This window comes from Uliginosibacterium sangjuense (assembly GCF_059132465.1).
Genome location: NZ_CP101132.1, coordinates 2,831,642 through 2,944,147, shown reverse-complemented (window position 1 = coordinate 2,944,147; position 112,506 = coordinate 2,831,642). Strand labels below are relative to the sequence as shown.

The window sequence follows — 112,506 nt, the reverse complement described above, 5'->3', positions numbered from 1 at the left end:
GAACAAGTATGTGCTTGTACATGGGGCACCTCCTGCTTCAGTTCTAGACCCTCCGGCGCCAGATGTGGATCACGGATTCCCTCCATGGCGGAACGGCTTGACTCAGGGCAAGCCCCGGGGCCGTGTTTGGCAATGCGTCCGCTAAGATCAGAAGAGGCTGGGCATGTTTCCGGGCCGGCCACCCGTCACTGCCATGGGGGAATGACAATGAACTCTGTCGTACCGGAGCATCTGGCCGCGCCGATCCTGCCCTTTTCGCATGCCTGGCGCGAAAAGGTCGGCGCTACGATCGACCCGATGGGCATGGTGACGCCGCTGATGCATGCCCACATGGCCTGGCTGCTGCATCCGCAGGAGCTGGCCGAGCACGGTGCACGCTTTGCGCTCGATGCTTACGCGGTGGGCATGCATGCCTGGCGCCGGGCCCTTGGCGTCCCCAGTACCGACCCGGTCGTGCCGCAGCCCGACGACACGCGCTTCGCCGATCCGGCCTGGACCGAGCAAGCCTCGTGGGACATCCTCAAGGAGTCCTACCTCCTGCTCACGCGCCATGTGCAGGACATGCTCTATGACACGCCGGGCCTGTCCGGCAAGGAGCGCCGGCGGGCCGCGTTCTGGTGGCGCAAGGCGCTCAACGCGATGGCGCCGACCAATTGCCTGTGGACCAATCCGGTCGCCCAGCGGCTGGCGCTGGAGACGCGGGGCGACAGCCTGCGGCGCGGCTTCGAGAACTTCCAGGCCGACCTCGCCGCCGGCGACATCCGCATGACTGACCCGAGCGACTTCCGTGTTGGCGAGAATCTGGCCACCACGCCCGGTGCCGTGGTGTTCCGTAACCGCCTGCTGGAGGTCATCCACTACACCCCCATGCAGGCCCGCGTGCACGCCGTGCCGGTGGTGGTGGTCACACCCTGGATCAACAAGTTCTACGTGCTGGACCTGACGCCCAAGAAGAGCATGGTGCGCTATCTGCTGGAGCAGGGCTTCGACGTCTACATCACAAGCTGGAAGAATCCCGGCGCCGACATGGCGGATGTTGGATTTGAGGATTACCTGCGCGAGGGCATCGATGCCATCGTCACGGTGGCGCGGGAGTTGTCGGGGGCCCGCCAGGTGCACGCGGCGGCCTACTGCATCGGCGGCACGGCGCTGAGCTGCTACATGGCCTGGGCCGCCGGCCACTACCCCGCAGACGCGCAGCCGGTGGCGCACTGGACGCTGTTCACCACGCTCACCGACTTTTCGCATCCGGGCGACATCGAAGTCTTCATTGATCCCGCCAGCGTCGACTACCTGTGCCAGGCCATGCAGGACACAGGCTACCTAGATGGCCGCCAGATGGCGGCTTCGTTCCGCCTGCTACGCTCCAACAGCCTGATCTGGCACTACTTCGTCCACAGCTATCTCTACGGCGAGAAACCGGCGCCCTTCGACCTGCTGTACTGGAACATGGACACCACCCGCATGCCGGCCCGCATGCATAGCTGGTACCTGCGTGAGCTGTACCTGCACAACCGCCTGATCCAGCCCGATGCCCTGCAACTGGCCGGGCAGTCGATCAGCCTGGAGCGCGTCAGCCAGCCGCTGTACGCCGTGACTGCGGACGACGATCACATCGCGCCTTGGCGGCAATCCTTCCGGGTCATGAACCATGTGCGTGGCAGCAAGCGCTTCGTGCTGTCCAGCTCAGGCCACATCCTGGGCATCGTCAACCCGCCGGTGACGCCGCCCAAGCGCCGCTACCGCGCGGGCGAGGCGCATCGCACCGACACCTGCAGCGCCTGGGAGGCACGCCATGCCTGGCAGCCCGGCTCCTGGTGGGAGGACTGGATGAGCTGGCTCAAGCCCCAGGCCGGCCCCCTGCGCGACGCACCAGCGACCTCCTCTGTGCGCTACAAGGCGCTGCAGGCTGCACCCGGAAGCTACGTACTGGAATCCTGAGCCGCCTCAATATGCCGACCGGCTTGCCGTTAACGCTGACATGGGCCACGACAGACGAAGGATGGATCACACATCTGCAGGACTAGCCTGGTGGGCATGCCGGTGGAGTGGGTCTTGCTGAAGTCCCTGCAATTGCGCATCACCCTCATCGCGGTGGTCTTTGCCGTCCTGCTGGCGGCAACTCTCACCGCGGCCGGGGGGCTGGTGGTGCGTCAACAACTGCTCGACAGCATGGGTGCGCGGGCGCGGCTGGCGGTGGCGGAGCTGCATGCCCAGCTTGAGCGCCTGGTCCAACTGGGCCTGCCGCCGGACAACGTGACCGGCTTCGACGTGCAGTGTCAAAACCTTCTGCTGCGCGATCCCAACCTCGAGTTCGCCGGTGTGTTCGATGTCTATGGCCGGCGCCTGTTCGGGGCAGGGCAACAGAAACACGCCTGGCCACAGGACCTGCGCGACACTCCCCTGTCTGACAGCAGCGGACCGCGGGCCCTGGTGGCGGTGCAGAGCGTGCATGCGCGCGACGGGCGCGTGCTGGCCTATGTCGTCGTCTCGGTGTCGGAGGATGCGATCCGGGATGCGACCTGGCGCAACGTGCGCTACTTCATGTTGGTTGCCATCCTGCTGATCCTGCTGAGCCTTGCGCTGCACCAGATCTTCCTCTTGCGCATGGTGACCCGGCCGGTGCGCGAGCTGATCGGCGCCATCGACCGCATCGACCCGGACGATCCGCAGGCGGCCAGCCTGGCCTTGCGCGCCGGCGAAGATGACCTGGGGCGCCTGGCCAACAGCTTCAGCAAGTTGCTGGCCCGCCTGGGCGACGCCCGGCGTGCGTTGCTGGCGCAGAACCGGCGGCTGGAAAGCATCGTCCAGGAGCGGACCCGCCAGTTGCAGGAGGCCAATGCCACGCTGGCCGAGGACATCGAGCGGCGCAAGCGCCTGGAGGAGGAACTGCGCGAACTGGCCAGCACCGACCCCCTGACCGGCTTGGCCAATCGTGCCTTCCTGATGCCCTACCTGGAGCGCCGTCTCGAGCACGCGCGTCGCCAGCAGCGCCAACTGGCCGTCGTACTGTTCGACCTGGACGGCTTCAAGCCTGTCAACGACTGCCACGGGCATGCGATCGGAGATCTTGCGCTGCAGGCCGTGGCCAAGCGCTTGCGCGAGTCGAGCCGGCAGTCCGACGTCCTGGTCCGCGTGGGGGGCGACGAATTCGTGGCGGTGCTCGAAGGCTTCGAGGACCTCGGCCAGGTCGAGGCCTATGGGCGCAAGCTCATGGCCGTGTTCGTCGAACCTTTCCAGCTCGGCGAACTGGCGGTGACCCTGGGGGTCAGTGCCGGCATTGCGGTGTTTCCCGATGATGCGGTCGACGTGTCCGGCCTGCTGGCGCAGGCCGACCACGCGATGTACCGCGCCAAGGCTGGCGGCGGCGGCTTCAGTTTCGTGACCAGCTCCGCCACCCAGGGCGACTGAGGGAATGGAGCAGGGCGCCGGGGCTCAGCCCATGCGCACCACGCCGTCCTCCACCCCCAGCACGCGCGCCAGCACGGCGACCGGCACGTCCATCTCTTCCAGCAACTGACGACCGTGCTTGAAAGCCTTTTCCATGATGAACGAGGCAGCCAGCACCTCGGCCTTGGCCTCGCGCACCATCTCGATCAGTGCTTGCGCCGTGCGGCCGTTGGACAGGATGTCGTCCACCAGCACCACACGGGCGCCTTCCCATAGATACTTCTGGCCGATCACCAAGCGCGTCTCGCCTCCCTTGGTGGGCGAAGGCACGATGCGCGAATAGGCTGGCGGCTCGATGCGCGGCGCATACTTCTTGGCGTAGACCATCGGCACATTGAGTGCGATGGCGGCGACCAGTCCCGGTGCGATGCCGCTGGCCTCGGCCGTCAGCACGAGGTCGGGTTTGTACTCTGCCAGGCGGCGTCCCAACTCCTGGCCCATGGTCATCATCAGTGTGGGCTCGATGCGATGGTTCAGAAAGTGGTCGATCTTGATGATCTGGTTGTCGATGACAGTGGCTTCCTGGCGGATGCGCTCGGCCAGTTCGGGTAGCGGGGCGCTCAGATGCGCGGGTGAGACGATCATTTTTAGGTATCCGGATTGCGATCGCGGAATCTAGCATGCAGCCTTGTGACGGGACATTGCGGCAAGCCAAGCTTTCACATCGCACGGCAGCCCTTGCATGACTTGCAAAAAAGCGATTAGAATGCTCGGCTTACCGAAAAGTAAATGACCACGAACGAGTACGAGATATGACCATCGCTACCGAACAAAAGGCGCAAATCGTTGCCCAGTACCAGCGCGCTCAGGGCGACACCGGCTCCCCCGAAGTGCAGGTTGCCCTGCTGACCGCGCGCATCAATGGCCTGACTGACCACTTCAAGGCCAACGTCAAGGACCATCACTCCCGCCGTGGTCTGCTCAAGATGGTCAGCGCGCGTCGCAAGATGCTCGACTACCTGAAGGGCAAGGACTACGCGCGTTACCGCACGCTGATCGAGAAGCTCGGCCTGCGCAAGTAATGATCGCAGTCGATCGCGGCCTCCTTAGGGGCGCGCCGCAGCCACGCTCTGACGCGGCTTGAGACGAAGCCGGCGACCGCCCGGAATGGGGCGCGCCGGCTTTGTTGTTTCTCGCCCGCCGCCATGCCAGGTGTTCCGGCCACGCTCGTGGCCATCCAGACAGAATTCAGAAAGGACATGACCGTGCCTACCGCCATCAAGAAGACTTTTCAGTGGGGCAACCAGACCGTCACCCTCGAAACGGGTGAAGTCGCCCGTCAGGCTCACGGTGCCGTGATCTGCACGATCGACGATACCGTCGTGCTGGCTACCGTGGTGGCCGCCAAGGACCCGAAGCCGGGCCAGGACTTCTTCCCCCTTACCGTCGATTACATGGAGAAGTTCTACGCCGCGGGCCGTATCCCCGGTGGCTTCTTCAAGCGTGAAGGTCGTCCGACCGAGAAGGAGACGCTGACTTCGCGCCTGATCGACCGTCCGATCCGCCCGCTCTTCCCGGACGGTTTCTACAACGAAGTGCAGGTCGTGGCGACCGTGCTGTCGGCTAACCCGGAGGTGGATGGCGACATCCCCGCGATGATCGCCGCTTCGGCTGCGCTGGCCATCTCCGGCGTGCCCTTCAACGGCCCGATCGGCGCGGCTCGCGTGGGCTACAAGGACGGTCAGTACATCCTGAACCCGAGCACCAGCCAACTGGCCGACAGCCAGATGAATCTGGTTGTTGCCGGGACCGAAGTCGGCGTGCTGATGGTCGAGTCTGAAGCGCTTGAACTGCCCGAGGACGTGATGCTGGGCGCCGTGGTGTTCGGCCATCAGCAGATCCAGACCGCTATCCAGGCCATCCACGAGTTGGTCGAAGTCGCCGGCAAGCCGGAATGGGACTGGACTGCGCCGGCCAAGGACGAAGCCCTGATCGCGCGTGTCAAGGAAGTCGCCCAGGCCGACCTGGAGGCCGCATTCGGCACCACCAGCAAGTCCGAGCGTAGCGGCATGCTGAAGGATGTGACCAAGAAGGCCATCGCCGCCCTGGTGACCGGCGAGGAGGGCGCACCCAAGGAGAACGACGTCAAGAACGTGCTGTTCGAGCTGGAGTCCGCCATCGTCCGCAGCCGCATCCTCGAAGGCCAGCCGCGTATCGACGGTCGCGACACGCGTACCGTGCGCCCGATCTCCATCCGTACCGGTGTGCTGCCGCGTACTCACGGCTCTGCGCTGTTCACGCGCGGCGAGACCCAGGCCCTGGTCGTGACCACGCTGGGCACCGGCCGTGACGAGCAGATCATCGACGCGATCACGGGCGAGTACAAGGAGCGCTACATGCTCCACTACAACTTCCCCCCGTACTCGACCGGGGAAACCGGCCGTGTCGGCGCGCCGAAGCGTCGCGAGATCGGCCATGGCCGTCTGGCCAAGCGTGCGCTCGCCGCTGTGCTGCCGGACGCCAAGGACTTCGGCTACACGATCCGCGTCGTGTCCGAGATCATGGAATCCAACGGTTCCTCCTCGATGGCCTCCGTCTGCGGTGGCTCGCTGTCGATGATGGATGCCGGCGTGCCGCTGTCGGCGCCGGTGGCTGGTATCGCCATGGGCCTGATCAAGGACGGCAACCGTTTTGCCGTGCTGACCGACATCCTGGGTGACGAAGATCACCTGGGTGACATGGACTTCAAGGTGGCGGGTACCGAAACCGGCGTGACCGCGCTGCAGATGGACCTGAAGATCGATTCGATCAGCCCGGCCATCATGAACAAGGCGCTGGAACAGGCCAAGGAAGGCCGTCTGCATATCCTGAAGCTGATGCGCGACGCCATCGACGCGCCGCACGATCTGTCGGCCTTCGCGCCGCGCATGACGAGCTTCAAGATCAACCCGGAAAAGATCCGCGACGTGATCGGCAAGGGTGGTGCAGTGATCCGCGCACTGACAGAAGAGACCGGCTGCGTGATCGATATCCAGGATGACGGCACCGTGACCATCTCGTCGACCGACCAGGCCAAGTCCGACGAAGCCAAGCGCCGCATCGACCAGATCACGGCCGAAGTGGAAGTGGGCAAGATCTATGAAGGCCCGGTGGTGCGCATCCTCGATTTCGGTGCGATCGTGAACATCATGCCGGGCCGCGATGGTCTGCTGCATGTGTCGCAGATCGCCAAGGAGCGCGTCAACAACGTGTCCGACTACCTCAAGGAAGGCCAGGTCGTGCGCGTGAAGGTGCTGGAGACCGACGAGAAGGGTAAGGTCAAGCTGTCGATGAAGGCCCTGCTCAACGACGAGGCCCCGGCCGCCGAGACCGCCCAGTAAGCGGATCGTGAGCCAAAAAAAGGACGCCACAGGGCGTCCTTTTTTTTATTCCGCCCAGGAGCGGGACGGTTCAGGGACGCAGGAAACTGCCGCTGCTGCCGGCCGCGCGGGCAGGCGGCGGGGCTTCATGGCCCCAGCCCAGGTCGAGCAGGGTGGCCGTGATGATGGCGTTGGCCTGCAGGCGGCTCAGCCCGTCGCCCATGGTGAAGACGTCCCGCCCCAGCAGCGCCTTGCGCTCGGCACTGCGGTCGCTGCGGAAGGAGTAGAGGAACAGGCCGCGCCCCTCCTCGTCGGTGCCGATCACGCCGTAGCGGCTACTGTTGTCGATGCCGCGGATCCACCACGACCAGCGGGGCCAACGGCCATCCTGGCAGTGGCTGGTGGCTTCAATCGAAAATGCGGGGCGTTTTGTCTCCATGATGCTGCTTCTTCGTTGTTGCCAACGAGACCTCCTTTGGTAGATGGGCGCCGAGTCCCGGGTGCCCCGGACATGCCACTGGGGCTGCCCGTGTTGTCTGTTGGTGCATCTTGGCAACAACCCGGCCGCTCAGTCATGCGATTCGACCGCTCATGCGCGAGCTTTGTCACATTGCTGCGATGCGTAGGCAGCGCATGTGGGGCGTCCGCGGCGATTGACCTTCCCTCTGCGGCAGGTCAAGGGACACGGAGGAGCCATTCGCTTGCATGGGGAGATGGTCCGGCGAAGCTCGGCGGGCTTGGCTATACCGGAGACTGGTGTGTTTTTGCGAGGGTGACATGACGGATCGTCCTGTGTGGCGGCCCGATCCGCTGCGGGTGGCGGGGAGCGGGCTGGCCGTCTTCGAGCGGTGGTTGGCGCAGCATCACGGCGTGCACTTCGCTTCTTATGCCGAACTGCATGGATGGTCGCTCAGGGAGCCAGCGCGCTTCTGGCAGGCAGTGTGGGATTTCTGCGGGGTCCTCGGCGAGCCGGGTACGCGCGTGGTCGAGAGGCTGGACCAGATGCCTGGCGCCCAGTGGTTTCCCGAGGGCCGCCTCAACTTCGCGCGCAACCTGCTGGCCCAGCCGGATGACTCGCCAGCCCTGGTATTCCGGGGCGAGGCGGGGCGGGTCCGGCGCTTCAGCCGGGCGGAATTGCATGCGCAGGTGGCGCAGTGCGCGGCGGCCATGCGTGCGGCCGGGCTGCAGGCGGGCGAGCGGGTGGCCGCCTACATGCCGAACATTCCCGAGACGGTGATCGTGATGCTGGCCGCGGCCAGTCTCGGGGCGGTGTTTTCCTCGGCCTCACCAGACTTCGGCGTGCAAGGCGTGGTGGATCGCTTCGGGCAGATCGCGCCACGCCTGCTGTTCGTGGCGGATGGCGTGTACTACGCCGGCAAGGCGCTCGATTCGCTGGCCCGTACAGCCGACATCGTGGCCGCCTTGCCCAGCGTCGAGCGGGTGGTGGTGGTGCCTTACGTGGGTAGCGCGCCCGCTCTCGGGGCGATCCGCGGCGCCTGTCGCTGGGAGGCGTTCCTGGCGCCGCATGCTGACGTGAGGGAGATCGCCTACGCCGAGTTGCCCTTCGCGCACCCGCTCTACATCCTGTATTCCTCGGGCACGACCGGGGTACCCAAGTGCATCGTGCATGGTGCCGGCGGCACCTTGTTGCAACACTTGAAAGAGCACCGGCTGCATGGCGACATCCATCCGGGTGACCGGGTGTTCTACTTCACCACCTGTGGCTGGATGATGTGGAACTGGCTGCTCAGCGCGCTGGCCTCGCGGGCGGTGGTGCTGCTCTACGATGGCTCGCCCCTGGCTGAACGCGGGCGGGTGCTGTGGGACTATGCGGCGGCGGAGCGCTGCACCCACTTCGGCACCTCGGCCAAGTACCTCGACGGCTGCGCCAAGCTGGGGCTTGCACCCATGCAGGAGAGGGACCTGAGCCCCTTGCGCACGATCTTCTCCACCGGCAGCCCGCTCAGCCACGAAGGCTTCGATTACGTCTACACCCAGGTCAAGCGCGATGTCTGCCTGTCGTCCATTTCCGGCGGCACCGACATCATCTCCTGCTTCGTGCTGGGGAATCCGGGTCTGCCGGTATGGCGTGGCGAGATTCAGTGCAAGGGCTTGGGCATGGCGGTGGAGGTGTTCGACGAGCAGGGGCGGCCCTTGCGTGCCGGCAAGGGTGAGCTGGTGTGCACCCAGCCCTTTCCTTCCATGCCCTTGTACTTCTGGGGCGACGCCGATGGTCATCGCTACCGCAATGCCTACTTCGCGCGCTTCCCCGGCGTGTGGTGTCATGGCGACTGGTGCGAGGAGACGGAGCACGGCGGACTGATCATCCATGGGCGCTCGGACGCGACCCTGAACCCCGGCGGCGTGCGCATCGGCACGGCCGAGATCTACCGCCAGGTGGAGAAGCTGCCCGAGGTGCTGGAATCCATCGTGATCGGCCAGAACTGGGACAACGATGTGCGCACCGTGCTGTTTGTGCGCTTGCGCGAGGGCTCCCTGCTGGACGAGGCACTGGTCCAGCGCATCAAGGGGCTGATCCGCGACAATGCCAGCCCGCGCCACGTACCGGCGCGCATCGTGCAGGTACCGGACATTCCGCGCACCAAGAGCGGCAAGATCGTGGAGCTTGCGGTGCGTGCAACCGTGCATGGCGAGCCGGTGCATAACGTGGAGGCCCTGGCCAATCCCGAGGCGCTGGCGCATTTCAAGGCACGGCCCGAGCTGTCACAATGATGCCCGCCGGGGCAGGCTGCAACCTGCCCCGTCTTTTTGTGACGGAGGAAGCATGGCCTGGGTCTATCTGTTATTGGCGGCAGTGTTCGAGGTGGCCTGGCCGGTCGGGCTCAAACTGTCGCAGACCGAGGGTATGCGCGCCGCCGGCATCGCCGTTGCGCTGGTGGGCATGGGGCTCAGTGGCTGGCTGTTATGGCTGGCCCAGCGCGAAATCCCGATCGGCACGGCCTACGCGGTGTGGACCGGCATCGGCGCGGCCGGCACCTTCGCGATCGGGGTGATTTTTTTCGGCGACGCAGCCAGTCTTGCGCGCTACTTCGGCGTCGCGTTGATCGTCGGCGGGGTGGTGGTGCTGAAGTTGGCCAACTGATTTCTGCTGCGGCGAACAATTTGTTTGACTGGATCAAGACGTGTGCTCTTGATAGTGTGGTGCAATGCCGTGTCGATACAGAACGTATGACGCTGGCTTGGGCACGGCGTCAGGAATCCGTGGAGTGACCGTCTCATGATTGATCGTCCGATCGTCGAAAAATCCGCCGCCAGTGGCGCCCGCAAGGTCTCGATGCTGGAGCGCGATCCGCCACGCTACCTGGTGCGCGCCATCCTTGCCGGCATGTACCTGTCCATCGTGGTGTTCGTCTACTGGTGCCTGGGCCATGATCTGCACAGCTCGCCCTTCGGCAAGGTGATCGCCTCGGCCTTCTTCGGCGTGGGCTTGTCGATCATCGTGTTCACCAACGCCGAGCTGTTCACCAGCAACAACATGTATCTCGCGGTGTCGTCTGCCGAAGGCCACACCACCTGGTTCAAGACCGTCGTGCTGTGGATCGTGTGCTACGCCGGCAACCTTGTCGGGGCGTTGATCGTGGCGGGCCTGCTGTACTTTGCCGGCTCGCTGGCCAGCCTGCCGGCCGACCACCTGCTGCACAGCGGCGCGCTGCACAAGGCGCACCAGGGTGCATGGGTCATCTTCATCAAGGGCATCCTGGCCAACTGGATCGTCTGCCTGGCGGTGCGCCTGTCGCTGACGATGAAGGAGGACATCGCCAAGATCTCCATCATGATCCTGGTCGTGTTCATCTTCCTGTACCTCGGCTTCGAGCACTCGATCGCCAACATGGGGACCTTCTCCATGTCCATGCTGGGCGGTGGCGCGCTGGAGCTCAACGAGGCGCTCTACAACCTGGTCTACAGCACGGCGGGCAACATCGTGGGCGGCGCCTTGTTCGTCGGCCTGCCGTTCCGCTACATCAACCCCGTCGAGGCGCGCCCGCCGGCGCCCAAGGCGCCGGCGGGCCACTGATGCCACTCCGTCTCGTTCTGTGCCTCGCTCCGCTGCTGTTCCTGCTGGCCGGCTGCAGCCAGCCCGACGAAGCCTTGCGCATCGGCTTTGTTGGCGGTTTGTCCGGGCGCTACCAGGATCTCGGCAAGGATGGCCGTGATGGCGCCGAGCTGGCGGTCGAGCGGCGCAATGCCGCTGGCGGTGTCAGCGGGCGGCGGGTTGAACTGATTGCGCGTGACGACGAGCAGGAGCCGACGCGTGCCCGGCGTGCTCTAGACGATCTGGTGGCACTGAACGTCGCGGCGGTGGTCGGGCCGGTCACCAGCAGCATGGCAATGGCCCTGGTGCCGCGCCTCGAGCAGACCGGTACGGTGATGGTGGGGGTGCACACCACGACGACCGAACTGACCGGACGCGACGATCTGTTCTTCCGCGTCATCGACGACACCGCGCATTACGCCTCGGCCGTGGCGCGCTATCACTACGAGCGGCGGCGCGTGCGCTCAGTGGCCCTGGTGTATGACCTGGCCAACTTTGACTACACCACGAGCTGGGTCAATGACTACCAGCGCACCTTTCAGCAGATCGGCGGCGTGGTGGCGCGGGCGTTGAGCTTCGATTCGCACTATGAGCGGCAGTACGACCGCATCGCCAAGAGCCTGCTGGAGCTTGAGCCGGACATGGTGATCGTGGTCGCCAACGCGGTGGACACGGCCGAACTGGCGATGAAGCTGCGCGGCCTCAACCCGCACGTGCAACTGGCTGGCTGCGGCTGGGCCAACACCTATCGCCTGCTGGAGAACGGAGGCAAGCTGCTCGATGGTCTGCTGCTGGAGGAGTATGTCGATCTGGAGGATTACTCCGCGTCCTACCAGGACTTCCGCGACGCCTTTGTCCAGCGCTACAAGCGTGAGCCGAGCTATGGCGCGGCCATGGCTTTCGAGGCGGCCAACGTGATCATGGACGGCCTTGCGAGCAACCCCGATCCGCGCCAGCTCAAGGACACCTTGCTCAAGATCCGCAGCTTCCGCGGCGTGCAGGGCAAGATAGAGTTTGACGAGTTCGGCGACGTGCATCGCAACGTCTATTTTGCCGAAGTGCGCGACGGGCGCTTCTCCCGCCTCAAGTAAGCAGAGGCGGGGGCGCCGGCGATCCCCGGCGCGCGCTCATCCCTTCATGCCGCGTGCCGGGCCGCCTCGTCGATGGCCGCGAGGGCCCACGCGATCTCCAGGTCGAACTGACACACCGGGCGGCCCTGTGCCTGCACGATGGCCTGCCAACTGGCGGCCTGGGCCGAGCTGGCGGCGGCCTCCTGCCATTCGTTCAGACCGTCGGCCGTGAGCGGCTTCACGTAGTAGTGCCCGGAGTCGGCGATGGCGATCGCGATTCCCGCCAGCAGCACCGCCAGTGCGGTGATCTCCCACAGCGTCTCGACCAGCGCCGAATTGTTCTGCGCCAGCGAACCGATGATGACCAGTAGCAGCAGGCCGGGTGTCAGCCAGGCCAGCCAGCCGGACACCAGGCGCAGGTGGCGCTGGCGACGGTCTGCCCAGGAGGGGGTGGCCAGGGCACGGCGGGCCATGCGCACGGCGCGTGGGGCACGGGTGGCGGCGCGTGCCAGAAGGGTTTCAGCCAGCTCGGGATGCGACGAAGTCATGCTCGGAAAAGACGGGAGTGATCGGGGAAGCGGCATCTATCAGTATGCCGTGGGCAAGTCGGAGAGTGTCACACGCGGGCAGAGCCAAGCAAAAGCCCGCTCGGGTGAGCGGGCTTTCAGGCACGACGGTGCGTGGCGGTCAGGCTGACTTCTGGGTCGCCAGTACGCCGCCTGCGGCACCGGCCTTGGCGGCATGGGCGCGCAGCACGTAGATCTTCATGGCGATCGAGACCAGCAGGGCGAACGCGAAGATCCCTGCGAACACCTGCATCATCGCGGCGTAGCTGCCGGTCAGCTCGCGCAGGAAGGAGGCCAGGCTGGAGCCCACCATGCCGGCGATGGCCCAGGCGGTCAGCACGTAGCCGTGGATGGCCGAGATCTGCTTGGTGCCGAACAGGTCGCCGATGTAGGCCGGCAGCGTGGCGAAACCGCCGCCGTAGCAGGTCATGATCGCGTACAGCACGACCTGGAAGATGACCACTGCGGTGAGCGTGGGCAGCAGCCAGAACGCCAGAATCTGGAAGGCAAAGAAGATGATGTAGGTGTTCGGGCGGCCGAGGTAGTCGGAGGCCGAGGCCCAGCCGATGCGGCCCAGGCCGTTGAACACGCCGATCAGGCCCACGATCGCGCCAGCGGCGAGCGCGCTCATGCCGGTCACTTCCTGCGCCAGCGGCGAGGCGACCGAGATCACCGCGATGCCGCAGGTGATGTTGATGAACATCATGATCCACAGACCGTAGAAGGGCTTGGTGCGCACGGCTTCGTTGGCGGTGATGTTCGACAGGTCTTCCTGCACCTTCTTGCCGGCGACCTGGCCGGTCCAGCCTTCGGGCTTCCAGTCCTTGGGCGGCGGTTCGAGGTAGCGGGCCGAGGCGATCATCACGACCAGGTAGACCGAACCCATGATGAAGAAGGTGGTGGACACGCCTACGTTCTCGATCAGCTTGGCCATGATGGGCGCAGCGATCATCGAGGCGAAGCCGAAGCCCATGATGGCCATGCCGGTGGCCAGGCCACGGCGGTCCGGGAACCACTTGACCAGCGTCGACACCGGGGTCACGTAGCCAGTCCCCAGGCCCATGCCGCCGATCACGCCGTAGGAAAGATAGAGCAGCCACAGATTGCCGAGTTTGGTCGCCACACCGGCGCCCAGCAGGCCGACGCCCCACAGGATTGCGGACACGATGCCCGACACGCGCGGACCACGCTTCTCGACGAAGTGGCCCATGACGGCGGCCGACATGCCGAGGAAGAAGATTGCGATGCCAAAGGTCAGGTTCGCTTCCTTCAGGCTCCAGCCGAAGGCGGATTGCAGGGGTTTGGAGAACACGCTCCACGAGTACGCAGAGCCGATGCAGATGTGGATCCCCACAGCCGCCAGCGCAATGAGCCACCGATTCTTCATGATTGCCTCTTTAGTAATACGGTCAGATGACACGGTATGGATGCAGTCTCTGCGATTGCGAGAGACTATCCATTGACTGCAATCAAATTAAGCCATGCGCGGAAGAAAGGGATCTGGCCGTGTATTGACACGCCTTGGCACATGCTGCGCTGCACACCAATTTTAGGTCAGGATACGTTGTGCCAGGGCAGCAATGCCGACGGGCGAGAGCGAGTCGGTGGTGATCCGCTGCGCGGTGTTGTAGCCGTGGTAGATCCGGCCCTGCGAGCGGCGGTACAGCGGGTCGTAATGCAGGCGCATGAGTTCGTCGAACAGCGGGGCGAGGTTGCGCGCCTGGGCCCAGGCCTGCCAGCGCGCCAGTGTGGCGTTCTCCTGCAGACCCTTGAGGGCGCCGAGCTTGTCGGCGAGCGCGGCCGGGTCATCGCCGAGGTAGGCATAGTCGCGCAGCAGGTAGTCCAGCCGCGCCGGCGTGCTGGCGACGATCTCGATGCAGGGTGCTTCGCGCATGCGCTGCATCAGCGGCTCGGGCAGCTGGACGTGACCGATCTTGCGGCTTTCGGCTTCGATGAAGACGGGGCGCGTGGGGTCCAGTGCTTCCATCTGCGTGACGAGCTGCGTCTCGAACCACTTCTGCGAGGGCTGCGCCTGACCAGGGATGGCGCCCAGCAGCGAACCCTTGTGTGCGGCCAGGCCTTCCAGGTCGATGACTTGTGCACCCTGTGTGGCCAGGGCTTCGAGCACGCGGGTCTTGGCGCTGCCGGTGGCGCCGCAGAGCACGCGCAGATCAAGCTGTGGCGCCAGTTCGCCGAGCTGGGCCAGCACGTGCTGACGCCAGGGCTTGTAGCCGCCGGCGAGTTGCTGCGCGTCCCAGCCGACCAGGCGCATCCAGGTCACGAAGCTGCCGCTGCGCATGCCGCCGCGCCAGCAATAGATCAGCGGGCGCCAGCCCTGAGGTTTGTCGCGGAAGCGTTCGTCGAGATGGCGGGCGATGTTGCGCGCGACCATGGCGCCGCCGAGCTTGCGTGCCTCGAAGGCCGAGGTCTGCACGTAGAGCGTGCCGACGATGCGGCGCTCTTCATCGTTCAGCACCGGGCAGTTGATGGCGCCGGGGATGTGATCGTCGGCGAACTCGGCCGGGCTGCGCACGTCGATGATGTCGTCGAAGGCATGCCGCTGTGCTAGCGTGACCGGACCTTGGTGCTTGGACATGGATGAAGGCGGGAAGATGGAAGCAATCAGACTGACGCAATTTTCACACGGTGGCGGATGCGGCTGCAAAATCGCGCCGGGCGTGCTGTCCGACATCCTGGCGCGCATGCCGCAGGGCGTGCTTCCCCCTGAGCTGATGGTGGGCATCGAGACCAGCGACGATGCGGCGGTCTATCGCCTCAACGACACGCAGGCGCTGGTTGCCACCACCGACTTCTTCACCCCCATCGTCGATGCGCCGCTGGACTTCGGCCGCATCGCGGCGACCAACGCGCTGTCCGACATCTACGCCATGGGCGGCCAGCCGATCTTCGCGCTGGCCATCGTCGGCATGCCGCTTGACAAGCTGCCGCTGGAGGTCATCGGCCGCATCCTGGAAGGCGGCGCCGGTGTGTGCCGCGAGGCCGGCATCCCGATCGCGGGCGGCCATTCCATCGACGTGCTGGAGCCGATCTACGGCTTGGTCGCCTTGGGCCTGGTGCATCCGGACAAGGTGCGGCGCAATGCGGATGGCCGTGCCGGCGATGTGCTGATTCTCGGCAAGCCGCTGGGCGTGGGCATCCTCAGCGCCGCGCTGAAGAAGGGCCTGCTGGGCGAGGCAGGCTACGCCGAGATGCTGCGCTGGACCACGCTGCTGAACCGCGTGGGCCCAGCCCTGGCAGAGATCGACGGCGTGCATGCGATGACCGATGTGACCGGCTTCGGGCTGGCCGGCCATCTGCTGGAAATCTGCCGTGGCTCGGGCTGTGCCGCGCGGTTGAAGCTCGCGGCCGTGCCGATGCTTCCGCTGGCCCAGCGCTTCGCGCAGGAGGGCATCAAGACCGGCGCCAGTGCGCGCAACTGGGTGGCGTACGGTCAGGATGTGGCGGAGCAGGGCGTGGCCGACTGGCAGCGGGCCTTGCTGACCGATCCGCAGACCAGCGGAGGCTTGCTGGTCTCCTGTGCGCCGGAGGCGGCGGCCGGCGTGTTGCAGGCCTTCCGTGCCGCCGGCTTTGGCGAGGCGGCCGTCATCGGCGGCCTGGAGTCCGGCCCGGCACGCCTGCTGGTCGAATGATCAACCCTTCTTGAGTAGTGGCCGCAGCGCCGGCCAGATGCTGTTCAGGATGATCGGCTGGGCCTCGGCCTTGGGGTGCAGGCCGTCGGCCACGAACAACTCGCGCTTCTCGCCGAAGCCCTCGAACATATAGGGCACGAGCGCGGTGCCGTGGGCCTTGGCGAGTTCGCTGTAGGTCGCGTGGAACTTCTCGGTGTAGGACTGACCAAAGTTGGGCGGCATGCGCATGCCGACCAGCAGCACCTTGGCGCCGGCTTTCTTGGCCGCCTGCACCATGGCCTCCAGGTTGTCGCGCATGGCCTTGAGCGACAGGCCACGCAGGCCGTCATTGGCACCCAGTTCGATGATCACGACGGTGGGTTTGTGTTGTTGCAGCGACTTCGGGAAGCGGGACAGCCCACCAGCGGTGGTCTCGCCGCTGATGCTGGCATTGACCACGTCGTAGCGGTAGCCGGCCTCACGCAGCTTCTTGCCCAGCAGCACGGGCCAGGCAGCCTGGGCGTCGATGCCATAACCGGCCGAAAGGCTGTCGCCATAGACCAGTATCGTGGCAGCATGGACCAAGCCCGTACCCAGCAGAACGGGCAAGAGCAGCAGAAAAAGGACAGAACGGATGGATCGCTTCATGCAGAACTTGGCTCCGGCAGTGTTGGAGGTGGTGTCGCTGGAAAAGACGGTGCCGCTGGCCGATGGCGGACAGCTCACCATTCTGAAGGACATCGCCTTCACGGTGCATGCCGGCGAGACGGTGGCCATCGTGGGGGCCTCCGGCTCCGGCAAATCGACCTTGCTGGGACTGATGGCCGGGCTGGATGTTCCCAGCGCCGGCACGGTCAAGCTCAAGAGCACCGACATCTTCGGTCTCGACGAAGACCGGCGCGCCAAGCTGCGCGGCGAGACCATCGGCTTCGTGTTCCAGTCCTTCCAGTTGCTGCCGGCGCTGACCGCGCTGGAGAACGTGATGATGCCGCTGGAATTGGCCGGGCGTAGCGAGGTGAAGCAGACGGCCACGCGCTGGCTGGAGCGGGTCGGCCTGGGCGCACGCCTGACGCACTACCCCAAGCATCTGTCTGGTGGCGAGCAGCAGCGCGTGGCGCTGGCCCGTGCCTTCTCGATGCAACCGGCGATCTTGCTGGCGGATGAGCCGACCGGCAACCTCGATGCCGCCACCGGGAAGCAGATCATCGAGCTGATCTTCGAACTGAATCGCGAGTCGGGCACCACGCTGCTGCTGGTGACCCACGACGAGAACCTGGCCCAGGCCTGCCAGCGCCGTATCCGGCTGCGCTCGGGGCGCATCGAGCTGGATGTGTCCGGGCAACTCGCCTGAACCGCTGCGGATGCCTCAGGCATAAAAAAACCGGCGCAAGCGCCGGCCCACTCGGCGCCGGAAATCGCACAGGCTTGGGGCTGTGTCGATTGTTCCCCGGCGCGCTGCTTGTCTGGCAGGGGCGCGGTGCAGGCTCTGAGTCCCGTCACGGCTGCCTTCAAGCGGCGGGTGCTGCGTACTGCATCATCTGGGCCTGCGGCCCGATGTCTCCTTGTCGCGCCCTGTTTCTCCCGGCCTCTGCAGACCGGCCGACCCTTCTCCTTGCTTCATCCTTCCCTTGACTCTTTTTCGGCCGCCTGTGCCGTCCGGCGACCGTGAATCCAGTGTGGTGACCGCCCATCGGTACGGCAAGACCGTACGCGGCATAATGGTGACGCGCTTCACATTGCGGCAGCGCAGCCAATCCTTCGCGTCACAACTCCGTCACGGAATCGGAACCCCATGAGCAAGACGAGCCCCTCGGTCCGCCCAGTCCGCTATCGCCTCTCCATAGAGTCGGCGGCCGCCCATTTACTGCGCGTCGAGCTGAGCCTGGAACACCCCGCCGCAGAGGGCGAGGTGTTGAGCCTGCCGGCCTGGATTCCCGGCAGCTACATGATCCGCGAGTTCGCCAAGAACATCGTGAACCTCACGGCTGAGCAGGCGGGGGAGGCGGTGCCGCTGCGCAAGGAGGACAAGCACACCTGGCGCAGCGGCCCCTTGTCGGAGGCGCCGCTGCAGGTGACGGCCATCGTTTACGCCTGGGACCTGTCGGTGCGCTGCGCGCATGTCGACGCGAGCCATGCCTTCTTCAACGGCACCCAGGTCTTCTTGCAGGTGCAGGGGCGTGAGCAGCAGCCCCATCTGGTGGAGCTGGTGCAACCCGAGGGCGAGGCCTTCGCCGAGTGGAAGGTGGCGACCACCTTGAAGCCCGCGCGCGGGGTGCCCGGCGCAGCCAAGCAGTGGGGCTTTGGTGTGTACCGCGCGGACGATTACGACAGCCTCATCGATCATCCGGTCGAGATGGGCACCTTCCAGACCTTACGTTTCGATGCGGCGGGCGTGCCGCACCAGATGGTGGTGACCGGCCGCGCCCGCTTCGATGAGCAACGCCTGCGGCGCGACCTCGCTCGCATTTGCGAATGGCATATCGAGCTGTTCGGCAAACCGGCACCCTTTGACCGCTATCTGTTCATGACCATGGCGGTGGGAGATGCGTATGGTGGGCTGGAACATCGGGCCTCCACCGCCTTGCTGTGCTCGCGCAACGATCTGCCGGTGCCTGGTGTGCATGCGATGGACGAGCGCTATCGCACCTTCCTGGGGTTGTGCAGTCACGAGTACTTCCACGCCTGGAACGTCAAGCGCATCAAGCCAGCGGCTTTCATTCCCTATGAACTGGCGCAGGAAGGCTATACCCGCCTGCTGTGGGTGTTCGAGGGCTTCACCTCGTACTACGACGATCTGGCGCTGATCCGCACGCGCACCATCACCCAGCAGGATTACTTCGCCATCCTCGCGCGCACCATCAGCGGGGTGGAGCGGGGCAGCGGGCGGCTCAAGCAGAGCCCGGCCGAGTCCTCCTTCGACGCCTGGATCAAGTATTACCGGCAGGACGAGAACAGCCCCAATGCGGTGGTGAGCTACTACACCAAGGGCGCGCTGATCGCGGCGGGCCTTGATTTGACGATCCGCGCGGCGACCGAGGGCAAGCGTTCGCTCGACGACGTGATGCGCCACCTGTGGCGCGAGTACGCGCTGAAGGGGCGTGGCGTCGGCGAGGACGACATGCCGGCGATCATCAAGACAGCGACCGGCGTGGATGTGCGGCGCGAGATCGCCGCCTGGGCCGAGGGCAATGTCGACGTGCCCTTCGAGCGTCTGCTCAAGCCCTTTGGCGTGACGCTCACGCGCAGCTCCGGCGGCCTGATGAGTGCGCTGGGCATCAAGACCAAGGCCGAGGGCAACGCCCTGAAGCTGCTGCATGTGCTGGATGGTGGTGCGATGCAGGCGGCGGGTGCCTCGGCCGGCGATGAGCTGGTGGCCCTGGACGGCCTGCGTGTCACGGCGGGCAATCTGGAAAATCTGCTGGTGCGTTACCGCACGGGAGAGCAATTCGAGTTGCTGGTATTCCGCCGTGACGAGCTGCTGCGCCTGCAGGTGACGCTCACCGCGCCGCGTGCCGACGAGTGTCAGGTCACGCTGGCCGCGCGTTCCACCGAGGCCAACACAAGTTTGCGTCAGGGCTGGCTGGGTAGCTAAGAAGCCGTCAAAAATGCTTCTGGCGTTGCTGCGCCTTCTTGCCGTACTACCGTACTGTCTGCGTCGGCGCGCCTAGCCAGAACCGTTTCGCTACGCTTCACTCCATTTTGTGACGGCTTTAGGCGGTGAGTTGTTGCCTGAGACCCCGCAGGGTCCGCCTTAGCAGCCACCAGAACAGGCCACCGGCCACCACCGTGGCGAGCGTGGCGGCCCACCAGAAGCCGCCCAGGCCCATCGGCGCGAGCGTGCCAGGCAGGCCGTGGTAACACAGCAGCCAGCCGCCGCCGAGGCCGATGACCCAGAAGCAGAACACATGGATCAGCATCGGCGCGGTGGCGATCTTGAGGCCGCGCAGCGCTTGCGCGGCTACCGTCTGCAGCGCGTCGAAGAGCTGGTAGAAGCCGACCAGCCCGATCAGCGAGATCGACAGCGCCTGCACCGCCGGGTCCGGCGTGTAGGCACGGATCAGACCGTCACCGAAAGCCCACAGCACCAGCCCGAGCAGCGTGGAGCTCGTCATGCCCAGCAGCAGGCCGGCGCGGATTGTCTTGCGCACGCGGCGCTCGTCTTGCGCGCCGGCGGCCTGCCCGACCAGGGCCAGGGTGGCGATGGAGATCGACAGCGGCAGCATATAGCACAGCCCGCCGAAGTTGCCGATCACGCGATGGCTGCCTGCGGCCACCGGTCCGAGCTGGGCGACCAGTAGGGCGATCAGCGCGAAGCTGGTGATCTCGACGAAGGCCGACATGCCGATCGGCAGGCCCAGCAGCAGTTGTTCGCGCATCTGGGCCCAGCGGGGACGCTGCCAGTGGCTCAATAGTTTCAGGTGTCGCGTCGTGGCGGAACGGGCGAGATAAGCCAGCGCCAGCAGTGGCAGCAGGGTGTAGATGAACAGGGCGGATAGCGCGCAGCCCACCGCGCCGAGCGGCGCATGGCCCAGCCAGCCGAGGGCCAGTGCCGGGGCGAGCAGGGCGTGGGCACTGGCATTGCCGAGTCCGAAGAACATCAGCATGCGCGGTCGACCCAGCGCGTTGAGCATGCCGCCGCAGGCGCGATAGACCAGGGTACCCGGCATGCACAGTGCAAGCACCGACAGGTAGGCGCGGGTGCGCGCATCGACCTCCGGGCTCATGCCGCTCCAGCCCAGGATCCAGTCCGGGAAGAGCAGGAGCAGCATGCCGGCGAAGCCCAGCAGCAGCGCCAGCCAGATGCCTTGCTGGAAGGTTGCGGGCAAGGCTGCGTGGCGCCCCGCGCCGTAGTGCTGCGCGGCGACTGGGGTGAGCCCCTGCACGATGCCGGCGCCGGCCAGCATGACGGAGATGTAGACGCCGGAACCGATGCCGACGGCGGCCAGATCAAGAGTACCGACACGCCCGGTGATGAAGGTATCGACCAGGGTGGTGCTCATCGAGGCGAGCTGCGCCACCAGCACCGGTGAGGCATGGCTGGCGATGGCGCGCAGCATGCCCAGGGTATTGACCGCCAGGCTCATGCCGGGCTGCGTCGGCGCTGCCAGCGTGAGCGCCAGTACAGCCCGGCGAGCAGGGCCAGCGCGCCTGCGCCCATGAACCAGAAAGCCACGCCCTGCCAGTAACCCAGTGGGTCGATGCTGTGCATCACCGTAGTGGCCGGGAATTTGTAGCGCACGCCACCGGTGGCCAGTGCCTGCAGGGCCGGCACCGCTGCGCCCACGGCCGGGGCGAAGCTCAGCAGCAGACCGACGACGATGGCCAGCCAGTCGGCGACGGAGCGGGGGGACTCAGCCTGCAGGGTGCAGGCTTCGACACGCAGGAACACCGCGCCGAGCACGCCGATGCAGATCAGCAAGGGGCCGCACACGATCAACAGACCAAAGATGGCCGCCGCCAGGATGAAGCCACCGCCACTGAGGCTGGCGATCTGGCTCCAGAGGGCGCTGAAGCCGAGGTAGGGCAGGCACAGCAAGGCACCCAGCCCGGCTAGCCAGATGGCGCGGCGTGATTGGCGGCGCAGGGTGTCGGGATGCGGAAGGGGAGGGGGTGTGCTCATTCGCTGGTGAGTTTCTCGCGGCGGGTCAGGTCGGGGAACAGTTTCATCCAGGCGGCCACCACGACCAGGGTGCCGATGGCGCCGACGACCACCGAGCCGACCGGGCCCCACCAGGCGGCGGTGACGCCGGACTCGAATTCGCCGAGCTGGTTCGAGCTGCCGATGAACACCGAGTTGACCGCGCTGACACGGCCACGCATTTCATCGGGGGTGTCGAGCTGCACCAGCGCCTGGCGGATCACCACGCTGATCATGTCGGCCGCGCCCGAGACGAGCAGGGCGAGGAAGGAAACGACGAATACCGTCGACAGCGCGAACACCAGGGTCGCGACGCCATACACGGCAACCGCGGCGAACATCAGCTTGCCGACCCGGCGCTGCAAGGTGTGATGGGCCAGCCACAGCGACATGCCCAGTGCACCCACGGCGGGCGCGGCGCGCAGCAGGCCCAGGCCCCAGGGGCCGACGTGCAGGATGTCCTTGGCGAACATCGGCAGCAAGGCGGTGGCGCCACCGAGCAGCACGGCGAACATGTCGAGTGAGATGGCGCCCAGCACGGCCTTGCGCTGCCAGATGAACGAGACCCCGGCGAACAGGCTCTGCAAGCTCACCGGCTCACGCGGATTGCCCGCATGGGCGAGGCGGATGCGCAGCATGAACACGATGGCGAGCAGGAACAAGGCGCCGCAGCAGAGGTAGACGACGTCTGCCCCCGCTACGTAGATGAAGCCGCCCAGGGCCGGCCCGCCGATGATGGCGGCCTGGGTGCCGGCCGAGCCCAGGGCAAGGGCGCGCGGCAGGACCTCGGAGGGGACCAGCAGCGGCATCAGTGCCTGCTGGGTCGGCATCTGGAAGGCCTTGGTGCAACCCAGTACCAGCGAGGCGGCGAAGATCAGCTCACGGCCGATCCACTGCTGCTGCGTGCCGACCACCAGGGCGACCGTGACCACCAACTGGAAGAACAGGCAGGCGGCCAGCACGTAGCGGCGGTCATATCGGTCGGCGACGTGGCCGACGACCAGCGTCAGCGCAAGCGAGGGGAGGAACTGGAACAGGCCGACCAGGCCCAGGTCCATGGCGCTGTTGGTCAGGTCGTACATCTGCCACGCGACGGCCACCATCATCATGTTGTTGGCCATGGTGGTGGCGACGCGGGCCAGCCAGAAATTGAAGAAAGAGCGGTAGGCGAAGATTTCTCTCATCGGCCGCGATTATCCGCTTTATCCGGGCAGGTCGTGGAAGGCAACCGTTACAATTCATGCCCGAGTCATCCCAGATGCCGCGCTACGACACGGCTCGTCCCCAAGCCCCATGAATCCCCCGCTGAGTGAGGCGCGCGAACGCGCGCTGCTGGTCATCCTGATGCTGGTGCAATTCACCGCCATCGTGGATTTCATGATCATGATGCCGTTGTCGCCGCAGTTGATGAGCGAGATGCGCATCGGCACCGCTGAGTTCGGCATGCTGGTGTCGGCCTATTCGCTGGCGGCCGGCCTGTCGGCGCTGCTTGCCGCCTCGCTGGCCGATCGCTATGACCGGCGCAGCGCGCTGCTGGCCACCTATGTCGGGCTGACCTTGGCCACGCTGGCCTGTGCCCTGGCGCCGGGCCACTGGAGCCTGCTCGCGGCCCGCGCCGTGGCGGGCATCTTTGGCGGCGTGCTGGGCTCGATCACCTTTGCCATCGTGGGCGACGTGGTGGCCCCGCCGCGGCGCGGGCGTGCCATGTCCATGGTCATGATGGGCTTTTCGCTGGCCGCCGTGGCGGGGGTGCCGGCGGGGCTGCTGCTGGCCAGCCATGCCGGCTGGCGCATGCCGTTTGCTGTCCTCACCGGCCTGTGCGGTCTCGTCCTGTTGTTCGCCTGGCGTACTGTGCCTGCCGTGCGCGGGCACCTGGGGCAGGCACGTATCAGCATGCTGGCGAGCTACCGTGAGCTGCTGTCGGTGCCCAACCACTGGTGGGCTTTTGCTGTGACCGCGCTGGTCATGTTCGCCGGCTTCCTGGTGATTCCTTATATCGCGCCCTCGCTGGTCGCCAACGTGGGCTTGGCGCCGGCCGAGCTGAGCTGGATCTATCTGGTGGGTGGTGCGGTGACACTGGTGACGCGGCCGTGGATCGGCGGCCTGACCGATCGTCACCCCTATGCGCGTGTGCTTACCTGGATGGTGCTGGCGAGTTTCGTCCCCATCGTGCTGGTGACACAGACTCTGCTCCTGAGTCTGGGCTGGCAATTGCTCATCGCAGCCCTCTTCTTCATCTTCGTCAGCGGCCGCTTCATCCCAGCGACCGCCTTGGTCACGGCGGCGACCGAAATGCGCTTGCGCGGTCGCGTGATGGCCTTCAACTCGGCGGTGCAGAACCTGGCCTCAGGTGCGGCGGCTTTCATCGCTGGCGCCATGATGCAGGCCGGGGAGGGCGGGAGCCTGCTGGGTTACGACTGGGTCGGCTACCTCAGTTGCGCGATCGGCCTGCTGTCGATCTGGGCCGCCCGACGCGTTCACCGCGTGAATTGACCATGTGATTTAACTATCAATATTCTTTGATAGATTAATTGGATTGATTAAAAGGGTTTCCATAGACTGGGTCCATCGCATTCGCCCAGTACGGAGACCGCCATGCGCAGCCTCGCCAGATATCTCGCCCTGCCTCGCCCACTTTCCAGTCGCCGCCTGGCGGGCTTGCTCCTGGTCGCAACGGGCTTCGTCCTGCTCGCGACGCAAACCTGGTCAGCCCTGATTGCGCAACTGAGTCCGCCTGCCGTGCGCGCGCTTGAAGGTGGCGCCATGGGGGCGCTTGCGACCGCGTTGGGGGCCTTGCCCGTGCTGGCCATGCGGCGCATCCCTACACGTGTGGCCGATGGTCTGCTCGGTTTCGGCGCAGGTGTGATGCTGGCGGCCACTGCCTTCTCGCTGATCGTGCCCGGACTGGCCGCCGCGCGGGATCTTGGCTTAGGCAAGTGGGCGGCCGGTGGCCTCGTCAGCATGGGGCTCGTGCTGGGCGTGCTGGCCCTGCTGTGGTTTGACCGCGTGATGCCGCACGTCCACTTCGATGCCACGGGACAGGAAACCCGGACCGCGTCTGCAGTGCTGCCTTCGCGCATCCTCCTGTTCGTCATCGCCATCGCGCTCCACAACATTCCTGAAGGCATGGCGGTCGGCGTCGCAGCCGGCGCGGGGGCCGCCGGTGCCGATGGCCTGGCGACCGGTATCGCGCTGCAGGATGTGCCGGAGGGCCTGGTGGTGGCGCTGGCTTTGGCTGGCGCCGGTCTCTCACGCGCCAAAGCTGCCTTGGCCGGTGCGCTGACGGGGCTCGTCGAACCGCTGTTCGCAGTGCTGGGCGCGATTGCGGTGGGCGTGTCGGCCAGCCTCCTGCCCTGGGGTTTGGCCTTCGCTGCGGGCGCCATGCTGTTCGCGGTGAGTCACGAAATCATCCCGGAATCCCATCGCAACGGTCACGAGCGAGATGCCACCATCGGCCTGTCCATCGGCTTCTGCGTGATGATGGTGATGGACACAGCGTTGGCCTGAGCCCCCAGGTGTCTTGGGGCAGCTGGCGGCGGCAGAGCGTTGACTTGCAATTTCAGGATTCCTGTATGAATATACAGTCAATAGAGATTGCGAGGAAACCAAGCAGCCATGGACGACCTGACGCCCCGCCAACGCGAAATCCTGGATTTCATCCGTAGCGCCGTCGAGCATAACGGCGCTCCGCCGACACGGGCCGAAATTTGCACAGCTTTCGGTTTCGCTTCGCCGAATGCTGCGGAGGCTCATCTCAAGGCGCTCGCCAAGAAGGGGGCGATCCAGCTCGAAGGCGGCTCGGCGCGTGGGATCCGTTTGACCGAAGCACTGGGGTTGCCGGTGGTCGGTCGCGTGGCTGCCGGCTCGCCGATCTTGTCTGAAACCAGTATCGACCGCCGTGTGCGCGTCGATCCCGACATGTTCGGCTTGCGTGCCGATTTCCTGCTGCGTGTGCGCGGTCTGTCGATGATCGAAGCCGGCATCCTGGAGGGCGATCTCATTGCCGTGCATCGCACGGCCAACGTGCGCGACGGCCAGATCATTGTGGCGCGCGTGGACGACGAGGTGACCGTCAAGCGACTGCGCCGACGCAACGGTCAGGTCGAACTGCTGCCGGAAAACCGCGACATGGCGCCCATCGTGATCGATCCGCAGCGCCAGTCCCTGACTATCGAAGGTGTCGTTGTCGGCTTGATCCGCGACGAATTCGACGCCTGAGCCACGACGCTGCCCACAGCGCCATTCTCTCCCCAATGCGAGGACACATTGCCATGAACGCCAACCGCCAACTGTGCTGCGCCAGCAGCCAACATCCGTCTCGTCCCGTGTCACGCCGTGCGGCCGATCGCTCCTGGGCCAAGGCCATGCTCGACGTGCTGTATCGGCGCGGTCGTAGCTACGGCTTGCTGACCCTGTACGAAGAGTCGCGGCTGAATTCCGGGCGTTGAACCGGCGGGCCCTGGCGGGGCATGGAATGCGAGACCGGCCTTATTCGGCCAGCATTTGTGCGCGTGTCGCGTCCGCCCAGCAGTTGGGTGTCTCGTACAAGCGTACGCTTTCCAGCGTCAACTGCTTGTCGCAGATCTCGCCAATGCGTGGTGCCAGTTGGCGGAAAGCCACGGCCACGAGGTTCTCGGCGGTCGGCACGACATCAAGCACCACTGTGCGGTGCTCTGGTAGCGTCTGCAAGAAATCCAGGATCGCGGTGTCTCCGCGGTAGACCAGGAAGGCGTGGTCCCATTGGTCCACGATCTCGGCCTTCACCACCGCTTTGATCTCCGAGAAGTCCAGCACCATCCCATTGCGTGGGTTGCCATCCTGCTGCGTGATGCGGCCCGAAACCGTGACCTCGATGGCATAGCGATGACCGTGCAGATGACGGCATAGGCTGCGGTGGTCGGGGATGCGATGTCCTGCATCGAACTCGAGACGACGGGTGATGAGCACGGGAGACCTGCTGGAATGGCGGGAACGCTGAGCGGGTATTGGTTGTTCGATACAACCAATAACGACATCAATGAGGTGCTGATTCTACCAGCGGCGTACCTGCCTGCGAGGAGCTGCGACGCCAAAGGGCTGGGCGATCAAACTGGTCGGCTGAAACGCCTTAGACCAGGCAGAGAAGCGGGGCGGGAGGCGCCCAGCGCGGCGACCGGGAGGTCGCCGCGCGCGGAAGAAAATTACTTTTCCTTCTTCTTGGCCTTCGCTTCCTTCTTCAGGCTCTTGTACAGGTCCTGATTGTGGGCGCGCAGGTATTCGATGACCTCGAAGTCATCCTTGCGGATCTTGTCGATGTCGATGCGCTCGACATGGACCAGGCGAAGCAAGGCCTGAACGGGGCGGGGAATGTCGCGACCGCTTTCATAGCGCGAGCCCCCGCTTTGGGTCACCCCGATCTGTGACCAGAACTCCGATTGGTTCAGGCCGAGTTTGCGACGAATCTCGCGCACATCCAGATTCTCGACGGTTTTCATATGATCTCTTACCTCATCCACGAAGATGTTGAACGCACGACCTCCAGACCAGACGATTCTTCTCGTAACTATCTGCCAAGCTCGGCAGTGCCTGGTCGAACTGACAAGTTGTATGGCATACCGCTTCGTTGTCAGCTTGCTATAACTAAAGTTATAGCTTGGGTTAGTATAGATCAATATTTCAGCAACATACAAGGAAGCTGGGCGCGGGTGCGCCATGCGTCACGAATATTTGAGCCCGGAATCCGTAGGCCGACCACAAAGGCTGTCGTGGGCGCCGAACTGCCATGGTAGTCGCGGCACAAGAATGCTGGCTGCGGCGGAGTGTCTGGCATCTGCCAAGTATTGGGAATTCTTCGAGAGAGGATTGCGCTAAAATAGCGAGCTTTTAGCCACTCGTACCCTAGTCCCGAAAATGGCGCTGATTGTTCAAAAGTATGGCGGTACCTCGGTCGGCACGCCCGAGCGTATCAAGAATGTCGCCCGGCGCGTTGCCAAGGCGCAAGCCGAGGGCGACCAGATTGTGGTGGTCGTGTCCGCCATGAGCGGAGAGACCAATCGCTTGATCTCGCTGGCCAAGGAAGTGCAGGCCAAGCCCGATCCGCGTGAGCTGGACGTGGTCGTGTCCACCGGCGAGCAGGTCACCATTGGCCTGCTGTGCATGGCGCTGCTCGAGTTGGGCGTGAAGGCGCGCAGCTATACCGGGCCGCAGGTACGCATCCTGACCGACAGTGCCTTCACCAAGGCGCGCATTCTCAAGATCGACGAGGATCGCATGCGGCGCGACCTGGAAGAGGGCTGCGTCGTCGTCGTGGCGGGTTTCCAGGGCGTGGACGATGTGGGCAACATCACCACATTGGGCCGTGGCGGATCGGATACGACCGGCGTTGCGCTTGCTGCAGCACTGCGCGCCGATGAATGCCAGATCTACACCGACGTCGACGGCGTCTACACCACCGACCCGCGCATCGTGCCCGAAGCGCGCAAGCTTGACCGCATCACCTTCGAGGAGATGCTTGAGATGGCCAGCCTGGGCTCCAAGGTGTTGCAGATCCGTTCGGTCGAGTTCGCCGGCAAGTACAAGGTCAGATTGCGGGTGCTCTCCAGCTTCATGGATGAATGCGAAGGCACCCTGATCACTTTTGAGGAAGACATCAAGATGGAACAACCGATCATCTCCGGCATCGCCTTCAATCGCGACGAGGCGAAGCTGACCGTGCTGGGCGTGCCGGATCGTCCGGGCATTGCCTATCAGATTCTGGGTCCGATTGCTGACGCCAACATCGACGTCGACATGATCATCCAGAACGTGAGTCAGGACGGCTCGACCGATTTCTCCTTCACGGTGAATCGCAATGAATACGAGCGCGCAACCCAGATCCTGGAAGGCGTGAAGGCCCACGTCGGTGCGCGCGAGATCCGTGGCGACCGTTCCATGGCCAAGGTGTCCGTGGTGGGTGTCGGTATGCGCTCGCATGTCGGCATTGCCAGCAAGATGTTCCGCACCCTTGCCGAAGAGGGCATCAACATCCAGATGATCTCGACTTCCGAGATCAAGATTTCCGTCGCCATCGACGAGAAATACCTGGAACTGGCGGTGCGCGTGCTGCACCGCGCCTTCGAGCTGGATCAAGTGTCGGCGTGACAGTTTTGGATTGACGCTAAGGCGCGCAATCGCTAACATGCGCGCTCTTTTGGAGAGTTGGCCGAGAGGTCGAAGGCACTCCCCTGCTAAGGGAGCATACGGGCTAAAACCTGTATCGAGGGTTCGAATCCCTCACTCTCCGCCAAGCACTTGCAAGCGAGCTTGGTGGTTGTTATAATCTCGCTTCTTTGCGCATCCGTAGCTCAGTTGGATAGAGTACCTGGCTACGAACCAGGGGGTCGTGGGTTCGAATCCTGCCGGATGCGCCACCTGTTTCAAGCAAAAAGCCCAGTCGTCAGACTGGGCTTTTTGCTTTCCAGTGCCCACCCTTTTCAGCGCCCACCCAATCCATCCGCACGGTATCGCTGAAACAAAAACGCGGGCAATCGCCCGCGTGAGTTATCCGACGCAGCGTTATTTCAGTACGTGTGTTCCGGGGCCGGGAAGCTCTGCTCGCGCACGGCTGTGACATAGCTGCGTACCGCCTCTTCGATGCTGGCAGCCCCTTGCATGAAGTTGCGTACGAAACGCGCGGTCTTGCCGGGATACACGCCGAGCATGTCGTGCAGCACCAGCACTTGGCCGTCGCAGTCTTTGCCGGCCCCAATACCAATCGTGGCCATGCGCTTGAGTTCGCTGGTGAGCTGTGCGGCAAGGGTGGCGGGAATCATCTCAAACACGATCATTGAGGCACCGGCGTCTTCCAGTGCACGTACGTCAGCGTGCATCTGTGCTGCGCTTTCTTCGGACTTTCCTTGCACCCTATAGCCGCCCAACTGGAATACGGATTGCGGTGTGAGCCCGACGTGGGCACACACAGGCACGCCGCGCTCGACCAGAAAGCGCACCGTCTCGGCCATGTAGGCGCCGCCTTCGAGCTTGACCATGTGGGCGCCGGCGGCCATCAGGCTGGCGGCATTGCGCATGGCCTGCGCTGGGCTTTCCTGGTAGGCGCCGAATGGCATGTCGGTGATGATCCAGGGGCGTTGGCTGGCGCGTGCCACGCAGGCGGTATGGTAGGCCATGTGTTCGAGCGTGACGGGCAGCGTTGAACGCTGGCCCTGCAGCACGTTGCCCAGCGAGTCGCCGACCAGCAGGACGTCCACGCCTGCGCGCTCGCACAGAGCGGCGAAGCTGGCGTCATAACAGGTGAGCATGGCGATCTTCTCGCCATTGGCCTTCATCTTGCCCAGCTCGGTCAGCGTGACGGGCTTGGCGGTATCGCTCAGGTAGCTCATGAAACCTCCTAGGCAGCGGGGAACTCAGGCGGCGTAGCCGAAGAATTCGCGGAACCCGCGCATCCGGCGCAGGTGGGTGAGGAGCAGTTCGAAATCGGCGTCGCTGTCGATCGGGTTGAGCTGGTCGGTGTCGACGATGAACAGCGGGGCGGCGTCGTAGTGGTGGAAGAACTGCGCGTAGCGCCCAGAAACCTGTTGCAGGTAGGTTTCGGTGATGCGTCGCTCGGCATCCATGCCGCGCTTGCGTACGCGCTCCATCAGGGTCTCTGGCCGGGCCTGGAGATAGATGACCAAGTCGGGCACCGGAGTGTCGGGGCGCACGCGGGCATAGACTGACTGGTATAGCGCATCTTCGTCCGCCTGCAGGGCGAGACCGGCAAAGATGGGATCTTTGTCACGCAGGAAGTCGCTGACGATGCGCTTGCCGGCTTGTAGCTCGGCATGCACGGTGTCGAGCAACTGTGTGCGCTGGAACAGGAATGACAACTGGGTGGCCAGTGCCCAGCGCTCGCGTTCGTTGTAGTAGCGCGCCAGGAAGGGGTTGGCTTCCGGCTGTTCCAGGATCGGGTTGGCGCCGACAGCCTCGGCCAGGCGCTTGGCGAGACTGGTCTTGCCTGCACCGATGGGGCCTTCGACGACGATGTAGCGAGCTTTATCAAGCATGCGGCTTCAGCTCCGGAAGATGAAGTAGACCGCGCCCAGCATACAGAGTGCCGCCCACAGGAAGTCCAGTTTGAGTGGTTGCTGCATGTAGTAGATCGAGAAGGGCACAAACACGGCAAGCGTGATCACCTCTTGCATGATCTTGAGTTGCCCCAGGTTCAGGCCGTTGGCGCCGATGCGATTGGCCGGGACCTGCAGCAGGTACTCGAACAGGGCGATACCCCAACTGATCAGGGCGGCGATGATCCATGGCTTGGTGTTGAGGTGCTTGAGGTGCCCGTACCATGCGAATGTCATGAATACGTTGGAGGCGGCGAGTAGCAGAGCCGTTTGCAGCCAGATGGGAATGGCCATAAAGAACTCCCTAGAGAATGCTGATCGGCTGGTGCTCGACCTGGGCCAGCAGGTCGTAGACGCGTCCCTGGCCGGGAATGACAAGGTCTGGTGCGATTTCGAGCAGAGGGCGCAACACGAAAGCGCGTTCGTGCATGCGCGGGTGCGGAATCTGCAAGCCGGGTTTGTCCACGCACTGCTCTCCATACAGGAGCAAGTCCAGGTCCAGCGTGCGCGCAGCGTTGCGGGAGCTACGTTCGCGCCCGAAACGTTTTTCCAGTGCGAGCAGCGTTTCGAGCAGCAATTGTGGGCCGAGCGAAGTTTCCAGCGCGACCACCGCATTGATGAAATCGGGTTGGCCGGGTTCGCAGTCGACCGGTGCGGTGCGGTACAGCGAGGAGCGTGCGATCAGCCGGCAGTGTGCCTGTTGCCCAAGCGCGTGGATGGCGAGGTCCAGCGTGCGTTCGGCGTCGCCGAGGTTGGCGCCGAGGGCGATCCAGGCTGGGACGCTGCTGAAGATCATGCGGCGCCGTCTCCTGCGGGGCCGCTGCCAGCCGGTTTCTTGCGCGGACGGCGGCGGCGCTTGGCCGGATCGCGAGTTTCCGGTTGCAGCATGGCGGTGCGCCGCTCGGTGTCGGCGCCGGCGAACTCGTCCCACCAGTCGGCCAGTTCCAGCGGGATCTCGCCACTCTCGGCGCGCAGGCGCAGGAAGTCGTAGGCGGCGCGGAAGCGTGGTTGTTCGATGAGGCGGAAGGGCATCTTGCCGGCGCGCTTGTCGAAGCGCGGCTGCAGACTCCAGATCTCGGTGATGTCGGATGAGATCTTGCGCGTGATGGCGAGCTTGCTGCCCTGCTGTTCGAGCACCTCGTCCATCGCGGCAAACAACGCAGGCATGACGTGTTCGCCGCGTTCCTTGCGGAGGTTCCAGTTGGCCAGCACTTCGTGCCACAACAGGGTGGCAAACAGGAAGCCGGGCGAAATCGGCTTGCCGGCATGCACGCGTGCGTCGGTGTTCTCCAGCGAGAGCCAGACGAAACGCTCGCCCATGGGCTGTTCGAGGATCACGTCGAGCAAGGGCAGAAGGCCCTTGTGCAGTCCCTCCTCGCGCAGGCGCTTGAGGCACACCACCGCATAGCCGCTGGTGAGCAGCTTGAGCATTTCGTCAAACAGGCGAGCCGCGGGTACGTTTTCCAGCAGCTCCGACATCTCGCGGATCGGCTTGCGCGCAGCCGGGTCGATGATCAGGCCCAGCTTGGCTGCCAGGCGCACCGCGCGCAGCATGCGCACTGGGTCTTCGCGGTAACGCTGGCGAGGCTCGCCGATCATGCGCAGGGTCTTCTGCTTGAGATCGGCCACGCCATGGTGATAGTCGATGACGTTCTCGCTGGTCGGGTCGTAGTACAGCGCATTGACCGTGAAGTCGCGCCGTGCGGCGTCGTCTTCCTGTGAGCCCCAGACGTTGTCGTGCAGCACCCGGCCGTGTTCGTCGGTCTCGGTGTCCTGGTCGTGCAGGGCGCGGAAGGTGGAGACTTCGATGGTCTCCGGTCCGCTCATGACGTGCACGATGCGGAAGCGCCGGCCGATGATGCGCGAGCGGCGGAACAGATCGCGCACCTGGTCTGGCGTGGCATTAGTGGCGACATCGAAGTCCTTGGGCTCGATGCCGGCGATCAGGTCGCGCACCGCGCCCCCCACCACATAGGCCTTGAAGCCCTCGTCCTGCAGTACGCGGCAGATCTTGCGGGCAGCCGGCGAGATGCCCTCGCGCGGAATGCCATGCAGTTCGGCTGGAATCACCGCCGGTTCGGCGGGTTTGGGTGCGCTGCGCTTGAAAACGCGATGCAGCAGTTTGCGGATCATTGGCGGACGGCTTGGTGTCCCGAATCGGGGTGAGGGAGGAGGATCAAGGCGCGGATTATAGCCTTTCGCGTGTTTACGCTTCGCGCAAGCTCAGTACCGGCCAACCGGCTCCCTCGGCGTGGGCCTTGAGGGTGGGGTCGGGGTCGACGGCCACCGGGTGGCTGACCTTGGCGAGCAAGGGCAGATCGTTGAGCGAATCGCTGTAGAAATGGCTGCTGGCGAAGCTGCTCCAGTGCAGGGCCAGGCTTTCCAGCCACAACTCCACGCGCGCGACCTTGCCTTCGCGGAAGGCGGGGATGCCGCGTGGTCGGCCGGTGAAGCGCCCGTTCTCCTGCGCCGGGATGGTGGCAATCAGGTGGCTCACGCCGAAAGCGCGGGCGATCGGGCCGGTGACGAAGGCGTTGGTGGCGGTGACGATGGCCACCAGGTCGCCGGCGTCGAGGTGGCGCCGCACCAGGCTGAGGCCAGCCGGCAGCATCATGCCGGCGATGCAGTCGCGCATGAAGTCGGCGTGCAGCGTGTCCAGTTCGGCACGGGAGAGGCGGGCCAGCGGGGCCAACACGAAGGCGAGAAAGGCGTCGTTGTCCAGCGTGCCGGCCTTGTAGTGGCCGTAGAACTCGTTGTTGCGGGCCTCGTATTCGTGGCGGTCCACCACGCCGCGGTCGCACAGGAACTGGCCCCAGGCGTGGTCGGAGTCGCCGGCGAGCAAGGTGTTGTCGAGGTCGAACAGGGCAAGATTCATAGTCATCGTCAGTCAGTTTGGCTGGGTGTGGCCTCGCGCAGGATCTCGCGCAGCAGGGGCAGGGTGATGCGCCGACCGTGGGCCAGCGAGGCTTCGTCGAGTGCGTCCAGCACGCTCATCAGCCAGGGTAGGTCGCGTCGGCCGTGGCGCAGCAGATAGCCGACCAGGGCGGTGTCGACCGCCATGCCGCGCAGCGCGGCGTGCTGGCGCAGGGTGCGTGCCTTGTCGTCGTCGTCCAGGGTTTTGATCTCGAAGATCAGTCCCTGGCCGATGCGGGTACGCACATCCTCCCGCAAGCCCAGGGCCTGGGGGGCGGTGGAGCCGGCCAGCAGCAGGGCGCCACTGGCCGCGCGGGCACCAATGAGGGCGCGGAACAGCCCGCCCTGGTCCGTGGCGTCGAGGGTCTGCACGTCGTCCAGCGCGAGCAGCTCGCCTTCCTGCAAAGCCCATTCCGGCGGGAGCTTTGGTGCCGCCAGGTAGCGCGCGGGGCGGCCGTCGGCCGTGGCCCGCGCGACCAGCGCGCGCAGCAGGTGGGTGCGGCCACTGCCTGGCGCGCCCCACAGGTAGAGCACGCTGCCGTCGGCGACACGGGCGTGGTCCAGCAGCGCGGCGAGCAGGTCAGTGTTCTGGCCGGGGACGAAATCGTCCAGGCCGGGAATCCAGTCCGGACGGACATCGAGGATGAGTTGCCGCATGAAATCCTTGGCGGGGCAGCGAAACGAGGCCGGCGTCAGCCACAGGGCGGAGGCCGGAGGCGCAATTCTACTGTTTTGCCGGGGCGGCATCACGGGGGAGCGGCGGAGCGGGTAAAATCGCGCCCTTCCGTCTTACCGAAAGCCCGTTCCCATGTCCCAGACCCCGCTTGATTACACTGCGGCCGGCGTCGACTACAGCAAGATCGATCCGCTCAAGATCCTCGCCCAGCAGGCGGCCAAGGCCACGGCCGGCAATCTGGCGGCGCATGGCGTCAGCGAGATTCTGGCTTCGCGCGGCGAGTCGGCCTATGTGATGGAAGTGGGCGGGCAACTGATCGCCTCGATCACCGAATGCCTCGGTACCAAGGCGCTGGTTGCCGATGCGGTGCGCCCGATCACTGGCCGCACGCACTACGACTCCATCGCACAGGACACTATCGCCATGGCGGTGAATGACCTCATCACGGTCGGCGCGACGCCTTTGTCGGTGCATGCCTACTGGTCGGCTGGCGGCAGCGAATGGTTTGCCGACGAGCAGCGCATGCGCGACCTGGTGAGCGGTTGGCAGCGCGCTTGTGACGTGTGCAAGGTGAGCTGGGGCGGTGGCGAGACACCCGCGCTGGCGGGCGTGGTGGAAGCTGGGCGCATCGACCTGGCGGCGTCCTCCGTGGGCATCATCCCCTCGCGTGATCGGCTGACGCTGGGCGACAAGCTGGCCGACGGCGACGCCATCGTGTTCCTTGCCTCCAGCGGCATCCACGCCAATGGCGTGAGCCTGGCGCGCAAGCTGGTCGAGCGTCTGCCCGAGGGCTATGGCAGCAAGCTGTCCGATGGCCGCCTCTACGGCGAGGCCTTGCTGGACCCTACCGTGCTGTATGTGCCGGTCACCGAAGCCTTGTTCGCGGCTGGCATCGTGCCGCACTACAGTGCCAACATCACCGGCCATGGATGGCGCAAGATCATGCGTCACCCGGGCAGCTTTACCTACCGCATCCACACGCTGCCGCCGGTGCCGCCGGTGCTGGCCTTCATCCAGCAGCACGCTGGTATCGACGACCGCGAGGCCTATGGCAGCCTCAATATGGGAGCGGGCTTTGCGCTGTTCGTGGCGGCCGGGCAGGCCGAGGAAACCGTGCGCCTGGCACGCGCGGCCGGCGTGGAGGCCTGGGTAGCCGGAAAGGTGGAGGCGGGGGCCAAACAGGTGGTAGTGGAGTCCTTGAACCTGGTTTATGCGGCGGACGACCTGCACCTGCGGGCTTGAGTCCGCGCCCTCAGATAGAAAAAAATGCCCGCCGGTCGGCGGGCATTTTGCATTCCAGGGCTGGGCTCAGCCCTTGTTGAGCAGCGACGCCAGGGCGCCCAGACCCTGGCCGAGCAGGTCGTCGGCGCCCGCAGTGGAGCCTTGCGGCGTGACCCGATCGATCAGTTGCGGCAGCAACTGGGCCAGGCCGCCGCTCAGTTGAGCGCTGTCCATGCCGGCCTGGCCGGCCAGTTGGCCCAGCAGGTCGCCGCCCAGGGCTTGCGAGAGCTGATTGCCGTCGACCGGCAGGTTGGCGCCAGTGCTGACCCAGGAGGCGGCCTGCTGGGCGAGGCCGCCGGATTGCAGCTTGGCCAACAGGCCTTCGATGCCGCCGCTCTGCTGGATCAGTTGTTGGGCGATGGCGAGCAGTGGGCTGGCGTTGCCCGACTGGTTGCCGAGGACGGAGCCGAGTACCTGCCCGGCGAGTTGATCGAGTAGACCCATGAATGACCTCCATGTGGGGTGGATGCGGCGTAGAGCGGGACGACGACTTACAATCCGCAGGATGGCACAGCGAGAGTGATTGCGATATGAACCAGGATGCTTTGAAACAGGCCGTGGCTGAAGCAGCCCTCCAGTACGTGCCGGAGGGCGAGATCATCGGTGTGGGGACAGGCTCGACCGCCAATTTCTTCATAGACGGCCTGGGTCGCATGCGCGAGCGCATCCGCGGTGCGGTGGCCAGCTCCGAGGCCAGCGCAGCGCGTCTGCGGGCGCATGGCATCCCGCTGTTCGACCTCAACGAGCTGACCAGTCTGCCGGTCTACGTGGATGGGGCGGACGAGGTGGATGGCCGGCTGTGCATGATCAAGGGCGGTGGCGCCGCACTGACGCGCGAGAAGATCGTGGCCGCGGTGGCGCAACGCTTCGTCTGTATTTGTGACGTATCCAAGCGCGTCGAGGTGTTGGGGCGCTTCCCCTTGCCGGTCGAAGTGATCCCGATGGCCCGCGCACAGGTGATGCGTGCGCTGGCGGCGCTGGGTGGCGAGCCGCGTCTGCGGCCCGATGTGATCACTGACAACGGCAACGTGATCGTGGACGTGCATGGGCTGCAGATTCGTGACCCGGAAGGCATGGAGGCTGTGATCAACAACATCGTGGGCGTGGTGACCAATGGCATCTTCGCGCGCCGGCCCGCCGATGTATTGCTGCTGGGCGGGCCTGGCGGTGTGGACTGTCTGTTGCGCGCCTGAAATATTACGGTCATCTTCCGGCGAGACAATCGTTGCTATTTTTTTGAGTGTGCCATCGGGCGCCCGACAGGAGAGTGAAGCATGTCTGACCATACCCACCGGCAGTACGACCTAGAACTGGACGGCATCCGTACCCGTGTGCTGCAGATGGGCGGCTACGTCGAACTGCAGGTCGTCAAGGCCTTGGAGGGGTTGATCGAGGGCAACGCGCGCACCATTGAGTTGGTGATCGAGAACGACCAGCGCGTCAACGAGTTCGAGCTGGAACTGGACGAGTCTTGCACCCAGATCATTGCCAAGCGCCAGCCGACGGCCAACGACCTGCGCTCCATCCTCAGCGTGACCAAGGTGGTGACGGACCTGGAGCGCATTGGGGACGAGGCGAAGAAAATCGCCAAGGTGGCGCGCGCGGTGCATGGTGGTGATGCGATGTCAGGTGCGCCGCGCGTGCAACTGCGCCACGTGGGCAACCTCTCCATCACCTTGTTGCGCAAGTCGCTGGATGCCTTCGCCCGCCTCGACATGGCGGCCGCAGCCGAGGTGGTGGCGCAGGACAAGGAGATCGACGCCGAATTCAAGTCGGTGATGCGCCAGCTCATCACCTTCATGATGGAAGACCCGCGCACGATCTCGCGCGGCATCGACGTGCTGTTCGCGGCCAAGGCATTCGAGCGCATCGGTGACCACGCCAAGAACATCGCCGAGTACGTGGTCTATCTGGTCAAGGGGCGCGACGTGCGTCACGCCGGGCTGGAGGAAATCCAGCGCGAGGCTGACGAGTCCTGAGCAAAGACCACGGTAGGTTTGGCGACAACGGGCACCGTGGGTGCCCGTTGTCTTTTCAGGCCGGCGAGGGGTGATTGGCGTCGAGCTGTTCGCGCAGCGCGGCGAGCAAGGCGTCGGCTGTGCGCTCGGTCGTTTCGCCGAGGCTGCCGAACTGCTCGTGCTTGCCGAGCCGGGCGGCCTGTTCCAGGGCCAGTGATGCAGCCACGGCGGCCGGCGCACCGAAGTTGCTGACGGCTCCCTTCAGCGCGTGGGCGGCGGACTGGACGGCGCTGCAGTCCGCCGTAGCCAGCCCCTCGCGCAGGTTGTTGATCAGGCGCGGATAGTCCTCGACGAAGATACGGATCACCTCGCGCATCAGTTCTTCGTCGCCGCCGATTTGCTCCAGCATCCAGGCCTTGTCGAAAGGCGTGCTTGCTTCTTCGGCCTCGGCGGGTTCGGGCAGGGCGGGGCTGAGCTGCCAGGCGGGATCGGCGCCAGCCGGCGGGACGGGGGCGATGCGCTCCAACTCGTCGACCAGGGCGTCGATCACGATCGGCTTGGTCAGGTAGGCATTCATGCCGGCGGCCAGGCAGCGGTCGCGGTCGCCCGCCATGGCGTGGGCCGTCATCGCGATGATCGGCGTGGCAGGGGCGCCGCGCGCGACCTCTTCTGCACGGATGGCGCGTGTCGCGTCGAGGCCGCTCATCTCAGGCATTTGCACGTCCATGAGGATGGCGTCATAGCGGCCGTTGCGAGCTGCCGCGACCGCCGCGTTGCCATTGCTGACCATCTCGACGGTGTGCCCCAGTTTGTCGAGCAGGCGCAGGGCCAGCAACTGGTTGACCGGGTTGTCCTCGGCCAGCAGCAGATGCAGGGGTGTTGCGCTGCGCTTCCAGGCTGCCGTTGCTGCCGGACTGGCGGGCGCTTGGGGATCGGCGGTTCCCAGCAGGGCGGTGAAGAAGAAGGTGCTGCCCTGGTCGGGCTGGCTTTCCAGCCAGATGCGCCCGCCCATGCCTTCGACCAGGCGGGCGGCAATGCTGAGACCCAGTCCCGTGCCGCCATACTTGCGCGAGTGCGAGCCGTCGGCCTGCACGAAGGCATCGAAGATGGTGGCGTGTTGTGCGGGTGGGATGCCGATGCCGGTGTCGCTGACGGCGACGCGGACACAGGTTTGCTCGCGGTTGTGTGTCAGCACATCGGCGACGACATGGATTTCGCCGCGCGGGGTGAACTTGATCGCGTTCGACAGCAGGTTCAGCAGGATCTGGCGCAGGCGACCGGCGTCGCCGACGAGGGCGGCGGGCATCTCGGGGGCGACGTCCACTTCCATGCGCAGCCCCTTGGCCGAGGCCTGCGGTGCCAACGTGGCCACCGTGCCGTGCAGGCAGTCCGACAGAGAGAAGGTAAGGGCCTCGTAGGTGAGTTGGCCAGCTTCGATCTTGGAGAAGTCCAGCAGGTCGTTGAGGACCGTCAGCAGGCTTTCGGCCGAGTGCTTCACCAGGGACAGGTACTCGTGCTGCTCGCCGTTGAGCGGTGTGTCCAGGGCCAGTTGGGTCATGCCCAATATGGCGTTCATCGGGGTGCGGATTTCGTGGCTGATGTTGGCCAGGAAATCGCTCTTGGCCTGGCTCGCGGCCTCAGCCGCGTCGCGCGCGCGGCGCATCTCCTCCTCGGCCTGGCGGCGCTGGGAGATGTCGGTCACCACCACGATGAAGCCCGCTGCGGCGTCGTCCGGATGGGTGTCCGGCGGGGCCAGCTCCGCTTTGAGGCACAGCGCCTCGATCGGGCCGTGGGCGGTGTGCAGGGTCAGTTCGGCGCTGGCTGCCGGGCCCGCCTCGAACTGCAGCAGGGCGTCCTCGCAGGCATGGCGGAGCGGATCGGCCGGGGAGGCCAGGCGGCGCTCGCCGATCACGGCCTCACGCCGTACGTCCAGCAGACGCTCGAACGCGGTATTGATGGCCAGGAGTCGTCCGTCCACGTGGCGTACATAAAGGGCGTTCGGGACACAGTCGACCAAGCGCTCGACGAACTGGAGCTGGTGCGTCAAAGCTTCCTCGGCCGTGACCCGGCGGGTGACATCGCGGCAGGAGCCGAGCAAGCCGATCACTTGCCCGCCTTCGTCGCATCGCGCGCGCGCGCGCAGCTCCAGCCAGCGCAGGCTGCCGTCGGCAGCGCGCAGGCGGAAGCGCTCCTGGATGGGCTCGGTCTGTCCCAGCGAGGCGCGCTCCAGCAGTTCATCGAGCGTGTCCCGTTCCTCTTCGACGAAATGGCCACTGACGCGCTGCCCCAGGCAGGCCCCGACCTCGCGCTGGGTGATCGCCTGCCAGGCCGGGTTGAGGTAGGTGAAGCGTAGCGCCGCGTCGGTTTCGAAGAGCACTTCCGACAGGCCTTCGACGACGTTGCGGAAATGCATCTCGGACTGGCGCAGCGTGGTCTGCTGCTGGTAAAGGCGGGCCGAGGCACGGTTCAGGGCCTGGCCCAATTCGTCGATATCCCGCACGCCGGAGTCGAGTGGCATTTGCGCGCCGTCTGCATGCTCCAGGCGGGCGGCGAAGACTGACGCGGCGCGCAGGCTCAGCAGCGGACGGCGCAGACACAGGAAGAAGGCAAGCGAGGTCAGCACGATCACCAGGAGGCCGGACAGCAGGCTGTCGCGGTAGAAATGGCGCGCGACCCGGTCGGCCTGTTCAAGACTGAAGCGGGCGCGTACCCAGCCCAACTGCGCCTCCTCCCCGATGGGGACCCACACCACGATCTGCACCGAGGGGCCCTGCGCATCCACCACCCCCAGGCGATGTGTGTCGGCTTCGGCAGAGGCCGGCGTGGCGAGTGAGTAGCCCGCCTGCAGGCCAGGGACGGTGCTGTCGCCCTGGCGCGCGACGCTGGCGAGCAGGATGCCCGCTGGATCGGTCAGGTCGATCCCCAGCAGGCCGGGGAACTCGGCCGCCTGGCGCAGCATGGGTTGCAGCAACCAGACCTCCCCCGTGCTCAGGGCCTCCTGCGAGGACAGTGCGAGTCCCTTGGTCAAGGCTTCGGCCTGGGCCTGCAGGTGCGCCTCGGTCATTTCGCGTTGCGCATTGGCGGTGTACAGGGAGTACAGCAGCATCGAAGCACCAAAGATCAGGACAAAGATGGTCGAGATCTGGTGCAGCAGCTTGCCCGGCAGCAAGCGGTGAAGCAGGGGGGTGGGCATGGTCCGGCTTGGGGTCAGTCTTGATAGGTGTCGCGAATGTGCATGACTTCTGCCCATACGCCAAGAAAGGCATCGACACAGGCCGGGTCGAAATGCCCGCCACGCCCGGCTTCCAGGTAGCTGCGCGCGCGGGCGGTATCCCAGGCCGGTTTGTAGGGGCGATCCGAGGTGAGAGCGTCGAACACGTCGGCCACGGCGACCGCCCGCCCGATCAGTGGGATGTCGTGACCGCGCAGGCCATGCGGATAGCCGCTGCCATCGAACTTCTCATGGTGGGTCAGGGCGATCTGCGCAGCCATCTGCAGGACCGGGGAGCTCGAGTCCTTGAGGATTTCGTAACCGATGCTCGCATGCTGGCGCATGATCACCAACTCCTCGTCGGTCAGGCGCCCCGGCTTGAGCAGGATGTGGTCGGGCGTGCCGAGCTTGCCGACGTCATGCATCGGCGCCGCGGACAACAGCTTGGAGAGGGTCTCCGAGTCCATGCCCAGCTCGCGCCCGATCAGGGCCGAGAAGTGTGCCATGCGCTGGATGTGGGACCCGGTCTCCGGGTCGCGGAACTCCGCGGCGCGCGCCAGGCGCATCACGGTCTCGTGCTCGCGCTGATGAATCTCCTCGGTCGCCGCATGGACTTCGCGGTCCAGTTCTTCCGCGCGACGGGCAATCGACACCATGCTCGCGCGCAGCCGAAGCATGTTGCGCACGCGCGGGTTGAACTCGTTCTTGTCGATCGGCTTGGTCAGAAAATCGGTTGCCCCGGCTTCCAGTGCCGCGTAGCGCACCTCGCGCTCGGCTGCCGCCGTCACCATCAGGATCGGCTGGTCCGCCAGGGCCTGCGTGGCGCGACAACGGCGGATGAATTCGATGCCATCCATGCGCGGCATCATGTAGTCAACAATGATCAGGTCGGGGATGTTCTCCAGGCACCAGGCCAGGCCCTGTTCGGGTTCGGAGAAGACGCTGCACTCACAGTCCCCCAGGCGCTTCACCAGGCTCTGCATGACCACCAGGTTGACCGGCGTGTCCTCGACGATGGCAATGATCATCCAAGCTCCTTGAAACGTCCCTCAAAGACCCGCACCCCCTCGGGAGGCTATCGGCAAGTCCGCGCCAGACTTGATTGTGCACCTCTGCTGCACTGCACATAGATTTTTCTGCTGACTTCATAAATAGTGCACCCCGCGCCGTTGAGGATCGCCCGTATTGACATTTCACAAGATGCTCGTTCCGGGTGGTGTTTATCGTGGCGAGCACTTGGACCACCAGGCACCTTTGTCGTCATAGATCGGCAAGTGAGAAGGCGGATGCATTTGACCTTGTAGGATGTTTGCGCGCACTTGTATGATGACAAAGCCACGTAGTAGCATGATGGAAGTAGGGGTTAACCCGAAGCCCAACAACAACACTGGCCGTTCAAAACCTACGCTGTTTCATTTTTCCTAGGAGGACACGATGAGGCTAATCCCCTCTCAAATGCTGACGCTCACCGCAATTGCGGCTGCGCTGTCCCTGCCGTCGGTGGCGGGCGCGTACACGCAAGCGCCCATGCTGGACAAGCTGGTGCAAGAGAAGAAGCTGGAACATGTCGACAAGCGCCTGCCTGAAAAGCCGCAGGTCATCAAGCCTGTGGACAAGGTCGGGGTGTACGGTGGAAACCTGCGTACCGCCCTGCGCGGCAATGGCGACCATAACGCCATCCTGCGCCTGGTCGGCAACCAGAGCCTGACCCGCTGGTCCATGGACTTCAACGGCGTGGAACCGAACCTGGCCGAGAGCTGGACGGTCAGCCCGGATGCCAGCGAATACGTGTTTACGCTGCGCAAGGGTGCCAAGTGGTCCGACGGCAGCCCCTTCACGGCTGACGACATCCTGTTCAGCATGAATGATCTGGCTGGCAACAAGGCGTTCTACACCTCGCCGCCCGCCGCTTACGTCGTCAAGGACAAGATTGCCGAAGTCACCAAGGTGGATGACTACACGGTCAAGTTCAAGTTCGCCGGTCCCTACATCTCCTTCCTGGAACAGCTGGCCACCCCGGTCGCCCAACACGCGACCCTGTGGCAAAAGAAGTACTGCTCGCAGTTTCACCCCAAGTACAACCCCAAGGCTGACGAAATGGCCAAGGCGGCCAACGCCAAGGACTGGGGCGTGCTGATGCGCAACAAGTGTGGCGACATCGAGATCCCGACGCGTTGGGGCAATCCCGAGAAGCCCGTGATGGATCCGTGGGTCATCAAGGAGCCGTACACCGGTAGCGCCACCAAGGTCGTGCTGGAGCGCAACCCGTACTTCTGGCAAGTCGACACCAAGGGCCAGCAACTGCCCTACATCGACCGTCTGCAGCTGCAGATCATCTCCGAAGTTGAAACCATCGTGCTGGCCGCCATCAATGGCCAGCTCGACTTCCAACTGCGCCACATCTCGGGCATCCAGAACCGTCCGGTGCTGGCTGAGAACCAGGCGAAGGGCGGCTACAAGATCTTCGGTTCGGCCAACGTGAACGCCAACATCAGCGGCCTGTGGATCAACCAGACGACGAAGAACGAAAAGCTGCGCAAGCTGGTTACGCAGCACGACTTCCGTCAGGCCCTGTCGCTGGGTATCGACCGCAAGGAAATCAACGACATCGTCTACCTCGGCCAAGCTGCGCCGTGGCAGAGCGGTCCGCTGAAGCAATCCAAGTGGTACAACCAGAAGCTGGGTGAGCAGTACCTGAACTACGACGTCAAGGGCGCGAACGAGATCCTGGACAAGCTGGGCCTCTCCAAGCGTGACTCCGATGGCTTCCGTCTGTATCCGGATGGTGGTCGCGTCTCCATCGGCGCGATCGTCATGATCCAGCAGGCTGCCAACATCGAAGTTCTGGAACTGATCCGCAAGCAGTGGCAGAAGATCGGCATCGAACTGGTCATCCAGACCTCCGAGCGCTCGCTGTTCTACGACCGCGCTACCGGCAACAACTACGACATCTCCGTCGACGTGTTCCCGGGCGGCATGGACGCCACCCTGAACCCGCGTGGTTACGTCGCGATGCACCCGCTGGAGTCCCGCATGAGCCTGGAATGGACCAAGTGGTACCTGTCCAACGGCAAGCAGGGTATTGAGCCGAACGCCTCGATGAAGAAGCGCATGGCCCTGTACGACCAGTGGCAAGTGGCGACCAGCGCAACCGAAGCGGATCGCCTGTTCAAGGAAATCCTGCAGATCGCGGCTGACGAGTTCGAGATCATCGGCACCGTGCGCCCGGCCCTCGAGACCGGTATCCGCAAGGCCAACCTGCAGAACGTCTACGAAAAGATGCCGTCGGGCTGGACCTATCCGACGCCGGGTCCCACGCTGCTGCAGCAGTGGTTCTTCGCCAAGTAAGTAGTTTCACCCCCGGGGGCCCCGGCCCCCGGGATTTTTCAAGCGGCAACGTTTAAGAGAGTTACACCGTGCTTTCATACATCTTTAGACGCATGTTGTCGGCGATTCCATTCATGTTCCTGGTATCGCTGACAGTCTTTGTTCTGATTCAGCTACCGCCTGGCGACTTTGTGGATAGCTATGCGGCATCGCTTGCTGCCTCGGGTGAAACCGTCGATGCGGCGATGATGGAGGATATGCGTCGCCGTTTCGGTCTGGATCAGCCCTTGCTGGTGCAGTACTGGAACTGGATCTGGGGTGTGGTGCAGGGTGACTTCGGCTACTCCTTCGAGTGGCAAAGCCCGGTTTCCCAACTGATCGGTGAGCGCATGGGCCTCACGCTGATCCTGTCGATTGCCAGTCTGATCCTGACCTGGGCCATCGCACTGCCGATCGGTATCTATTCCGCCGTCGATCGCTACTCGATCTTCGACTACTTTTTCACTTTCGTCGGTTTCATCGGCCTTGCGATCCCCAACTTCCTGATCGCCCTGGTGCTGATGTTCCTGGGCGTGAAGTACTGGGGTCTGGATGTGACCGGCCTGTTCTCGCCCGAGTTTCAAAATGCCCCGTGGTCGTGGGCACGTGCCGGCGACCTGATGGATCACCTGTGGATTCCGATGTTCATCCTCGGCGCGGCATCCACCGCCAGCCTGATCCGTATCATGCGCGCCAATCTGATCGACCAACTTCACATGCCTTACGTGGTGACTGCGCGCGCCAAGGGCTTGACTGAAGTTAAGTTGCTGATGCGTTATCCCGTGCGTATTGCGCTGAACCCGTTCGTGTCGACCATTGCGTGGATTCTGCCCCACTTGGTGTCGGGCGCGGTGATTACCTCCATCGTGCTGAACCTGCCGACTGCGGGTCCGATGCTGTACCAGGCCCTGATGTCCCAGGACATCTATCTGTCTGGCGCATTCCTGCTTCTCCTCTGCCTGATGACGGTGATTGGTTCGCTGCTCTCCGACATCCTCCTGGTTATCCTTGATCCTCGCATCCGGTTCGAATAATGAGCACTACACCTATTGCACCCGCCGCCACGGTAAACATGGCGAACCTGCGTGGCGGCATTGAATACGCCTCGCAATGGACTCTGATGTGGATGCGCTTCAAGAAGCACAGGCTGGCTCTGGTCAGCATGTGGTTCGTGTTCGCCCTCTACTTCGTGGCGTTGTTTGCCGAGTTCCTGGCTCCCTTTGACCCCGAACAGGCCGACAAGAAGACCGTGTTCCATCCGCCGCAAGCGGTGCACTTCTTCGACGAGAACTGGTCGTTCAATCCTCACGCCGACGCCTACTTGCTGACGCGTGATCCCGAGACGCTGGCACCGAAGTACGTGCTGGATGGTGGTCGCAAGATCGAGCTTGAGTTCTTGGCCCGTGGTCACGAGTACAAGATGCTGTGGCTGTTCGAGACCGATCTGCACCTGTTCGGCCCGAAGAACCACGGTGAGCGCTTCTACGTTGCTGGCTCCGACCGTCTGGGCCGTGACCTGTTGTCACGCGTGATCTACGGTGCGCGCTACACGCTGTCGCTGGGTCTGTTCGGCGTGGCGATCAGCGTGGTGCTGGGCATCATCCTGGGGGGGATCTCGGGCTACTACGGCGGCAAGATCGACTGGGTCATCCAGCGCGTCATCGAGTACATCATCTCTCTGCCGACCATCCCGATCTGGCTGGCTTTGGCCTCCGCGCTGCCCAAGAACTGGCCGCCGCATTACCAGTACTTGGCGATCACGGTCATCATCTCGTTGATCGGTTGGACGCAGCTCGCCCGCGTGGTTCGCGGCCGCTTCCTGGCCCTGCGTAGTGAAGTGTTCGTGGTGGCTGCGCAACTGGACGGTTGCAGCGAGTGGCGCGTGATCTTCCGCCACATGCTGCCCTCGCTGGCTTCGCACATCATCGCTGCGGTGACGCTGGCAATCCCGATGATGATCCTGTCCGAGACCTCGCTCTCGTTCCTGGGGCTGGGCCTGCAGCCGCCGGCCATCAGTTGGGGCGTGCTGCTCAAGGAAGCGCAGAACATCCGTTCGATCTCTGCCGCCCCCTGGCTGTTCCTGCCTGGAGCGATGGTGGTTGCTTCGGTGCTGGCCCTGAACTTCATGGGTGACGGTCTGCGTGACGCGGCTGACCCGTACTCGCACTAAGTTTCTGGAATAGGTTGAAAAAGTGAATACACCTGAAAAAGTGATTGCGACGCCGTCTAGCGACGTGATTCTGGACGTGCGCAACCTGGAAACGCACTTCGGTACGGGCGAGAAGGCCGTGCGTGCGGTCGACGATGTCAGCTTCAAGATGCAGCGCGGCAAGACGCTCTGTATCGTGGGCGAGTCGGGCTCTGGCAAGAGTGTGACTGCGCGCTCGATCATGCAGATCGTCGATGTGCCCGGCAAGATCATGGGCGGCAGCGTCATGTACTACGGCAACCCGGCCTTCCCGCAAGGGCAAGACTTGGCCAAGCTGCATCCGCGCAGCAAGGAAATCCGGGCCATCCGTGGCCACGAGATCTCCATGATCTTCCAGGAGCCGATGACCTCGCTGTCGCCGATCCACACGATCGGCAGCCAGATCTCCGAAGCCATCCTGCTGCACCAGGCGGTCGACAAGGAAGAAGCCCGTAGCCGTGCGATCGAGCTGCTGCGTCGGGTAGAAATTCCCAACCCGGCTGTCGCGGTCGACAAGTACACCTTCGAGTATTCGGGTGGTATGCGTCAGCGCGCCATGATCGCCATGGCCCTGGCCTGCAACCCGAAGATCCTGATCGCTGACGAGCCGACCACTGCGCTGGACGTGACGACGCAGGCCGAAATCCTGTTCCTGATCAAGGAGCTGCAACAGGCCTACGGCATGTCCGTGCTGTTCATCACCCATGACATGGGGGTGGTGGCCGAGATCGCCGACGAAATCGGCGTGATGCAGAACGGCAAGCTGCTCGAATTCGGACCGGCTGAACAGATTTTCTACAACTCGCAGCATGAGTACACCGGTCGTCTGATCGACTCCGTGCGTAAGCTGGAAACCTCGGCCCGCAAGGCCCGCACCTCCACGGTGACGGACCGCAAGCTGCTCGAGATCCGTGGCCTGTCGAAGATCTACCCCGGTCGCAAGAGCTTCATGGGTGGCAAGGCTTCCGCGCCGTTCAAGGCTCTGGACAACGTGTCGCTGGATCTGTTCGAAGGCGAGAACATGGGTATCGTGGGTGAGTCGGGCTCCGGCAAGACCACGATGGGCAACTGCCTGATCCGTGTGCTGCCGACGACGGGCGGTGAAATCCTGTTCAAGATGGCGGATGGACGCATCATGGATCTGGCCAAGGCCAAGACCGGCCAACTGCGCCAGGTGCACCGCGAAATGCGCATGGTGTTCCAGGATCCGTTCGCGTCTCTGAACCCCCGCATGACGGTGGGTCAGATCGTGGGTGAGCCGCTGCTGGTGGCTGGCCTGGCCAAGGGCGTGGAACTCAAGAACCGCGTGGCCGACTTGCTGGGCCTCGTGGGCTTGCCGCCGCAGGCGATGGAGCGCTATCCGCACGCTTTCTCGGGCGGTCAGCGCCAGCGTATCGGTATCGCCCGTGCCCTGGCCTTGAACCCGCGTCTGATCATCGCCGACGAAGCAACTTCGGCGCTGGACGTGACCCTGCGTTCGCAAGTGCTGGATCTGCTGTTGGACCTGCAGGACAAGCTGAAGCTGAGCTACATCCTGATCAGTCACGACATCGGCGTGATCCGTTACTTCTGCGATCGCGTGGCCGTGATGTACAAGGGCCAGATCGTGGAGACCGGCGAAGCGATGAAGATCTGTTCGACGCCGGAGCACCCCTACACGAAGGCGCTGATCTCGGCCGTGCCGGGTACCCATCCGCGCGACAAGCGGATCGTGAATCGTCACCGCTACGTGCAGGAAGAAGGTTCGAAGGCTGTTGCCTAAGCCATCTTCGCAGGCATGGAAAACCGCAGACCTCGGTCTGCGGTTTTTTTTTGTGCGTCGTGCATGGCAGGCAGACGGTTGGTGCTGCTTAGCCGTTCGCGGTGCTTGCCGAGAACCTCCCTCCGCATGGCCTGCCGGTTTGCCAGAGCCAGTGCTTCGCCGGAGTGCTACTGACCGCGCCGTCGAAGAGCGGAGTGTGCGGCGCTGGATCTACCCGCCCCCGGCACTACGCTCGAGTACCGCGCGCTTTGCTCATGCTTGTATAGGGACCCAAAAAAAGCCGGCTTGCGCCGGCTTCGTCCATTACTTGGGGGTGCTTCTACTTCATGTTCTGAATGGCTTTGAGCAGGCTGCGCTGCTTTTCGTTGACCACGAACTTGTCGTAGACCGGGCGCATCGCGTTCTGGAAGGATTGCTTGTCGACGCTGGTGATGAAGGAGGTGCCCGAAGCGGTGACCGACTTGCGTGCCGCGTCCTCCCGCTCGACCCAGTAACGACGCTGGCGAGCCATGGTTTCACGTGCAATGTCGCGGATGAGTTGCTGGTCTTCGGCGTTGAGGGTGTCCCATTTCTTCTTGGAGAAGACCAGGATGTCCGGCGCCATCGAGTGCTCAGTGAAGCAAAAGTACTTGAACAAATCGTTGTGCTTGAAGCCGTCATAGGAGGGCAGGTTGTTCTCCGCCGCTTCGACCAGCCCCATGCGCTGGCCGGCCACGATTTCGTCCAACGACATCGGCGTGGCGCGCGCGCCCATGGCATTTGCCACGGCGATCCACAGGTCGGATTGCGGCACGCGTAGCTTGAGGTCGCGCACATCGGCCAGTGACTTGATTGGCTTGTTGGCGTAGATGGAGCGTGCGCCGCTGTCGAAGAAGGCCAGGCCCACGTAGCCCCCGGGTTCGCAGGAGGCGAGGATCTCCGCACCGGCGGCACTGTCCATGGCCCGCTGCATGTGGTCGGTGGAGCGGAACAGGAAGGGCAGGGTGGGCACGACCGTTTCCGGGCAGTCCTTGTTCAGGTTGGAGATCATGAAGCGGGCCATGTCCAGTGCGCCAGCCTTGCATTGCTCCATGGCTTCCTTCTCTGATCCGAAGGAGCCGCCCGAGAACACGCGCAGGCGGATGCGGCCCTGGGTGCGTTCCTCCAGCATCTTGCCCATGTCACGCAAGGCACGCACACCAGGGAAGTCATCGCCCTGGATGTCGGCCACGCGCAGTTCGATCTTCTGCGGCCCGTTGTCGACCTTGTAGGCCGATAGGGCCAGCGCGATCTCGCGCGACACCTGCGAGATGCGTCCGACCGCGGTGGCCGAGTCGGAGGCCGCGCTGGAGTTCTGCTCACTCATCTGCGCGATCTGCTCGATGTTCTTGGCAATCTCCGTGCTGGCCACCTGCTGCTCGCGGATCGCGCCTGAAATGTCCTCCACGACGGCGGCGGTCGAGGTGGAGCCGTCCTTGATCTGCTCGATCGAATCTCCGGCCTGACGCGCATTGACCACGCCTTCGTCGACCGCGCGTTCCGTGCTGCTCATGCCTTCCACCGCGAGCTTGGCGCTCTCCTGCATGCGGGTGACCAGGCTGGTGATCTCATGTGTCGACTTGGCCGTGCGCTCGGCCAGCTTGCGCACCTCGTCGGCCACCACGGCGAAGCCACGGCCCTGTTCACCCGCGCGGGCAGCCTCGATGGCGGCATTCAGCGCCAGCAGGTTGGTCTGGTCCGCGATGTCGCGGATCATGTTGGCCACCGAAGAGATGCTGTCGCAGTCGTCGCGCAGGGCCTTGATCTTGGTAGCTGCGTCGCGCACCGATTCGGAGATGGTCTGGATACCGGACACGGTCGACAGGATCACGCCAGCGCTGTGGTCGGCGATGCCCTGCGAGGTCTTGGTGAGGTCGCTGGCGTCCTTGGCCTGTTGCGACACCACGGTGATGCTGACGGTCATCTCTTCCACGGCTGCGGCCATATTGGACGAGGCATCGCTCTGGATTTGGGAGTTGCGCGCGATCTTGCGCGAAGAGCGATCCACCTCCTCGGTCATCTCCAGCATCTGCGCGGTGGAGTTCTGGATCTCGGTGAAGCTGCTGCGCAGTCGGTTGAGCAGGCGATCGTAGGCGGTGAGGATCTGCGACAACTCATCGGCCGACTCGCTCTTGAAGGAGGCGGTGAAGTCCAGCTTGTCCGCCGCCTGGGAGATCGCTTCCCGTACCTCGATCAGGGGCCCGACGATCGAGCGCCACATGTAGTAGCCCAAGCCCGCGATGATGAGCAGGCCGGCCCCGGCGATGGCGGTCATGGCGCCTCGCGACACGCCCGAAATCGCAGCGACGTAAACCAGACAGCAAGTGATCAGCGCGACGGCGATCAGGAGGACGATCTTGCGCGTAATGGTCATCCCATTTCTCCAGCGGACAGCAGACTCAAATGATCAGTACGGACTGACCTAAGGTGTTTCCCGTAGGCCTGGGTTCTTGTTGCCTGGGCGTGCGGGTGACGAGAGGGATAACGGCCCTGGCAGTAAGGGCTTTAGGCCCGGGCTTCCCCGAGGCGGGTGAAATTAAGCGTTTATCTTGCGAGGCTTCGGCACGCCCTTGAATGGCTTGCCTTTTTGGGCGCAAAGGCGCTCGCAAACAAGTGTTACGCCCCTTCGGCGGTGCCGATTCCTTGCTGGGCAGGCGCTGTGGGTGTGGGTTTGCACATCAGATGAAAGTCTGATCGCTGACGGATCAATAGGTTGCGGGTCGTCTCATCACCATAAGCTGAAACCACTGGACCTCATCACCTGAAAGTTCCCTCCTGGATTGACGTGTAAGGTGAGAGTTCCTGCTTGAATAAGCCCGACTGTTGGCAGCGTTGTTTTAAGTGATTGATAGTGACTAGTTTGTGTGCTCTTTTGAGGCCTGCATTGCTTGTCTTCATCGTAAGCAAGGCGGAGCAGCAACCTAGCGCTTCCAAGAAAGCGAATGCGTCGCGGTCATTAGCGAGCGGCAGGATTGCAAGGGTAGAAGACAGACTCCAAAGCCGAGTCTGCTCTTTACGCCAGTTTGGGCAGGCTGCTGGTGCGGTAGGAGCATCTCTCGGAAGATGGAGGGATACGGGGCGTACAGAACATGACAAGTCGCACTGGGGGAGGCATCGCAAGTATTAGCCGATTGCGTGCCTTCCAGCGTATTCTTGAGTGGAATGCTAAAGGCATACTCATTCGAGAGGTCATCGTCATTCCGCTGCGTTTTCAGGTCGCGTACGCGGCAAGCTTGAGGCCATCCCTGGCCAGCCGACACGGAGCCTCAAACCGTACAGTGGCTTAGCATAAGCTGCGCTCACACAAACGTCCGGGATGGTCTTCTGCCTTTAGGGTTATAAGCTCCCTACTAACGTATTTCGCAATCGGCCGACGGGGACCCTTCCTAGCCATTTATTGTTACGTCTGGTGGGGCATGTCACTCCGCAAGCGAAGCACAAGCCGCGGTCGTTAAGAACAAGCCAAATCCGGGAATTTCTCCGGAATTCTCTTGATTCGTGCTTGTCGCCTGCCGGGGAGTGGGCGCCCGCTGGCGTTTCGAACGTCGTTGCTGGCCTCAGAGCCGCCCCATGAGCATGAGTACCACCAGGACCAGTACGACCAAACCCAGGCCTGAACTGGGTAGATAGCCCCAGCTTTGGCTGTGCGGCCAGGTCGGTATGGCACCGACCAGCATAAGGACCAGTACGATCAACAGTATTGTGCCCAAGCTCATGATGAACTCCTTTGTCGGGTGCTTCGTGCTTGAGAGAGCGGCTCCTCGTGGCGGGGAGACGGTGGGTAGAGGTGCCGGCGGGTCAGCGGCAGGACGTTGCCGCGCGCGGTGCGCTTGCAGGAGAGGACTTGGTAGATGCCGGTGGTGCCGGACTCGAAGTCCAGTGCACAGGCGGCCATATAGAGGCGCCACACGCGGAAGGTCGACTCGCTGACATGGCGCAGGATTTCGTCGTGATTCGCTTCCAGCCTAGCCACCCAATGCCTCAAGGTGAATGCGTAGTGGCTGCGCAGTGCTTCTACATCTGCGATTTCGAAGCCTGCGTGTTCCATGTGACGCTGGATGTTGCTGATGGTATCGAGCTGTCCGTCGGGGAACACATAGCGATTGATGAACCGGGCGTGCGGTGTCGCTTTCCAGCCCTCGACGTCATGGGTGATGCCGTGGTTGAGGAACAGCCCACCGGGCTTGAGCACACGGGCAATGCTGGCGAAGTACAAGGGCAGATTGCTGAGGCCCACGTGCTCGAACATGCCGACGCTGGCGACCTTGTCATACAGACGCGTGGTGGGTAAGTCGCGGTAGTCACACAAGGAGACGCTCGCCACCATGCACAGGCCTGCGTCGGCGATGCGCTGCCGCGCGAGTGCGAGCTGCGCCCGACTGAGCGTGATGCCGTGCGCCAGGACGCCATAGTGGCGCGCGGCGTGAATGACCAGCGCACCCCAGCCGCAGCCGACATCGAGAAAGGACTCACCCGGCTTGAGCATGAGCTTGCGACAGATGTGGTCCAGTTTGGCCGTCTGTGCATCCTCCAGGGAGTCGTCCGCCTGCTCGAAGTAGGCGCAGGAATACACCATGGATTCATCCAGCCATTGTGCGTAGAACGCGTTCGATATGTCGTAGTGGAACTGGATGGCGCCATCGTTTTCGGAGCGCGAGTGCAGTCTGACCTCGTTCGCGTAGCGCGGTGCTACATCCGCAGTCTGCCCGCCGGTGCGTGGCAGACGCAGTATGTTGAACAGGGCGCGCAGGGCGTCGCGCGCAGAGAGTTTCAGTCCGCTGAGGTAGTCCTTCATGCGGAGTGCCGCAAAGAAGTCTCCCTCGACCTCGAGGTCGCCCCGGAAATAAGCGTCCGCCCAGCGCAGGGGGTCGCGTCCGAGGAGCAACATGCGCAGCACGCCTGGATGCTTCAGCACCAAGGTGAATGGCGCGCGCAACTCCTGCAGGGCATGCGCGCCGAGGCGGCGCGAAGTACCGTCCCACAGGCGTACCACCAGGCATCCGTCAAAACGCTGGAACAGATGCTGCAGCAGATCGACTGTCAGGCTGTTCACTGACGGCCCAACCTGCCGCGCGTCATCCAGCGTCGCCGCTACGCTATGTCGCAGGGGGGCGGCCGAGGGGGAAACCAGGCTGCTTGGCAATTCGGCTCTGAGTTTGCTCATGGATACAGCGCTCCAGTTGAACGATGGTGCAATGGCGCAGCAACACCACGCTGGGGAGACGTGCAGGGCACCAAGGGAGGATCTGCAGCGAAATCATCGCCCCTGTTTCGTGCGGTGACTGTCTGCTGGCGCACACAGGCCCATGACGATGTTCCGTCTGCCAACGACCGATTCATCCCCACGGAACTCCCTGCAAAGGCTCCTAGGCAGACAGCAGATGTGTGTGCCAGCGAACAGACCGGAAGCATGCGGCGCGTAGCATCGTTGACGGTGGTAGCCGCCTGCCTGGGTGTTCATGCAGGTGACCGCGCCGCATCGCGCTTTCCCTGCGATGCGCGCTTACTTTGTTCCTGAGGAACATTGAGGGGAGGCATCATCATGTTGATCGTCTTCACATCTGCAGCGAGCGGTGATGTGATCACCCTGGAGAAGAACGGTAAGGACATGCTGGCAGTACTGCACAAGGACACCGAGGCCGCTCAGGGCATCGTGACCGTGGCGCAGCTTCCAGAGGCGATCGCTCGATTGCAGGCGGCAATCGATGCTGACGTCGTGCTGCAGATCTGTAGGCGAAGCGAGCAGCCTTTGGATCGAGAGCGTGAGCCGGTCATCAGCTTCCATCAGCGCAGTCTGCCTGTGCTGGAGCTACTGAAGCGATCGCTGGCGGACAAGGTGCCCGTCACCTGGGGTACTTAGCTGTCCCACACGCCTTAACTGCGTGCGCTGCCCAGGACGTGATCCCAGAACGCACTCGTCACCCCGTAGTGACCCGTGTCGCCGACAAGGCGATGATGTTGCGCGTGCCATAGCTTGCGCTGTCTCAACCATGCGCTGCGGGCATGCCAATGGTGGATGGCGTGATGCGTGACGGAATAGACGAAGTAGCCGCTCAGCACGCCCAGCGTCAGTCCACCGGCACGCCACAGATCGGTCAGCAGAGTCGCCGGCAGGAGAACCAGGGTCGCGATCAGGCCGGCACTGAATAGGGTCGGCGTACAGATCAATGCGTGAGGGCGATGATGGTGCTCGGCATGCCAGCGGCTAAAGGGCGGCACACCATGCAGTACGAAGCGGTGGAAGGCGTACTCGATGCCACTCCAGCTCCCCAGACCGAGCAAGGTATGGAGCGCGATGGACATGCGCAGATCGAGGGGTGCCGCGACCCACAAAAAGGCAGTCAGCAGCACGATGGCGACGCCGTACAGCGCGAAGTCGGCCCAGTAGGCGGCCCGGCCGTGCTCGAGCGAGAACATTGTCATGTGCGTCCTTTCGCGTGAGCCTTGTCAGCTGCAGATCAGCCACACAGGGCCGCGCTGCTCCAAGGGTAGCGCGAGCAAAATCCCCTGATCTGTGCGCTAGCGAACATACGGCGTATGCTGAACTTCCTAAACTTGGATGGAAGGCGGCTTCACGACAAAAGATCGCCTCACTTCGGGAGTCTCAACATGATTAGCTCCGTCATCAAGGAATCCGCCGACCCCCCATCCAGTCTGCCCGGCGCACAACAGAACCATCTGCTTGCCGCATTGCCCGCAGCCGCGTGGCAACGCTGGGAAGCCCAGCTCGAAGAGATCGACATGCCGCTCGGCCAGGTGCTGAGTGAGTCCGGCGTGGCGCTCCAGCACGTGTATTTTCCGAGCACATCCATCGTGTCCCTGCTCTACGTGATGGAGAACGGTGCGTCGGCCGAGATTGCCGTCGTCGGCAACGAGGGCATCGTCGGCATCTCGCTGTTCATGGGCGGCGAATCCACGCCCAGCCGTGCCGTGGTGCAGAGCGCAGGCAAGGGCTACCGCATGAAGGGCCGTTTCATCAAGGAAGAATTCAACCGGGGCGGCCCAGTCATGCACCTGCTGTTGCGCTACACCCAGGCACTGATCACGCAGATGGCGCAGACCGCAGTATGCAATCGGCATCACTCGCTCGACCAGCAGTTGTGTCGCTGGCTGCTGCTGAGCCTTGATCGATTGAAGGGACCGGAGTTGGTCATGACGCAGGAACTGATCGCCAACATGCTGGGTGTGCGGCGCGAGGGCGTCACCGAGGCGGCGCTCAGCCTGCAGAGAGCGGGGCTGATCAGTTACGTGCGTGGCCATATCACCGTACTCGACAGGAGCAGCCTCGAGAAGCGGACTTGCGAATGCTATGCGGTGGTCAAGAAAGAGTATGAGCGCTTGCTGCCTGATCGCGTAGCCAGCTGAGCGCTAGCGGTTTTTAGCAGGGCTGGCGCACGCTTCCCGCGCCGTTGGCGCCCTGAGCGGGCGCCCTCTTCCTGCGATTGATGTGGAGCATGTCATCCTCATTTTCATGCGACGGGATTCTGTGTGCACACCTGATACGTGATGGTACGTCCATCAACGACTCAGGCTTCAGCCACACGGAACCACTTGGCTTTGAGCGTTTCAAGCAGGAGCATGCACAACACACCGACCACTACACACAGGGCGAAGTCATCCCAGTGTAAATCGCCAAACTGAAACAGCGCTTGCGCGGGTGACCATAGGACTGCGGTCGCCAGTATGGCGCTGACTGCGCTCACCAGAATCCACAAAGAACGGTTGGGACGCAGGAAGGCGCGTAGCAATGAAGCCTTGAAACTTCGATTCACCAAGATCAGCCCCATGTTCATGACCACCAGCGATGCAAACACCAACGCGCGCAGATCAGACGCAGGCATCTCGCCTTCCGCCGCCCAGACCATGACAGCCGCAAGCATGGACAGCACCACCAGACCTTGCAACAGCCCCCAAACAACTCGCCTTGGCAGCAACAAGGGGCGGGCCGGGTCGCGGGGCGGACGCTGCATCACATCGTCCTCCTCCGCCTCTGCTTCGAACACGACTGAACATGCCGGGTCGATCACCATCTCCAGAAAGGCAATGTGAATCGGGGTAAGCACCATGGGCAACCCGAGCGCAAGCGGCAGAATCGCCAACCCGGCAATCGGGATATGTACCGCGACGATGTACTCGATGGCCTTGCGCAGATTGTCGTAGATACGCCGCCCCAGGCGGATGGCCTTGACGATGGAACCAAAGTCATCGTCGAGCAGCACCAGGGCTGAGGCCTCGCGAGCCACATCGGTACCCCGCCCGCCCATGGCGATACCAATGTGTGCGGCCTTGATCGCCGGTGCATCATTGACGCCATCGCCCGTCATCGCAACGACTTCCCCGCTCAGTTTCAGGCTCTGCACGATACGCAGCTTCTGGTCCGGGCGGATGCGGGCGAAAACCGAGCAGGTCTTCATTCGCACACCCAATTGTTCGTCCGACAGCGTCGCGATCTCATCACCACTCAGCACCACTTGTGCATCGATGCCCGCCTGTCGCGCAATGGCGCCTGCAGTGGCCGGGTAGTCACCAGTGATCATCACGACCCGTATACCGGCTGCCCGGCACTCCGCCACCGCAGCGGGTACGGTCTGGCGCAGGGGATCGGCGAACGCGATCAATCCGGCAAACTCTAGCTTGAGTGCGCGTAATGACTCGGGTAGCACACTGCCCCCCTCTTCACATGCCAGTCTGGCGCTGCCCAGGCACAGCACACGCATGCCCTCGCCAGCCAGCGCGTCGGCTTGGGCTCCAAGCTGTGCCATACGTTCCGCGCTCAGCTGGCATAGTGCCCCCACCGCTTCCAGGGCGCCTTTGGCATAGACGGTGCGGGCTTCGCCTGGAGCAGACGACAGCACGTTGGCCATGGCGAAGAAGTCCGGCTGCAAGCCATAGGCACGCACCAGGCGGGACGTTGCCTGTGCAGCGAACGGTGTAGGAATCTGCGTCTCCGCACAACTGCGGACAGCGATGTCCATCGGATCACTGGGGGCGAGCGGTGATGCGAGCAATGCCACCTCCAATGCGATCGCCAGGTCCCCCGTTGGAGCAGCGCCACCTGGCATCCAGCGGGCATCCGCGCAAACCACGGCCGCCACACTCATGCGATTCTCGGTCAACGTGCCTGTCTTGTCCGTGCAGAGGACCGTAGTCGCGCCCAGGGTCTCGATCGCGGAGGCGCGCCGGGTCAGCACATGTGCTTGCGAGATCCGCCAGGCTCCCATCGCCATGAATACTGCGAGCACCAGGGCAAACTCTTCCGGCAGCAAGGACATGCCAATGGCAATCCCCGCCAGCAAGGCCTCCAGCCATGAACCCCGCAGCAGGCCTACGAGGAGCACCACGGCCAGGCCGGCCGCCAGGCCGAAGATGGCGAAGGCGCGCACCAGCCACTGGATCTGTTTCTGCAACTGCGCCTGCTCGGTTTCGATGGACTCCAGGGCTCGCCCGATCTTGCCGATCTCGCTGCGCGGGCCGGTCGCATGCACCAGCGCTTGCCCCGACCCGCGAACCACCAGCGTACCGCCGAACACGAACGGTAGATCTTCGCCGCCGGCACGGGCCTCGCCGGGAACGTCGAGAAGTTTCTTGCGCACCGGACTCGACTCGCCTGTCAGTAGTGATTCGTCCAGCAGGAGATCCTGTGCCGCCACCAACGTTGCATCCGCGGCAACACGCTCACCTTCGCCGATCACCAGTAAGTCGCCGCGCACCACCTCGCGTCCGGCGATGACGATCTGTTGCCCGTCGCGCATCACCCGCGCGCGTGGACTGGCAAGGCTACGCAAACTCTCCAGTACGCGCTCGCTACGTGACTCCTGAATGATGGTAATGCTCACGGATAGCGCGGCGAAGATGAGCAAGAGCAAGGCTTCGACATGATCTCCAAGCAGCAGGTACACCATGCCGCCGCCAATCAGCAGGGCAAACATCGGCTGACGCAACACCTCGTAGATGATGCGCCAGAGACTGCGATGCGCTGTGGCAGGCAACTCATTGCTGCCATCTTGCTGCAGGCGGTGGGCCGCAGTGGCGGCGTTCAGCCCGGATGTCGCTGGTGGCGGGGTTGGAACGGCTGCCATGGCCCGGCGCTTTCAGGCGTTCATGTTGATCTTGTTGAAGCGCTGGAACCACAGCACGTTCCACATGTTTCCACCGACGCTCCCCAGTATTTCATCGTTGAGTGCGTCGGCCTCCTGCATCTGTGCGGTTTCTGCTGAGCTGAGTCCTATGTCCGGTGCCAGCTCGTAACGTTCATCGTTATCGCATTCTTGGTGGTTGAATGGGTGCGGGTTCATGGTGTTCGCTCCGTCTGGATGTGTACGAGCCCACACTGCGCGCGGCGCCAATGACGATCTGTACGTCGTCGCACATAGGGTCGAGCGGGAGGACAAAAGGGCGACGAGGCGTGCGACGCCTACGCCTGCGAGGCCCGATCTGAGCCAATAGTGGTAGCCATGCAGCCTCGACACCCGTTCAGTGCGACAGCAAGGCGCAACAGGGTGGATTGAGCAGCAGGTCGCGTGTCACGCCACCCAGCGCCAGCTCGCGCAGGCGACGATGGCCGTAGGCGCCGGCCACGATCAGGTCGCCCCCCAGTTCCTTCACTTGTTTTGGCAGCCACTCGGCATGCTCATAGGCGATCTCGCCATCCGTGGCCTGTACCGCAAGCGTCTTGGCATGAATGTCATGGCGAGCCAGCCATGCTAGTACGTCGGCAAGCCGATCCGGCGCATCAGGGGATACGCCTTTTTTTGCGATGTTCATCAGGGTGACCCGCTTAGCCAGTTGCAGCATGGACAGAGCGTCACACAGCGCACGCCTGGCTTCACGGCTATCTGTCCAGGCGACCAGGGCGTGCTGCAGACTGGGCTGCATACAGTCGTCCGGCACCAACAAGACCGGGCGCCCGGCGTGGATGATCAGATCGCCCAGGTTCACGCAACGCTCGGCATCGAACCCACTGCCCGTTGCTACACCGGAGATGATCAGATCGGCACTGCGGGACTCAAGCGCAAAGTAGTGCGCCAACGAGGGACATTCTTTCGCCGCCCGCCAGGCGGGCACACCCAGTTGCGGGCCCAGCACCTTGCGGAACTCGTCCTCCGCCTCCTTGATTTCGAGGGCTATCTCCGCAGGCTTTGCCGCCACCCTCGCGTTGCCAAACTCATCGCCGCCATCTGCAGCTGGCACGGGCTGAAAGCCAGTGATGCCAATCACATCGGCGTCCATCCGTCGTGCCAGCGCCGCAGCAAACGTCAGCAGATCGGTGTTGGTCCGTCTCAACTGAAGCGTCAGCATCAAGGTCCGGACTTGCATGGCATGCACTCCTGAGCGTGCAGGACCTGCGCTCAGCGCCCCTCGATCCGGCGTCGCCGTTCATGGCGAAGCTGCGCGTCCAGCGAGTAGCTCGCGGTCGGCCGAGCCAGCAGGCGCTGGATACCGATCGCTTCGCCGGTCTCTTCGCACCAGCCGTAGCGTCCGTCGTCAATGCGTGACAGCGCCTCATCGATCGTGTGCAGGTACTTGCGTTCGCGATCCCGTACCTGCAGTTCGAGCGAGGACTCCTCTTCCAGTGTGGCACGGTCCGAGGGGTCGGCTGTCGCGCCGCCCTCCTCATGCATATGCACCATCGTCTCGCGGGCGGACACCAGTAATGCGTCGCGCTCTTCTCGCAGGACATGGCGGAAGAAATCGAGTTGCGCGTGCGACATGTAGTCGGTGCCGGCCAGCTCGTGCAGAGCCGTAGTCAGGCGTGCTTGGTTCATGATGTTCCTTCCGGCAAGAGCCCCTCGCCGGCGGGTCTTGCACGCGCGAGCAGCGGCGCGACGAGATCCATGGGCAGGGGAAAGACGACGGTCGTGTTCTTGTCCGCACCGATCACCGTGAGTGTTTCCAGGTAGCGCAGCACGATGGCCTGTGGCTGTTGTGCCAGTATCCTGGCGGCCTGGTACAGCTTCTCGGAGGCCTGCAGCTCGCCTTCGGCATGGATGACCTTGGCGCGGCGCTCGCGCTCCGCTTCCGCCTGGCGGGCAATGGCGCGGATCATCGATTCGGTCAGCTCGACCTGCTTGATCTCGACGTTGGACACCTTGATGCCCCACGAGTCCGCCTGGGCATCGAGCGCCTGCTGGATATCGACGTTGAGACGCTCGCGCTCGGCCAGCATGTCGTCCAATTGATGCTTGCCCAGCACCGAGCGCAGCATGGTCTGGGCGAGCTGGCTGGTGGCGTTCATGTAGTCGACCACCTGGATCATGGCTTTCTCGGGGTCGACGACGCGCAGATAGACGACCGCGCTGACCTTGACCGACACGTTGTCGCGCGAGATGACATCCTGCGTCGGCACCTCCAGCACCACTGTGCGCAGATCCACGCGCATCACCGTCTGGATCAACGGCACGATGAGCACGAAGCCCGGCCCGCGTACCTTCGAGAAGCGGCCGAGCGTGAACACCACGCCACGCTCGTACTCCTGAAAGATGAGGACAGCCGCAAAGACGAGCCACAGGATGAAGAGACCCGTCACCACGAAAAGCATCGAGTCGAACAGGAACGGCATGTCTGGCCTCCATGATCAGTCCACCTCCCCGGTCGGGACGGCGAGGGGAGACACGGGCCGCATCTGGCGCGGATCCGGGGCGCCGCCGCGAGAAATCAGGGCGACAGGATGGCGCGGCGAAGGCTGCGCGCAGGCGGGTCTTGTTTGAGTATAGGTAGCCTCTGGCAGGCCATGAGTTTGTTTCAGGAGTCTTTCGCTTCTGTCTGCTACCGGACAGACAATCCACTGCGGAAGTGATTCTGATTAATGCGCATGGCATCGTCTGCGGGCGGGCTGAACAGGTCTATACACAGATGCGAAGTTCGACCTGATGCTCACGCTGGTCATCCACCAGTTGCACGTGGTCGGTCGCCAGCGGCCCGCCATCCAGGCTGAGCACACGGCCCGGCGGCTGCGCGGCCGTCGCCGCCTGTTGCTGCAGGCTGATGTGATACAGGCTCGCGCCATGCCGGTAGTGGATGTTGCAGCGCTGCGTACCGGCCGGCAGGCAGGGTTCGAGATAGAGGCGCTCGCCGACCCGCCGCAACCCGAGCAGGGATTCGAGCATCAGGCGATACATCCAGCCTGCGGAGCCGGTGTACCAGGTCCAGCCACCGCGGCCCTCATGCGGGGCGACGGCGTAAACGTCCGCCGCCACGACGTAGGGCTCCACCTTGTAGTAACTCCGCGCCCGCGCCGTCTGCGTGTGCTTGATCGGGTTCAGCATGCGCAGCAATGACCAGGCTTTCTCGTGTTCCCCCAGCGCGGCGAAAGCCATGCATGTCCAGACAGCGGCATGGGTGTACTGCCCGCCGTTCTCGCGCACACCCGGCACATAACCGCGGATGTAGCCTGGATCGTGCTGCGTGCTGTCGAAGGGTGGGTCGAGCAGTTGGATCAGCCCGTGCTCGCGGCGCACCAGGTGGGTATCCACCGCTCGCATGGCCTGCTGCGCACGCGCCTTGTCGCCTGCACCGGACAGCACGGCCCAACTCTGCGAGATCGAATCGATGCGGCATTCCGTGCTGTCGGCCGAGCCCAGCGGACTGCCGTCGTCGAACCAGGCACGGCGATACCATTCACCATCCCAGGCATGCTGCTCGATGTTCAGGCGCAGGCGTTCGCCCTGCTCTGCGCAGCGCGCGGCAAACGCTGCATCGCCACAGGCCAGGGCCAGTGGCCTGAACTGCGCCAGCACATCGCACAGGAAGAAGGCCAGCCACACGCTCTCGCCCTTGCCGTGCACGCCCACCAGGTTCATGCCGTCGTTCCAGTCGCCGGTGCCGATCAGGGGCAAGCCATGCACCCCCATGCGCAAACCGTGTTCGATGGCGCGCACGCAATGCGCGTACAGACTGGCCGTCTCGGCCGACTGGCCCGGCAGGTCGTAGTAGGAATCGTCCTCCGGATTGACCGGCCGCCCTTCCAGGAAGGGGGTGCTCTCATCGAGCATCGCCGCATCGCCGGTGGTGAGCACATAGCGGCTGACCGCCAGGGGCAGCCACAGGTAATCATCGGAGCAGCGGGTGCGTACCCCGCGCCCGGCGGGCGGATGCCACCAGTGCTGCACATCGCCCTCCTGGAATTGGCGGCCGGCACAGCGCAGGATCTGCGCGCGCAGCACGGTTGGCGCGCAGTGGACCAGGGCCATCGCGTCCTGCAACTGGTCGCGGAAGCCGAAAGCCCCGCCCGACTGGTAGTAGCCGCTGCGCGCCCAGATGCGACAGGCCAGGGCCTGGTACGGCAACCAGCCGTTGGCCAGCACGTCGAAGGCCGGGTCGGCGGTCTCGACCTGCACCGCGCCCAGGGTCTGCCGCCAGTGCTGGCGTACCGCCGTCAGCGCCTGGTGCGCGGCGGCCGGACCGCGGAAGCGCTGCACCAGCGCATCGGCGCCGGCTGCGCGATGACCGAAGCCGAGGCGGAAGATGACTTCGCGCGACTGGCCCTCGGCCAGCTCCAGGTTGAGCTGTACCGCCGCGCAGGGGTCCAGGCCCGCGCCTACCGTGCCCGACAGGTGGGCGCGGCGCATCGCCGCCGGCTGGCGCCAGGAGCCGTTGCGGCCGAGGAACTCGTTACGGTCGCCGCTGACCGTGCGGGCCGCTTCATCCACATCGACAAAGGCCACCTGTTCGGCGAACTCCATGCTGTAGGGATTGCGTGCATGCAGCGCACCGGTCCCGGCGGATAGGCCGGTACTGATGTGCATGGCCGATTTGGCGGCGACATCGCCCAGTACCCATTCGACATAACTGGTGGCAGACAGGCGACGCGGGCGATCCGAGGTGTTGGCGAGCTTCAGCACGCTGAACTTGATGGCGGCATCCAGCGCCACGTACACCCACAGCTCGGAACGGATGCCATGGCTTTCCGTCTCGTACACGCTGTAGCCGAAGCCATGGCGCACGCGATAGGCCCCGTTGCCCGGGCGTGGCAGGGGCGTGGGCGACCAGTATTCGCCACTCTCCTCGTCGCGCAGGTAGATCGCCTCGCCCCCGGCGTCGCAGACTGGATCGTTGTGCCACGGGCTGAGGCGGAACTCATGGGCGTTCTCGCCCCAGGTATGACCGAGACCGCTCTCCGACACGATGCAGCCGAAATGGGGATTGGCCAGCACATTCGCCCAGGGCATGGGGGTCACCTGGCCCGGCGCGAGGTCGATGATGTACTCGCGGCCGTCGGCGGCGAAGCCCCCCAGGCCGTTGTTCAACAGCGGCGGGGGCACGGGCTGGCGCGCTTCGATGCGTGCTTCGGCATAGGCCGGGCGACGCGGCGCCAGGGCCGGTGGGTGCGGGCCGGCGCGATGGCCCGCGTCCAACTGCTCGGCGAGGCTTCCGCGTCCATCCGAGAGCAGCACACGCGCCACGGCCTGGAACAGCAGCCGGTCTTCTTCCGAGATCTGCTCGGCCGAACGCACGAAGATTCCGCCGGGTCGGTCCATGACGCTGCCTTCCGCGCCGGAGGCGACCAGGCCCACGATCTGCTCCTGCAACTGCTGGCGGTAGCCCGCCCGGTCCTCGTTCCAGATCACCAGATCGGCCGCCACGCCCTTGAGCCGCCAGTAGGCATGTGCCTGCACCAACTGGCGCACGATTTCGATGTTGGCGGCGTCGCCGATCCTGAGCAGCACGATGGGCAGGTCGCCCGAGATGGAGTAGCCCCACAGCGCAGACTGGCCACGCCGGTTGCGGATCAGCACCGCCGCATCGGCGCGCAGCGCGGGGGTGGCGTAGATCACCGGACCGGCCAGGCGCGCATGCAGTTGCGCCGCCGCCTCGCTGGCATTGAGCTGGCGCAGCACCACTTGGCTGTGCGTCCAGGCCAGGTCGAACACGCGGTCGGCCAGGTGGCGGTCCTGGTACTTGTCGATCAGGCCCAGGGCAGCCTCGCGCGTGTCCGCCATGCCTGACACGATGTCGACCACGATGGACTGTTCCGGCGCCAGGCGCAGCGTCGTGCGGATCGCCACGATGGGGTCGAGCACCGCACCGGCTGTGCCGGACAAGGCGGCCGCGTCATCCAGGGCGGCCGGCCTGGCGGCGCTGCGCGTGCGGCCGATGAAGCGGGCGCGATCCGTCTCGAAGGACACCTCGCCCGCCTCGTTCTGCTCACCCGTGCGCACCACCAGCAGGTGCAGCATCCACGGCACCGGCTGGGCGCGCGAGCGTGGGCGGCGGCTGCACAGGATGGCGTTGCGCTCGCGCAGGATCTCCGTCTGCACGAACAGGTTGCTGAATGCAGGATGCATGACATCCTCGGCCTGGCTGGCGATCACCACTTCCGCATAGGTGGTCAGCGCGAGCGCGCGCGTGTGGGGTGAGCGATTGGTCAGGCGCACGCGGCGCAGCTCGATGTCATCTTCCGGCGAGACGACGATCTCGGTATGCGTCTCGATGCTGGCATCTTCCTCGTCCTCGCTGGCGCGTGGCCCCAGCGTGTCGATCCGGTGGTACTCGGCGCGCCCCTCGGAGAAGGTGGCCGCGTAACGCAGGGGCCGCACCAGCGTGGGTTGATAGGCGGTGGACCACACCCGGCCGCTGCGCAGGTCGTGCAGGTAGCAGAAGCTGCCCCAGTTGTCGCAGGTGCTGTCTTCGCGCCAGCGCGTCACCGCCAGCTCCTTCCAGCGACTGTAACCGCCGCCAGCCTGGGTCAGCATCACGTGGTAGCGGCCGTTGGAGAGCAGTTGCACCTCGGGCGTGGGGGTGTCGGGGCGGGTGAGCACGCGCACCGGCGTATCGCTGCTGACCGTGGTGGTCATATCGAAGCGGCGTGCGGTATGCGCGAACAGGGTGGTGGTGCGGGGGATGCGCTCCTGCAACAGCAGCAGATTGGCCTGGAAGGGCGGGTAGGCTTCGAAGCGCCGCTGCATCGGGCGATCCCGCAGCACATACGCCAGCGCCAGCAGGCTCATGCCCTGGTGATGGGCCATGAAGGCGCGCACCGCCACCGAGTTCTGGCCGCGCCGCTGGCGGGCCGGCGTGAAGTCGATGGCCTCGAAGAAACCGAACTTGCCCAGGAAACCCTCGGCCGCGATGCGCTGCAGGTTGAGGCAGGCCTCGCGCGGCGCCACCATCAAGGCCAGCACGCTGGCATAGGGGGCGACCACCAGGTCCTCCGCCAGGCCACGCTTGAGTCCGAGGCCCGGCACGCCGAAGGCGCGGTACTGGTAGTTGAGTTGCGCATCGACGGTGTTGTAGGCGGACTCCGAGATGCCCCAGGGTACGCCACGCTGCCGGCCGTACTCGACCTGGCGGGCCACGGCGGCCTTGCAGGTCTGGTCGAGCAAGGTATTGGCATACGTCGGCATCACCAGCAGTGGCATCAGGTACTCGAACATCGAGCCGCTCCACGACAGCAGCACCGGGTCGCCGCCCGTGGTGGTCAGCAGCCGCCCCAGGCTGAACCAGCTTTCCTGCGGGAGCTGCCCTTGCGCAATGGCGACGAAACACCCCAGGCGTGCCTCCGAGGCCAGCAGGTCGTAGTAGCCGGCATCCGCCCGGTGCTCGCTGACCTTGTAGCCGATGCTCAGTAGATGGCGCGTGTCGTCGAACAGGAAGTCCTGCTCCATGCGGGTCAAGGCAAGCGCCTGCCGGGCCAGCGCGTCGATCATCTGCATGCGTTCGCGGGCGCGGGTGCTGCCACTCGCCACCGCCGCCTGCATGGCGACGAGCCAGGCATGTTCGCTCGCCGAGCCCGCTGCGGCCTGGTGAGCCGTCAGGAGTGGCAGCAGTTCGCTATCCAGGCGGGCAAGGCTGCGCAGACTCGGGACGGCCAGCAAGCGCGCCGTGCAGTCGGTGAACCCCGCCGGCGGCGGGGCCAGGCTCAGCCAGGGCGCCAGGAAGCGCAGCTCGTCGAGTGCGGCGCGGCACTGGGTGGACAGGCTGTCGGCCCACTGTCGTTCTTCCTGCTCGTTGGCCTCGCTGTAGGACAGGGTTTCGCCCAGCACGAAGGGCGCCTCCGGCGTGTCCCGCAGCAGCCTTTCGGCCCGGCTGTCGAGCGAGATGAGATGGCGGTGCAGGCTGCGCAGCGGGCAGTCCCGATCGTCATACGCGCGCGCCAGCATGCGTTGGAAGGCGGAGGCCTGAGCGTTGAGCGTGCCATCCTGCAGCTCCGCCCACACATTGAAGGTATCGGACAGTCCATCGAACAGACTCGGGCCGGCGATGCGCTCATCCGGCAGGGCCAGCAGGCCGGCATGCAAGGTCAGCAGGTGGCCGGCCAGGTTGCCGCTGTCCACGGCCGACACGTAGAGCGGCGGCATCGGCTGCAGGGTCTGCGTGTCGTACCAGTTGTAGAAGTGCCCACGGAAGCGCGCCAGGCCCTGCATGGTGTGCAGGGTGTTGGCGCAACGCTCGATAAGCCTGCCGGTGGGCAGGTAGCCGAAATCGTAGGCGGCAAGATTGGCCAGCAGGGCCATGCCCATGTTGGTGGGCGAGGTGCGGTGGGCCATCGCCGCCGCGCGATATTCCTGGATGTTGTCCGGCGGCAGCCAGTTGTCGGCCGGCCCCACCACCTTGTCGAAGAAGGCCCAGGTGCGGCGTGCCACCCCGCGCAGAAACAGGCTTTGCTCGACACTCAGGGGGGTGGGCCGCGTATCGAGCGGGCGGCTGATCCACCACGCCAGCAAGGGCGACATGCCCCACAGCAGGAGCAGGGGCGCGGCCGCGAGCGAGGCCTCGACCGATGCCTGCGGCGCGAGGTAGAACGCGGCGGCCAGCGCCACGCCGGGGGCGAAGCCCATGCGGCGGAACGCCGCCGGCAGGCTGCTCTCGCGCGGAGTCGCGGCGGCGCGCTCGGCGTCGGTGGAGGCATTCCACTCCAACAGGCGGCGATGCGTGACCAGCAGACGCCACAGCGTGCGCAGGATGGCATCCAGGCTGAAGAAGGCCTCGTAGGGCAGGCAGGCCAGCTCGAAGCCGAGTTGCTTGCCCCGCCGCCAGGCTGATCGCATGACATCGGCAACATGCGAACGCAGCCCACTGGTCCGGGGTTTGCGCAGCAACTCGGCCAGCCAGGCGCACAGCGCGGGTAGGCACAGGATGCCCAGCACCAGCAGCGTCCATTCCGCGGCTTGTGACAACATCGCCCAGCCGGCGAGGAAGAGCAGCAGCAGCGCGGCCGGTACCAGGCTGCGGCGCAGATTGTCGATCAGCTTCCATTGCGACAGCGCGGACAGCGGATTGGCCAAGCGTCCCGGCACCGCGCGCCACAGCCAGCCGGCCAGTTGCCAATCGCCGCGGATCCAGCGTCGGCGCCGGCTGACATCGGCGTGGTAGCGCATCGGAAAGTCTTCGTACAACTGCACATCGCTGAGCAGGCCCGAGCGGGCATAGCAGCCCTCCAGCAGATCGTGGCTGAGGATGCGGTTGTCCGGGAACTGGCCTTCCAGGGCCTGCATGAAGGCATCCACGTCATAGATGCCCTTGCCGATGAAGGAGCCTTCGCCAAACACATCCTGATAGACATCCGAAGTGGCACGGGTATAGGGGTCAAGCCCCGGTTCGCCGCCGTAGAGGCGTGCATAGCGCGAGCGATTGGTGCCCGGCAGGCTGATCGCGACGCGCGGCTGCAGGATGCCGTAGCCCGCCACGACACGCCGACTGTCCGCGTCATATCGGGCGCGGTTGAGCGGATGCGCCATGGCGCCGACGAACTGGCGCACCGTGTCGCGCGGCAACTGGGTGTCGGTGTCCAGCGTGATCACGTAGCGAACACCGGACAGCACACGCATGTCGCCCACGATGCTGGAGAAGGCAGCCTGGCTGTGGCCCGCTGCGTCATCACGCAGAAGCCGGTTGAGATCGGCCAGCTTGCCCCGCTTGCGCTCGTGCCCCATCCACACCCGCTCCTGCGGGTTCCAGCGTCGCGCGCGGTGGAACAGGAAGAAGCTGCCACGCTGACCGGGGTTGGCGTACTTTTCGTTGAGCGCCCCGATGCGCTGGCGAACGGTATTCAGCAGGATGTCATCCTGTGGCAGATGTTCCGTTGTGGCGTCGGCGAAATCGGTCAGCAGGCCGAACCACACCCCCTCGTCGCGGTTGGCCAGGAAACGGATCTCCAATGCGTCGACAAGGGTCTCGATCGCGTGCAGTGAGCTGAGCATGGTCGGCACCACCACCAGGCTTCGCGCCGCCTTCGGTATGCCATGCGAGAAGTCCATGCGCGGCAGCGTGCGTGGCGGCACCAGCAGGGTCGCCAGCCAGTTGACCAGGCTGCTGGCACATTGGCTGGCAACCAGAATGGCCGGTGCCGCCAGCGCATACCACCACCAGCCAGCCTGGGACGAGGCGGCCAATCCCGCATCGGCGCCGGATACGGCGAACAGCAGCCAGCTGAGCGCCGCGGTGAGCAGCGCGATGCTGCCCAAGTAGATCTGCAAGGGATATCGGGCGAGCAGGCGACGCCCGCGCAGCAGCTTGCCAGGGCGGGCTTCGGCGGCCCGCTCCAGCGCCGGCAGGCCGGCATCGATGAGGTAGAAGCCGACATGTCCGGCGTGTGGACTGGTGCCCCCGTCATGAGCGGCCTCGGCCAGCCCCACGGCCAGCCGGGCGATCTGCGGCTCGGACCGTGGCGAGCGCAGGGCCAGGTTTTCGATGGCATGGCGATAGCGGTCGCGGGTCGCGAAGTCCATGCGCGCATAGGTGCCCCCCGGGTCTTCACGCAGCGCCTGCTCGACCAGGCTCATGCTCTCGACGAAGTCGCGCCAGTTCATGGCCCCCAGCATGCGCAGGCTGCCGATGCTGTTGCTGATGGACACCTGGTCGGCCGCCTGCTGCTGATTCTCGAGCTGCACCATCTGCGCGATCGTCTCGCCGGATTCCGACAGGCGCTGCTCCAGCCAGGTCAGGGGCAAGGCCAGGGCTGGCCCCTGACCTTGCAGGCGGCGCACCAGCTCGGCCACGAAAGCGCTGCTCATGGGTGGGGCGGAGCGCGCCATGTCCGCGACGACCAGGATCAGGCTCTTGGGATCGCTCTGCGCGGCCTCGACCATGCTGTCCGCCCAGTTGCCGGCGAGCGTACGTTCGCGCCAGGCGGCGGCGATCCAGGCGCCCACACGGCGCAGGTTCTCGATCACGGCCAGGCGCAGCATGATGGGCGTGGCCCACAGCTCGCCCAGCTTGAGCACGGTGACGCCCTGGTAGGCCATCACGAAGCGGCTGATGACTTCTTCATCCACCCGCCCGTCGCCGTGCGAGATGATTTCCAGCGCGATGCCGTACACGCGCGGGCGTCCGGCCGAGGGGCCGGTGCTCAGGCGCGGCAGACTCTGGCTGTAGCCCTTGGGCAGATGCTTGCGGGCCGTCTGGATCTGCTCTTCGATGAGGTAGAAGTTGTCGAACAGCCATTCGGCGGCGGGCGTGATGCGACGCTTGGCGCTGACCGAGGCGGTGAGGCTTTCACAGATCTCGATCAGGCAGCGCTCGTTGTCGGCCAGGCGGGGCAGCAGCATGTCCGGCGCCCGGCCGCTGGCCAGGATGTGCGCGACGGCCACGGCCTCCGCGTGCTGCGCCATCTGGTCGGCGCTGAACAGGTCGGCGCGCAGCGGCAGTTCGTCTTCCGCCACCGTCCCTGCCTGGCTGGGCCTGCTGAACACATTGCGCCAGGGCAGCGCCTTGCCGAGGATGCTCGCTTTGCTCATGCCTGCTCGCCCGGCGTTGTGCGACGCGCCGCCACGGCTCGGGTGAGACTGATTGGCCCTGGGGGGCGGCGCGTTAGGCATTGCCTACTTGATACGCATGTCATTCTTTACCGATTTCACGCCGCCGACACCACGCGTGATTTCAACCGCCCGGCTGGCCGCCGATGTCGAGCTGACGAATCCGCTCAACTGAACGACACCCTTGAACGTCTCGACATTGATTTCGGCAACCTTGAGGGCCGGATCGTCGAGGATGGCGGCCTTGACCTTGGTGGTGATGACTGTGTCATCCACATACTCGCCCGTGCCTTCTTGCTTCTGGGTGGAGGCGCAGCCCAGGCTCAAGGCCAGGGTCAGTGCGAGGAGAAGGGATGAGACGGTCTGAAGGGTGGTTTTCATGATGGATACCTCATGGGGTGGGGGGAGGAGTCTTGCCGGTGGACCTAAGCCTTGGTGCGGCCTGTTGGGCGAGCAGGAGCACAGCTGCGCCGAGTCCGGCCATCACGATGCTGTTCACGCTCACAATCGCGGCACCTTCTACATCGCCATACATGTTGTAGAGCCAGCCTCCGGTGACGGCGCCCGCGATGCCAAGCGCGACGTCGATGGCGAGCGCCAGGATCGGGTGGCCCAGCATGCGGCCCAGGGAAAGGCCGGCGAACAGTCCGATCAGTGTCCAGATGAAGTAGTTCATGGTTTTCTCCTGCAGGCGTCATGCCGGTTGAGGACTTGCACGGAATGAACAGGTCAGCGCATCCAGCCCAGCAAGCCCAGCATGGATGCGAGGGCGTGCGCTGTCGGTTCGGCATCGCACATAGGCGCGCCGGCTCACTCAGTCCGGCAAGGTGACGCCCTGTCCGGCCTCGAAGAACTGGTAGTTGTTGCGCCCCTTGGCCTTGGCCTGATACATCGCGATGTCGGCGCTGTGAACGAGGCTGGGCGCATCGTGACCATCGTGCGGGAACACGCTGATACCGATGCTGTAGCTGAGCTGGAGCTCATGTGCTCCGACACGTTGCGGCATGCAGGCGGCGGCGATCAGCTTCTCGGCCACCTGTGCGGCGTCGTGACGCTTGTCGATCTCGTCCAGCAGGATGACGAACTCATCGCCACCCAAACGGCACACGGTATCCATGGCGCGCACGCAGCTCCGCAGGCGGGCTGCCATGAGCTGCAGCAGGCGGTCGCCGACGGCATGGCCGAGTGAATCGTTGATGCGCTTGAAGTGATCGATGTCCAGGTACAGCAGCGCCACCTGTGCGTTGTGCCGCTGGCCGCGCCGGATGGCCTGGGACAGGCGTTCGCTGAGCAGCAGGCGGTTGGGCAGGCCGGTCAGGGCGTCATGCTGTGCAAGGTGCGACATGTGCTGCGCGATGGCACGCGCCTCGCTCACGTCACGAAACACCATGACGGCCCCCTTCACCCGACCATTGCGATCATGCACAGGCGCGGCAGAGTCTTCGATGGCAAGCGCGTGGCCATCGCGCCGGGTCAGGACGCAGCCCGCCGCCAGTTCGACGGCCCGGTTTTCGTCGACGGCCTGCAGTGCAGGACTGACAACGGGCAGACCGGAGCGGTCGCCGACAATGTGGAACACCTCGGTGAGTGGCTTACCCAGGGCTTCGGAACGGGACCAGCCGGTCATCCGCTCGGCAGCAGGGTTGAGGTAGCGGAGCTCGCCCGCCAGGTTGGTGCTGACCACCGCGTCGGCAATGGAGTCCAGGGTCATCTGGGCATCCGCCCCGTCCTGATCCCGTGCCGCCTCGCCAGCCTGAATCGTGGGGCCCGCCGGACCGTGGCGGAGCGACTCCGCCTGCGGGGCCTGGTGGTGATCGCGAAACTGGACGAAACGCTCCAGCATGGCGAGCAGGCACCCCACGGCGGCGGCCGACCGCTTGCCCTCCCCCCGCCGTGCAGCCGGCCCGGGCGTGGGACAAGGAAGCCAAGGCGTATCTGGAAAGCGCGCAAGCAGCGTGTTGAACTGCGTCATCTCTTCCCGCGTGGCCGGATAGGAGAGCATGACGACAATGGCATTCCGATGGCCGAGCAGGAGGCGGTCGAAAGTGGCCAGGTCGCTAGCCTGCAGGACCCGCCAGCGGCCCTTGGCATGCGCCAGGATCGCCGCCCCCATGGCAGCGGCCTCCTGCCCACCTGGCGGATGCGCAAGATCGAGCAGCAGGATGGCTTGCGTGGGGGGCGACGGGACGGGCGCGGCATAGTCTTGCCCACGGTCTTGCCCACTGCCTTGACCATTTTTCGCGGAGGCCGCCCAGGCATGCCGGGGAGCCTGGGCCACACGTGCGCCCTGGGGGCCGCCCTGCTGGCCTGCCTTGAACAGCGGCCGCCCGGTGTCCGTGACGGGATAGGCATGGCGGGCGGCAGGGACGTGACGCAGTCTCATGGCCGCGCACTCATCGGTGCGTCACGGAGTCCTGGCCTGGGAACATCGCGCAGGGTCCCATGCCAGTTGCAACGTTGGGAGCGGCAGCGATAGCGGCGACAGGGCACGAGCAGATTCAGCAGCAGGTCGCGCCAGCGACGCCTGATACGGCATACCGACCCATTGCACAGAGGGCAGATCGGGCGAAGACGCAGGTGTGCGGACGCGCGCACGACAATGGCCGAGCGTTCCAGATAGGTTTTCATGCGGGCTTCCATCGAAAGCCCGGAGCGCTCGCGGTCCGGGCACGGGTCGATGCCGCGACGCCACGCGCGATCACCGTCGCGCGGGAGCGTACGCAGGCTCAGGAGGGTTTCTTCGGGAGAAAACCCTTGTAGCTTTCCTCGAAGCTCTTGATCTGCTTCTCGGCTTCATCCCGGCTGATGCCGTAGGCCTCCTGGAGCTGCCCCAGCAGTTCGGTGCGCTGGCCGGAGATGATGTCCAGGTTGTCGTCGGTCAGTTTGCCCCAGCGTGCCTTGACCTTGCCTTCGAATTGCTTCCAGTTGCCTGCAATGATGTCCCAGTTCATATCGATCTCCTGTTCATCGGAAGCGTGAGGGCGGGGTCGCCTATGCCAGACACAAGGCGCGGGCCACCGAAGATTACTGTCCAACGGCGCGAGGAATTGGCGATGAGTCTGTTTCCGATGCAAGTCAGTGTGCTCACATGCGCTGCGCATGTCGGTACGTTGCCGCACATGCCGGACCACCCCGGCAAAAGCCGGTGTGGTCCTCATTTGGCGGACGGCACGGATGTCACGCATCCAACGGGCATGCCGATCTGGATGGGCAGCATCATCGAGTCACGACGCGCGATGCATGGCAACGCGCACCTCTGTGGTCGCGACTCTTCATGTGTCGAAAACGGCGAGGTTGAAGTGAGTAGCCCTGCTGCAGTCACTGCTTTCCGAAGCGGAGCTTGGCTTGCGCCAGGCAGTTATCCAGCGGAGTCCCCACGACAGACCCACATTTTTCCTTCTCGACTTCGTACTGTGCATCCACCTTGCTCTCGGTCGCCTCACTGCGGGCACCGGTGACTGTATCCTTTGCCTGCTCGCGCGCGCCGTCGACCTTCTGCTTGGCGGTGGTATTGGCTTCGCTGGTCTTCATCTGCAGCTTGGCATCCGCCTTGGCATTGGTCTCTGCTGCTTTGGCTTCCTTCATGCAGAGGCCCTTCGCATCGCGCGCAAGATCGTCACACTTCTCCTTGGACAACGCATAGGCGGCGTCGGCCCTGGCCATGCGAACCTCATAGCGGGTGGTGACGCTGGGCTTGTAACTCTCTTCCAGCAAGGCCCGAGCGATTCGCTCCTTTCCCTTGGCGTCGGCTCGGCAAATATCCTTCTGATTTCCGGACATCTCGGCACAGGCCTTTTTGGCCGAGTTGTACTCGGCGGAGATACTTTGCTTGCCTGCCTTGTAGTCATTTGGAGTCAGATCCTGCGCCAGGGCGTTGGCTGACAGCGCGAAGCCAAATGTCAGGGCAAGCGCATTGAGATTGAGCGTTTTCATATCATTCCTTTGTGTTACAGAGCGAAGAGAGAATGGACTCGCAGCGACACCCACTTCTCTTCTTGGTGTCGCCACGCTCTTGATGGAACGGCAGTACTTCATTCGGGCTTCTTCAGACCCACCACTTCAAGAACGACACGCCGGTCCGGCTGCAGACAGGCGATCACCTGCGCGCTCTTGGCGCCGGCGCAATCGTCAGCCTTGCTCACGGGCTCGGCTTCGCCCTTGCCTTCGGTATGGATGCGGTCGGTACTGACGCCCTTGTTCACCAGGTAGACCCGGACCGAGTCGACGCGCTGCTCTGAGAGCCGCTGGTTGTAGGAGTCGGAACCGAAGCGGTCGGCATGCCCGGTCGCCATGATCATTTCCGGCTCGATGCTGCCCAGCTTGCCGACGAATTCATCCAGGGCCTGTCGCCCCGCCGGGCGTAGCTCGGCCTTGTTGAAGTCGAACAATGTGTCGGCATTCAGCGTGACGCGCTGTGCCACCGGCATGGCCACCGGCACAGGCGCGATGACTGCGGGCGCCGGCGCGGGCGGTGGCGGCGCGGCGGCGGCGACCGGCGCGGCGGGCTCGCATTCCGCCATCGCGTCGGAGGGGCCGGTGCCGGTATGCCAGCACAGGCCGCTGCCACTGCGCACGGCCACGCCGCGCTGGTCGATGAGGTAGCCACGCGGCACTTGGTCCTGAGCCTGAGCCAGTGTCGGAAGGAGTCCGCACAGAAGTGCGCAGGCGAGTGCCACGCCGGTATGTTGGCCAGAGAATGTGTTTGTCATGGTGATTCTCGATTCCTGAGGTTGGTTGTACTGCCTGTTGCCAGCCTGCCGCTCGGGGCAGTCGACACAGGCGAGGGGGAACAATCAAGCGAGACAAAGCCGGGCGGATCGCTGCGGGTGGAGTGGCGGGGGCATCCCGGCCAGGGTGACTGTTTGCGCCATGCTCTCCCAGTCATTCAATTTCTTCTGTGCGCTGGCACGCGTAGGGCGACCCGGCGCCTCAAGGGGTTTGTGCGCCAGCGAACATCGAGCATGCGGTGAGCTGCGTATGCTCATTACGACCACAGGCTGTCGCGCCCGCCGCGCGCCCTGATCGCCCCCGCTGCATGTACGGGCCCGACGGCCCACCTGATTCCCATGCCATTCGAAACCTGGGTCCTCTTCATCGGCGCCCTGTTGATTACCGTGGTTCTGCTCGGTACCACCCTGCGCCGTCTGCCCTTGAGCAGCGCCATGCTCTACCTTGCCACCGGCTACGGCCTCGGCCCGGCCGGGCTGGACCTGCTGACTCCGGACCCCGGACGCTATTCGGACATCCTGGAACGGGCGAGCGAAGTCGCGGTGCTGATCTCCTTGTTCGCTGTCGGCCTCAAGCTGGGCCTGCCGATGCGCGACAAGGGTTGGCGCCTGCCAGTACGCCTCGCCACCCTGTCGATGAGCATCACGGTCGCCTTGATGGCCGCCATCGGAGTATTCGTGTTCGGGCTGTCGCCGGGCGCCGCCATCTTGGTGGGTGCCATCCTCGCGCCAACCGATCCGGTGCTGGCCTCGGATGTCCAGGTGCTGGAGTCCAGCGACCGGGACCGCCTGCGCTTCAGCCTGACCGGAGAGGGGGGCTTGAACGATGGCGCAGCCTTTCCCTTTGTCATGCTGGGACTGGGCCTGCTCGGCCTGCACGATCTGGGCGAGGCAGGCTGGCGCTGGCTGGCCGTGGATGTGCTCTGGGCCATCGCCGCCGGGCTCAGTATCGGTGCGGCCTTGGGCGCGCTGATCGGACGCCTGGTGGTCTATCTGCGCAGTCATCACCAGGAATCGGTGGGCTACGACGAATTTCTCGCACTGGGCCTGATCGCCCTGGCCTATGGCTTCGCACTGCAGGTTCAGGCCCTGGGCTTTCTCGCCGTGTTCGCCGCCGGGCTGGCCTTGCAACGCGTGCAGGAGGATCGGCCCGCCAGGAACAGACCGGAGGTGGCCTCTGCTGCCGGGCCGCACAACAAACAGACGCGCGAAGCGCTGGCCACGAGTCACAGCTATGCCGGTGCCTTCATGATGCAGGAGGTCCGTGGGTTCAACGATCAGTTGGAGCGGATCGCTGAAATCGCCATCGTGGTGGTGACCGGCGCCATGCTGTCCTACACCGTGTTCTCGGCCCGCGTAGCGGGTTTCATCCTGCTTCTCCTGCTCATCGTGCGCCCCCTGGCAACCTGGCTGGGCTTGCTGGGGGCCGGCGCTTCGCGTGACCAGCAGGTTCTCATCTCCTGGTTTGGCATCCGTGGCATCGGCTCCATCTACTACCTGATGTACGCCATCAATCGTGGGTTGGAGGCATCGCTCGCCCGCGAGATCATTGCTTTCACCCTCGGAACGGTGGTGGTCTCAATCGTGCTGCACGGCATCTCGGTCACGCCTTTGATGAACCTCTACATGCGCCGCGCGAAACGCGGGACGAGCTCCGGACCATCACATAAAGACTGAGGCCATGCTGTGTTCGCCAGCGCGCAGACGCTTCATGGCAGGCCAGGCAGACTGGTCTCGATACGGATTACGAACGAGGAGCCCCCTGTGCCAAGAAGCCTTCACGCCCCGGCGTGCAACATGCTGCTGGCAGCGCTGGTCAACAAGGATTACCAGCGCTTCGTCGGTCGCTGCGACGCGGTGCAACTGGAGTTCTCCGATGTGCTGACGATGCCGGGTGAACTGATCCGCCACGTGTACTTCCCCATCCGCAGCTTCATCTCGCTGACCACTCCGGTTGATGGACACACCAACCTTGAAGTCGGATTGATTGGTGACGAAGGCATGCTGGGGGCATCCCTGGTGCTCGACGTGGATGTCTCGCCCTGGCATGCCCTGGTTCAGGGTGCGGGCCCGGCGCTACGCATGGACGCAGCGCTCTTCCGCCACGAGTTCCGCCACTGTGTGGCCTTGCAACACCGTCTGCGGCGCTACCTCTCGGTTCAGATGCGCCAACTCGCCCAGGAGGTGGTGTGCACCCGCTACCACGTGGCAGAGGCTCGCCTCGCACGCTGGTTACTGATGACGCAGGACCGTGCGCACTCGCATGAGCTGCGCATGACGCAAGAGTTTCTGTCCTACATGCTGGGCGTGCGCCGCGTGGGCATCACCAAGGCCGCCACGGCGTTACAGAACGACGGCCTGATCAGCTATCACCGCGGCAAGCTCATGATCCTCGACCAGAAAGGACTGGAGGCGGCATCCTGTTGCTGCTATGCCATTGACAAGGCCAGTTACGAGATGACTATGTCCACTAGAGCGTGTTCGCAGTAGATAGTCGCGTGCAACTGACGCCGCTCTTCGACTTCGTGCCGATGTATCTCGATCGGGAGATGATTGTCCGTAGCTGCAAATGGCAGCGAACGGGCGAGCGCGAGCTCTCGGACTGGAACGTGATTCTGGGAGCAATGAAGATCAGCGAGGGCGACAAGCTACAGGTTGCACGTGAGTTGCGGGATTTTGCGGATCTGCTAGGTCACCTCGATGGAGTCATGCAGGAGTGTGGTGTCGAAAACCACATCATTGAGCTTTGCATGCCGGCGATTGTCTTGGCATGCAATCGTTTGACGGACGTCGCGATTCAAATTTGAGCTTTTCTTGTTTGCAAGCAAAACGCCTCATGGCGAAGGGCCACGAGGCGTTTTCTTATCTGCGAGCTTGCTTCTGTTTACTTGCAAGTTATGGGGTCAAAACTTGCACCTTATGGGGCACAACTTGCAGCTTATGGGGTAACCCACATTGGGAGGGGGTTCTCCCGGGAGCAAGCTAGCCGCAGGTGCCGACCGCACCGCAGGCGGTGCAGAAGTCGCAGCCGTCCTTGCGGATGACTGCGTGGTTACCGCATTCGTTACACAGCCCCCCTTGCATGAGTTTCGGTTCGTCCTCGCTGCGGGGGGCTTCGAGAATACCCATCTCGCGCGTCGGGAAGCCGTTCTCGTCGAGCACGCCCAGCATGGCGTAGCGGTGGATGACCAGGCGGGCGAGGTAGGCCACGGTGCTGGGCCAGTTCTGCTGGCGGCGGGTGCCTGGGACGAAGGCCATGAAGTCGCCCAGGGGTTCGGGGTAGTTGAGCAGCTTGCGCAGCTTCATGCCGATCCAGGCCGGGTCCATGACACGCATGTCCAGCGCGAGCAGGCGGGCCAGGCCATCGAGGGCGCGCGGGTAGCTGCCCGACAACCACATCGAGTAGGGGCGCGTCATGCCGTCGGGCAGGGTGATCTCCTTGAGGCCCAGTACGAAGTCTTCGCCGGTGGCCGGGTTGCTGATGTCCACGGTCCATGACAGGGTGCCGTCGGTGCCGGTCTTGGGTTCGGCCACGCTGAATACCGCGTCGAGCACCGGGGTGGGGCCTTCTTGCTCGAAGGCGCCCAGCTTTTCGCAGCGGTAGCGCACGATCTGGGCGAAGGCCGACACCACGCCGGGTACGCGCCGGCGCTCGCCGTGGGGTGGGAAGGGGATGTCGAAACCGCCGCTATGGCCGGCTTCGCCGACCGTGGAGGCCAGGGTGTCGAGCTTCAGTTTGAGCCAACCGCGGTCGTTGGCGCGCATGTCCATCGACAGTGTCTTGGCCAGCGCGCCGAGGCCGCGCGGTTGGTCGGCACCATTGACCCACACCTCGAAGGGGAAGGTGCCACGCGTGCCGACGTCACCATGGGTATCGGTGTGGCCGACGAAGATGGCGAAGGAGCCTGAGGGGCTGTCGAGCATGTAGGTCCACGAGGTGTTGCCGTCCGGCAACTCCGGACGGCCCGGCCAGCGCAGGCTGGACAGCACGGGGGCGGGCAGGGTCGGGATGGTCAGGCGGCGATTGGCGTCGCTCACGACGACGTCATGGGGCGCCTTCTTCTCGGGTGACTCGGTCGTGCTCACCGATAGCACCGAGCCCAGCACGCTGTTTGGGCGGTAGGTGGCAAGACCCTTGAGACCGGCTTTCCAGGCCGTCAGGTAGAGGTCCTCGAAGTCGGCATAAGGGTAGTCGGCCGGGACGTTCACCGTCTTCGAGATGCTGGTGTCTACATACGGCGCCACGGCGGCGACCATGTCCTTGTGGGCCTGGGCGGAGATTTCCAGTGCAGTCACGAAGGAGGGCGGCAGGGCGTCAACATTGCCGCCGAGGTGGCGATACAGGCGCCAGGCGTAGTCCTCGACCGCGTACTCCTTGTGGGTTCCATCGGCCATGCGCTTCCTGCGCGTGTAGGTCCACGAGAACGGGGGTTCGATGCCGTTCGAGGCATTGTCGGCGAAGGCCAGCGAGATGGTACCGGTGGGCGCGATCGACAGCAGGTGCGAGTTGCGGATGCCGTGCTTGCGGATGGCCTCTTTGATCTCGGCCGGCAGGCGCGAGGCGAAGTTGCCGCCGGAGAGGTAGAGATCGGCGTTGAACAGCGGGAAGGCGCCGCGCTCGCGTGCCAGTTCCACCGAGGCGAGATAAGCGCGATCGCGCATCAGGATGCTGATCTCGCTGGCTTTGGCGCGCGCCTCGGGCGTGTCGTAGCGCAGGCCCAGCATGATCAGGGCGTCACCGAGTCCGGTGAAGCCCAGGCCCACGCGGCGCTTGTTCATCGCCTCGCGCTGCTGTTGTGGCAGCGGCCAATGGGTGGCATCGAGCACGTTGTCGAGCATGCGTACCGAGACCTCGACCTCCTTGCCAAAGGCGTCGGCATCGAAGCGGGCCTGGGCCGAGAATGGCTCGCGCACATAGCGCGTGAGGTTGATCGAGCCCAGGCAGCAGCAGCCGTAGGGGGGCAGGGGCTGCTCCGCACAGGGGTTGGTCGCCTCGATGGTTTCGCAGTAGTAGAGGTTGTTGTCCTTGTTCATGCGATCGAGGAACAGGATGCCTGGCTCCGCGTGGTCGTAGGTCGAACGCATGATCTGGTCCCACAGCTCGCGCGCGCGGACTTTGCGGTAGACCCACCAGCCATCCTCCCGCTGGTAGGCGCCTTCATCTCTGATTTCGGTACCGGGCTCGGCGCGGTGCGCCAACTCGACGTCACCGTCGCTCTCGACGGCTTGCATAAACACGTCGGTCACGCCGACCGAGAGATTGAAGTTCGACAGATCGCCCTCGTCCTTGGCATGGATGAAGGCCTCGATGTCCGGGTGGTCGCAGCGCAGCACGCCCATCTGCGCGCCGCGTCGGGCGCCGGCGGACTCCACCGTCTCGCAGGAGCGGTCGAACACGCGCATGTAGCTCACCGGGCCGGAGGCGCGACTCTGCGTGCCGCGCACCATGGCGCCGACCGGGCGGATGCTGGAGAAATCGTAGCCGACGCCGCCGCCGCGGCGCATCGTCTCGGCGGCGTGTGACAGCGCGGTATAGATGCCGGGGCGGCCATCCGCCTCCTCGGTGATGGAGTCGCCCACTGGCTGCACGAAGCAGTTGATCAGCGTGGCGGCCAGGGTGGTGCCAGCGGCGGAATTGATGCGCCCGGCCGGCACGAAGCCATTCTCCTGCGCGGCCAGGAAGCGCGCCTCCCAGTGCGCGCGCCGATCTTCCTGCTCCACCGCAGCGAGGGCGCGGGCGACCCGCTGGCGAACCTCGTGGGCGCTGGTCTCGTTGCCCTTGGCGTACTTCTCGACCAGCACTTCGCCGGCGATCTCCTGTTCGCTGAGGGTGTCGATAGACTTGGGGCGGGTGTCCTGTGTCATGGTGGTACTCCGGGACGGGCGCTGAGGGAAAGCGACGAGCTGTGGTGGCGGACCGCTTGCGGGGCGTGCGGGGGCGGCCTAAGCGTGGGCCGGGCTGCCCAGCGCCAGGGCGCCGATGACTTGTTCGAGTTGCCCCTGCACCTGTTCCATCAGCACGGGCAGGATGGCAGGGTCCAGTCGCGCGAGCTCAAAAGCCTCTTCGTGGCAGCCGATCGTCTCGCTGGTGATCGGCAGCCCGTCGCCCATGCACTGGGCCACATGGACCGCGATGTTCAGCAGGGCGGCTTCGGCCGCGAACTCGCCGGCGAGAGGTGGGCTCAACTGCCCGCCCACGATGGCGCCAAAGCTGAGTGGCAGGCGCCAGGACAGGGCCAGGGCGGCTCCGACCTCGGTGTAGTCGCAGCCGACGATCGCGCGCTCCTGTTCGGCGCGGGCTTCCAGGCTGGCCGCCGGCATGTCGAGCAGGATGCCCATGAGGTCGGGCACCGCCTGGTACATGACCAAGTGACCCAGGTCGGACAGCAGGCCGATCACGAACATCCGCTCCGGCTCGCGTTCCCCGTGCTGGTGGGCCAGCGCCCGGCACAACAGGGCGCGCGACACGCTGCCGCGCCAGAAGCGCGGCATGTCCATGTGCTGGGTGTGGATTCCGCCAAAGCTGCCGGCCAGCATGCTGGCCAGCACGATCTCGCCGACCTGGCCCAGTCCGATCAGGCTGATCGCGCGGGTTAGTGTCTCGATCTTGCGCGGGAATCCGTAGAAGGCGCTGTTGGCCATGCGCAGCAGGGCCGCGGAGAGGGCGGGGTCCTGCGCGATCTCGTTGGCCAGCACGTTGACCGATACGTCGGGATCGTCGAGCAGCTCGCGGATCCGGTAGTAGAGCGTCGGCAGACTGGCCAGCTTGTCTAGGCTGGCAACGAGTTCCTGGGCTACAGGCATGGACGACCTCGTGCGGCGGGACCGGGCGCCGCCGAGGCGGCGCGAAGCCCCCATTGTATGCCGCAGGGGGCCGGCGCGTCAGGTTGCCGCGGGCGTCTGCCGTTTGTTGAGCAACACCAGCTCGCAGGACACCAGGCGCTCAGCCGGCTGGATCGCCTCCAGGGTCACTGTCTGGTCGGGGCCGGGGGCCACGATGGACATGCCGGGGCTGACGTCGCCAATCGGGGCAATCAGGCCCGGCGCGCCGTTGAGCTGCGGCGCATGCGGCAGCAGCAGCACCGGCACAGGTTGGGTCTGGCCGTTGGCGAGCTGGCGCGTCATGGTGGCCGGCGCACACAGCTTGCTGACCAGTTCCAGGCTCAGTTCGAAGTCGCCCCCGGTGACGCTGCGCGCGTTGCGCGTGACGCACAGGTAGATATCGTCCTCGTCATGTGGGCGCAGGGCGACCAGCTCGCCGAGGGCGATGGCGCCGACCTTGCCTTCGACGAGCTGGATGCCGAAGCCGGCCGGGTTTTCGTCGAGGATGTTCCATTCCGTGCTGGGCGGGCCGCTGCGGCCCGACGGGTCGGTCTTGCCGTGGGTGCGGCGGAGCGCTTCATGGGCGAGGAAATGGCGCACCGGGTCGAAACCCACCACCAGCTCCGCATTGCGCTGGGTGCGCGACAGGTTGTGGCGGCGGATCTGCGGCTCGGACCATTGCTCCACACAGCGTGCCAGCATGAAGACATAGCCGCTGTCGCCGGCGGCCAGGGGCAGGCCCAGGCGGGTCGGTGTCTCGCCGCGGCGCAGCGCGGTGATCTGTTGCTTGATCGTCTCCAGCAGCGGGCGGCAATCCAGTACCTTGTCGCCCGGTTTCAACTGATGGTCGCGGCGCAGGCGGCGCGGCCCGCGCGCGGATTCGTCGAACAGGAAGATGCCGGGGCCGAAGTCGGGTGCGCTGTCGGAAAAGCTGCACAGGTGGCCGAAGCGCTCGACGAAGAAGCGCAGGTGCGCCAGTTCCGAGGCTTCCATGTTCACCGGATCGGCCAGCGCCATCAGGCTGGCCTGCTTGATCACGTTCTCCACCGTGTCCTTGCTCGTGCGATCGGGGCGGTGGTGGGCATGCTTGTGCGCCTGGGCCGAGGCCAGCAGGGCCACGAACTGCCCCCAGCGTCGCGACGAGCCGGAGGAGCCGGCGCGATGCGCCAGCGCGGCGCGGCGATGGATCATCTGTGCGGCACGCAGGCTGGCCGTCTCGAAGGCGCGGCGCAGCAGCAGGCGCTCCATCGTGTCGCCAAAGTGCAGGGCGAGATCGTAATAGGCTTCCCCCAACTGTTTGAGCAGGCGATCGGCGCGCCCGGCCGCGTTACGAACCTGCTGACTCAAAGGCTGGCGGGCGCCTTCCAGCGAGCGTTCGAGCTGGCGGATGGTGGGCTCGGACTGGCTCAGCAACTGCTCCAGCGTCTTGAACGTGGCGCGTGGGCCGGGCCGCTGGTGCTGCAGTTTGCGCACGCGCAACGTCATCTGCTCGGCCACCTCCAGCGGTTGGTCCTGGGGCAGATCGTTGAACCAGCGGGACTGCTCGTCGGGGGAAAATCCTTCTGCTTCAGAACGCAGGCGTCCCGGCAGCAGGTTCTTGAATGGGGCCATGGGTCCAGTCAGTGTCAGGAGGTCGGGCATTGCGGATACATATCAAAAATACCAAATATGCATTGATTATGCGTAGCTCCCACGGCAAGTACAGCCGTGACCAGCCGGGCGCGACGAATGGGCCCAGGGGGGCGAGGCGTGGCCAGATCAGCCTTGGCGGGAGGGCTCCGCCTCGATCAGGTCGCAATAGGCGTGCCAGGTTGCATGGCCGATGATGGGGAGCAGCACGACCAGGCCGGTGTGGAAACTCAGGAAGCCGAGCGTGGTAAGCCCTGCGATCAGGGCCGCCCACAGCAGGCAGGGCAGGGGGTTCTGGGTGACCGCGATGACGCTGCACAGCATGGCGGTGATTGCGTCCTGGTTGCGGTCGAGCATCAGCGGCATGGCGACCACGCTGACCGAGAACACGATGAAGGCGAAGACCAGGCCGACGCTGGAGTAAATGACCAGGAAGTCGAGGTTCTCCAGGCTCAGTACCTGGCCGAGGAAGCCCGACAGGTTGGGCATTTCCTGGGTGTAGAAGAGAGCGAAGGTGATCAGCGAGGCGCGGGCCCAGACCAGGAACACGATGGTCAGGATCAGGCCATATAGGCCCAGGTTGCCGGCATTGCGCCTCCATACGGTCAGCGTGGCCGCGAAGTCCTGTGCCTCGCCACGGGCGCGGCGGCGGCTGATCTCGTACAGGCCCATGGCCAGGAATGGCCCCAACAGCAGAAAGCCGGAGGTCAATGCCGAGGTGTAGGCATAGGCGTGCTCGAAGACGAGCGTGATGGCGAAGCCCATGGCGGCATAGCAGAAGCCGAAGAACAGGCTGGCCTGCAGGTTGTGGCGCAGGTCCGAGCAGCCGGCGCGCAGCCAGCGTAGCGGCGCGAACAGGGACACGGTCCGCACGCGTGGAAAGGGCTTGTCTGCGGCCGGTGTGTCAGCCGCGTTCTCTGTGGGTTGCTGCGACACGCTTTCCCCCTTTGGTGTCGGGACCACGCCTGCGCGTTGCGCGGCATGGTTCTTTGTCTATGTGGCCGGCATGGTGCCATGCCGGCCGCAGACAGGAAAGCGGCGCCGCGTCACGGGCGTGGCGCGAGGGTGTCAGGCGGGCAGATCGGGGGTCAGCAGACGCTCGATCAGGGCGATGCGGTCGCGCACGATCAGCTTGTGTTTCTTGAGGCGGCGTAGCGTGAGATCGTCGCCCAGCGGTTCGTGGCACAGGCGCGCGATGTTGTCGTCGATCTGGCGATGCTCGTCACGCAGGTTGTCCAGTCGGTGACGCAGGCTCATGGCGCTGTCTAGGCTTGCATTCATCATTGCTGTCTCCAGGTTCCGCTCATTCCTGTCGTTAAGACAACTGCGCCCCGTGATTCAGTTCCTGCAGTCGCCACACTGTTTTACATCGGCGGCTGGATTTGCCGGAACTTGAGGCCGTAGACACGGCCATAGGGTTAACGCCTGTTCGCTTCGTCTGATCGTGCTACGTAGTGAACCGGTGCCGCCCCGATGTCCCCGCCCTTCGCACCCGCGTCTGGCTCAACTGGCAGAGGAGGAGTCACCATGAAGGTCGTGTTCAACAACCCTATCCTGTATGTTGTAGCCTACCCCGCAGTCGATGCTATTGAGGTTATCGATAAGAGGCGTGGCCGTGGTGCTCTCCTGTCCGGAGGGACGGCGGAACGATTTCAGAGCGAGTTGCAGGACGCACTGAGCCATGGTGACGAAGATGAGGATCTCGACGTCTGCCTGGACCAGTTCGAGTACCTGATGACCCAGCCCGCGATCTACCAGTAAAGCAGGCCTTGCCCGTGCGCCGGGCCTGCCCGGCGTACAGGCATGAACAAGGCATTCGTCAAGGAATCCGAAGAGGATGATGAAGACGGCGCATCCGCTGCGCCGCAGCTTCCGCCCGGAAGCAAGAACTACATGACGCGTCGCGGTTTCGAGCGGCTCAAGGCTGAGCTCGACCACCTGCTCAAGGTGGAGCGCCCCGAGGTGGTGAGCATCGTGTCCTGGGCCGCCTCCAATGGCGACCGCTCCGAGAATGGCGACTACATCTACGGCAAGCGCCGCCTGCGCGAGATCGACCGCCGCATCCGCTTCCTGATCAAGCGCCTGGAGTCCGCCACCGTGGTGGAGCCGGCTGAGCAGGAGAACATTGACCAAGTCTTCTTCGGTGCCACCATCGTGGTGTGCGACGCGGAAGGCGTGGAGGCCACCTATCAGATCGTCGGCGTCGACGAGGCCAATGCCTCGGAGGGCCGCATCAGTTGGATCTCGCCCCTGGCACGCGCGCTGATCAAGGCGCGCGAGGGCGATACGGTGCGCTTCCAGAGCCCGGCCGGCCTGCGCGAGATCGACATCGTCGAAATCCGCTACGAATGAGGGTCCGGCTACCAAGCCTGCTGGCGATGACGGCGCTGTTGGCTGGCTGCAGCGTGTCGCCGTCCTATTACTGGCAGGCGGCGAGCGGCCAGATCGAGCTATGGCAGCGCACCCGGCCGGTGGCCCAAGTGTTGGCTGACGAGACCACGCCGCCCAGCCTGCAACAGCGCCTGCACTTGGCGCAGCGCATGCGCGATTTCGCCAGCGCGGCACTGGCCCTGCCAGAGGGCGATAGCTACCGCCTCTATGCCGATCTGCAGCGGCCCTACGTGGTGTGGAACGTGTTCGCGACGCCCTCCCTGTCCATGCGGCCGCAGGAGTGGTGTCTGCCGGTGGCCGGCTGCGTCGGTTACCTGGGCTACTTCGCGCAGGCCGACGCCGAGGCGCATGCGGCGCGGCTGCGCAGTGCGGGCATGGATGTACATGTCGGCGGCGTGCCGGCCTATTCCACCCTGGGCTGGTTCGACGATCCGCTGCTCAACACCTTCATCCACTGGCCGGAAACCGAGCTGGCGCGCCTGATCTTCCACGAACTGGCGCACCGTCTGCTGTATGTGAAGGGCGACACTGCCTTCAACGAGTCTTTCGCCACTGCGGTGGAAGAGATCGGTGTGCGGCGCTGGATGGCTCAGCCCGGTAAGGCTTCGCTGACCGAAGGATTCGAGCGCGCGCAGCGCATGCGGGCGGACTTTTCCGCGCTGGTCTTGAAGTATCGCGATGCGCTGGAACAGCTTTACGCCAGCGATGCAGCGGAGGCGGTCAAGCGCGCGCGCAAGGCCGAGCTGATCGCGGCGCTGCGTGCTGAATATGCCCAGGTGAAGGCGCAGCGCTGGGGTGGCCTGGCGGGCTATGACCGCTGGTTCGGCCAGGACATCAACAACGCGACCCTGGCCTCGGTCGGCCTCTACCGGCGTTGGGTGGCCGCCTTCGAGGCGCTGTACCGGCAGCAGGGGCAGGACTTGCCACGCTTCTATGCCGCGGTGCGCGAACTGGCCGCCTTGCCGCAGGCGGAACGCGATGCGCGCCTGCAGGCGCTGCTGGAGAGCGCTACCTGAATGCAGCCGGCGCGTGGCTGAGGCACAATCCGCGCCTGTCCAAGAAAGCTCGCATGATGACCTCCACTGTTCCCTCCGATCTTCCTCCCGACCCGCTGGCCGCGCTGGCGCATGCCGATGTGCAGACGCAGGCTGCGCGCCTGGTCCAGGAAGCTTTCAACGCCGCTTTCCGCCTCTCGTTGGAGGGCTCCCCCGAGCAGACCGAAGCCGCGCTGGACAAGCTGGCCCGCCATCTCGACGAGTGGGCCACGATGGCCACGCACGACGAGACCCTGTTGCGCCGCGCCTTGCTGCTGGTCGGGCTGGACCAGTGGGGCCTGGCCTTCATGCAGGCCTTCGGCAGCGGCGGCCTCAGCGGCCTGTCGGTCCTGCTGGGGCGTTTGCGCGACGTGCTGGAGATCGACGACGAGGCGGCCTGCCAGCAGTACTTCGCCCGCATTCAGGCGGAGGAGGCCTGTGCGCTGGATTTCAAGATCGCCCTGCGGCGCGAGCTGCATCTGACGCTGTGGCACGCCATGATCGCCTGCGAGTCGCGCGAGGACGCGGTTGCGCTCCTCAAGCAATTGGGCGGCATGATGCTGGCACTGACGCGCGACATGCCCACCCAGGGCTGGCGCCTGGTGGCCGATGCGCTGGCGAGTATCCAGATCCGCTGTCTGACCCATGGCCTGGCCGTCGATGGGCTGGCGCAGGAGATCACCCAGGAGCTGTTTGCCTCGCTCTATGCGGGCATGGAGGAGAGCATGCGCAGCCGCACGATGCAAGCCTCCTCGCAGGCTGTGGTGGCCTGGCAGCAGGCGCGGCGGGCCACCCAGCACTGAGCGGCCGGGCGGGGCAAGGGCCGGCGAGTTCGCGTATCCTTGGGGAGTCATCCACACACCCCGATTCGTGATGCCCTTCCTGCCGCCCTTTATCGCCCCGCTGCGCTTTTCCGACGCCGACCAGGCGCTCGCCCAGGTCCGTTACATCTATGACCACAGCATTGCCCACCTGCGCGATGCGATGCAGCGCTTCGTGGCGGGAGATGCGGTGTTCGGCCAGATCGGGGGCGATCATCTGCGGGTTCGCGCCTGCTACCCCTACGTGCGGGTGCATACCGATACCGTGGTGCGCAAGAACCACGCGGAGAAGCGCCTGTCCTACGGTTTCGTAGCGGGGCCGGGGCGTTACGAAACCACGCTGACGCGGCCCGACCTGTTCGCCGACTACTACCACAACCAGTTTCGCCTGCTGCTGCAGAACCATGGCGTGGAGCTGGAGATCGGCACCAGCGCGCAGCCGATTCCGATCCATTTCTCCTTCAGCGAGCATGACCACGTCGAAGGCAGCATGAATGCCGAGCGCCGCCTGCTGATGCGCGACGTGTTTGATCTGCCGGACCTTGCCGCCATGGACGACGGCATCGCCAACGGCACGCACGTCACGCCACCCGGTGGCGCCCATCCGCTGGCCTTGTTCACCGCGCCGCGCGTAGATTACTCGCTGCAGCGCATGCGCCACTACACCGGTACTTCGCCGGAGCACTTCCAGAACTTCGTGTTGTTCACGAACTACCAGTTCTACATCGACGAGTTCATCCGCATGGGCCAGGAGCTGATGAACGATCCGGTTGGTGCCTACGATGCCTTTGTGCAGCCGGGCAATGTGGTCATGCGCCGCCAGGGGTTGCCGGCCGAGCCCAACGATGCGCTGGGCAAGGCGCCACCGCGCCTGCCGCAGATGCCGGCCTATCACCTGGTGCGGGGTGATCGTGGCGGCATTACGATGGTAAACATCGGGGTCGGTCCGGCCAACGCCAAGAACATCACCGATCACATCGCGGTGCTGCGCCCGCACGCCTGGATCATGCTGGGGCACTGCGCCGGTCTGCGCACCACGCAGGAGCTGGGCGACTATGTGCTGGCCCATGCTTACGTGCGGGAGGACCACGTGCTGGACGAGGAGCTGCCGCTGTGGGTGCCCATTCCCGCGCTGGCTGAAATCCAGCAGGCGCTGCAGCACGCGGTGGCCGATGTCACCGGCCTCTCGGGAGGCGCACTCAAAGGCTTGCTGCGCACCGGCACGGTGGCGACCACCGACAACCGCAACTGGGAACTGCTGCCCGACAACACGCCGCAGCGCCGCTTCAGCCAGAGCCGCGCGGTGGCGCTGGACATGGAGAGTGCCACGATCGCCGCCAACGGTTTCCGCTTCCGCGTGCCCTACGGCACCCTGCTGTGCGTGAGCGACAAACCCCTGCATGGCGAGATCAAGCTGCCCGGCATGGCCAACCACTTCTACCGCGAGCGTGTCGACCAGCACCTGCGGATCGGCATCCGCGCGCTGGAGATTCTGCGTGAGCGTGGCCTCGATGCGCTGCATAGTCGCAAGCTGCGCAGCTTTGCCGAAGTCGCCTTCCAGTAGGCGCTGGATGCGCAGGCTCTGGTGCTCCCTCGCCGCATTGTTGCCGAGCCTGGCGGCGGCGCAGTACTACGACTGCCGTGGCTTCGACGACAAGGCGCTGTGCAAGCTGCTGAACCGTTATCCGGCAGTGAAGGACCTGCCGGTGATCGACGCCGCGCGTGCGCTGAGCCTCTACCAGGGCAAGCGCGACTATGCCGAAGACCTGATGGAGGATCGCCCGTGGGTGGTGCGTGGGCGAGTGGCCGTGGTCAGCGAGAAGGCGGGGCGGGTGACGGTCATGCTCAGCGAGGGGGAGGCCGCCGTCGATACCGTGCAGCTCCAGTTGTACGCCAGCCACCCCCAGGCGGGTCCGGACGGGCGGGTGGCCAGTCGCAGCGCCAAGCACGTGGCGGCGGAACTGGCGGTTGGCCAAGAGGCTGTCTTTCAGTGCGTGGGGGCGGGCCTGGCTGGCAAGCAGCCACTGTTCCGCCATTGCGTGTTGTGGAAGTAGCCCGCCGCTCGATTTTTCGGGCTGTCCCCAAAAACAAAGCCTCCGCAAGGGAGGCTTTGTTTTTTCCATGCGGCCATCGTGAGGGTGGCACGCGCAACGTACAGGCGAAGGCTTAGAAGCCGGTCACGTCGCTCTTGCTGATGTCGCAATTGGCGGTGTTCCAGAACTCGCCATTGTTGACCTGGGCCTCGCCCGGCTGCACGCCGATGGCTTGCACGCAGACCTTAGGCTTACCCAGGGAGTAGCCCTTGATCTTCATGTTGCGCACGGTGGCCTTGTCGCCGTAGTTGGAGTTCAGGCGCAGCACGTAGCCTGCACTGCCATCGGGCTTGGCCACCGGGCCGTTGATGGTCACGTAGTTCGCCACCAGGTTGCGCGGTCCGCCGTTGTTCTCGCAGTTGCCGCAGGAGGCCCAGAAGCGCTGGATCGTGCCGTAGGTGTTGAAGTTGCTGACGTTGATGGTGCTGCCCTTGCCGTTGTGCTGGAACACCTTGTCTTCGGCGTGCGAAGCGGAGCCGCCGACGATGGTCATCGTCTTGCCGCTGCCGCCCAGCATGGTGGCGGCGTCTTCGCAGACGTCTTCCCACACCACGTTTTCCATGCGGCAGTTGCCCTTGCAGTGGATGCCATCGGCCGAGTTCTTGTTGATGCGCAGATTCTTGATCGTGGCGCCATCGGCCAGGGTCAGGACGGGCGCCTGGCCTTCCGCTTGCTCGCCGCAGGCCGTGCCGATGGTGATGCCGCCGCAGTCGACCGTGCCGCTGATGGTGCTGCCAGCCTTACAGACGCCGCTACCACCCGAGCTGGACGAGCTGCTGGAGGAGGAGCTGCTCGACGAAGAGCTGGAGGAGGAGCTCGAAGAGGAGCTGGAACTCGACGAGGAGGAGGAACTGCTGGACGACGAGCTGCTCGACGACGAACTGGAGGACGAGGAGCTGGAGGACGAGGAGCTCGACGAACTGCCGCTGGCGATCGAGCATTCGTTGACGCCGCCGGCGATCTTGCCGCCGAAGGTGGCCTCGTTACAGACGAAGCTGCCGCTGAGCGTCTTGTAGAGGAACTGGTCGGCGCGACCGAAAGCGACCTGGGTGTTGGCGGCAACCGAACAGGTGGCGCCTTCCTTGCAGATGGTGACCCAGCCCTTGGGGCGGTTGGCGGCTTCAGCCGTGGTCGCGAACGAAGCGACCGCGACCAGGCTCGCCAGGAGGAACCTGATGTGCATGACTTGTCTCCGATGTCTTTGTGATTGATGCCGCCGCCTGTGTGGGCGGATCGGTTTTGGTGCAACTTTCGTATTATTGGAAATCAATCCGCAGGAAGCAAACCGTGCTGCAGCATCGGGCGTGCGGAATGGCACGTCCGGCCGTTCCGGGGCGCGGAACGGCAGGGCTCAGGCTTTGCTGGCGGCGACGGCAGGCGCTTCCAGAGGCTCTGGCAACGGCTCCGGAGTGGCGACGGCGGGGAGGGCGCGCGCGGCGAGGCGCCACTCCACCAGTTGCAGGCGGCCGTCCAGGTGCTCGACGATCGCCGTGCAGCTATCCACCCAGTCGCCGCAGTTCACATAGGTGATGCCGTCGATGTCGCGGATCGTCGCGGCATGGATGTGGCCGCAGATCACGCCATCCACCCCGCGTGCCCGCGTTGCGTGGATCACCGAGTCCTCGAAGTCGTAGATGAAGCTCACCGCAGTCTTGACCCGACGCTTGGCGTAACCGGCCAGCGACCAGTAGCCGGGGATGCGCAGCAAGCGCCGCGCGCGCGACAGCCAGCCGTTGATGCGCACCAGCAGGTTGTAGGCGATGTCGCCCAGCACGGCCACCCAGCGATGGTGGCGCGTGACCTGGTCGTACTCATCGCCATGCAACAGCAGGTAGCGCTTGCCGTCGGCCGTGGTGTGCAGGTACTCGGTGCGTAGCTCGATGTCGCCGAAGTCGATGCCGCAGTGCTCACGCAGCACTTCGTCGTGATTGCCCGGCACGAAGACCACTTTGACGCCCTTGCGCGCGGCCCGCAGTATCTTCTGCACCACTGTGTTCTGCGCCGGCGACCAATGCACGCCGCGGCTCATGGCCCAGAAGTCGATGATGTCGCCGACCAGGAAGAGGTGCTCGGTCTCATGCTGCTTGAGGAAATCCAGCAAGGCGTCGGCCTGGCAGCCACGGGTGCCGAGGTGGATGTCGGACAGGAAGATCGAGCGGACTTTTTGCATCGGAGCGGATCCGGAGGCGAGGGGCGATTCCGGGCGCGACGATAAGAAGATTGTGTGACAGGGCGATGACCGGGCGGTGCCGGTCTGGCCCTTTGCCAGTGCGCGGCCGATACTGCAAGCATTCCCTCACCCATGGAGGCCGCCATGCGCCCCAAGCCCCTGACCAAGGATGAACTGGACGCCGCCCTGGCCAGCCTGCCCGGCTGGCGCTTCGATGCCGAGCGCAACGGCATCCGCCGCGAGTACGTGTTCAAGGACTTCAGCACCGCCTTCGCCAGCATGACGCGGATCGCGCTGAAAGCCGAGCAGATGGATCATCATCCGGACTGGCGCAACGTCTACAACCGGCTCGAACTGACGCTCAGCACCCATGATGCGGGGGGCGTGACCGAACTGGACATCGCGCTGGCCCGCTTCTGCGAGCGACTCATGCAGTCGTCGAACTGAAGGCGGCGCCTTTGGAATCAGGTACGTGGCGTGCGAAGCTCAAGGAAAATGTCAGTGAAGCCGTAAGCACTTGGACATAGCGCGTTATCCTAGACGGATGCCTTACACAAACAGTGGGAGACAGGTGTGACGCTTGCGGGGAATGTCGGGCACCTGAGTGCAGGTGACGGGGGGGATGATCCCTTCCTGTTTGCCGATGAGCCGGATGCTGCTCAGGGCGAGCACCAGCAGTCCAGCCGCCGTGCCTGGCGCATCCTGATCGCCGACGACGACGAGGAGGTACATAGCGCCACCGCCTACGCCTTGCGCAACGTGGAGGTCGATGGCGCTCGCCTGGAACTCCTGCATGCACGCAGCGCGATCGAGGCCGAGGGCATCCTGCGGCACGAGGCCGGCGTTGCCGTGGCCATGCTCGACGTGGTCATGGAGACCCCTGACGCCGGGCTCTCCCTGGTGCAGGTGATCCGCAACGAACTCAAGCTGCGCACCCTGCGCATCGTGCTGCGCACCGGCCAGCCCGGCTATGCGCCGGAGCTGGAGGTGCTGCGCCAGTACGACATCAACGACTACCGCACCAAGTCCGAGCTGACCCAGACCCGCCTGGTCACCACCCTGATGGTCGCCATCCGTGCCTATGCGCAGATGGAGCTCATCGAGAGCAGCAATCGCGGCCTCACGGCGGTGGCGCACTCATCCAACAGCCTGTTCCGCGTGCGTTCCGCGCGCGAGTTCTCGCGCGCCCTGCTGGACCGCCTGAGCGCCTTGCTGGGGACCGAGGCGCACGGTTTCGTGTGCGTCGAGCCCAGCGCCAGCCTCGACCTTGGCGAGCCGGGCATCAGCGTGTTGCATGCCGGCGGGCGCTTCGTGGCCTGGATTGGCAGCGCGCTCGACAAGTGTGCCGATATCGATACCCAGCGCGCGGTCAAGCGCGCCATCGCGGCCAAGAGCTGCGTCTTCGATGGCCAGCGCTTCGTCATGTGGCTGGGCAGTGGCACTCGTGACGCGGCTGCTTATTTCGAGATCGACCGTCCGCTGCAGGACTTCGAGCTGCGCCTGATCGAAATCTTCGCCTCCAATATCGCGGTCGGCTTCGAGAACGTTGACCTGTTCGAGCGGCTCGATTTCTTCGCCTTCTTCGACCCGCTGACGCACCTGCCCAACCGCACCCGCTTCTTGGCCGACGTGGACCAGGATCTGTTTGCCCGCCAGAGCGGTTCGCGTTGCCTGGCCATTGCGGACGTGGTGCGCTTCTCCGACATCAACGACGCGCTGGGCCATCGCTGTGGCGACACCCTGCTGATCGGCGTGGCCAAGCGCCTGCGCTCGGCGGTTGGTCCGGGCATCATGATTGCCCGCATCTCGGCCGACACCTTCGGCCTGTTCGGGCCGGAGAACGCGATCGACCCGGCCGCCTTGCGCAAGGCCTTTGAAGCGCCGTTCTTCGTGCATGGCCATGCCCTGGTGGTGCAGGTGCGGCTGGGTATCGTGCGGGTGGCCGACAGCAAGGGGGGCGCCGTGGAGTTGCTGCGCAACGCCAATCTGGCGGTCAACCAGGCGCGGCATGCCGGCGGTGGCGCCTGCTGCTGGTTCTCGCGCAACATGTCGGAAGACGTGCAGGCGCGGGTGGCCATGTTGCACAACCTGCGCGCCGCGATTGATTTCCGCCGTGGCCTGTCGGTGCATTACCAGCCCCTGATGGATGCGCAGAGCAGGCAGGTGATCGGTGTCGAGGCGCTGCTGCGCTGGCGCAACGACTATGGCGAGATGGTGGCGCCGGATCGCTTCATCCCGCTGGCCGAACGTACCGGCATGATCAACGAACTGGGTCTGTGGGTGCTGGAGGAGGCGCTGGATCGTCTGTCGGTGTGGCACAAGCTGGGCCACGACTTCTACATGGCGGTGAACATCTCGCCCGTGCAGTTCCGCAGCGATGACTTCGCGGATCGCGTGAAGCAGGTCATCGACCTGTGCGACGTGCGGGCCGACAAACTGGTGCTGGAGATTGGCGAGGCCATCCACCGCGAGGACCAGGCCCAGGTGCATGCCCACCTGAGTCGCCTGACGGGGATGGGTATTCGCATCGCCATCGACGACTTCGGCTCCGGCCACGCCTCGCTGACCCATCTGGCCCAGCTCCCGGTGGGCATCCTCAAGATCGACCGCAGCTTCGTGCATGCCTTGGGTGACGGGGAGGTGGATCAGGCGGTGCCGGCCAGCGTGCTGACCCTGGCGCGCATGAGCGGCATGCAGGTGGTGGCAGAAGGCGTGGAGACGCAGGCGCAGATCGAGACCTTGCAGCGCCTGGGTTGCCAGTTCATGCAGGGCTATGCGCTGGGGCGGCCGATGCCGCCCGACCAGCTCGACGCCTGGTTGCGCGAGCGCGGCTGAGGCCTGTCCTTCCCAAGCCTTGGCGCCTGTGCGCGTTCAGTCGCGCAGGCTTACATCCATCCAGCCACGCAGGGCATTGCCTACCCGGATTCGTGTGGCCGCGGCCAGTGCTGCACGCGGGATCACCGCCTCGCGTACCGTGCCCCGGGCCAGCAGGCTGGCGCGCAGCACGCCTGGCAACAGGCCGCAGTGCCGGGCCGGTGTCAGCCATTTTCCGTCCAGCTCCACGAATACATTGCTGCGCGCGCCCTCGCACAGCTCGTCACGCTCGTTGCAGAACAGCAGGTCGAACAGGCCAGCCTGCATGGCCTGCTGCAGGGCGCCGTCGTAGAAGTCCCGCGCGCTGGTCTTGTGCTGCAGGCGCGGGTCGCGCGAATCCAGATTGAAGCCGCCCCAGGCTACGACCTGGGGCCCGGCCAGCGGGCTCAGCGGTGCGCCATCGAGTTGGCAGGCGCCATCGCGCGACAGGCGCAGGCGGACTCGCTGCGGGCCTGCGGGCAGGGTGCCGAGGTAGCGCTCCAGCTCGGCCTGAAGCGTGGCTTCGTGCCAGGCGAAACCGAGGGATTGGGCCGAGGCGCGCAGGCGTGCGAAATGCAGCTCACGCAGCACGATGCCTCCTTCCGCCACGTCATGACGCATCGTCTCGATCAGTTGCCACTCGTCCCGCAGGTGGGTGGCGAAGCGCGCCTTGACCATGCATTCGGCATGCTCGGCGCGACTGTCCGAATCCGCCACAATGCCGCTCCCCACGTCCAGGCGCAGCCCGTGATCGGCGCCGCACTGCAGGGTGCGGATCGGTACGTTGAGGGAGAAGTCGCCGTCCGGCGCGAGCCAGCCCAGCGCACCGCAGTAGAGGCCGCGCGGGCCGGCCTCCAGCGCATGGATGATCTCCATCGCACGGATCTTGGGTGCACCGGTCACCGAACCACAGGGGAACAGCGCCCGCAGCACTTCGCTGAACGGGGCGGTTACCGGCGCCGCCTCCACGGTCGAAGTGAGCTGGAACACGCTGCGGTAGGGCTCGACCTCGAACAGGCGTGGCACGCTGACCCCGCCCGGTGGCGCCAGGCGCCCCAGGTCGTTGCGGATGAGGTCGACGATCATCAGGTTTTCGGCGCGGTTCTTGTCCGACAGCAACTCGGCCTGTGCCGCTTCCGGCGACATGCCTTCCTGGCGTGGCACCGTGCCCTTCATCGGCCGGCAGCGCAGGCGCGCGCCCTCGCGGGCGACGAACAGTTCGGGCGAGCGGCTGATGATCCAGTCCTGCCCGTCGTGCAGCAGTACGCCGTGAGCGACGGGCTGCTGCTCGCGCAGGCGGGTGGCCAGGGCCAGGGGGTGGCCAAAATACTGGCCTTCGAGCGGGAAGGTGAGATTGACCTGGTAGCAATCGCCGGCCGCGATCAGCGCCAGCACACGTGAGGAGGCGGCCAGGTAGTCGGCCTGCGCCATGGTCGGCGCGAGGTTCAGGATGCCTGCGCTGCGCTGGCGGGGATCGAGGGCTTCGTTCTGTGCCTGCCACCAGTCATCGAGTGCGTTGCCACTCAGCTCACGGCGGCTGGCAAAGGCCCAGGCACGCAGCAGGGGGCCAGGGTGCTCGGGCAACAGGGGGTGCAGGCGCTTTTCCAGCGCGAGGCCCAGCTCATAGTGGGCGGCCAGCGCGACCCACAACCCCTCAGCCTGCCAGGCAGCGAGTCGTGCAAGGCAGGCATCCAGGTCTGCGGGGGCCTCACAGCACAGCGCGTGCTGGAGGTCTTCAAGCAGCACGCCGCGCCCGGGCTGCCCCACATTGTCTTCAAACAGCGCGAAGGGCAGAGGGGCAGACATACGGTGAATGCGGCGAGGGGCGGCCAAGCGACCGCGGCAAGGCGGGGCGTAGCGTCAGCGACGCGGAGCCGGGCGATAGCTGCGCGCCACGGGTTTGCTCTTGGTGGCAGGCTTGTAGCTCGACTTCACCGCACGCGAGCCGGCAGGGCTGCGTGGCAGCACTTCCTTCAGTACCTCGTGCTGGGCGCTGGAGCCGTTCGGGATCAACAGGGTATAGCCGGCCGCGAGGCGTGCGCCGCTGGGCAGGCCATTGGCCAGGCGCAACAGTTCTGCGCCGATGTTCAGGCGCTTGGCGACCTGTTCGATGCGCTCGCTCTTGCTGATGGAGTAGGTGCGCCAGGTCGACAGCGGGGCATCATGGCGCGACAGGTTGTCCTTGAACTTGCGGGCGTTTTCCACCGGCAGCACCAGTTGTGCGTTCTCTGCGCCGGGCATCACCGGCCGGTTGTAGCCCGGGTTCAGCGACAGGAATTCCTTGAGCGGCAACTCCGCGAGTTGCGCGGCGACCGCGATGTCCATGCGCTGCACGCGCTCGATGGTCACGAAGTAGGGCTCGTTCGGGACATCCGGCAGGCGGATGCCGTACTTCTCCGGGTTGGCCACGATGTTCTTGAGCGCCTGCAGCTTGGGCACGTAGTAGCGCGTCTCCTGCGGCATGCGCAGGTGGCTGTAATCGGTCGGCTTGCCGCTGGCTTTGTTGGCAGTCACGGCGCGTGCGACCGCGTTCTCACCCCAGTTGTAGGAGGCCAGCGCGAGCTGCCAGTCGCCATGCAGTTCGTACACGGCCTGCAGGTATTGGAGTGCGGCGTTGGTGGAGGCCACGATGTCGCGGCGCTCGTCGACCCACCAGTTCTGGGTCAGGTTGAAATCCTTGCCGGTGGAAGGGATGAACTGCCACAGGCCGGCCGCACGCGCAGAGGAGAAAGCCTGCGGGTTGAAGGCGCTCTCCACCATCGGCAGCAAGGCCAGCTCGGTGGGCATGCCACGCTTCTCCAGCTCGCTCACGATGTGGAACAGATATTTGCGGCCACGCTCGAACAAGGCTTGCAGCATGTGCGGTCGGGTCAGGTACCAGGCCATGCGGTCTTCCACCAGCTCGCCGCCGAGGTCCGGCATGCCGAAACCGCCCCGGATGCGGCCCCACACCTGTTCGTGCGGTGCGGCCAGGTCGACCGGCTTGATCGGCGGGGCGAAGCGTGGTTGATCCAGGTTGCCGAGGGCTTCCATCGGAGCCACCGCCGCAGGCTCCAGCGCGGGGGCCAGGCTCAGCGGAGCGTCGGGCGTCGCGGCAAGGGCAGCCTGGCTGAGCAGGCAGAGGGCGCAGGCAGGAAGCAGGGCGAGAAGCCTCATGTGCGGTGCCGGTTCGAGTGAGGGTGCGGCATTGTAACCTCAGTGGCTGCGGCACCCGTACAACGGTGATCGGAAAAGAAAGGTTTCGCCCGCGCTGATCGACGTGCGGCGCGATCGGCGGCAGCGTATGCTTGGGCGCAAGCCAAGATCACCCAGACCCACTGCAGGGTCCCATTCCATGAAAGCACTGGTCATCGACGACACCCTGACGAGCGCCATGCTGGTAGGCCACCAGCTGCGCAAGATGGGCATCGAGCCGGTGGTTGCACGTGATGGCCTGGCGGGGGTCGAGCTGTTCAAGGAACATCGACCGGATCTCGTGCTGCTCGATGTGATGATGCCGGGCATCGACGGCTACGAAGTGGCCAAGCGCATCCGCCAACTGGAGCGGAATGGAGAGTGGACGCCGATCATCTTCGTTTCCGGTCGTAACGACGACGAAGACATCGAGCGGGCGATTGCCGTGGGCGGTGACGACTACCTCGTCAAACCGGTGTCGGAAGTTGTGCTGGCCGCCAAGGTCAAGGCCATGCAGCGTTTCGCCCAGATGCGCCTGTCTCTGGTGGTGCTGACGCGCCGCCTTGACGAGATGAATCGCGAACTGACCCGGATCTCCTCGGTCGATGGGCTGACCGGCATTCCCAACCGTCGCCAGTACGACGAGAGCCTCAGCCGCGAATGGGGACGTGCCATGCGTAATGGCGCCGCCCTGAGCGTGCTGATGTGCGACGTGGATGACTTCAAGAAGTACAACGACCACTATGGACATCAGGCGGGCGACGAATGTCTCCGGCGGGTGGCCGGGGTGCTCGCTGCCAGTGCCAAGCGCCCGACGGACATGGCCGCGCGTTACGGTGGCGAGGAGTTCTCCGTGATCCTGCCCGACACGCATCTGGAGGGCGCCCTGCAGGTGGCCGAGGGCATCCGTCAGGGCGTGGAGCGCCTGGGCCTGCCGCACGCGGCGCGTGGTCCCGAGGCGGTAGTCACGGTCAGCGTAGGGGTGGCGAGTGTCGTGCCGGCGCGTGGCCAGCATGAAATTCCGTTCCTGGTGCGGCTGGCGGATGCCGGGCTATACCAGGCCAAGTCGCTGGGGCGTAATCAGGTAGCAAGCGTGATGGCCATCGAGGAGGCAGCCAGTCATGAGTAACAAGACGAGCGGGATCACGGTCGTGATCGCTGACGACAATGACACGACCCGTGCCATGCTGCGCGGTATCCTGCGCCAGGATGGCATCGAAGTGATCGGCGAAGCCAAGGATGGGCCGAGCGCTGTCGTCATGGTGCGCAAATTGGCGCCGACCTTGGTGTGTCTGGACGTGAACATGCCCAATGGCAGCGGGTTGGACGCGCTGGCAGAGATTAAGGCCGCCCACCCGGGCGTCAAGGTCCTGATGGTCACGGGGTCGACCGACCGCGATACGGTGCAGGCTGCCATTGCTGGCGGAGCCAACGGCTACGTGGTCAAACCCTTCAATGCCGCCAAGGTCATGGCGGCGGTCCGGCAGGCCACTGGTTTGCCGCAGACGGCGGCCTGATCAGGCAAATCCGTCTTTCCAGCGACGCAGGGCGGTGAATACCGCCAGCGGGGACGCCAGCGACCTGCCGGCATTCTCCTGCGCCGCGTTCTTCACGGCCTCGACGGCGCAGCGCAGGAACGGGTTATAGCTCCGTTCGTCCCGCAGGCGAACGGGCAGTGTGGGGCGGGACGCAGCACGCAAGACTTCGCACTCCGCCCGGCGTGCCGCGATCGCCGTGTTGGTGGGCTCGACGGCGGAGGCAAAGCGCAAGTTGCTCAGGGTGTATTCATGCGTGCAATACACCAGGGTCTCGTCCGGCAGGGCAGCCAGACGATTCAGCGAAGCATGCAATTGCTCAGCCGTGCCGCCCAGTAGTCGGCCGCAACCCGCCGAGAACAAGGTGTCGCCGCAAAACAACGCTGTGCCATGCAGGAAAGCGATGTGCGACTCGGTATGGCCGGGCACAGCGAGCACCTGGAAGGCTCCGGCTACGCCTGCCAGTTCGAAGTTGTCGCCATCACCGACCTTGTGCGTGACCATCGGGATGCGCGGATCTGCCGGGCCCAGCACCGGTACCGCGTGATGTTCAAGCAGAGCCTGAACGCCGCCGATGTGATCCGCGTGGTGATGGGTCAACAGGATGGCGCCAAGGCGCTGCCCGCTCTCTGTCAGGAAGGTCTCCACCGGCGCCGACTCGCCGGGGTCCACAACCACGACGAGTTCCGCCGTGCAGAGGGCCCAGATGTAGTTGTCCTTGAATGCCGAAAGGGGAACAATCTTCATGGTCAGCACATTCTGAGCCGGTGAAGCAGCATGTCAATCGAAAGCCTGGATTCCTGGATGGACAGCCCGCGCGGGCGCTACTTGTTGGCCTGGGAACTGCAGCAGAGCGATCGTCTGGTGGCCGATCTGTTCGGTTTCCATGCCCTGCAGATCGGCGTTCCGGCGCATGACTATCTGCGCAACAACCGCATTCCCTTCAAGTTCCGCCTGGGCGGCAGCGGTGCGGTCAGTGTCCTGGGCTGCAGTGAAGAACTGCCTTTCGCTTCGCAGAGCCTGGACCTCGTCGTCCTGCCCCATGTGCTGGAGTTCTGCGCCGACCCGCACCAGGTCTTGCGCGAAGTCGAGCGCGTGCTGATGCCCGAAGGCAGCGTGATCATCGCCGGTTTCAACCCCTACAGCACCTGGGGCTTGCGGCGTTCGCTGGCCGGCAACCTGGGGGCCTTGCCATGGAAGGGGCAGTATCTATCGGGGCGCCGACTGCGCGACTGGCTGTCCCTGCTGGGTTTCGAGGCGCGTACCAGCCGTTTCGGTTGCTATGCTCCGCCCGTGGCTTCCGAGGCGTGGCTCAAGCGCTGGTCTTTCATGGACTCGATGGGCGAACGCCTGTGGCCCTTTGGTGGCGGTGCTTACTTATTGCATGGCGTCAAACGGGTCGCCGGGATGCGCCTGATTGCCCCCAACTGGCGGGCTAGCCTGCAGCGCAAGAAAGCCATGGTGCCGGTGGCGCACCGGGACTCCTATCTGAATCAATCACGGAACAAGTAATGGAAGCAGTCGAGATTTACACCGACGGTGCCTGCAGCGGAAACCCGGGCCCCGGTGGCTGGGGCGCGATCCTGTGTGCGGGAGAGCATGAGAAGGAGTTGTGGGGGGGCGAGCCGTCGACCACCAACAACCGGATGGAACTGCTGGCCGTGATCCGTGCCTTCGAGGCCCTCAAGCGACCCGTCGTGGCCAAGGTCTATACCGACAGCCAGTACGTGCAGAAAGGCATATCCGAATGGATACGCGGCTGGAAGGCGCGGGGCTGGAAGACGGCCGACCGTCAGCCGGTCAAGAACGAAGACTTGTGGCGGCGGCTCGATGAGCTGGTGGAGGCGCATCAGGTGCAATGGCTGTGGGTCAAGGGGCACGCCGGCCACCCGCAGAACGAACGTGCCGACGCCCTGGCGCGACGCGGGATAGCCGATTTACGTGCAGATCCGGTTGTCGCACGTGCCTGAGGTGTTTGTGTTGCGCTGCGGCATTTAATGCTTGGGCGCTATGCTCAAGGTATTCCGCCTACATGGCGGAGGCGTGAAGAGTTTCATGGCTCGCGCATTCTGATATAACAAAAACAAAGACTTATATGTTGTTTTGTATGAATAAGGAATGCTTATTCGTGGATAGAAACAATTGTCCCCGAATTTGAAGTTTTTTCTTGCGTCGCACAAGCCGGGCCGGCATAATTCAAACCGTAGTGACTGAGCTTTGTGAGTTTTTCCGAAACCCAGTCCAAGATTGTCTCCTCCACCCTCCTCCTTTGGTGTGGACTTGGCGCAGCTCCTAACCGGGCTGCGTTTTTTTCGTCCACGTTTCGCCAAGGGGCGGGCGACCCCCTGAGCTTGTCCTGAAGAATCAGGGGCTTGTGGCGAGCCTGCGCAGCGCCTCCACTTGGTCCTGGATGGGTTGCGGGATGCTCTGGCGGCCGTCCAGCATGGCCTGAATCACGGCCACATTCTCCGGGATCGGGCATCCCGCTCCGCTGTCTTCCACGTCCCCCGGCGCCTGCTCGAACAGCACTTCGGCGTGCCCTGCGTGCAAGCCCAGCAGGCGCGGCCGGCGGCGTGGCGCGGCATACGCCTCGCCTTCGGTGCCGCGCATCAGCAGCGCGCAGCCATTTTCCATGAGCAGGAGCGCCTGCATCGAATCCAGGTAAGGGGGGTGGGTGACGGCCACCACGCGCACGCTGCGGCCGGGGCAGGGGTCCAGCAGCTTGGCCAGGGTATGGCCGCTGTTGCGTACCCCCAGGCGCGGGCGCAGGGCCAGCAGGCGGTCCAGTCCCGGGCACAGGCGTTCCAGGGGCAGGCAGGCCAGCTTGCGTTCGGCGAGCTGAAGTTCCGCGCCCTGGGTGTCGGGGGCGCACTCGATGCCCAGGGCGGCCAGTAATTCAAAGGGGCTCACGCGTGACTCGAAATCATGGCGTCCCTGGATCAGGACCGGGATGCCTTCGCGCGCCAGCAGCATGGCGACCAGTGGCATCAGGTTGGCTTGCTTGCGTGCGCCGTTGTAAGTGGGCAGCAGCACGCAGCGTGGGCCGGCTGGTACCGTCACGTGTGCGGTACGTGCATGCATGGCGGCCATGAAGCCCGCCATCTCTTCCGCCGTCTCGCCCTTGATGCGCAATGACAGGAGGATGGCGCCCAGCTCCATCTCAGGGACCTGGCCGTCGAGGATTTCTCCGAACAGTTGGGTAGCTTGCTCGCGCGTGAGGTCGCGTGCGCCCTTGGCGCCGCGACCGATTTCCTTGATGATCGGTGCGTAGTTCATGCGCGGGATTATCGCGCGACAGACGCGGAGGTCGGCAATGAAAATCGGATTCATCGGGCTGGGCATCATGGGGCGGCCGATGGCGCTCAATATCCTCAAGGGTGGATATGCGCTCAACGTTTGGGCACGTCGCGCCGAGTCCATGCAGCCCTTGGTGGCGGCGGGCGCCACGGGCTGTGGCAGCGCGGCGGAAGTGGCCGCGGCGAGCGATATCGTGATCAGCATGGTGGCAGATGCGCCGGACGTGGCCGAAGTCGCGTTGGGCGAGCAGGGTGTGGCGAAGGGCGCACGTCCCGGCCTGGTCTATATCGACATGAGTACCATCGCGCCCAGCGCTGCGCGCGAGATTGCCACCAGATTGGCGAGCCAGGGCGTGCGCATGCTTGACGCGCCGGTCTCAGGAGGCGAGGTAGGCGCCATCAATGGCGGCCTGACCATCATGGTCGGCGGCGAGGCGCAGGCCTACGAAATGGCCTTGCCGGTGTTCCGCTGCATGGGCAAGACGGTGACCCTGGTCGGGGAGTCCGGTGCGGGGCAGGTGACCAAGGCCTGCAATCAGATCCTGACTGGCGTCGGCGTGCTGATGGTGGCCGAAGCGCTCAACTTTGCGCGTGCTTCGGGGGTGGATCCGGCCAAGGTGCGCGAGGCCATGCTGGGTGGTTTTGCCTACAGCAAAGTGCTGGAGAATCACGGGCAGCGCATGCTGGACCGGCAGTTCAAGCCAGGGTTCAAGGCCTGGATGCATCGCAAGGACCTGCGCATCGTGCTGGAAGAGGCCCATCGCCTGGGCGTCGTGACGCCGACCTCGGCGATCACTGCGCAGATGCTCAACGCGCTGGTCGGCGGCGGGGAGGGCGAGCAGGACACGGTGTCGATCATCGCCTTGCTGGAGCGCATGAGCGAGGGCGCGGGCGATGCGTAGCCTGCTGCTGGCGGCCGTACTGGTCGTGCTGGCAGGCTGCGCCAGTCTGTCGGGCATGCAGGCACCGCAGGTGAGCGTGTCGGAGGTCAGCCTGGGCAAGGTGACGCTCACCGAGCAGCGGTTGCGCCTGCGCCTGCGGGTGGGCAATCCCAACTCACGTGAGCTGGCGCTTGACGGTCTGGTCTTCCGCCTGGAGGTCGCCGACCGCTTGTTGGCCCAGGGCGTGGGCAATCAGGCGGTGGTGATTCCGCCCCTGAGCGAAGGCATGGTGGAGGTGGAAGCCAGTCTGCAGACCATGGAGTTGTTTGGTCTGCTGCCCAAGATCGCCGAAGGGGATGGCAAGTTCGACTACCGCCTCAAGGGAGATGCCATGACACGTGACTACGGACGCATCCCGTTCTCGCGCGATGGTCGCATGGGCTTGCCGCTGGGGTCCTTGAAGTAGTTGTTCAGCGTGCCGCCACGCCGCTGCGCAGGCCGCCTACGGGGAGCAGACCACGCTCGGTGATGATGCCGGCGATCAGCGCGGCGGGCGTGACGTCGAAGCCCGGGTTCCATACCGGCGTATTGCGGTCGGTGAGGTCTACGTTCACCACTTCGTCGCCGTGCAGCAAGCCGGTGATGCTGAGTTGCTCGGCCGTATCGCGCTCTTCGATTGGGATGGCAGCGCCATTGGGGCAGGCGAGGTCAATTGTTGACCACGGGGCGGCGACGTAAAACGGCACCTGCGCGGCCTTGGCTGCGAGCGCTTTGAGCGAGGTGCCGATCTTGTTGGCGGTGTCGCCGTTGGCGGCGATGCGGTCGGCGCCGACGATCAAGGCGTCAACATGGCCGCGCGCCAGCAAGAGGCCGGCCGCGTTGTCGGAGATCAGGGTGTAGGGCACGCCGACCTGTTCCAGTTCCCAGGCGGTCAGCAAGCCCTGGTTGCGCGGGCGGGTCTCGCTGACCCACACGTGTACCTCGATGCCTTGCTGGTGGGCCAGGTAGATCGGGGCCAAGGCGGTACCCCAGCCGCAGGTGGCCAGTGCGCCGGCATTGCAATGGGTCAGCAGTTCGAGCGGGCGTCCTTCCTTGCGATGGCGGCGCAACGCGGTGAGGCCATGCTCGCCGATCTGGCGGTTGGCCTCGATGTCTTCCTTGCGGATCGCATCGGCCTCGCTCCAGGCGAGCAGCCGCCGCACGTTGTCCGGATGGTCGCTCAGCACATGCTTCATCCGGTCCAGCGCCCAGTGCAGATTGACCGCAGTCGGCCGTGTCGCGGCCAGGGTCTTGAGTGCATGGGCAAGATGCGTGTCGGAGGCATCCTCACGCATCGCGAGGGCCACGCCATAGGCGGCGGTGGCGCCAATCAGCGGAGCGCCACGCACCAGCATGCCTCGGATGGCGCTGGCGGCGTCGTCAAGATTGCGCAGCGCGACGATGCGGCGTTGCAGGGGGAGGGCGGTCTGATCGATGATCATGACGGCATTGCCGTCACGGCGGAGGGTGTCGAACTGCATGTGGCTGTGTGCGGAAACCGTGGTTGGCGGCAGCGCGCAGTGTGACAGGCCGTGACCCTGCGCGCTACACTGCAGCGCCGCGAATTACATTGCCTTGGTCATGCGCAATCTTCTGCTGTTCGTCCTGCTGCTGGTGGGAATCTGGTGGGTACGCCGCTCGCTGTCCAGGGGCGACCGACAGGCGCCGGGCGGCGAACACAAGGTGCCTGGGCACACCCCGCCGCCACGCGGCGAAGCGGAGCGCATGCGGGCTTGCGCCCACTGTGGCGTGCTGGTGCCGGAGAGCGAAGGCATCAATGCGACGGGGGTTTTCTACTGCGGCCCCGAGCATGCCCGCCTGGGACCACGAGACGATACGCCATGATGGAGACGGCTACGCCGCTCATCCCCGAGGAGTCGGCGCGGACGGTCTCGCTGCGTTACTTCAACCTGTATCGCATCGTCGTAGCGAGCCTGTTCGCAATCTTCGGTGCGCCCTTCGGCTTCGATGCGGCGAATCCGGCGCTTTACTACCTGCTCGCCTCGACCTACTGGGGGCTCGCCCTCATCTTCGCCCTGTGGCCCGCCGACAGTGCGCGTCCGCAAGGGGTGTGGCTGGCCTGCCAGGTGGCGGTCGACATCCTGGTGCTGACCGTGTTCATGTATCTGGCGGGTGGTCAGCGCAGCGGCATTCCCTACCTGATGATGACCAGCATCGCGGGGGCTGCCCTGGTCAGCGAAGGGCGCATGGTGTTCGGTTTTGCCTCGATGGCCACCATCGCGGTGCTGGTCGAGCAGTTCCTGCGCATCCTGACGGGCGAGGCGCCGAGCGCAGCACTCTCCGGCACCGGCATCACCTGTGTGGGTTTCTTCGCCGTGGCGATGGTGGCGCGCCTGCTGGCCATGCGTGCTCTGCACAACGAGGCGCTGGCGCGCCAGCGCGGTCTGGACCTGGAGCGGCAGATCCGTGTCAATGCACGCGTCATCGAAGACATGCAGGACGGGGTGGTGGTGGTGGACGAGTTCGGCATGGTGCGGCAGTTCAATCCGCGCGCGGTCGAGTTGCTCGGTTCGCTGCTGGCGCGTGGCGAACACATCAGCAGTGCTTCGGTGAACTTGTCGCGCTGCATCCTGAGCGAAGGTGCGTCGGGCGAGGAACCCCTGGTCGCCGAGCACAGCGGCCGCCAGTTGCGGATGCGCCAGGTGAGCGTGGGGGTCGAGCGCGACCAGATCCTGTTCCTGGAAGACCTTGACCGCCTGCAGTCCCAGGCTCAGCAGATCAAGCTGGCCGCGCTGGGACGACTGACCGCCAATATCGCGCATGAGATCCGCAATCCGCTGGCGGCGGTGACGCAGGCAGCGGAGCTGATGGGCGAGGAGAAGCGGACCGAGATGCTGCAGCGCCTGATCCGCATCGTGCGCGACAACGCGGCGCGCATCGACCGCATGGTGCGCGACGTGATGGAGTTGGGCCGGCGCGACCGCCTCACCCGCGAGCGCCTCGACCTGGCAGCCTACCTCCACACCTTCATCGAGGAGTGGAGCCTGCACACGCCGGCGGCCGCCTCCTGCGTGCGGGTGACGGTGGAGGAAGGGGGGGTGGTCATGTTCGACCGCGTGCACCTGCACCAGATACTTGCCAACCTGCTGGGCAATGCCTTGCGCTACTGCAGCGGTGCTCCGGCGGCCGTGAGGCTGGGCGTGCGCCCGCTCGATGATGACCGGCTCGTGTTGAGCGTAGCGGATGACGGGCCGGGGATTCCGGAGGAAGACCGGGCCAAGGTCTTTGAACCTTTTTACACTTCGGAGCCGAAGGGGACCGGGTTGGGCTTGTACATCGCCAGCGAGCTGGCCGACGCCAATGGCGCCCGGCTCGAACTGGTGCCCAGCTCGATCGGCGCCGAGTTTCACCTGAGCATAAGGAGAGCTGGATGAGTAACGTCAGCGAGCGTCGCGCTGCGCGTGGTGCGGATGTACTGGTCGTCGATGACGAGGCGGACATCCGCGAGCTGATCGAGCTGTCGCTGATGCGCATGGGCCTGGGGGCCGACACCGCCGGCAGCGTGAGCGAGGCGCGTGCGCTGCTGGGCACCAAGCGCTACCGGCTATGCCTGACCGACATGCGCCTGCCGGATGGTGATGGGCTGGAGGTGGTGGCGCACATCGCGGCGCATTGCGCCGACCTGCCGGTGGCGGTGATCACCGCGCACGGCAGCATGGACAATGCCGTGGCCGCGTTGAAAGCCGGCGCCTTCGACTACCTCTCCAAGCCAGTGACGCTGGAGCAGTAGCGTGCGCTGATCAAGTCGGCGTTGGATGTGGAGGGCGACGAGCACCAGGGGCAGGATCGGCACGCCGCTCCCTCTCAGTTCACCGGCGAGTCGCCGGCCATGGCGCAGGTGCGTGGCATGGTGGAGCGCCTGGCGCGCAGCCAGGCACCGGTCTACATCTCGGGCGAGTCGGGTAGCGGCAAGGAGCGCGCCGCGCGCCTGATCCATGCCCTCGGTTCGCGCGGCGACAAGCCCTTCGTGGCGGTGAACTGCGGGGCCATCCCCGAGAACCTGATGGAGAGCGAGTTCTTCGGCTACCGCAAGGGCGCGTTCACCGGAGCAGAGACGGACCGCGACGGCTTCTTCCACGCCGCGCATGGCGGCACCCTGTTCCTCGATGAGGTGGCGGACCTGCCGCTGGCCATGCAGGTCAAGCTGCTGCGCGTGATCCAGGAGCGCCGCGTGCGGCGCATCGGCGAGACGCAGGAGCAGCCCGTGGACGTGCGCATCATTTCCGCCACCCACCGCAACCTGCGCGAGCAGGTGGAGCAGGGGCGCTTCCGCCAGGACTTGTTCTACCGCCTCAACGTGATCGAGCTGCACATGCCGGCCTTGCGCGAGCGGCGCGAGGACATTCCGCTGCTCGCCGACACCATACTGGCTCGGCTGGCCACCGAGAGCGGCAGCCTCAAGCCGACGCTCACGCCGGCGGCGCTGGCCGCCTTGCAGGCCTATGCCTTCCCCGGCAACGTGCGCGAGCTGGAGAACATCCTGGAGCGTGCCATGGCCTTGTCGATGAGTGACCGTGTCGACGTGGCTGACCTGCGCCTCGATCCGGCCGAGGAGGCCGCCGACAGCACCAGCGCGCCCCCCGGGGGATCCCTGCAGGACTATCTGGATCACGTGGAGCGCCAGGCCATCAACGAGGCGCTGGGCAAGACGCATGGCAACCGCACGGCGGCCGCGCGCGTCCTGGGTGTGACCTTCCGCTCCCTGCGCTATCGCATGGAGCGGCTGGGCATGAAGGGCGAGCGCGCCGACGAGCAGTAGTTACAAGCCGGCCTGCCGAGCCAGCTCGCGCAGGTGCTGCTCGGAAGCGCGGAAGCCGGCCTGCTCGCTGTCGCTGAACTGGTAGTTGAGGATGCGCTGCACGCCGGTGCGGGCGATGACGCAGGGCACGCTCATGACCAGATCACGGACGCCGTACTCGCCGTCGAGCAGCACGCCGACCGGCAGCACCGAATGCTCATTGGCCTCGATGGCACGGATCAGGCGGAATACGCTGGCTGCGATGCCGTGGTTGGTGTTGCCCTTGCGCTGGAAGATTTCGAATCCGGCGTCCAGCACTTGTTGACGCACCAGATTCTTGTCGACCGGTGGCAGGCCGTTGAGCGCGCAATAGCGATCGATATCCAATCCGCACACATTGCAGATGCTCCACGGGATGAAGCCGGTGGAGCCGTGGTCGCCCAGCAGGTAGCCGAAGATGTTCTTCGGGTCGATGCGCACATGGTCGCCGAGGATGCGCAGGAAGCGCGCCGAGTCGATGATGGTGCCGGCCGAGATCAAGCGCGTGCGCGGGTAGTCCGAGGCGGCCAGCGCCACCTGGGTCATCACATCAACAGGATTGGTGACCATGATGACGATGGCCTCGGGCGAGTACTGCTCCACCTCGGCGATGATGGTGCGCACGATGCCGCTGTTGATGCGCACTAGGTCGTCGCGCGACTCACCAAGCTTGAGCTGCGCGCCAGCGGTGATCACCACGATGTCGCTGCCCGCCGTCTGGGCGTAGTCGCCAGCGATCAACAGCGGATTCTTGGCGTAGGTGAAGGCGGTGGCGTGGGAGAAGTCATTGATCTCGGCCAGCGCCTTGTCGGCGGCCTTGTCGACGGCGACGATCTCGGACACCTCGGACATGTTGACCAGGAAGCCGACGATCTCGGTGCCGACCGCACCCATGCCGATGACGGAAACTTTCATGTTGCAATCCTCTCGCGCTCTCGTGAAGCGCTGTGAAATGGAGAAGGTGGCGGGTAGCCAGTCGCCAGTGTAGCCTCGGCAAGTGGCCCTGGCTTGGCCTGGGTCATGTCTGTTCCGGCGCGCTCAAAATAAGCGCGAGGTGGCGGCACCGGCTTGGTAATATGCATTTTGCTTGTCGTCCAGACGGTTCCGCATGTCCTCATCCCCCACCGCGCTGCACGTCCAGCATCCCATGCGCGGGGTGCTCTGGCTGGCGCTCGCCCTGTTCCTCTTCGCCTGCCTGGACGCCTGTTTCAAGTACCTGGTGGCGCGCTACCCGGTGCCGGTGCTGGCCTTCGCGCGCTACCTGGTGCACCTGTCGCTGATGCTGGCGGTGCTGGCCGCGCGGCCGCGCGACTACTCGTTGCGCACCCAGCGTCCGGGCCTGGTGACGGTGCGTGCCTTCTGTCTCGTGCTGCTGACACTGTTCATGACCTTCGGCTTGGCACGCCTGCCGTTGGCCGAGGCCACTTCGATCATGTTCATCGCGCCCTTGCTGGTGGCCGTGCTGGCTGGGCCGGTGCTGGGCGAGCGCGTCGGCGCGCTGCGCTGGGTGGCAGTGGCGGCCGGCTTCATCGGGGTGCTTCTGGTGGTGAGGCCCGGTGGTCAGTTGGATGCCCTGGGCGCTTTGCTGGTGTTCTTTGCCGCATGCAGCAATGCGGCCTACCAGATGCTGTCGCGCCTGCTCGCGGGTAGCGAGAAGGCCTTCACCATGCTGTTTTACTCCGCACTGGCCGGCACGGTGTGCTTCGGACTGGCGACCCCATTCTTCCTTGATATGCCCGCGCCTGGTTGGTTCGACATCCTGCTGATCATCGGTACCGGGGTGGCGGGCGGGCTGGGGCATCTGCTGTTCACCATGGCCTATCGCGACGCGCCCGCGTCGCTGCTGGCACCGGTGACCTATCTGCAACTCCTGTGGGCCGGCATCCTCGGCTGGGTGGTCTTTGCCCAGTTGCCCGACCCGGTGAGCTTGCTGGGCATGGCCATCATTGCAGCTTCGGGCGTCGCGGTGGCGCTTCAGCGTCGCGCAGGGTAGGGATAGAGACTGGACAAGGCCTCCGAACGGCCTCCCGGCTGCACGATGCGCACATGCTCGCGGCGGAACTCGCGCGCCTGATGCAGGCCGCAGGCGTGCGCGATCATGTCGATCTCCTTGTTCATGGCCGTGCAGTAGTTCGCCACCCGGGTGGCTTTGTCCTCGACCACCAGGCCGCGTTGCAGCCGAGCGTCGTGCGTCGTGATGCCGGTCGGGCAGGTGTTGGTGTGGCAGCGCAGGGCCTGGATGCAGCCCAGCGCGAACATGAAGCCGCGTGCGGTGTTGACGAAGTCGGCTCCGCAGGCAAGAGCCCAGGCGGCGCGCGCCGAGGTCACGATCTTGCCCGAGGCAACCAGGCGGATGCGCGGCTTGAGCCCAGCCGCGAAGAGCGTGTCGGCCACACGTGGCAGCGCCTCGTCGATTGACAGCGCGACATGGTCTGCCAGCGCTTGCGGTGCCGCGCCGGTGCCGCCCTCGCCGCCGTCGATGACGATGAAGTCCGGGGCGCTGTCCAGCCCGCGACGCAGGACGGCCTCGCACAGCTCATGCGCGAAATGCCAGCCGCCTACGGCAGTCTTGATGCCCACCGGCTTGCCCGTGAGATCGCGCACGCGCATCACGAAGTCCAGCAACTCGTTGGTGTTCGCAATGTCGAGGTGGCGGTTGGGGCTGATCGAATCCTGACCGGCCGGAATGCCCCGGATGCGCGCGATCTCCTCGGTGACCTTGCCGCCTGGCAGCACGCCGCCCTTGCCGGGTTTGGCGCCCTGCGACAGCTTGACCTCGAAGGCGCGTACCGCCTCATGCGCGGCCAGCTCGCGGAGTTTGTCCGGCGACAGGCGTCCCTGCTCGTCGCGTACCCCGTACTTGGCGGTGCCGATCTGCACGATCAGGTCGCTGCCGCCCTCCAGGTGCCAGGGCGAGAGGCCGCCTTCGCCGGTATCCATCCAGCATCCCGCGCTCGCCGCGCCTTGCGACAGCGCGCGTACCGCCGGACGCGAGATCGCGCCGTAGCTCATGCCACTGATGTTGACGATGGAGCGGGCCAGGAAGGGCTTGGCGCAATGCCCCTCGCCGATCATCAGGGGCGGGGTCGCGCAGCGTTCCTCTTCCAGCACCGGAAAGGGGGCGTTTACGAAGATCAGCGCGCCCGCCTCGTGGATGTTGTAGGTGGAACCGAAACCGACGATGCCGCCTTCCTGCTTGGCCAGACGATAGACCCAGGCCCGGGTGGCGCGGTTGAAGGGCATCTCCTCGCGGTCGCCGAGGAAAAAGTACTGCCGGAAGTACTCCCCCAGGCTTTCGAAGAAGTAGCGCAGATGCCCGATCACCGGGTAATTCCGGAGAATGGTGTGCTTCTGCTGGGTGATATCCTTGATGTACCAGTACGCAACTGCAGCGAGCAGTGCGAACGCCAGCAAGGTGCCCAGGCTGATGCTCAGGAGGGTATGCATGGGCATCCAGTCGTGGTGGTCGGTGTAAGATTGTGCAATACATCACACGAGGGCGTCATGCCACTGAGCCAGCAACTCCGAGTCGAAATCCAGCGTGAAGTCGCCTGCGCCCTTGCCGAGGACGTCGGCACCGGCGATCTGACCGCGCAACTGATCGCCGCTGATGCGATGGCCCAGGGCCGCGTACTGACCCGGCAGGATGCCGTGCTGTGCGGGGCCGCCTGGTTCGAGGCCGCGTTCACCGCGCTGGACCCGGAGTGCACCGTGGTCTGGCATGCCAAGGATGGTGAACGCATCCGTAGCGGCCAGGTGCTGTGCGACGTCTTTGCCGGTGCGCGCGCCTTGCTGACGGCCGAGCGCACTGCGCTGAACTTCCTGCAGTTGCTGTCGGGCACAGCGACCACGGTACGCCGCTTCGTTGACGCGGTGACCGGCACCAAGGCGCGCATCGTCGATACCCGCAAGACCCTGCCGGGCCTGCGCCTGGCGCAGAAGTACGCAGTGCAGTCGGGGGGCGGGTTGAACCACCGGATCGGCCTCTACGACGGCGTGCTGATCAAGGAAAACCACATCATCGCCGCCGGCGGGGTGCGTCAGGCTTTGCTGAGGGCGCAGGAGATCGCGCCATCCAACGTGTTCATCGAGATCGAGGTCGAGACCTTGCAAGAGCTCGAAGAGGCGCTATCCTGCGGCGCGCGCATGATCCTGCTCGACAACATGACGGTGGGGGAGATGCGCGAGGCGGTGAGGATCACCGCCGGCCGTGCCGAACTGGAGGCTTCGGGCGGCGTGTCGCTGGATCGCGTACGCGAAATCGCGGAAGCGGGGGTCGATCGTATTTCGATCGGCAGCCTGACCAAGGATGTGCAGGCGGTTGATTTTTCACTGCGCCATATCGAAGAATAAAAACCAATAAATCATGTCGGCATCCGTTTGGGACAGCGG

At 64.9% G+C, this 112,506-nt stretch carries 98 protein-coding genes, 2 tRNA genes and 1 pseudogene (1 of these 101 running past the window's edge); 49 read left to right on the top strand and 52 right to left on the bottom strand.

The annotated features are described in order from the left end of the window. Positions 1–22, bottom strand: partial view of a universal stress protein gene (locus NMB43_RS13635; protein WP_494348711.1) — the start only. The gene continues 428 nt to the left of window position 1, outside the view; only the first 22 of its 450 coding nucleotides appear in the window; the start codon lies at positions 20–22; its stop codon lies off the left edge, out of view. A 185-nt stretch (positions 23–207) separates the two neighbouring features. Here NMB43_RS13635 and NMB43_RS13630 point away from each other — a divergent pair, with 185 nt between their 5' ends. Then, the gene (locus tag NMB43_RS13630) at positions 208–1,941 is read left to right on the top strand and encodes a PHA/PHB synthase family protein (RefSeq protein ID WP_494348710.1); all 1,734 of its coding nucleotides are present in this window, start codon (positions 208–210) and stop codon (positions 1,939–1,941) included. A 114-nt stretch (positions 1,942–2,055) separates the two neighbouring features. After that, positions 2,056–3,411 (top strand): diguanylate cyclase domain-containing protein, encoded by a 1,356-nt coding sequence (locus tag NMB43_RS13625; RefSeq protein WP_494348709.1) that lies wholly within the window; start codon positions 2,056–2,058, stop codon positions 3,409–3,411. A gap of 24 nt (positions 3,412–3,435) precedes the next feature. Here NMB43_RS13625 and xpt read toward each other — a convergent pair whose 3' ends face one another. Further along, the gene (xpt, locus tag NMB43_RS13620) at positions 3,436–4,035 is read right to left on the bottom strand and encodes a xanthine phosphoribosyltransferase (protein ID WP_494348708.1); all 600 of its coding nucleotides are present in this window, start codon (positions 4,033–4,035) and stop codon (positions 3,436–3,438) included. Between the two features lie 167 nt (positions 4,036–4,202). Between xpt and rpsO the strand changes: the two genes are divergently transcribed. Together rpsO and pnp are read left to right on the top strand one after the other, a co-directional pair. Next, complete coding sequence (gene rpsO, locus NMB43_RS13615; protein WP_494348707.1) at positions 4,203–4,472, top strand: 30S ribosomal protein S15; 270 nt, start codon at positions 4,203–4,205, stop codon at positions 4,470–4,472. 183 nt (positions 4,473–4,655) lie between these two features. Beyond that, entirely contained in the window at positions 4,656–6,770 is a 2,115-nt protein-coding gene (gene pnp, locus NMB43_RS13610) for a polyribonucleotide nucleotidyltransferase (protein WP_494352148.1), read from the top strand. 70 nt (positions 6,771–6,840) lie between these two features. On the opposite strand, the gene NMB43_RS13605 is transcribed toward pnp, so the two are convergent. Then, complete coding sequence (locus NMB43_RS13605) at positions 6,841–7,188, bottom strand: hypothetical protein (RefSeq protein WP_494348706.1); 348 nt, start codon at positions 7,186–7,188, stop codon at positions 6,841–6,843. Between the two features lie 338 nt (positions 7,189–7,526). Here NMB43_RS13605 and NMB43_RS13600 point away from each other — a divergent pair, with 338 nt between their 5' ends. From NMB43_RS13600 to NMB43_RS13585, 4 genes are all read left to right on the top strand, one after another. Beyond that, complete coding sequence (locus tag NMB43_RS13600) at positions 7,527–9,482, top strand: acetoacetate--CoA ligase (RefSeq protein ID WP_494348705.1); 1,956 nt, start codon at positions 7,527–7,529, stop codon at positions 9,480–9,482. Between the two features lie 52 nt (positions 9,483–9,534). After that, complete coding sequence (locus tag NMB43_RS13595; RefSeq protein ID WP_494348704.1) at positions 9,535–9,852, top strand: DMT family transporter; 318 nt, start codon at positions 9,535–9,537, stop codon at positions 9,850–9,852. Between the two features lie 135 nt (positions 9,853–9,987). Beyond that, a complete protein-coding gene (locus NMB43_RS13590; RefSeq protein ID WP_494348703.1) occupies positions 9,988–10,785 on the top strand; it encodes a formate/nitrite transporter family protein in 798 nt (265 codons plus the stop codon). Next, entirely contained in the window at positions 10,785–11,894 is a 1,110-nt protein-coding gene (locus tag NMB43_RS13585) for an ABC transporter substrate-binding protein (protein ID WP_494348702.1), read from the top strand. The genes NMB43_RS13590 and NMB43_RS13585 overlap by 1 nt, the downstream gene beginning before the upstream one ends. A 44-nt stretch (positions 11,895–11,938) precedes the next feature. Here the strand turns inward: NMB43_RS13585 and NMB43_RS13580 are convergent, their stop codons facing one another. From NMB43_RS13580 to mnmH, 3 genes are all read right to left on the bottom strand, one after another. Further along, positions 11,939–12,421, bottom strand: coding sequence for a hypothetical protein (locus NMB43_RS13580; protein ID WP_494348701.1), 483 nt, complete (start codon positions 12,419–12,421; stop codon positions 11,939–11,941). A gap of 139 nt (positions 12,422–12,560) precedes the next feature. Next, positions 12,561–13,826 carry an L-lactate MFS transporter gene (locus NMB43_RS13575; RefSeq protein WP_494348700.1) on the bottom strand — a complete coding sequence of 422 codons (1,266 nt, stop codon included), beginning with the start codon at positions 13,824–13,826 and terminating at the stop codon, positions 12,561–12,563. Between the two features lie 162 nt (positions 13,827–13,988). Beyond that, positions 13,989–15,035: a tRNA 2-selenouridine(34) synthase MnmH gene (gene mnmH, locus NMB43_RS13570; protein WP_494348699.1), complete on the bottom strand. Its 1,047-nt coding sequence runs from the start codon at positions 15,033–15,035 to the stop codon at positions 13,989–13,991. 16 nt (positions 15,036–15,051) lie between these two features. Between mnmH and selD the strand changes: the two genes are divergently transcribed. Then, positions 15,052–16,089: a selenide, water dikinase SelD gene (gene selD, locus NMB43_RS13565; RefSeq protein ID WP_494348698.1), complete on the top strand. Its 1,038-nt coding sequence runs from the start codon at positions 15,052–15,054 to the stop codon at positions 16,087–16,089. On the opposite strand, the gene NMB43_RS13560 is transcribed toward selD, so the two are convergent. Further along, positions 16,090–16,716 (bottom strand): arylesterase, encoded by a 627-nt coding sequence (locus NMB43_RS13560; RefSeq protein ID WP_494348697.1) that lies wholly within the window; start codon positions 16,714–16,716, stop codon positions 16,090–16,092. On the opposite strand from NMB43_RS13560, the gene NMB43_RS13555 reads away from it, so the two are divergent. Both NMB43_RS13555 and NMB43_RS13550 read left to right on the top strand, forming a co-directional pair. Next, on the top strand, positions 16,715–17,419 hold the full coding sequence (locus tag NMB43_RS13555) for an ABC transporter ATP-binding protein (RefSeq protein WP_494348696.1): 705 nt from the start codon (positions 16,715–16,717) through the stop codon (positions 17,417–17,419). The genes NMB43_RS13560 and NMB43_RS13555 overlap by 2 nt on opposite strands. Positions 17,420–17,860: 441 nt before the next feature. Beyond that, a complete protein-coding gene (locus NMB43_RS13550; RefSeq protein WP_494348695.1) occupies positions 17,861–19,660 on the top strand; it encodes a M61 family metallopeptidase in 1,800 nt (599 codons plus the stop codon). 118 nt (positions 19,661–19,778) lie between these two features. Here NMB43_RS13550 and NMB43_RS13545 read toward each other — a convergent pair whose 3' ends face one another. Genes NMB43_RS13545 through NMB43_RS13535 form a run of 3 tightly spaced genes read right to left on the bottom strand, consistent with a single transcriptional unit; the run spans position 19,779 to position 22,890 of the window. After that, a complete protein-coding gene (locus tag NMB43_RS13545) occupies positions 19,779–21,152 on the bottom strand; it encodes an MATE family efflux transporter (protein ID WP_494348694.1) in 1,374 nt (457 codons plus the stop codon). Beyond that, positions 21,149–21,688 (bottom strand): hypothetical protein, encoded by a 540-nt coding sequence (locus NMB43_RS13540; RefSeq protein WP_494348693.1) that lies wholly within the window; start codon positions 21,686–21,688, stop codon positions 21,149–21,151. Before NMB43_RS13540 ends, NMB43_RS13545 begins: the two co-directional genes overlap by 4 nt. Next, the gene (locus NMB43_RS13535) at positions 21,685–22,890 is read right to left on the bottom strand and encodes an MFS transporter (RefSeq protein WP_494348692.1); all 1,206 of its coding nucleotides are present in this window, start codon (positions 22,888–22,890) and stop codon (positions 21,685–21,687) included. The genes NMB43_RS13540 and NMB43_RS13535 overlap by 4 nt, the downstream gene beginning before the upstream one ends. Before the next feature lie 109 nt (positions 22,891–22,999). Between NMB43_RS13535 and NMB43_RS13530 the strand changes: the two genes are divergently transcribed. The 4 genes from NMB43_RS13530 to NMB43_RS13515 all read left to right on the top strand — a co-directional run bounded on the left by NMB43_RS13530 (position 23,000) and on the right by NMB43_RS13515 (position 26,154). Further along, the gene (locus tag NMB43_RS13530; protein WP_494348691.1) at positions 23,000–24,199 is read left to right on the top strand and encodes an MFS transporter; all 1,200 of its coding nucleotides are present in this window, start codon (positions 23,000–23,002) and stop codon (positions 24,197–24,199) included. Between the two features lie 102 nt (positions 24,200–24,301). Beyond that, a complete protein-coding gene (locus NMB43_RS13525) occupies positions 24,302–25,213 on the top strand; it encodes a ZIP family metal transporter (RefSeq protein WP_494348690.1) in 912 nt (303 codons plus the stop codon). A gap of 108 nt (positions 25,214–25,321) precedes the next feature. Continuing rightward, on the top strand, positions 25,322–25,924 hold the full coding sequence (gene lexA / locus NMB43_RS13520; RefSeq protein ID WP_494348689.1) for a transcriptional repressor LexA: 603 nt from the start codon (positions 25,322–25,324) through the stop codon (positions 25,922–25,924). Positions 25,925–25,977: 53 nt separating this feature from the next. Then, complete coding sequence (locus NMB43_RS13515; RefSeq protein ID WP_494348688.1) at positions 25,978–26,154, top strand: hypothetical protein; 177 nt, start codon at positions 25,978–25,980, stop codon at positions 26,152–26,154. A 40-nt stretch (positions 26,155–26,194) separates the two neighbouring features. Here the strand turns inward: NMB43_RS13515 and queD are convergent, their stop codons facing one another. Both queD and NMB43_RS13505 read right to left on the bottom strand, forming a co-directional pair. Next, on the bottom strand, positions 26,195–26,653 hold the full coding sequence (gene queD, locus NMB43_RS13510) for a 6-carboxytetrahydropterin synthase QueD (protein ID WP_494348687.1): 459 nt from the start codon (positions 26,651–26,653) through the stop codon (positions 26,195–26,197). A 233-nt stretch (positions 26,654–26,886) separates the two neighbouring features. Beyond that, positions 26,887–27,180, bottom strand: coding sequence for a helix-turn-helix domain-containing protein (locus NMB43_RS13505; protein WP_494348686.1), 294 nt, complete (start codon positions 27,178–27,180; stop codon positions 26,887–26,889). Between the two features lie 415 nt (positions 27,181–27,595). Here NMB43_RS13505 and NMB43_RS13500 point away from each other — a divergent pair, with 415 nt between their 5' ends. The 3 genes from NMB43_RS13500 to NMB43_RS13490 all read left to right on the top strand — a co-directional run bounded on the left by NMB43_RS13500 (position 27,596) and on the right by NMB43_RS13490 (position 29,094). Beyond that, positions 27,596–28,825, top strand: a complete 1,230-nt coding sequence (locus NMB43_RS13500; protein WP_494348685.1) for an aspartate kinase — start codon at positions 27,596–27,598, stop codon at positions 28,823–28,825. A gap of 51 nt (positions 28,826–28,876) precedes the next feature. Next, a tRNA-Ser gene (locus tag NMB43_RS13495) sits at positions 28,877–28,970 on the top strand. Positions 28,971–29,017: 47 nt separating this feature from the next. Further along, positions 29,018–29,094 (top strand) — tRNA-Arg (locus tag NMB43_RS13490). Positions 29,095–29,244: 150 nt separating this feature from the next. Here NMB43_RS13490 and panB read toward each other — a convergent pair. The 7 genes from panB to hda all read right to left on the bottom strand — a co-directional run bounded on the left by panB (position 29,245) and on the right by hda (position 34,356). After that, positions 29,245–30,063 carry a 3-methyl-2-oxobutanoate hydroxymethyltransferase gene (gene panB, locus NMB43_RS13485; protein WP_494348684.1) on the bottom strand — a complete coding sequence of 273 codons (819 nt, stop codon included), beginning with the start codon at positions 30,061–30,063 and terminating at the stop codon, positions 29,245–29,247. A gap of 24 nt (positions 30,064–30,087) precedes the next feature. Then, a complete protein-coding gene (locus tag NMB43_RS13480; RefSeq protein ID WP_494348683.1) occupies positions 30,088–30,726 on the bottom strand; it encodes a deoxynucleoside kinase in 639 nt (212 codons plus the stop codon). Between the two features lie 6 nt (positions 30,727–30,732). Next, the gene (locus tag NMB43_RS13475; RefSeq protein WP_494348682.1) at positions 30,733–31,080 is read right to left on the bottom strand and encodes a DMT family protein; all 348 of its coding nucleotides are present in this window, start codon (positions 31,078–31,080) and stop codon (positions 30,733–30,735) included. A gap of 10 nt (positions 31,081–31,090) precedes the next feature. Continuing rightward, on the bottom strand, positions 31,091–31,582 hold the full coding sequence (folK, locus tag NMB43_RS13470) for a 2-amino-4-hydroxy-6-hydroxymethyldihydropteridine diphosphokinase (RefSeq protein ID WP_494348681.1): 492 nt from the start codon (positions 31,580–31,582) through the stop codon (positions 31,091–31,093). After that, complete coding sequence (gene pcnB, locus NMB43_RS13465) at positions 31,579–32,919, bottom strand: polynucleotide adenylyltransferase PcnB (protein WP_494348680.1); 1,341 nt, start codon at positions 32,917–32,919, stop codon at positions 31,579–31,581. Before pcnB ends, folK begins: the two co-directional genes overlap by 4 nt. A gap of 73 nt (positions 32,920–32,992) precedes the next feature. Then, positions 32,993–33,661 (bottom strand): histidinol-phosphatase, encoded by a 669-nt coding sequence (locus NMB43_RS13460; protein ID WP_494352147.1) that lies wholly within the window; start codon positions 33,659–33,661, stop codon positions 32,993–32,995. An 8-nt stretch (positions 33,662–33,669) separates the two neighbouring features. Beyond that, on the bottom strand, positions 33,670–34,356 hold the full coding sequence (gene hda, locus NMB43_RS13455; protein WP_494348679.1) for a DnaA regulatory inactivator Hda: 687 nt from the start codon (positions 34,354–34,356) through the stop codon (positions 33,670–33,672). A 151-nt stretch (positions 34,357–34,507) separates the two neighbouring features. Between hda and NMB43_RS13450 the strand changes: the two genes are divergently transcribed. Next, positions 34,508–35,617: an AIR synthase related protein gene (locus tag NMB43_RS13450; RefSeq protein WP_494348678.1), complete on the top strand. Its 1,110-nt coding sequence runs from the start codon at positions 34,508–34,510 to the stop codon at positions 35,615–35,617. A gap of 66 nt (positions 35,618–35,683) precedes the next feature. Here NMB43_RS13450 and NMB43_RS13445 read toward each other — a convergent pair whose 3' ends face one another. Then, positions 35,684–36,100: a YidB family protein gene (locus NMB43_RS13445; RefSeq protein WP_494348677.1), complete on the bottom strand. Its 417-nt coding sequence runs from the start codon at positions 36,098–36,100 to the stop codon at positions 35,684–35,686. Between the two features lie 86 nt (positions 36,101–36,186). Between NMB43_RS13445 and rpiA the strand changes: the two genes are divergently transcribed. Continuing rightward, complete coding sequence (rpiA, locus tag NMB43_RS13440) at positions 36,187–36,849, top strand: ribose-5-phosphate isomerase RpiA (protein WP_494348676.1); 663 nt, start codon at positions 36,187–36,189, stop codon at positions 36,847–36,849. An 81-nt stretch (positions 36,850–36,930) separates the two neighbouring features. Beyond that, positions 36,931–37,635: a phosphate signaling complex protein PhoU gene (phoU, locus tag NMB43_RS13435; RefSeq protein ID WP_494348675.1), complete on the top strand. Its 705-nt coding sequence runs from the start codon at positions 36,931–36,933 to the stop codon at positions 37,633–37,635. 55 nt (positions 37,636–37,690) lie between these two features. Here phoU and NMB43_RS13430 read toward each other — a convergent pair whose 3' ends face one another. Together NMB43_RS13430 and NMB43_RS13425 are read right to left on the bottom strand one after the other, a co-directional pair. Then, positions 37,691–40,807 (bottom strand): ATP-binding protein, encoded by a 3,117-nt coding sequence (locus NMB43_RS13430; RefSeq protein WP_494348674.1) that lies wholly within the window; start codon positions 40,805–40,807, stop codon positions 37,691–37,693. Between the two features lie 14 nt (positions 40,808–40,821). Next, a complete protein-coding gene (locus tag NMB43_RS13425; protein WP_494348673.1) occupies positions 40,822–41,853 on the bottom strand; it encodes an HD domain-containing phosphohydrolase in 1,032 nt (343 codons plus the stop codon). Positions 41,854–42,259: 406 nt separating this feature from the next. Between NMB43_RS13425 and NMB43_RS13420 the strand changes: the two genes are divergently transcribed. The 4 genes from NMB43_RS13420 to NMB43_RS13405 all read left to right on the top strand — a co-directional run bounded on the left by NMB43_RS13420 (position 42,260) and on the right by NMB43_RS13405 (position 48,141). After that, a complete protein-coding gene (locus tag NMB43_RS13420) occupies positions 42,260–44,173 on the top strand; it encodes an ABC transporter substrate-binding protein (protein ID WP_494348672.1) in 1,914 nt (637 codons plus the stop codon). A 113-nt stretch (positions 44,174–44,286) separates the two neighbouring features. Then, the gene (locus NMB43_RS13415) at positions 44,287–45,225 is read left to right on the top strand and encodes an ABC transporter permease (protein WP_494348671.1); all 939 of its coding nucleotides are present in this window, start codon (positions 44,287–44,289) and stop codon (positions 45,223–45,225) included. Next, a complete protein-coding gene (locus NMB43_RS13410; protein WP_494348670.1) occupies positions 45,225–46,361 on the top strand; it encodes an ABC transporter permease in 1,137 nt (378 codons plus the stop codon). The genes NMB43_RS13415 and NMB43_RS13410 overlap by 1 nt, the downstream gene beginning before the upstream one ends. Before the next feature lie 22 nt (positions 46,362–46,383). Beyond that, a complete protein-coding gene (locus NMB43_RS13405; RefSeq protein ID WP_494348669.1) occupies positions 46,384–48,141 on the top strand; it encodes a dipeptide ABC transporter ATP-binding protein in 1,758 nt (585 codons plus the stop codon). Between the two features lie 319 nt (positions 48,142–48,460). Here NMB43_RS13405 and dctP read toward each other — a convergent pair whose 3' ends face one another. The 3 genes from dctP to NMB43_RS13390 all read right to left on the bottom strand — a co-directional run bounded on the left by dctP (position 48,461) and on the right by NMB43_RS13390 (position 53,323). Further along, a complete protein-coding gene (gene dctP / locus NMB43_RS13400; protein WP_494348668.1) occupies positions 48,461–50,533 on the bottom strand; it encodes a TRAP transporter substrate-binding protein DctP in 2,073 nt (690 codons plus the stop codon). 1,183 nt (positions 50,534–51,716) lie between these two features. Further along, entirely contained in the window at positions 51,717–51,836 is a 120-nt protein-coding gene (locus NMB43_RS13395; protein WP_494352146.1) for a DUF3309 family protein, read from the bottom strand. Between the two features lie 35 nt (positions 51,837–51,871). After that, complete coding sequence (locus NMB43_RS13390) at positions 51,872–53,323, bottom strand: class I SAM-dependent methyltransferase (RefSeq protein ID WP_494348667.1); 1,452 nt, start codon at positions 53,321–53,323, stop codon at positions 51,872–51,874. A 378-nt stretch (positions 53,324–53,701) separates the two neighbouring features. On the opposite strand from NMB43_RS13390, the gene NMB43_RS13385 reads away from it, so the two are divergent. Further along, positions 53,702–54,019, top strand: a complete 318-nt coding sequence (locus NMB43_RS13385) for a DUF1840 domain-containing protein (protein WP_494348666.1) — start codon at positions 53,702–53,704, stop codon at positions 54,017–54,019. A gap of 14 nt (positions 54,020–54,033) precedes the next feature. Here the strand turns inward: NMB43_RS13385 and NMB43_RS13380 are convergent, their stop codons facing one another. Beyond that, positions 54,034–54,582, bottom strand: coding sequence for a sterol desaturase family protein (locus NMB43_RS13380; protein WP_494348665.1), 549 nt, complete (start codon positions 54,580–54,582; stop codon positions 54,034–54,036). A 186-nt stretch (positions 54,583–54,768) separates the two neighbouring features. Between NMB43_RS13380 and NMB43_RS13375 the strand changes: the two genes are divergently transcribed. Continuing rightward, positions 54,769–55,524, top strand: coding sequence for a Crp/Fnr family transcriptional regulator (locus tag NMB43_RS13375; protein WP_494348664.1), 756 nt, complete (start codon positions 54,769–54,771; stop codon positions 55,522–55,524). Positions 55,525–55,685: 161 nt separating this feature from the next. Here the strand turns inward: NMB43_RS13375 and NMB43_RS13370 are convergent, their stop codons facing one another. The 12 genes from NMB43_RS13370 to NMB43_RS13315 all read right to left on the bottom strand — a co-directional run bounded on the left by NMB43_RS13370 (position 55,686) and on the right by NMB43_RS13315 (position 74,560). After that, on the bottom strand, positions 55,686–58,238 hold the full coding sequence (locus NMB43_RS13370) for a cation-translocating P-type ATPase (RefSeq protein ID WP_494348663.1): 2,553 nt from the start codon (positions 58,236–58,238) through the stop codon (positions 55,686–55,688). Between the two features lie 12 nt (positions 58,239–58,250). After that, complete coding sequence (locus NMB43_RS13365) at positions 58,251–58,454, bottom strand: hypothetical protein (protein ID WP_494348662.1); 204 nt, start codon at positions 58,452–58,454, stop codon at positions 58,251–58,253. Between the two features lie 178 nt (positions 58,455–58,632). Continuing rightward, complete coding sequence (locus NMB43_RS13360) at positions 58,633–59,475, bottom strand: universal stress protein (protein ID WP_494348661.1); 843 nt, start codon at positions 59,473–59,475, stop codon at positions 58,633–58,635. A 32-nt stretch (positions 59,476–59,507) separates the two neighbouring features. Next, positions 59,508–59,924, bottom strand: a complete 417-nt coding sequence (gene dksA / locus NMB43_RS13355; RefSeq protein WP_494348660.1) for an RNA polymerase-binding protein DksA — start codon at positions 59,922–59,924, stop codon at positions 59,508–59,510. Next, the gene (locus NMB43_RS13350) at positions 59,921–60,718 is read right to left on the bottom strand and encodes a slipin family protein (RefSeq protein ID WP_494348659.1); all 798 of its coding nucleotides are present in this window, start codon (positions 60,716–60,718) and stop codon (positions 59,921–59,923) included. Before NMB43_RS13350 ends, dksA begins: the two co-directional genes overlap by 4 nt. A 283-nt stretch (positions 60,719–61,001) precedes the next feature. After that, the gene (locus NMB43_RS13345) at positions 61,002–69,833 is read right to left on the bottom strand and encodes a GH36-type glycosyl hydrolase domain-containing protein (protein ID WP_494348658.1); all 8,832 of its coding nucleotides are present in this window, start codon (positions 69,831–69,833) and stop codon (positions 61,002–61,004) included. Positions 69,834–69,917: 84 nt separating this feature from the next. Continuing rightward, positions 69,918–70,232, bottom strand: a complete 315-nt coding sequence (locus NMB43_RS13340; RefSeq protein ID WP_494348657.1) for a BON domain-containing protein — start codon at positions 70,230–70,232, stop codon at positions 69,918–69,920. A gap of 10 nt (positions 70,233–70,242) precedes the next feature. After that, entirely contained in the window at positions 70,243–70,527 is a 285-nt protein-coding gene (locus tag NMB43_RS13335; RefSeq protein WP_494348656.1) for a GlsB/YeaQ/YmgE family stress response membrane protein, read from the bottom strand. Between the two features lie 138 nt (positions 70,528–70,665). Beyond that, entirely contained in the window at positions 70,666–72,234 is a 1,569-nt protein-coding gene (locus tag NMB43_RS13330) for a diguanylate cyclase domain-containing protein (protein WP_494348655.1), read from the bottom strand. 343 nt (positions 72,235–72,577) lie between these two features. After that, on the bottom strand, positions 72,578–72,802 hold the full coding sequence (locus tag NMB43_RS13325; RefSeq protein WP_494348654.1) for a CsbD family protein: 225 nt from the start codon (positions 72,800–72,802) through the stop codon (positions 72,578–72,580). Positions 72,803–73,169: 367 nt separating this feature from the next. Beyond that, on the bottom strand, positions 73,170–73,784 hold the full coding sequence (locus tag NMB43_RS13320; RefSeq protein ID WP_494348653.1) for a hypothetical protein: 615 nt from the start codon (positions 73,782–73,784) through the stop codon (positions 73,170–73,172). Positions 73,785–73,882: 98 nt separating this feature from the next. Further along, entirely contained in the window at positions 73,883–74,560 is a 678-nt protein-coding gene (locus tag NMB43_RS13315; protein WP_494348652.1) for an OmpA family protein, read from the bottom strand. Between the two features lie 357 nt (positions 74,561–74,917). On the opposite strand from NMB43_RS13315, the gene NMB43_RS13310 reads away from it, so the two are divergent. The 3 genes from NMB43_RS13310 to NMB43_RS13300 all read left to right on the top strand — a co-directional run bounded on the left by NMB43_RS13310 (position 74,918) and on the right by NMB43_RS13300 (position 77,385). Beyond that, positions 74,918–76,255, top strand: a complete 1,338-nt coding sequence (locus NMB43_RS13310; RefSeq protein ID WP_494348651.1) for a cation:proton antiporter — start codon at positions 74,918–74,920, stop codon at positions 76,253–76,255. A 120-nt stretch (positions 76,256–76,375) separates the two neighbouring features. Then, a complete protein-coding gene (locus tag NMB43_RS13305; RefSeq protein ID WP_494348650.1) occupies positions 76,376–77,068 on the top strand; it encodes a Crp/Fnr family transcriptional regulator in 693 nt (230 codons plus the stop codon). 8 nt (positions 77,069–77,076) lie between these two features. Further along, positions 77,077–77,385, top strand: a complete 309-nt coding sequence (locus NMB43_RS13300) for a hypothetical protein (RefSeq protein ID WP_494348649.1) — start codon at positions 77,077–77,079, stop codon at positions 77,383–77,385. A gap of 175 nt (positions 77,386–77,560) precedes the next feature. Here the strand turns inward: NMB43_RS13300 and NMB43_RS13295 are convergent, their stop codons facing one another. From NMB43_RS13295 to NMB43_RS13275, 5 genes are all read right to left on the bottom strand, one after another. Further along, on the bottom strand, positions 77,561–80,443 hold the full coding sequence (locus tag NMB43_RS13295) for an adenosylcobalamin-dependent ribonucleoside-diphosphate reductase (RefSeq protein WP_494348648.1): 2,883 nt from the start codon (positions 80,441–80,443) through the stop codon (positions 77,561–77,563). A 78-nt stretch (positions 80,444–80,521) separates the two neighbouring features. After that, positions 80,522–81,382, bottom strand: a complete 861-nt coding sequence (locus tag NMB43_RS13290; RefSeq protein WP_494348647.1) for an HDOD domain-containing protein — start codon at positions 81,380–81,382, stop codon at positions 80,522–80,524. A 78-nt stretch (positions 81,383–81,460) separates the two neighbouring features. Beyond that, entirely contained in the window at positions 81,461–83,011 is a 1,551-nt protein-coding gene (locus NMB43_RS13285) for a cyclic-di-GMP receptor FimW-related protein (RefSeq protein WP_494348646.1), read from the bottom strand. A 147-nt stretch (positions 83,012–83,158) separates the two neighbouring features. After that, a complete protein-coding gene (locus NMB43_RS13280) occupies positions 83,159–83,965 on the bottom strand; it encodes a DUF2189 domain-containing protein (RefSeq protein WP_494348645.1) in 807 nt (268 codons plus the stop codon). Positions 83,966–84,097: 132 nt separating this feature from the next. Then, on the bottom strand, positions 84,098–84,313 hold the full coding sequence (locus NMB43_RS13275) for a YdcH family protein (protein ID WP_494348644.1): 216 nt from the start codon (positions 84,311–84,313) through the stop codon (positions 84,098–84,100). A gap of 243 nt (positions 84,314–84,556) precedes the next feature. Here NMB43_RS13275 and NMB43_RS13270 point away from each other — a divergent pair, with 243 nt between their 5' ends. The 6 genes from NMB43_RS13270 (at position 84,557) to NMB43_RS13245 (ending at position 89,329) form a co-directional block, all read left to right on the top strand. Then, positions 84,557–84,790 carry a DUF3567 family protein gene (locus NMB43_RS13270; protein ID WP_494348643.1) on the top strand — a complete coding sequence of 78 codons (234 nt, stop codon included), beginning with the start codon at positions 84,557–84,559 and terminating at the stop codon, positions 84,788–84,790. A gap of 42 nt (positions 84,791–84,832) precedes the next feature. Beyond that, positions 84,833–85,381 (top strand): transcription elongation factor GreB, encoded by a 549-nt coding sequence (gene greB, locus NMB43_RS13265; protein ID WP_494348642.1) that lies wholly within the window; start codon positions 84,833–84,835, stop codon positions 85,379–85,381. Next, on the top strand, positions 85,378–86,436 hold the full coding sequence (locus NMB43_RS13260) for an aminopeptidase (protein ID WP_494348641.1): 1,059 nt from the start codon (positions 85,378–85,380) through the stop codon (positions 86,434–86,436). Before greB ends, NMB43_RS13260 begins: the two co-directional genes overlap by 4 nt. Positions 86,437–86,489: 53 nt before the next feature. Next, positions 86,490–87,257, top strand: coding sequence for a hypothetical protein (locus NMB43_RS13255; RefSeq protein WP_494348640.1), 768 nt, complete (start codon positions 86,490–86,492; stop codon positions 87,255–87,257). Positions 87,258–87,327: 70 nt separating this feature from the next. Further along, positions 87,328–88,839 (top strand): AMP nucleosidase, encoded by a 1,512-nt coding sequence (locus NMB43_RS13250; RefSeq protein ID WP_494348639.1) that lies wholly within the window; start codon positions 87,328–87,330, stop codon positions 88,837–88,839. Between the two features lie 7 nt (positions 88,840–88,846). Beyond that, positions 88,847–89,329, top strand: coding sequence for a hypothetical protein (locus NMB43_RS13245; protein ID WP_494348638.1), 483 nt, complete (start codon positions 88,847–88,849; stop codon positions 89,327–89,329). Between the two features lie 112 nt (positions 89,330–89,441). Here NMB43_RS13245 and NMB43_RS13240 read toward each other — a convergent pair whose 3' ends face one another. Then, on the bottom strand, positions 89,442–90,551 hold the full coding sequence (locus NMB43_RS13240) for a pectate lyase (protein WP_494348637.1): 1,110 nt from the start codon (positions 90,549–90,551) through the stop codon (positions 89,442–89,444). A gap of 168 nt (positions 90,552–90,719) precedes the next feature. After that, positions 90,720–91,538 carry a UDP-2,3-diacylglucosamine diphosphatase gene (locus NMB43_RS13235; protein WP_494348636.1) on the bottom strand — a complete coding sequence of 273 codons (819 nt, stop codon included), beginning with the start codon at positions 91,536–91,538 and terminating at the stop codon, positions 90,720–90,722. A gap of 144 nt (positions 91,539–91,682) precedes the next feature. On the opposite strand from NMB43_RS13235, the gene NMB43_RS13230 reads away from it, so the two are divergent. Both NMB43_RS13230 and NMB43_RS13225 read left to right on the top strand, forming a co-directional pair. Continuing rightward, positions 91,683–91,985, top strand: a complete 303-nt coding sequence (locus tag NMB43_RS13230; RefSeq protein WP_494348635.1) for a 4a-hydroxytetrahydrobiopterin dehydratase — start codon at positions 91,683–91,685, stop codon at positions 91,983–91,985. A gap of 126 nt (positions 91,986–92,111) precedes the next feature. After that, on the top strand, positions 92,112–94,373 hold the full coding sequence (locus tag NMB43_RS13225) for a putative bifunctional diguanylate cyclase/phosphodiesterase (RefSeq protein WP_494348634.1): 2,262 nt from the start codon (positions 92,112–92,114) through the stop codon (positions 94,371–94,373). A gap of 36 nt (positions 94,374–94,409) precedes the next feature. Here the strand turns inward: NMB43_RS13225 and NMB43_RS13220 are convergent, their stop codons facing one another. After that, positions 94,410–96,197, bottom strand: coding sequence for a chorismate-binding protein (locus NMB43_RS13220; RefSeq protein ID WP_494348633.1), 1,788 nt, complete (start codon positions 96,195–96,197; stop codon positions 94,410–94,412). 54 nt (positions 96,198–96,251) lie between these two features. Next, positions 96,252–97,547 (bottom strand): transglycosylase SLT domain-containing protein, encoded by a 1,296-nt coding sequence (locus tag NMB43_RS13215; RefSeq protein WP_494348632.1) that lies wholly within the window; start codon positions 97,545–97,547, stop codon positions 96,252–96,254. 178 nt (positions 97,548–97,725) lie between these two features. Between NMB43_RS13215 and NMB43_RS13210 the strand changes: the two genes are divergently transcribed. Both NMB43_RS13210 and NMB43_RS13205 read left to right on the top strand, forming a co-directional pair. Then, positions 97,726–98,694: a diguanylate cyclase gene (locus tag NMB43_RS13210; protein WP_494348631.1), complete on the top strand. Its 969-nt coding sequence runs from the start codon at positions 97,726–97,728 to the stop codon at positions 98,692–98,694. Continuing rightward, on the top strand, positions 98,687–99,082 hold the full coding sequence (locus tag NMB43_RS13205) for a response regulator (RefSeq protein WP_494348630.1): 396 nt from the start codon (positions 98,687–98,689) through the stop codon (positions 99,080–99,082). The genes NMB43_RS13210 and NMB43_RS13205 overlap by 8 nt, the downstream gene beginning before the upstream one ends. Here the strand turns inward: NMB43_RS13205 and gloB are convergent, their stop codons facing one another. Next, positions 99,083–99,847, bottom strand: coding sequence for a hydroxyacylglutathione hydrolase (gene gloB / locus NMB43_RS13200; RefSeq protein WP_494348629.1), 765 nt, complete (start codon positions 99,845–99,847; stop codon positions 99,083–99,085). It abuts the gene before it with no gap. 30 nt (positions 99,848–99,877) lie between these two features. Between gloB and NMB43_RS13195 the strand changes: the two genes are divergently transcribed. Then, positions 99,878–100,612: a class I SAM-dependent methyltransferase gene (locus NMB43_RS13195; RefSeq protein WP_494348628.1), complete on the top strand. Its 735-nt coding sequence runs from the start codon at positions 99,878–99,880 to the stop codon at positions 100,610–100,612. Beyond that, positions 100,612–101,070: a ribonuclease HI gene (gene rnhA / locus NMB43_RS13190; protein ID WP_494348627.1), complete on the top strand. Its 459-nt coding sequence runs from the start codon at positions 100,612–100,614 to the stop codon at positions 101,068–101,070. Before NMB43_RS13195 ends, rnhA begins: the two co-directional genes overlap by 1 nt. A 394-nt stretch (positions 101,071–101,464) precedes the next feature. Here the strand turns inward: rnhA and ybiB are convergent, their stop codons facing one another. Then, positions 101,465–102,376, bottom strand: a complete 912-nt coding sequence (gene ybiB / locus NMB43_RS13185) for a DNA-binding protein YbiB (protein WP_494348626.1) — start codon at positions 102,374–102,376, stop codon at positions 101,465–101,467. A gap of 37 nt (positions 102,377–102,413) precedes the next feature. Here ybiB and NMB43_RS13180 point away from each other — a divergent pair, with 37 nt between their 5' ends. Both NMB43_RS13180 and NMB43_RS13175 read left to right on the top strand, forming a co-directional pair. Next, entirely contained in the window at positions 102,414–103,298 is an 885-nt protein-coding gene (locus NMB43_RS13180) for an NAD(P)-dependent oxidoreductase (RefSeq protein ID WP_494348625.1), read from the top strand. After that, positions 103,291–103,743: an LEA/WHy family protein gene (locus NMB43_RS13175; protein ID WP_494348624.1), complete on the top strand. Its 453-nt coding sequence runs from the start codon at positions 103,291–103,293 to the stop codon at positions 103,741–103,743. The genes NMB43_RS13180 and NMB43_RS13175 overlap by 8 nt, the downstream gene beginning before the upstream one ends. 4 nt (positions 103,744–103,747) lie before the next feature. Here NMB43_RS13175 and mtnA read toward each other — a convergent pair whose 3' ends face one another. Then, the gene (gene mtnA, locus NMB43_RS13170; protein ID WP_494348623.1) at positions 103,748–104,797 is read right to left on the bottom strand and encodes an S-methyl-5-thioribose-1-phosphate isomerase; all 1,050 of its coding nucleotides are present in this window, start codon (positions 104,795–104,797) and stop codon (positions 103,748–103,750) included. A gap of 100 nt (positions 104,798–104,897) precedes the next feature. On the opposite strand from mtnA, the gene NMB43_RS13165 reads away from it, so the two are divergent. The 3 genes and pseudogenes from NMB43_RS13165 to NMB43_RS13155 all read left to right on the top strand — a co-directional run bounded on the left by NMB43_RS13165 (position 104,898) and on the right by NMB43_RS13155 (position 108,096). Beyond that, complete coding sequence (locus tag NMB43_RS13165) at positions 104,898–105,161, top strand: PP0621 family protein (protein WP_494348622.1); 264 nt, start codon at positions 104,898–104,900, stop codon at positions 105,159–105,161. After that, positions 105,158–106,711, top strand: coding sequence for a sensor histidine kinase (locus NMB43_RS13160; protein ID WP_494348621.1), 1,554 nt, complete (start codon positions 105,158–105,160; stop codon positions 106,709–106,711). Before NMB43_RS13165 ends, NMB43_RS13160 begins: the two co-directional genes overlap by 4 nt. Further along, positions 106,708–108,096, top strand: a pseudogene (locus NMB43_RS13155) (sigma-54-dependent transcriptional regulator). The gene NMB43_RS13160 and the pseudogene NMB43_RS13155 overlap by 4 nt, the downstream one beginning before the upstream one ends. Here the strand turns inward: NMB43_RS13155 and NMB43_RS13150 are convergent. Then, positions 108,097–109,029 carry a lactate/malate family dehydrogenase gene (locus NMB43_RS13150; RefSeq protein WP_494348620.1) on the bottom strand — a complete coding sequence of 311 codons (933 nt, stop codon included), beginning with the start codon at positions 109,027–109,029 and terminating at the stop codon, positions 108,097–108,099. A gap of 193 nt (positions 109,030–109,222) precedes the next feature. Here NMB43_RS13150 and NMB43_RS13145 point away from each other — a divergent pair, with 193 nt between their 5' ends. Beyond that, positions 109,223–110,107 carry a DMT family transporter gene (locus tag NMB43_RS13145; protein ID WP_494348619.1) on the top strand — a complete coding sequence of 295 codons (885 nt, stop codon included), beginning with the start codon at positions 109,223–109,225 and terminating at the stop codon, positions 110,105–110,107. On the opposite strand, the gene NMB43_RS13140 is transcribed toward NMB43_RS13145, so the two are convergent. After that, a complete protein-coding gene (locus tag NMB43_RS13140) occupies positions 110,089–111,561 on the bottom strand; it encodes an FMN-binding glutamate synthase family protein (protein ID WP_494348618.1) in 1,473 nt (490 codons plus the stop codon). The two genes, NMB43_RS13145 and NMB43_RS13140, sit on opposite strands and share 19 nt — an antisense overlap. Before the next feature lie 57 nt (positions 111,562–111,618). On the opposite strand from NMB43_RS13140, the gene nadC reads away from it, so the two are divergent. Then, entirely contained in the window at positions 111,619–112,467 is an 849-nt protein-coding gene (gene nadC / locus NMB43_RS13135) for a carboxylating nicotinate-nucleotide diphosphorylase (protein ID WP_494348617.1), read from the top strand. Positions 112,468–112,506 lie beyond the last annotated feature (39 nt).

What these genes read in the sequence shown, in the direction of transcription:
- NMB43_RS13385 (WP_494348666.1), top strand. Translation starts at nt 53,702, where the DNA reads ATGTTGATCGTCTTCACATCTGCAGCGAGCGGTGATGTGATCACCCTG.
- NMB43_RS13180 (WP_494348625.1), top strand. Translation starts at nt 102,414, where the DNA reads ATGAAAATCGGATTCATCGGGCTGGGCATCATGGGGCGGCCGATGGCG.
- NMB43_RS13395 (WP_494352146.1), bottom strand. Translation starts at nt 51,836, where the DNA reads ATGCTGGTCGGTGCCATACCGACCTGGCCGCACAGCCAAAGCTGGGGC.
- NMB43_RS13240 (WP_494348637.1), bottom strand. Translation starts at nt 90,551, where the DNA reads ATGCACATCAGGTTCCTCCTGGCGAGCCTGGTCGCGGTCGCTTCGTTC.
- NMB43_RS13525 (WP_494348690.1), top strand. Translation starts at nt 24,302, where the DNA reads ATGCGCAGCCTCGCCAGATATCTCGCCCTGCCTCGCCCACTTTCCAGT.
- gloB (WP_494348629.1), bottom strand. Translation starts at nt 99,847, where the DNA reads ATGAAGATTGTTCCCCTTTCGGCATTCAAGGACAACTACATCTGGGCC.
- NMB43_RS13275 (WP_494348644.1), bottom strand. Translation starts at nt 84,313, where the DNA reads ATGATGAATGCAAGCCTAGACAGCGCCATGAGCCTGCGTCACCGACTG.
- NMB43_RS13445 (WP_494348677.1), bottom strand. Translation starts at nt 36,100, where the DNA reads ATGGGTCTACTCGATCAACTCGCCGGGCAGGTACTCGGCTCCGTCCTC.
- NMB43_RS13160 (WP_494348621.1), top strand. Translation starts at nt 105,158, where the DNA reads ATGATGGAGACGGCTACGCCGCTCATCCCCGAGGAGTCGGCGCGGACG.
- nadC (WP_494348617.1), top strand. Translation starts at nt 111,619, where the DNA reads ATGCCACTGAGCCAGCAACTCCGAGTCGAAATCCAGCGTGAAGTCGCC.
- NMB43_RS13215 (WP_494348632.1), bottom strand. Translation starts at nt 97,547, where the DNA reads ATGAGGCTTCTCGCCCTGCTTCCTGCCTGCGCCCTCTGCCTGCTCAGC.
- NMB43_RS13630 (WP_494348710.1), top strand. Translation starts at nt 208, where the DNA reads ATGAACTCTGTCGTACCGGAGCATCTGGCCGCGCCGATCCTGCCCTTT.
- greB (WP_494348642.1), top strand. Translation starts at nt 84,833, where the DNA reads ATGAACAAGGCATTCGTCAAGGAATCCGAAGAGGATGATGAAGACGGC.
- NMB43_RS13255 (WP_494348640.1), top strand. Translation starts at nt 86,490, where the DNA reads ATGATGACCTCCACTGTTCCCTCCGATCTTCCTCCCGACCCGCTGGCC.
- NMB43_RS13340 (WP_494348657.1), bottom strand. Translation starts at nt 70,232, where the DNA reads ATGAAAACCACCCTTCAGACCGTCTCATCCCTTCTCCTCGCACTGACC.
- NMB43_RS13390 (WP_494348667.1), bottom strand. Translation starts at nt 53,323, where the DNA reads ATGAGCAAACTCAGAGCCGAATTGCCAAGCAGCCTGGTTTCCCCCTCG.
- NMB43_RS13530 (WP_494348691.1), top strand. Translation starts at nt 23,000, where the DNA reads ATGAATCCCCCGCTGAGTGAGGCGCGCGAACGCGCGCTGCTGGTCATC.
- NMB43_RS13230 (WP_494348635.1), top strand. Translation starts at nt 91,683, where the DNA reads ATGCGCCCCAAGCCCCTGACCAAGGATGAACTGGACGCCGCCCTGGCC.
- ybiB (WP_494348626.1), bottom strand. Translation starts at nt 102,376, where the DNA reads ATGAACTACGCACCGATCATCAAGGAAATCGGTCGCGGCGCCAAGGGC.
- panB (WP_494348684.1), bottom strand. Translation starts at nt 30,063, where the DNA reads ATGAGCTACCTGAGCGATACCGCCAAGCCCGTCACGCTGACCGAGCTG.
- NMB43_RS13500 (WP_494348685.1), top strand. Translation starts at nt 27,596, where the DNA reads ATGGCGCTGATTGTTCAAAAGTATGGCGGTACCTCGGTCGGCACGCCC.
- mtnA (WP_494348623.1), bottom strand. Translation starts at nt 104,797, where the DNA reads ATGCAGTTCGACACCCTCCGCCGTGACGGCAATGCCGTCATGATCATC.
- NMB43_RS13310 (WP_494348651.1), top strand. Translation starts at nt 74,918, where the DNA reads ATGCCATTCGAAACCTGGGTCCTCTTCATCGGCGCCCTGTTGATTACC.
- dctP (WP_494348668.1), bottom strand. Translation starts at nt 50,533, where the DNA reads ATGACCATTACGCGCAAGATCGTCCTCCTGATCGCCGTCGCGCTGATC.
- NMB43_RS13315 (WP_494348652.1), bottom strand. Translation starts at nt 74,560, where the DNA reads ATGACAAACACATTCTCTGGCCAACATACCGGCGTGGCACTCGCCTGC.
- NMB43_RS13550 (WP_494348695.1), top strand. Translation starts at nt 17,861, where the DNA reads ATGAGCAAGACGAGCCCCTCGGTCCGCCCAGTCCGCTATCGCCTCTCC.
- NMB43_RS13505 (WP_494348686.1), bottom strand. Translation starts at nt 27,180, where the DNA reads ATGAAAACCGTCGAGAATCTGGATGTGCGCGAGATTCGTCGCAAACTC.
- NMB43_RS13205 (WP_494348630.1), top strand. Translation starts at nt 98,687, where the DNA reads ATGAGTAACAAGACGAGCGGGATCACGGTCGTGATCGCTGACGACAAT.
- NMB43_RS13600 (WP_494348705.1), top strand. Translation starts at nt 7,527, where the DNA reads ATGACGGATCGTCCTGTGTGGCGGCCCGATCCGCTGCGGGTGGCGGGG.
- NMB43_RS13235 (WP_494348636.1), bottom strand. Translation starts at nt 91,538, where the DNA reads ATGCAAAAAGTCCGCTCGATCTTCCTGTCCGACATCCACCTCGGCACC.
- NMB43_RS13595 (WP_494348704.1), top strand. Translation starts at nt 9,535, where the DNA reads ATGGCCTGGGTCTATCTGTTATTGGCGGCAGTGTTCGAGGTGGCCTGG.
- NMB43_RS13590 (WP_494348703.1), top strand. Translation starts at nt 9,988, where the DNA reads ATGATTGATCGTCCGATCGTCGAAAAATCCGCCGCCAGTGGCGCCCGC.
- NMB43_RS13480 (WP_494348683.1), bottom strand. Translation starts at nt 30,726, where the DNA reads ATGCTTGATAAAGCTCGCTACATCGTCGTCGAAGGCCCCATCGGTGCA.
- NMB43_RS13270 (WP_494348643.1), top strand. Translation starts at nt 84,557, where the DNA reads ATGAAGGTCGTGTTCAACAACCCTATCCTGTATGTTGTAGCCTACCCC.
- dksA (WP_494348660.1), bottom strand. Translation starts at nt 59,924, where the DNA reads ATGAACCAAGCACGCCTGACTACGGCTCTGCACGAGCTGGCCGGCACC.
- NMB43_RS13325 (WP_494348654.1), bottom strand. Translation starts at nt 72,802, where the DNA reads ATGAACTGGGACATCATTGCAGGCAACTGGAAGCAATTCGAAGGCAAG.
- NMB43_RS13540 (WP_494348693.1), bottom strand. Translation starts at nt 21,688, where the DNA reads ATGAGCACACCCCCTCCCCTTCCGCATCCCGACACCCTGCGCCGCCAA.
- NMB43_RS13580 (WP_494348701.1), bottom strand. Translation starts at nt 12,421, where the DNA reads ATGACTTCGTCGCATCCCGAGCTGGCTGAAACCCTTCTGGCACGCGCC.
- NMB43_RS13360 (WP_494348661.1), bottom strand. Translation starts at nt 59,475, where the DNA reads ATGCAAGTCCGGACCTTGATGCTGACGCTTCAGTTGAGACGGACCAAC.
- NMB43_RS13260 (WP_494348641.1), top strand. Translation starts at nt 85,378, where the DNA reads ATGAGGGTCCGGCTACCAAGCCTGCTGGCGATGACGGCGCTGTTGGCT.
- NMB43_RS13345 (WP_494348658.1), bottom strand. Translation starts at nt 69,833, where the DNA reads ATGAGCAAAGCGAGCATCCTCGGCAAGGCGCTGCCCTGGCGCAATGTG.
- NMB43_RS13330 (WP_494348655.1), bottom strand. Translation starts at nt 72,234, where the DNA reads ATGAGACTGCGTCACGTCCCTGCCGCCCGCCATGCCTATCCCGTCACG.
- NMB43_RS13555 (WP_494348696.1), top strand. Translation starts at nt 16,715, where the DNA reads ATGCAGAACTTGGCTCCGGCAGTGTTGGAGGTGGTGTCGCTGGAAAAG.
- NMB43_RS13250 (WP_494348639.1), top strand. Translation starts at nt 87,328, where the DNA reads ATGCCCTTCCTGCCGCCCTTTATCGCCCCGCTGCGCTTTTCCGACGCC.
- NMB43_RS13545 (WP_494348694.1), bottom strand. Translation starts at nt 21,152, where the DNA reads ATGAGCCTGGCGGTCAATACCCTGGGCATGCTGCGCGCCATCGCCAGC.
- NMB43_RS13145 (WP_494348619.1), top strand. Translation starts at nt 109,223, where the DNA reads ATGTCCTCATCCCCCACCGCGCTGCACGTCCAGCATCCCATGCGCGGG.
- rpsO (WP_494348707.1), top strand. Translation starts at nt 4,203, where the DNA reads ATGACCATCGCTACCGAACAAAAGGCGCAAATCGTTGCCCAGTACCAG.
- NMB43_RS13475 (WP_494348682.1), bottom strand. Translation starts at nt 31,080, where the DNA reads ATGGCCATTCCCATCTGGCTGCAAACGGCTCTGCTACTCGCCGCCTCC.
- NMB43_RS13460 (WP_494352147.1), bottom strand. Translation starts at nt 33,661, where the DNA reads ATGAATCTTGCCCTGTTCGACCTCGACAACACCTTGCTCGCCGGCGAC.
- phoU (WP_494348675.1), top strand. Translation starts at nt 36,931, where the DNA reads ATGTCTGACCATACCCACCGGCAGTACGACCTAGAACTGGACGGCATC.
- NMB43_RS13305 (WP_494348650.1), top strand. Translation starts at nt 76,376, where the DNA reads ATGCTGCTGGCAGCGCTGGTCAACAAGGATTACCAGCGCTTCGTCGGT.
- rpiA (WP_494348676.1), top strand. Translation starts at nt 36,187, where the DNA reads ATGAACCAGGATGCTTTGAAACAGGCCGTGGCTGAAGCAGCCCTCCAG.
- lexA (WP_494348689.1), top strand. Translation starts at nt 25,322, where the DNA reads ATGGACGACCTGACGCCCCGCCAACGCGAAATCCTGGATTTCATCCGT.
- NMB43_RS13245 (WP_494348638.1), top strand. Translation starts at nt 88,847, where the DNA reads ATGCGCAGGCTCTGGTGCTCCCTCGCCGCATTGTTGCCGAGCCTGGCG.
- NMB43_RS13430 (WP_494348674.1), bottom strand. Translation starts at nt 40,807, where the DNA reads ATGCCCACCCCCCTGCTTCACCGCTTGCTGCCGGGCAAGCTGCTGCAC.
- NMB43_RS13575 (WP_494348700.1), bottom strand. Translation starts at nt 13,826, where the DNA reads ATGAAGAATCGGTGGCTCATTGCGCTGGCGGCTGTGGGGATCCACATC.
- NMB43_RS13365 (WP_494348662.1), bottom strand. Translation starts at nt 58,454, where the DNA reads ATGAACCCGCACCCATTCAACCACCAAGAATGCGATAACGATGAACGT.
- NMB43_RS13175 (WP_494348624.1), top strand. Translation starts at nt 103,291, where the DNA reads ATGCGTAGCCTGCTGCTGGCGGCCGTACTGGTCGTGCTGGCAGGCTGC.
- NMB43_RS13335 (WP_494348656.1), bottom strand. Translation starts at nt 70,527, where the DNA reads ATGAACTACTTCATCTGGACACTGATCGGACTGTTCGCCGGCCTTTCC.
- NMB43_RS13350 (WP_494348659.1), bottom strand. Translation starts at nt 60,718, where the DNA reads ATGCCGTTCCTGTTCGACTCGATGCTTTTCGTGGTGACGGGTCTCTTC.
- NMB43_RS13290 (WP_494348647.1), bottom strand. Translation starts at nt 81,382, where the DNA reads ATGCCTGTAGCCCAGGAACTCGTTGCCAGCCTAGACAAGCTGGCCAGT.
- NMB43_RS13450 (WP_494348678.1), top strand. Translation starts at nt 34,508, where the DNA reads ATGTCCCAGACCCCGCTTGATTACACTGCGGCCGGCGTCGACTACAGC.
- NMB43_RS13370 (WP_494348663.1), bottom strand. Translation starts at nt 58,238, where the DNA reads ATGGCAGCCGTTCCAACCCCGCCACCAGCGACATCCGGGCTGAACGCC.
- NMB43_RS13605 (WP_494348706.1), bottom strand. Translation starts at nt 7,188, where the DNA reads ATGGAGACAAAACGCCCCGCATTTTCGATTGAAGCCACCAGCCACTGC.
- NMB43_RS13420 (WP_494348672.1), top strand. Translation starts at nt 42,260, where the DNA reads ATGAGGCTAATCCCCTCTCAAATGCTGACGCTCACCGCAATTGCGGCT.
- NMB43_RS13515 (WP_494348688.1), top strand. Translation starts at nt 25,978, where the DNA reads ATGAACGCCAACCGCCAACTGTGCTGCGCCAGCAGCCAACATCCGTCT.
- NMB43_RS13195 (WP_494348628.1), top strand. Translation starts at nt 99,878, where the DNA reads ATGTCAATCGAAAGCCTGGATTCCTGGATGGACAGCCCGCGCGGGCGC.
- NMB43_RS13535 (WP_494348692.1), bottom strand. Translation starts at nt 22,890, where the DNA reads ATGAGAGAAATCTTCGCCTACCGCTCTTTCTTCAATTTCTGGCTGGCC.
- NMB43_RS13380 (WP_494348665.1), bottom strand. Translation starts at nt 54,582, where the DNA reads ATGACAATGTTCTCGCTCGAGCACGGCCGGGCCGCCTACTGGGCCGAC.
- NMB43_RS13295 (WP_494348648.1), bottom strand. Translation starts at nt 80,443, where the DNA reads ATGACACAGGACACCCGCCCCAAGTCTATCGACACCCTCAGCGAACAG.
- NMB43_RS13150 (WP_494348620.1), bottom strand. Translation starts at nt 109,029, where the DNA reads ATGAAAGTTTCCGTCATCGGCATGGGTGCGGTCGGCACCGAGATCGTC.
- NMB43_RS13425 (WP_494348673.1), bottom strand. Translation starts at nt 41,853, where the DNA reads ATGATCATTGCCATCGTCGAGGACACGCCGGTCAACCTGGTGGTCATG.
- rnhA (WP_494348627.1), top strand. Translation starts at nt 100,612, where the DNA reads ATGGAAGCAGTCGAGATTTACACCGACGGTGCCTGCAGCGGAAACCCG.
- NMB43_RS13560 (WP_494348697.1), bottom strand. Translation starts at nt 16,716, where the DNA reads ATGAAGCGATCCATCCGTTCTGTCCTTTTTCTGCTGCTCTTGCCCGTT.
- NMB43_RS13375 (WP_494348664.1), top strand. Translation starts at nt 54,769, where the DNA reads ATGATTAGCTCCGTCATCAAGGAATCCGCCGACCCCCCATCCAGTCTG.
- NMB43_RS13320 (WP_494348653.1), bottom strand. Translation starts at nt 73,784, where the DNA reads ATGAAAACGCTCAATCTCAATGCGCTTGCCCTGACATTTGGCTTCGCG.
- mnmH (WP_494348699.1), bottom strand. Translation starts at nt 15,035, where the DNA reads ATGTCCAAGCACCAAGGTCCGGTCACGCTAGCACAGCGGCATGCCTTC.
- NMB43_RS13585 (WP_494348702.1), top strand. Translation starts at nt 10,785, where the DNA reads ATGCCACTCCGTCTCGTTCTGTGCCTCGCTCCGCTGCTGTTCCTGCTG.
- folK (WP_494348681.1), bottom strand. Translation starts at nt 31,582, where the DNA reads ATGATCTTCAGCAGCGTCCCAGCCTGGATCGCCCTCGGCGCCAACCTC.
- NMB43_RS13220 (WP_494348633.1), bottom strand. Translation starts at nt 96,197, where the DNA reads ATGTCTGCCCCTCTGCCCTTCGCGCTGTTTGAAGACAATGTGGGGCAG.
- xpt (WP_494348708.1), bottom strand. Translation starts at nt 4,035, where the DNA reads ATGATCGTCTCACCCGCGCATCTGAGCGCCCCGCTACCCGAACTGGCC.
- NMB43_RS13415 (WP_494348671.1), top strand. Translation starts at nt 44,287, where the DNA reads ATGTTCCTGGTATCGCTGACAGTCTTTGTTCTGATTCAGCTACCGCCT.
- NMB43_RS13140 (WP_494348618.1), bottom strand. Translation starts at nt 111,561, where the DNA reads ATGCATACCCTCCTGAGCATCAGCCTGGGCACCTTGCTGGCGTTCGCA.
- NMB43_RS13165 (WP_494348622.1), top strand. Translation starts at nt 104,898, where the DNA reads ATGCGCAATCTTCTGCTGTTCGTCCTGCTGCTGGTGGGAATCTGGTGG.
- NMB43_RS13285 (WP_494348646.1), bottom strand. Translation starts at nt 83,011, where the DNA reads ATGGCCCCATTCAAGAACCTGCTGCCGGGACGCCTGCGTTCTGAAGCA.
- selD (WP_494348698.1), top strand. Translation starts at nt 15,052, where the DNA reads ATGGAAGCAATCAGACTGACGCAATTTTCACACGGTGGCGGATGCGGC.
- hda (WP_494348679.1), bottom strand. Translation starts at nt 34,356, where the DNA reads ATGCGGCAACTCATCCTCGATGTCCGTCCGGACTGGATTCCCGGCCTG.
- pcnB (WP_494348680.1), bottom strand. Translation starts at nt 32,919, where the DNA reads ATGATCCGCAAACTGCTGCATCGCGTTTTCAAGCGCAGCGCACCCAAA.
- NMB43_RS13410 (WP_494348670.1), top strand. Translation starts at nt 45,225, where the DNA reads ATGAGCACTACACCTATTGCACCCGCCGCCACGGTAAACATGGCGAAC.
- NMB43_RS13210 (WP_494348631.1), top strand. Translation starts at nt 97,726, where the DNA reads ATGAAAGCACTGGTCATCGACGACACCCTGACGAGCGCCATGCTGGTA.